Here is a 95,864-nt window from a genome sequence, read left to right on the forward strand (position 1 = left end):
AAGGCCCGCCGTTTCGGACATCTTCTGTAGGCGCTTCTGTAGGCGCCGTTCCACCAGCATTGGGAGCGCACGGCCGGCAAGGCGCGGATGCGGTCATGGCTGTCGCAGAAACGCAAGCCCGGCCGCTGCTGTCGGCGGAAAAGGAGGCAGGCCGGTGGACGGACCCGTATCGGTCCCCCGCCAGTGACATTCTCCTTTTCACGGAGCGGACGGCGATGACCGATCAGAGTCTCGTTGCAAACTCCGGCGCGGACCACCCCGCCGGAGCCAAAAGTGCAACCACGAACGAGGAAGGGCGTGGGGGCCGCAGGGGCCGCGGCGGGGCGGAAACGCGCCGGGCGGCACGCCGCGGCGGCGCGCGTGAGCAGCTCGGGCAGATCCTGCGCAAGATCCCCTGCTTCGAGGTCATGAACGTCGAGGCCTTGGAGATCATCGAGCACAATGCGGATACGGTGTTGGAGGAGGTGGGGCTGGAATTCCGCGGCGATGCGGAGGCGCTGCAGCTCTGGAAGGACGCCGGCTGCGACGTGCAGGGCGAGCGGGTGCACTTCCCGCGCGGACTCTGTCGCGAGCTTGTGACGGAAAACGCTCCCCAGAGCTTCACGCAGCACGCGCGCAACCCGGAACGCTCGGTGCAGATCGGCGGCGATGCCACGGTCTTTGCGCCGGTCTATGGCCCGCCCTTCGTCAGCGACCTCGACCAGGGCCGGCGCTATGGCACCATCGCCGACTTCCAGAACTTCGTGAAGCTTGCCTACATGGCGCCGGCGATGCACCACTCCGGCGGCACGGTCTGCGAGCCGGTGGACGTACCGGTGAACAAGCGCCACCTGGACATGCTCTATGCCCACATGCGCTACAGCGACAAGGCCTTCATGGGCTCGGTGACGGCGCCGGAGCGGGCCGAGGATGCGGTGGCCATGGCCAAGATCCTCTTCGGCGAGGACTTCGTGCGCGACAACACGGTGATGATCTCCCTGATCAACGCCAACTCCCCCATGGTCTGGGACGACACCATGGTGGGGGCGCTCAAGGTCTATGCCCGCAACAACCAGGCGGTGATCTGCACGCCCTTCATTCTGGCCGGCGCCATGGCGCCCTGCACCGTGGCCGGCACCATGACCCAGACCCTGGCGGAATCCCTGGCCGGCATGGCGCTGGCGCAGCTGGTACGGCCCGGCGCGCCGGTGGTGCTGGGCTCCTTCGCCAGCTCCATGTCCATGCAGTCCGGGGCGCCGACCTTTGGCACGCCGGAGCCGGCCATGGTGCTCTACGGTATGGGCCAGCTCGCCCGGCGGCTTGGCGTGCCCTTCCGCTCCGGCGGTGGGCTCTGCGGCTCCAAGGCGGTGGATGCCCAGTCTGCCTATGAGACGGCCAACACCCTGCTGCCCACCCTTCTGGGCGGCGTGAACTTCGTGCTGCACGGCGCAGGCTGGCTGGAGGGCGGCCTCGTCTCCTCCTACGAGAAGTTCATGCTCGACGCCGATCAGCTCACGATGCTGCAAGCGATGGCCAATGGCGTGGATATGAGCGAGAACGGCCAGGCGATGGACGCCATCCGCGAGGTCGGGCCGGGCAAGCACTTCCTGGGCTGCAGCCACACCCAGGCCAACTTCCAGACCGCTTTCTGGCGCTCCTCGCTCGCAGACAACAACTCCTATGAACAGTGGGAAAGCGAAGGCGGCCTGAACGCCGCCCAGCGGGCCAACAAGCAGTGGAAGGACTGGCTGGCGGCCTACGAGGCACCGGCGATCGATCCGGGTGTGGACGAGGCCCTGCTGGCCTTCATCGCTGAGAAGAAGGCCGCCGTGCCCGACGCCTTCACCTGAGAGATGAAGCGGCGCCGCGGGCCAGATTGAAAGCCCCCGCGGCGCCGCTTCTTTGCATATCCGCCCGTCCGTCCCCATGTTGATGCCCAGCCGTAACCACGCAGGGGGCCGGGAGCGCTGCAAAAGCTTCTGTGGATCGTTGTCGTCGTCTGGGCCGTCTGGGCCGGTCATCTCGCCTATCGGGATTACGCCGCCTGGCTCTACTATGCCGCCGGGCGCTACGACCGGATGATGAATCCCTACGGCGTCGATCCCGAGGCGCCGGAACCCACGCCCGAGGACCGGGCCTTTCACCGCACGCTCTTCATCGCCGACCTCCACGCCGATACCTTGAACTGGGCGCGCGATCCCTTGCATCGCTCGCTCTTCGGTCATGTGGACGTGCCGCGCCTCATGGACGGCAACGTGGCGCTGCAGGTCTTTACCATCGTGACCCGCAGTCCCGTCGTCCTGCCTTGGAACAACTGCGTGACGCCGCGCGCGCCCGACCGCGCCGCACTGCTGGCTCTGCTGCATGGCCGGCCGGTTTTCGACGTGCGCGACCGCGCCTATGCCCGGGTAGAACGCTTCAAGGAGGCGGCAGCCCGCTCCCTGGAGGAGGAGGGGCCGGAGCTGCGCCTGATCGAGACCGCCGCGGACCTGCAGCAGTTGGTGGAGGACCGGGTGGCCGGACAGGATGTGGTGGGCGGTATCCTGGGTGTGGAGGGCGCCCACTGGATCGCCTCCGATGCCACACCGGAGGATGTGCGCCGGGAGGTGCAGGATCTCTTCGAAGCCGGCGTGCGACTCTTCGCGCCGGTGCATCGTTTCGACAACAGTCTCGGCGGCTCGAACGAGGGCTGCGAACGTGGCGGTCTTACGGCCCAGGGGCGCATTGCCTTGAGCGAGGCCGAGAGCCTGGGCATGGGGGTGGACCTGGCGCATCTCTCGCACGCCGGCATCCGCGATGCCCTCGACCTGTTGCAGCAGCCTTTCACCATTTCCCACACCGGGATCCAGTCCGAGTGCGAGCCGCCCTGTCGCGTTGCCCGCAACCTCAGCGAGGAGGAACTGGAGGCCATCCTAAAAGCCGAGGGGCTGATCGGCGTCGGCTTCTGGCCCCAGGCAGTGGGCCCCAGCGTCTGGCGCATCATCGACATCATGGCCCATGTCGCAGAGTTGTCGGCGGCGCTCGATCTCGAGCCCAGCCGCTACGCCGCCTATGGCTCCGACTACGACGGCTCGGTAACGCCGCTGGTGGAGGTGGGGCATCTCGATGTCCTGACCGCAATCATGCGCCACCGTTCCGAGCCCTTCAGCGCCGAGTGGACGCGTGATTTCGCCGGCCGCAACGCCTGTCGTTTCTTCGGCACCGTGCTGCCAGGCGGTAACAGCGATGTGGCCGCGGAGATCTGCGACGGGGCGGTGAGCACCACGGCCCTGCGTGCCCTCGAAGGGCCGGCCGAGAACCCGGCTGAGAACGAGGAATAGACTTTACGGGCGCGCCCGCTGTTCGCGCACCGCGGTGACCAGTTGCTCGGCCAGTGCATCGGCCGCCAGCGAGGTTGTGGCGGGATTGCGGTGCAGTTCGGCAATGGCCGGCGCCAACGGCGGCAGTCCTTCCGCTTCGCCCAGCACGCGGCAGCCCTCGGGCACCGAGCGGGCAGCCTTGACCGTGATGCCGAGGCCCGCCTGGATGGCGAGATTGATGCCGGTCGGGCTCTGGCTGGTGAAGGTGACGTGCCAGCGCCGCCCGCGCCGGCCCAGTTGGCTGACGGCCTCAGCGCGGTAGGGACAGCCTTCGGCGTGCACCGCCAGGGGGACTCGTGCCCGGGCCGAAAGCGTCAGGTTCTCAGCACCGACCCAGACCAGAGGCTCGTTCGCCACGTGCTCCCCGCCGGAGGCCGGATCGTGCCGGATGGCCAGCACCAGGTCGAGCAGGCCGTCCAGTAAGCGCTCCACCAGCAAGTCGCTGCGGTCGCAGTAGATGGAAAGCTGCACGTCCGGGTGCGTGCGCGCGAAGGGGGCGAGCAGGTCGGCGAGGTAGGCCTGGGCCTGCTCGTCCGGCAGACCCAGGCGCAGCACCTCCATGTCTCCGCTGCGACCGATGGCGTCGCGCGCTTCCTCCTGCAGGCGCAGCAGGCGCCGGGCATAGGGCAGTAGGGTGCCGCCGGCGTCATTCAGCACGACCTGGCGGCTGGTGCGGTCGAACAGCGGCGCAGCCAGTTGTGCCTCTAGGCGTTTGATTTGCAGGCTGACCGCCGACTGCGTGCGGTTCAGCACCCGGGCCGCGGCACTGAAGCCGCCGGATTCGGCCACGGCTACGAAGGCGCGCAGGAGGTCCAGGTTCATCGGAGGGTCTCACTTCCATGAGGAAAGCTCATCAATTCTATTGATACTAATCGCTTCTCTCATTGATCCCAAGGGCCTAGGCTCATCCAGAGCACAGAGGCTCCTGCGGGGGCCGTCTTAGGCTGGAACAATGTTGGGAGGTTCAACCGCCATGCTCGCTGAAGACCGACAACCTGCGCCCGCCGAGGTGGACCTCGGTGGGCTGATTGACCTGGAGCGCTATCCGCTGGACCGCCTGGACAGTCCGGAAGGCCAGGCGCTCCTCGCCCGCTGCCGGGCCAGCCTCGCCGGCGACGGCTGCGCGGTTCTGCCGAGTTTCGTGCGCCCCGAGGCGCTGCGCGCCATGGGTGAGGAAACCCACCGCTTGGCACCGGGCGCGCACATCAACGACACCCAGACCAATCCCTACAGCAGCGACGGCGACCCGGAGCTGCCGGAGGACCATCCCCGTAACGTCTTCATGGACCGTTCCAACGGCTTCGTTGGCGGCGACCTGATCGGACAGGAAACGGCGATCCGCCAGCTCTACCACCATCCGGCCTTTCAGCGCTTCGTGCAGCGCGCCATGGGCGTGGAGGAACTCCACGAGTATGCCGACCCGCTGGGCGGCCTCGTGATCAACGTGCTGAAGCCGGGCTGTCAGCACCCCTGGCACTACGACACCAACGAGTTCGTGGTCTCGATGATGACCCGCGCGCCGGAAGAGGGTGGCCTCTTCCAGTACGCGCCGAACATCCGCTCCACCGAAAGCGAGAACTACGAGTCCGTCGGCCGCGTGCTCCACGGCGACGAAGCACCGGTGAAGACGCTGCAGCTCAAGCCCGGCGACCTGCAGATCTTCTTCGGGCGCTACTCATTGCACCGGGTCAGCCGCGTCGGCGGCGAGAAGGACCGCCACACCGTGATCTTCGGTTTCGCGCGGGAGCCGGGCATGATCGCGCGCGCGGCGCGGACCAAGCGCATCTTCGGCCGGCTGCATCCGATCCACGAGGCGGAGACCGCCGACGGACCGGCGCGCAGCGACAGCCTGGCCGACTGACGAGACACAAGCGATTGCTGTCGGCGCCGGCATCCGAAGGAGATGCTGGCGCCGGCGCTGTCGCGGTTTCGAGAAAGACAGATTTCGGCCTCCGCAGCCGTTCCGGCGCCTGGGGGCTTCTTGCCGTAGGAGAAAGACGAACGTGACCCATCCCCGACCCGACAGCCCCTCCGTCGTGCCCAGCGGGCCGGCTTTTGCCAGCGATGCCATTCCCAGCGCCCTGGACCCGGTGCGCCTGCGTGCCGAGCGCCTGGCGCGGCTGCGCGCGATGATGGATGAGCAGGGCTATGCGGCGGTGGTGCTCTTCGACCCTTACAACCAGCGCTACGCCACCGGCTCGCGCAACATGTTCGGCTACTTCCTGCGCAACTCCACGCGCTACATCTACGTGCCGCTCAACGGACCAGTGATCCTCTTCGAATATCCCGGCAGCGCCCACATCTCCACCTGCCTGGAGACCATCGACGAGTCGCGCACCTCCAAGGTCGTCTGGTCCTCGGTCAACCAGCGCGACGGCGCGGTGGCACAGCCCTTCGCGCAGGAGATTGCCGATCTGCTCAAGCAGCAGGGCGGCGGCAAGGTCGGGCTCGACCGCTGCTCCCACATCCTGGCGCTGGCGCTCGAAGCCGAGGGCGTGACAGTGGAGGACTGCCAGCAGCACATCCTGCACGCCCGGCGCATCAAGACCACCGACGAGGTCGCCTGTCTCGCGCTCTCCATGGCCTCCAGCGAAGCGGCGGTGGACGCCATGGCCCGGCGCATCCGGCCGGGGGTGAGCGAGACCGAGCTCTTCGCCACCATGTACGGCGAGGTGATCGCCGGCGGCGGCGAGTTCATCGAGACGCGCCTGCTTTCCTCGGGCCCGCGCACCAATCCCTGGTTCGCCGAAGCCAGCGACCGGCGCATCCGGCCGGGCGAGCTGGTGGCCATGGACACCGACACCATCGGCGTCAACGGCTACTACTCCGACTTCTCCCGCACCTTCTTCTGCGGCCCCGGCCGGCCGAGCGGCTACCAGAAGAGCCTCTATTCCATGGCCTGGGAGCAGGTGCACCACAACATGGCGCTGCTGGGTCCGGGTAAGTCCTACCGCGAGATCGCGGAAAGCGCCTGGAAGATTCCCGAGCGCTTCCTGGACCGGCGCTATCCTTCGATCATCCACGGCGTGGGCATGCACGGCGAGACGCCGCTGGTCGCCCATTCCCTCGACTTCGACAGCTTCTCCGGCGACGGCGTGCTGGAGCCGGGCATGGTGGTCTCGGTGGAAAGCTACATCGGCGAGGTGGACGGCCCCGAGGGCGTGAAGCTCGAGGAGGAGGTGCTGATCACCGAGAGCGGCATCGAACTGCTTTCGCGCTACCCCTTTGACGAGCAGCTGCTCGAAAAGGTGGTCTGAGCCGCAGTTCGGCAGCCGGCGCCCCGGATCACGGCGCCGGCTGCAAGCGGCCCTTGTCGAGCCGGTAGACCCGTTCCACACAGCCCTCCAGGTGCTGCGCGTGGGTGATCAGCACCAGCGTGCGCCCGCGCGCAGCCTGGGCCAGGGTGGCGAAAAAGGCCCGCTCGGCGCTGGCATCGAGCCCCTGGGTCGGCTCGTCCAGCAGCAGGATCGCCGAGGGCTTGAGCAGGGCTCGGGCCAGGGCCAGACGTCGCCCCTGACCGCCCGAAAGATTGACCCCCGTTTCTCCGACCCAGCTTTCCAGCCCCTCCGGAAGCTGCGCCACGAAGTCCGCCAGACCCGCCTGATCCAGTGCCTCCCAAAGACGGGCCTCCTCCGCCTCGGGGTCGCCCAGCAGCAGGTTCTCGCGCAGGCTGCCGGAGAAGATCGGCGTGTCCTGGGAGAGAAAGGCGATGCGCTGATGCAGTTCCGCCTGGCGCACGCGGCTGATGTCCGTACCGGCCAGCAGCACCCGCCCGGCCTGCGGGTCCCAAAGCCGCAGCAGCAGATGGGCCAGGGTGGACTTGCCGCTGCCGCTTTCGCCGAGGATCGCAACCCGCTCACCTTCGGTCACCGTCAAGGAGAGGTCGTGGAGCACCGGCGGTGCGTCCGGGCCGTAGGCGAAGCTGACCCGCTCGAAGGCCAGGTCACCGCCGGGCGGCAAATCCTGCGGAGACTCGCAGTCGCGCACGGCCGGTTCCGTCTCGGCCAGGCTGCGCAGGCGCCGGGCGGCGAAGCGGGTCTGGCCCAGGGACTGGCAGGCGCGGGCCAGCGGTCCGGCCGCCTCGAAGACGCCCAGCAGCAACAGGGCTGCCATGGCCAGCAGCGGCGGACTCAGCCGTCCTTCGGCCACAGCCTGGGCCGCGATCAGCAGCAGGAGCACCAGAGCCAGGCCGGTGGTGAAAAGGATGAGCGCCCCGCCCAGGCCGCCGAGGCTTGCCTGGCGCCGCTGCGCGACCGAGAGGCGCAGGCTCGCCGATTCCAGGGCGCTGGCGGCCCTGTCACTTGCGCCGTGGGCAAGCAGTTCCGGGGCACCCTGCAGGCCGTCCAATGCCGCTCCACGCAATTCAGCTGCCGCGCGGGCCTGGGCCTTGCCCGAACGGCGCGCCAGGCGCGCGATCAGCAGGGGCACGGCCACCCCGGCAAGCCCCATGGCCGCGAGCAGCACCAGCGCCAAGCGCGGCTCGAAGAGCGCGAGAAAGCCCGCGGCGATCAGGGTGAGCAGCAGTGCTGCGGCCGCCGGCGCGACGGCGCGCAGATAGAGGTTGTCCAGGGCCTCGATGTCGGAGGTGACCCGCGCCACGACCTCGCCGCTGCGCAAGCCGCCCAGGCGGGCAGGGGCCAGGGGGATGGCCTTGCGGAAGAACCAGACCCTGAGATCGGCCAGAACGCGCAGTGTGGCCTCGTGTGTGACCAGCCGCTCGCCATAGCGCGAGAGGATGCGCCCGATCGCAAAAAAGCGAACGCCAGCAGAGGGGACGAAGAAGTTGAAGACGGCGCCCGCCCCGGCCAACCCGGCGAGGGCGGCCGCGGAGATGAACCAGCCGGAGAGCGTCAGCAAGGCGGTCCCGGCCAAGAGTGTCGTGAAGGTGAGCAGGGCGCCGGCCAGCATCCAGCTCAGTCGCCGCCGGGCCGCCAGGCGCAGGAAGAAGAGAAGATCCTTCATCGCTGCTCCTCCGCGACGATGCGGCCTTCCGCCAGATGCAGCACGCGTGAAGCCATGGCGATCACGGCCGGGCTGTGCGTGGCGATCACCAGCGTGCGCCCGCGCGCATGGGAAGCCAGGCGTTCGAGCAAGGCTGCCTCTGTGGCGCGATCCAGGTGCGCGGTCGGCTCGTCGAGCAGCAGGAGCGGGGCCTGGCGCAGGAAGACGCGCGCCAGGGCGAGGCGCTGTGCCTGGCCACCGGAGAGGCCGAAACCACGCTCGCCCAGCGGGGTGTCCAGTCCCTGCGGCAGCTCGGCGGCGAAGTCCAGCACGCCGGCCGCCCGGGCGGCGGCCTCCACCTGCGCGTCACTGGCGTCGGGGTTGAAGAGGCGGAGGTTCTGGGCCAGCGTGCCGTGAAAGAGGTGCGGCCGCTGGCTCATGTAAGCGAGACGGGCGCGAAGGCTCGCCGGGTCCAGGTCTGCGAGCGGGACGCCGTTCCAGAGCACGCTGCCTTGCTGCGGCTGGCGCAGGCCCAGGATCACCTCCAGCACGGTGGTCTTGCCGGAGCCGCTCGGGCCGGCCAGCGCGAGGATTTCTCCAGGCGCGACGCTGAAGCTTACCCCGTCGAGGGCGATCCGCTCCCCGGCGCCGAGGCGCAGCGTGACGTCGTCGAGGCTCAAGCCGATGGCCTCCGCTTGCGGCAGCGGTCGTCCCGGCTGGGCTGCGGCCAGGGGAGCCGTTGGATGTCTTGCCGGCGCTTGCGGCAGGTCGCTTTCGAGCAGCGTGCGCAGTTCCTCCGCCGCGGCCAGAGCGGAGGCCCGGTCATGGTAGTGGGTGGCCAGGTTGCGCAGCGGCAGATAGACGTCCGGGGCCAGCAGCAGGCAGAAGAGGCCGACCTCCAGGCTGAGCGGGGCCGTGCGCAGAGTGAGCAGCCCGAGGTAGCTGAGGCCGAGATAGAGTGCCACGCCGGCGACTGCCAGCGCCGCGAAGAACTCGAGCACCGCTGAGGAGAGGAAGGCGATGCGGAGCACGGCCAGGGTGCGGCTGCGCACGCCATCGGTGACCCGGCGTACCTCCTCCAGTTCTGCTTCTGCCCGGCCATAGAGCTTCAGCGTGGCGAGGCCGCGCAGCCGTTCCACGAAGTGGCCGCCCATGCGGGTGAGCGCCTGGAGCTGCCGCCGGCTGCTGGCCGCGGCGCCCATGCCCACCAGCGCCATGAAGAGCGGGATCAGCGGCAGTGTGGCCAGCAGCAGCAACGCAACAACGGGCTCACGCGACAGGATGGCCACCACCATCGCCGCGGGCAGGAAGACCGCCAGGGCCATGGCCGGCAGGTAGCGGGCAAAGTAGCCGTCAAAGGCTTCGATCTGCTCGATCAATGCGCTGGCGAGCGCGCCGCTGCGATGTTCGCGGATCCAGCCGGGACCACGCAGCAGCATGGCCTCGAAGACCGCGCGGCGCAGCCTCTGCTTGACCAGGGTGGCGGCGCGCGCCCCGGCGCGTTCACCGGCCCAGTGCAGCAGGGCGCGCAGCGCGATCACCAGCAGGAGGACGGCCAGCAGGGGCCAAAGCGCCTCGGGGCCACGCTGCATCACCACGACCAGATGGATCGCGGCGGCGAGCAGGAAAGCCTGGACGATCAGCAAGAGTCCGCCCAGGGCCCCGCAGGCCACGGCGGCGGCAAGGGCGCCGCGCGCCGGCCGTGCCCAGCCACGCAGCCAGGCGCCATTGCGCCGGCCGAGGTCCGGATCGCGGAGTTCCGTGGGGGAAAGCCGGCGGCCCTCAAGGCTTTCCGGCGGCGGCAGGTCGGTCATGTCATCCCGAATCGAGAAAGTGCGCGACAGCGCGGCAGAGGATCAGCCTCGGCCAGAGCTTGCAAGTCGAGCTTGGACCGGATTGCCATCGATCTAAACCGCCGTTGCTGCTTGCACAGCGGTGGGCAGGCTTGCCTTTCCGCCATGTTAGGCTGTGCTACGGTGAGTGAATGCCTGCGGCGACTTGCCTCGTCTGGGCTTGACGCAAGTCAAGTATGCTGCAGCCTGGGTGCGTTACCCCTCTTGGGCTCGCTCCCCCGCGGGTGTGCGAAAGGATGCTCTCGCTATGATCGATATGGATGTCGTGGCCCTGTCGCGTTTGCAGTTTGCGCTGACAGCCATGTATCACTTTCTCTTTGTGCCGCTGACGCTCGGCCTGTCGCTCATCATGGCGATCATGGAGAGTGTCTATGTCATGACCGGGCGTGACATCTGGCGCCGCATGACCCTCTTCTGGGGCACGCTTTTCGGCATCAACTTCGCTATGGGTGTGGCCACGGGCATCGTGATGGAATTTCAGTTCGGCATGAACTGGTCCTATTACAGCCACTACGTCGGGGACATCTTCGGGGCGCCGCTCGCCATCGAGGGCCTGATGGCCTTCTTCCTGGAAGCCACCTTCATCGGACTCTTCTTCTTCGGCTGGGATCGTCTGTCCAAACTGGGGCATTTGACGGTGACCTGGCTGGTGGCGCTGGGCGCGAATTTCTCCGCGCTGTGGATCCTGATTGCCAACGGCTGGATGCAGTATCCCGTCGGCGCAACCTTCAATCCCGACACCATGCGCATGGAGATCGAAGACTTCATCGCCGTCATCTTCAATCCGGTGGCCCAGGCGAAGTTCGTGCATACGGTCAGCGCCGGCTACGTCACCGGCGCGATCTTCGTCATGTCGGTCAGCGCCTACTTCCTGCTGCGCGGCCGTCACCAGGCCATGGCACGGCGGTCCATGGCGGTGGCCTCGAGCTTCGGGCTGGCCGCGGCGCTTTCCGTCGTCGTGCTGGGCGATGAGAGCGGCTACGTCACCACTGAGCATCAGAAGATGAAGATCGCGGCCATGGAGGGCATGTGGCACACGGAGGACGCGCCGGCGCCCTTCACCGTTTTTGCACTGCCTGATCAGGACTCGCAGAGCAATCGCTACGAGGTGCAGGTGCCCTTCGCGCTTGGCCTGATCGCCACCCGCTCCTTCAGCAGGGAGCTTCCCGGCATCATCGACCTGGTGGATCGGGCCGAGGATCAGGTGCGCAGCGGCCTGGTCGGTTACCAGGCCCTGCTGGATCTGCGGGCGGATTCGGAGAACGACGCGGCGCGTGAGCTGTTGGCCGAACACTGGGCCGATCTCGGTTACGCCCTGCTGCTCAAGCGCTACCGCGAGGACATTCTGGAGGCCAGCGACGAGGAAATCGCCCAGGCGGCGCTGGACACGGTGCCGCACATCGCGCCGATCTTCTGGAGTTTCCGGCTCATGGTGGCGCTGGGCTTCTATTTCATTGCCTTCTTCGCGCTGGCCTTCTGGTTGTCCAGTCGCGGCGCCTTCGAGCGCAATCGCTGGTTCCTGCACGTCGCGCTTTGGAGCCTGCCTCTGCCCTGGCTTGCCGTCGAGCTTGGCTGGTTCGTCGCTGAGTATGGGCGTCAGCCCTGGATCATCGAAGGCGTCTTACCGACCTTCTACGCCGTCTCTGACCTCTCGGTCTGGGATCTGGTGCTGACCATCGCGGGCTTTGTGACCTTCTACACCCTGCTGGCCATCGTCGATGTCTGGCTGCTGCTGCGTTACGTGCGAAAGGGTCCCTCCGAGCCCGAGCCGCAGCAGGGCAGCGCCGCTACAGGCAATGGCCCGCAAGGACCGGGCCTGCGCCACGCCACCGCCGCCTACAAGGAGTGAGCGCCATGGAACTGATCCCGCTCGACTATCCCACGCTGCGGCTAATCTGGTGGCTGCTGCTGGGCGTGCTGCTCATCGGCTTTGCGGTCATGGACGGCTTCGATCTGGGCACGGGGACGCTCCTGCCTTTCGTCGCCCGCACTGATGACGAACGGCGCATCGTGGTGAATACGGTGGGGCCGGTCTGGGAAGGCAACCAAGTTTGGCTGATCTTGGGCGGTGGTGCGATTTTTGCGGCCTGGCCACCGCTCTACGCCGTCTCCTTCTCCGGCTTCTACCTGGCCATGTTCCTCCTACTGGCCGCGCTCATCCTGCGGCCGGTGGGATTCAAGTTCCGCTCCAAGGTGGGGGACTCGCGCTGGCGCACCTTCTGGGACTGGGGGCTGTTCGTGGGCGGTGCGGTGCCGGCGCTCATCACCGGCGTTGCAGTGGGCAACGTCCTGCTGGGCGTGCCCTTCTATTTCTCGGATGACCTGAGGCCCTTCTACGACGGCGGGCTGCTTGGTCTGCTCAACCCCTTCGCGCTGCTCTGCGGGCTCGTCAGCCTTTCCATGCTGATCCTGCACGGCGCCACCTGGCTCTCCTTCAAGACCGAGGCGCCGGTGGCAGAGCGTGCCCGCCGCTACGGCAGCTTCGCGGCGCTGGCCACTCTGGCGCTCTTCGCTCTGGCCGGCCTGGCGGTGGCCTACTGGGTCGAGGGCTACGTGCTGGTCTCGCAAGTGGTGCAGGACGGACCGTCCAATCCCCTGCGCAAGGAGGTGGCGACGGTGGTGGGTGGCTGGCTCTCCAACTACGACGCCTATCCCTGGATGCTGACGGGGCCGATCCTCGGCTTCGGCGGTGTTGCGCTGGCCGGCCTGTTGTTGCTGGTGCGTCGGCCGCTGCTGGCTTTCTTTGCCTCCGCGCTGGGCATCTTCGGTATTATTTCCACCGCAGGCCTGTCGCTCTTTCCCTTCCTGCTGCCCTCATCGCAGGATCCGCGCTCGAGCCTGACCGTGTGGGATGCGTCCTCCAGCCCCATGACGCTGTGGGTGATGCTGATCGCCACGCTGTTCTTCATGCCGATCATCCTGGCCTACACCGCCTGGGTTTACCGCATCATCGCGGGCAAGGTGACGACGCGCGACCTGGATTCCAACGTCAACGCCTATTGAAGGAGGCGCTTGCGGCATGTGGTACTTCTCCTGGATCCTTGGCCTGGGACTCGCCTGTTCCTTTGCCATCCTCAACGCCATGTGGCTGGAACTGCGCGAAGACAAGCAGAAAGACATTTAAGTAAATTGGTGTTGCGTGCGGGCCGCAGGCTGGTGTTGTTGCAGCCTTGGGCGGCTTGTCGGCAAAAAATGCATCTGCTCGTGCGGTTTTTCTTCCACGAATCCGCCATCATCGCCTAACGTCCTTGTGGCAATGTGCGCCCAGGACCGGATCGCGTCCAATCGGAGCCACTGGGTTTCGGTTTTCGAAAGTGAATCCGGTTCGGAACGGAAGGGTGGAGCAGGGTCACGACCTTGATTGCGGACCGACCGGGTCCGCGTCTTCGGGATGATCTGCTCTCATGACAGGGAGGTCCGCGGCGCGGGCGGCGATGATGGACTGGGACAAGCTGCGCATATTTCACGCGGTGGCCGAGGCCGGCAGCTTTACCCATGCGGGCGAGGTGCTGAATCTTAGTCAGTCCGCGGTCAGCCGGCAGATCAGCGCGCTGGAAGACAGCCTGCGTGTGCCGCTGTTCCATCGCCACGCCCGCGGCTTGATCCTCACTGAGCAGGGCGAGACGCTGTATCGAACCGCCCACGAGGTCTTCGCCAAGCTGTCAATGGCCGAGGCGCTGCTCACCGAGAGCCGGGAGCGCCCGCGCGGCCCCTTGAAGGTCACCACCACCGTGGCCTTCGGCTCGACCTGGCTGGCGCCACGGGTGCGCGGCTTTATGGACCTCTATCCCGAAATCGAGATGCATCTTCTTCTCGATGACCGGGAACTGGATCTGTCTATGCGCGAGGCGGATGTGGCGATCCGGCTTTCGCCGCCACGCCAGGCCGACCTGATCCAACGCCATCTCCTGACCGTGCACATGCAGGCCTACGCGGCGCCCTCCTATCTGAAGCAGCATGGCCTGCCGAACAAGGCGGCCGATCTCGATAAGCACCGCCTCATCGTCTATGGCCAGGAAATGCGCGCGCCGGTGCCGGACGTGAACTGGCTGCTGCGCGTCGGCACGAGCGACAACCGCCTGCGCAAGCCGGCGCTTACGGTGAACAACGTCTATGCGATCATGCAGGCTGTGGCGGCGGGCGCCGGCATTGGCGGGCTGCCCGAGTTCATGATCCAAGAAGGCAGTGATCTGGTCCAGATCCTTCCGGAACTGGAAGGTCCGCGCTTGGATGCCTATTTTGTCTATCCGGAGGAATTGCGGGGAACCCACCGCGTGGAGGTGTTCCGCGACTTCCTTTTGCGGCAGGTTGCGCAGTCGAAGTTTTGAGTATGCTGCGTTGCGCAAAGGCGTGCGAGACGGAACCTGGGCAGCCTGACCGGCGTTAGGTATTTGAGGGCGCTGTCGGATGTTGGTTTTCCGTCAGCCATGCGAGCATCGCATGACCCGAATGTTTGTTTGTGCATAGACAATGAGGGGCCGGAACACCAAATTCCTGTTCAGCGATGTTGCGTTGCAACATCCCCCGGGTTTCCGGCTCCTCCCGCCGGAAACCCCGCCCGGATCTCGATCCGGGCACAGGGCCCTCCGGCGCGTCCCTCGCGCTGCTGGGTCCTACGTCTCCCAGACGTGAAGCCTCCCTGTTCAACTTGCCGGGCCCTCGTGGCCCGGCATTTTTTTTGGTGCTATCGGAGTCACGTCCAAACTCCGAAGCCTCATGATTCAGATTCAATGCGGTCTTCGAGCCAGCCCTCAGGAATCTCATCCCCTTCCCGCGGCGGCAAGGTGCCGGCCGTAGCCAGAATCCGCTTGAGCTCCTCGGGATCGGCCTTGGCCGCTCGTTCCTCGAAGTAGCGCATGGTCTTCAGCTCGGCCAATCGCCTTGCAACGGCCACGGTGATGAACTGGTTGATCGAAGTGCCCTCCATTTCGGATGCCTTCTTCACCTCCTTCATAATCGAGGCCGGAAGGCGGAGAGCGTATCCAGTGACGGTCGCCATTCTATCCTCCTCAAGAGTTCGCCAGGCCGACATACCTCGACCCCAATGTATTTCACCCCTGGGTCCGATGGCTGATAATCGCTGACGTTGAACGTCACCAGCACGTCAGCACCCCCATTCAGCGCCACCTCCACGAACAACTCATCGTTCGGGTCTTGCAGGGACGGCCGGCACGAGAAGTCCGGGGTCACGGGTTCGACGACGGCCGCCCAGTTATCGAGAAAGGCATCGATATCGTTCGCATCGAGATTCATCTCGGTCAGATGTTCAGGGCGCTTCAATACCGCTTCGTACTCGATCATCATCCCGACGCCGGTTAGAGGGGCGATCACCCCTTCCAACCCTGTGATCAAGAGGATGCGAGATGCGCCTGTTGGGCTTCTCAGGCCGCTGAGGACCACGTCGGTATCAAGCACCACCCTCATATCATATACAATATCATTTTTCAGAAGCAATCAAAGTGTCATATCACATGCAATATGATGCTTTTGCAATCCATGACACCTGAATGCGCTCTCCTGAAAAGCATCCCCTACTTCCGCGCCCCTTCGAAGCCCTGCAGGAAGGATTCCAGGTTCTCCCCGAGTTCCGGGGTGAGATAGCCACCTTCCTGCACCAGCAGGGTGGGGAAACCCTCGCGCGCGATGGCTTCGGCGATGCGGGAGAAGCCTTCGGTGGTGACTGCCAGTCCTGCCAGCGGGTCGCCGGCGAAGGCATCCAGGCCGAGCGCGACCACCAGTACGCCCGGCGCATAGGCCCGGATGGCCGCGAAAGCCCGGTCGAGGGCCTGGAGGAAGGGTTCATCGCCGCTGCCGATGGGCAGGGGCAGGTTGAGGTTGAAACTTTCTCCCTCGCCCTCACCGCGCTCCTGGGCGTGGCCCCAGAAGAAGGGGTAGAACTGCGCCGGATCGGCATGGATGGAGACGGTCAGCACGTCCCGGCGGCGGTAGAAGATCCCCTGGGTGCCGTTGCCGTGGTGCAGGTCGACGTCGAGGACCGCGACACGCTCGTGGGCCTGACGCAGGTGTTGGGCGGCGATGGCGGCGTTGTTCAGGAAACAGAAGCCGCCGGCCATGTCGGCATAGGCGTGATGACCTGGCGGGCGGCAGAGCGCATAGGCCTCGTCGGCCCCGTCGAGCAGCAGGCTGGCGCCATGGACAGCCGTATCGGCGGCGCGGCAGGCAGCCTCCCAGGTGTGGGTGCCGATGGGACAGGCGGTGTCCGCCATGTGCCAGCCAGCGCGGCCCACGATGTGCTGGGGGTAGCTGGCGGGGCGCCGGCCGGGGTGCACGTTCGCGATGATCTCTCCACCGCTGTCGCCCAGGGCCTGCCACTCCTGCCAGGCCGTTTCGAGGAACTGCAGATACTCAGGCGTGTGGATGGCCGCGCGGGGACCGGGGCCAAAGGCTTCGGCGGTCAGGACCTGGTGGCCTTGGCGCTCCACCGCCGCCAAGAGGGCTTGCGCACGCTCGGGCTTCTCGGCGCTGGGCTTCGCCATGCCGCGCACCAGGAAGAACTGGGGATCGTGCCGGCTGTGTTCGGGGGCGTGAATGACCTTCATGCTTCTCCTTCGCCGGGCCGCGCCGGCTTTTGCTGGCGCTGCTGGAAGAGCGCACGCACCTCTTTCCAGGCAACGGTGATGTGGTTGTCGAGCTCTTGCTGCAGGCGCTCGCCGTCTCCAGCCTCCAGCGCCTCGAGCAGCGGGCAGTGAACCTGGGCCAGGCGGCATGGATCGTCGAAGATCTGACCCACCAGCGCGATCACAAGATGCAGTTCGCCGGTCAGTTCGGAAAAAACGCGCTGCAGGCGGCGGTTGCCCGAGAGCTCGCAGAGCAGGAGGTGGAAGCGCAGGTCTTCCTCGACCACGGCGGCCTGGTCGCCGCGCTCGGCGGTCTCCAGCAGGCGTTCGAGTTGGCGGCGCAAGGGGTCGAGATCGACGTCTGCGCCGCGCGCCAGCAGCGCACTGCCGGCAAAACTCTCCAGACAGAGGCGCAGGCTGTAGAGGTCGTCCACCTCCTCCAGCGTCGGCAGGCGTACGGCAAAACCGCGATGGGGGCGGGAGGTGAGCAGTCCGCGCTGCTCCAGCAGGCGGGCGGCTTCGCGTACCGGAGCGCGACTGATGCCCATCTGCCGGGCAATCTCCGCTTCGCCCAGTCGCTGGCCGGGGACGAAACGGCCGGTGACGATGGCGCGGGTGAGCTGCTCGGCAACCCGGTCCACCAGTCCGTGTCGCTCGATGGTCTGGAAGGCCATCCTGGACCGTTTCCCTGCGTGCTGGCTCCACAACCTGACGTTACTCAGGGTAGCGAGCGAAGGCGTCGACTGTCGACACATTTCTGCTTGGTGCTGCGTCTCAGTCTGTGGCAGGGTCTTATGTGCAGGGGGCGAAATAAACAGACCTCCGCGCAACAGGGCGGCTTCAAACACAAGAGGGAGACTCGAAGCATGACCAAAGGGCAAAGGGCGATCGCCCTGGCAATGGCGGCCGCAGTGACAGCAGCGGCTGGCTCGGCCTTGGCTGAGGAGCCGAAGCGGGGCGGCACGGCGAACGTCGTGATCCAGCCGGAACCGCCCGGCCTGATCATGGGCCTCTGGCAGAATGCCCCGACGCAGATGGTGGCCGGCAACATTTATGAAAGCCTGCTGAAGTATGACCAGGAGCTGAACCCTCTGCCCAGCCTGGCGACGGAGTGGGAGGTCAACGACGATGGCACGGTCTACACCTTCCATCTCAAGGACAACGTCCTCTGGCACGACGGCGAGCCCATGACCGCCGACGACGTGGTCTTCTCCGTCACCGACTTCCTGGCCGAAACCCACCCGCGTCTGCGCGTCTCCCTGGAGCATGTGGAGAATGTCGAAGCGCTGGACGATCACACGGTGCAGTTCACGCTGAAGCAGCCCTTTGGCCCCTTCATGGGCATCTTCGAGGTCGGCTCAATGCCGATCACGCCCAAGCACATCTACGAGGGCACCAACTTCCAGGACAACCCGGCCAACAACCATCCCATCGGCACCGGGCCCTTCAAGTTCGCTGAGTGGGAGCGGGGCTCGCACATTCATCTGGTGCGCAATGAGGACTATCACGTCGAGGGCCTGCCTTACCTGGACGAGGTCTATTGGCACGTGATCCCGGACGGGGCGTCGCGGGCCGTGGCCTATGAGAATGGCGACGTGGATGTGCTGCCCGGCGGTTCGGTGGAGAACTTCGACGTGGCACGTCTTTCGGAACTGCCGAACACCTGCATCACCGGCGGGGGCTGGGAATACTTCTCCCCCATGGCCTGGATGTGGCTGAACAATCGTGAAGGGCCGCTGGCCGACAAGCGTGTGCGCCAGGCGGTGCTCTATTCCATCGACCGCGAGTTCGCCCGCGATGCAATCTGGAACGGCTTGGGCGAGGTGCCCACCGGCCCGGTGAGCTCCAAGGTGCGCTTCTACGAGCCCGACGTGCCGCGCTACGACTATGATCCCGACAAGGCGCGCGAGCTTCTCGAAGAGGCGGGCTACGATGGTGAAGAGATCCGCATGCTGCCGCTGCCCTATGGCGAGACCTGGCAGCGCTGGGCGGAGGCGGTGCGCCAGAACATGCAGGAGGCCGGCTTCAACGTCTCCATGGAGGCGACCGACGTTGGCGGCTGGAACCAGCGCCTGGGTGACTGGGACTACGACATGGCCTTCACCTACCTCTACCAGTACGGCGATCCGGCCCTGGGTGTGACCCGAAACTACATCTCCTCGAACATCGCCAAGGGCTCTCAGTGGAACAACGTCCAGGGCTATGAGGATGAGCGGGTCGACGAACTGGCGGATGAGGGGGCGGTGGCTTTCCCTGACGAGAAGCGCCAGGAGATCTACAGCGAAATGCAGAAGATCATCGTCGAGGATGCGCCGATCGCCTGGCTCCTGGAGATCGAGTTTCCCACGATCTATCGCTGCGACATGAAGGACCTGATCCAGACCGCCATCGGCGTGAACGACGGCTTCGGCGACGCCTGGCTGGATCGCTGATTACGGCATCTCGGCCCTCGCCAGCCGCAAGCGGGGCCGGCGGGGGTCGTCTTCGTCCTTTCCTGTGACCGCTGGGCGCCAGGGGAACAATGGGCAGGCTTTCCTACATCACCCGGCGGCTGGTCAAAGGGCTCTTCGTCCTGCTGGCCATCGTCATCCTGAACTTTTTCCTGATCCGGGCGGCGCCCGGCGACCCGGCCCAGGTCATGGCCGGGGAGGCCGGCGCCTCCGACGAGATGTTCATCGAGCAGCTGCAGGAGCGCTTCGGTCTCAACCGACCTCTGCATGAGCAACTCTTCATCTACGTCAAGGGCATCGTGACGCTCGATATGGGCTGGTCCTATCGACAGGATCAGTCGGTGGCCTCTTTGATCGGCCAGCGCCTGCCGGCGACCTTGCTTCTGACCGGCACGGCCTTTTGTATCTCGCTCATGTTCGGCGTGCTCATGGGCGCTTTGGCGGCGGCCCGGGTCGGCAAGTGGACCGACTCGCTGATAACCACGGTCGCGCTGATCTTCTACGCCACGCCGCTGTTCTGGATCGCGCTCATGGCGATCCTGCTCTTCTCGGTCTATCTCGGTTGGCTGCCGGGCTTTGGCATGGTGAGCGTGGGCGCCGGCTACACGGGCCTCGCCTACATCGGCGACATTCTGGCGCACCTCGTGCTGCCGGCGCTAACGCTCGGCCTTTTCTACACCGCCGTCTATGCCCGCATGACCCGCGCCTCGATGCTCGAGGTGATGGAGATGGACTACGTCAAGACGGCCAAGGCCAAGGGTGTCGCCCCGGGGCGGATCACCCGCGTCCATGTGCTGCGCAACGCGCTCCTGCCCGTCATCACCCTGGCCGGCATCCAGGCGGGGCAGATGATCGGCGGGGCGGTGCTGACGGAAACGGTTTTCGCCTGGCCCGGCATCGGGCGGCTGATGTTCGATGCTCTGCTGCAGCGTGACTACAACCTGCTGCTGGGCATTTTCTTCGTCTCCTCGGCGATGGTGGTGCTCTTCAATCTGATCACCGACCTCGTCTACACCTTCGTCGACCCGCGAATCGAGGTGTCGTGATGCGGGATTTTTGGAAACGTTTTGCCCGCAACAAGGGCGCCGTCATCGGATTGGGCATCCTGATTGCGGTGGTGCTCCTGGCGGCGCTGGCGCCGCTGCTCTACCCCGACAGTCCCTGGCGGATGGTGCAGCGGCCCTTCCTGCCGCCCATGGAAATGGACGGTTTCTGGTTCGGGACCGACACGCTCGGCCGCGACATTGGCGCCGGATTGGCCCACGGGGCACGGATTTCGCTCCTGGTGGGGATCGTCTCGACCCTGGTGGCGCTGTCCATCGGGGTCACGCTGGGCGCTTTGGCCGGCTATTACGGCGGTCTGCTGGATGATGCGCTGATGCGCTTTACCGAATTTTTCCAGACCATCCCGAACTTCGCCCTGGCCATCGTGCTGGTGGCGATCTTCCAGCCTTCGATCACCTCCATCGTGATGGCGATCGCGATCGTGTCCTGGCCGCCGGTGGCGCGCCTGGTGCGCGGTGAGTTCCTCTCACTGCGCAGTCGGGAGTTTGTGCAAGCCTCGGTGGTGATCGGCCAGTCCAACGCGCGGATCATCCTGACCCAGGTCCTGCCGAACACGCTCTCTCCGGTGATCGTCATGGCCTCGCTCATGGTGGCCACGGCAATCCTGCTGGAATCGTCGCTGTCCTTCCTGGGTCTGGGCGATCCCAACCACATGTCCTGGGGCTACATGATCGGTGCGGCGCGCACGGTGCTGCGCCAGGCCTGGTGGATGAGCTTCTTCCCGGGCATCGCCATCCTGCTGACCGTGCTGGCCCTCAACCTCGTGGGCGAGGGCTTGAACGACGCGCTCAACCCGCGTCTGGCCCGCAAGGGGAGGTGACCATGAGCACGCAAGAGGCCCTGCTTCGGGTCGAAGGTCTGACGGTACGCCTGCCTGCCGGCGCAGACCGGCAACATGCAGTGGAGGACATCTCCCTCGAGCTGCAGCGCGGGGAGATTCTCTGCGTCGTCGGCGAGTCCGGCTCTGGCAAGTCGATCACCGCCAACACCATCATGGGGCTCCTGCCGCGCCCCTACGTGGAGCCGGTGGCCGGTCGGATCATGTTCGAGGGGCGCGACCTTTTGCAGCAGCCGGAATCGGCGCTGCGCGCCCTGCGTGGCAGCCGCATCGGCATGATCTTTCAGGAGCCGATGACCGCGCTGAACCCCGTGATGCGCATCGGCGCTCAGATCGCCGAGGTCTTCGACACTCATGGTGCCCTGAGCAGGAAGGCGCGCAAAGCCAAGGTGGCGGAACTGCTGGATAGCGTCGGCCTGCCGGAACCGGAAACGCTCGGCGAGTCCTATCCCTTCCGGCTTTCCGGCGGGCAGCGCCAGCGGGTGATGATCGCCATGGCGCTCGCACTGGAGCCAGCAATTCTGATCGCCGATGAACCGACAACGGCGCTGGACGTTACCACCCAGGCGCAGATCCTGGCCCTGATCAAGCAGATCCAGGCGCAGCGGGACATGGGCGTGATGTTCATCACCCACGATTTCGGGGTGGTGGCGGAGATTGCCGACCGCGTGGCGGTGATGCAGCTGGGCAAGGTGGTGGAATCCGGCCCGGCCCGCCAGGTGCTTGACGATCCGCAGCATGCCTACACGCGGCGCCTGGTGGGCTCGGTGCCGGCCTTCGAACCGCCGGCGGCGCGGCCTCGAATGGAGGGCGAGCCGATCCTGCGCGTGGAAGGCCTGCGCAAGACATTTGTGGTGGCCCGCGGCCTTTTCACCAAGGGCCGGGAGGTGGCGGCCGCGCAGGACGTCAGCTTCCAGATCCGGCGCGGCGAGACCATCGGGCTGGTGGGCGAAAGCGGTTCGGGCAAGTCTACGGTCGGGCGCTGCATCGTGCGTTTGCTGGATGCCGATGGCGGTGCGATCCGCTTCCGTGAGGAGGTCGACCTCAACGCCCTGCGCGGCCGGGCGCTCGCCCCCTATCGACGGCACGTGCAGATGGTCTTCCAGGACCCCTATGCCTCGCTGAACCCGCGGCGCAAGGTGGGGCGCATCATCGCCGAGGGGCCGATGGCCCATGGTGCCTCGCGCGACGACGCCATGGCCCGAGCCCGGGAGCTGCTGGCCTTGGTGCATCTCGATCCCTCGGCGGCCGAGCGCTATCCGCACGAGTTCTCCGGCGGGCAGCGCCAGCGCATCGGCATAGCCCGCGCCCTGGCTCTGGACCCGGAGCTGCTGGTGGCCGATGAGCCGGTCTCGGCGCTCGACGTCTCGGTGCAGGCGCAGGTGCTCGACCTGCTGGAGGAGATCAAGCAGCGCCTCAAGCTGGCAATGCTTTTCATCACCCATGACTTGAGGGTGGCAGCCCAGATATGCGACCGCGTTGCGGTGATGCAGCGCGGCCGTATTGTGGAGTATGGTGAGACGCGGCAGGTTTTCGCCGAGCCGCAGCACGACTACACCCGCTCCCTGCTGGCTGCGGTGCCGGGCAAGGAGTGGCAGATTCCCGAATCCGCCCGCCTGGCGGTGCAGCAACAACAGGAAGCCATTGCATGAGTCTCGATCCAAAGCTCCAGCAGGACATCATCGATGCCGTCGACCGGGGATTCGACGAGGAGGTCGATTTTCTCTGCGAGCTGGTTCGCCATCCCTCCCTCCGCGGTCAGGAGCATACCGCCCAGGACTACTGGTTCGATCACCTGAAGCGCCGCGGCTACACCATGGACCGCTGGCAGGTGCGGGTGGAGGACATTGAGCACCATCCGGGGTTTTCACCGGTCAAGGTGGACTATTCCAATGCCATCAACGTCGTGGGTACCCATCGGCCGCGGGAGGAAAAGGGCCGCTCCCTGATCCTCAACGGCCACATGGATGTGGTGCCGGTGGGGCCACTCGACATGTGGAGCAGCCCGCCCTTCGAACCGCGCATCGAGGGCGACTGGCTCTACGGCCGCGGCGGCGGAGACATGAAGGCGGGTCTGGCCGCGAACCTGGCGGTGATGGATGCCTTCCGTCGCCTGGGCTACCAGCCGGCGGCGACCGTGCATCTGCAGTCGGTGGTGGAGGAGGAGTGCACCGGCAACGGCGCGCTTTCTTGCCTGGTGCGCGGCTACAAGGCGGACGCAGCGGTGATCCCCGAGCCCGAGGACGAGATGCTGGTGCGGGCGAATACCGGTGTGCTTTGGTTCCGCGTGCACGTCCGGGGCCATCCGGTGCATGTGCGCGAGGCCGGCAGCGGCGCCAACGCCATCGAGGCCTCCTTCAAGGTGATGCAGGCCCTGCGGGAACTGGAAGCGCGCTGGAACGAGCGCAAGGGCGATCACCCCTGGTTCGAGGACCTGGATCACCCGATCAACCTGAACTTTGGCAAGATCGAGGGCGGGGACTGGGCCTCATCGGTGCCGGCTTGGTGCTCCTTCGATTGCCGCATCGCGCTTTATCCGGGCGTGGCGGCCAAGGATGCCGCGGCGGAGATCGAGGCCTGCGTGCGCGAGACCGCGCGCAACGACCCCTATCTGGGCAACAATCCGCCGGAGGTGGAGTGGAACGGCTTCTTCGCCGAGGGTTATGTGCTGGAGCCCGGCAGTGAGGCAGAGGCGCAGCTTGCCGCCGCGCATCAGCAGGTCTTTTCGCGCCAGCTCGAAGAACTGGTGACCCCGGGCTATCTCGACGCGCGGGTCTTCGTGCTTTACGGCGACACACCCTGCCTGGTTTACGGGCCGAAGTCCGACAACATCCATGGCTTCGATGAGCGGGTGAGCCTCTCGTCCTTGAAGCAGGTGACCCGTACGTTAGCGCTCTTCACCGCCAACTGGTGTGGTCTGGAGCCGATCGAGGGCTAGCCCGACTCTACCGGATGCGCTCCTCTCGCGGCCACTTTGCGGCCGGAGAGGAGCGCCTGAAGGTCACTTCGAAGGCGACGCGTTGGGTCAGGTTCCGCGCACCTTGCCCGCATGCCGGCCTCTATAGGCATCGATGCTGATCGGCCCCGCTCCCGCGAACACGAAGTAGAGGAACAGGAAGCAATAGAGGATCGCTGCGTCGCCGCCGTTGTTGACCGGCCAGAAACTCTGGGAGGCGTGGCCCATGAAATAGGCGAAGGCCATGGTGCCCGAGGCAAGGAACGCAGCGGGACGCGTGAACAGTCCCACCGCGATCAGCGCGCCGGCCACGAGTTCAACGAGACCTGCGTAAGCGCCCGGATGTGCAAAGGTCCACCCGAAGCCGGCGCTGTCGCCCCCAGGGAAATAGAGGAACTTCTGCGTTCCGTGAGCCAGGAACAGCAGACCGGACATGATCCGCAGGACGCTGAGCATCGGCGACGCAAGGGCCGCCAAGCGATGTTCGATCATGGGTCGCTCTCCTATCGATCTCGACTGCGAAACGCAGGATGGGTTCGCCTGCGCTTCGAGCGCCACTTCGAAACCCAGTTGGCGCCGGCTCCTGTTGCGCTCCTCTCCGGCTGGAAAGCTGCCGTGAGAGGAGCGCAGCGCCGCGCCGTCGATCAGCTCGCCTTGGCGAAGGCCTTCACCAGGCGCACAATCTGGGAGCGCAGATTCTCATCCTCGATCGAGCCCACTGCCCGCGCCAGTTCCAGTGACTGACGATCCAGCGGCTTGGCGTCCTCCGTGGCGGCGCCTTCCAGGCCCTCGAAGAAATAGCCCACCGGCACGTCGAGCACGTTGCAGATGTCCCAAAGGCGGCTGCCGCTGATGCGGTTGGCGCCACTTTCGTACTTCTGGACCTGCTGAAAGCTGACGCCCAGCTTGTCGGCCAGTTCGCTCTGGCTCATGCCCAGAGAGACACGACGCTCCCTGAGACGACGCCCAATGTGTATGTCGGTCTTGTGATACATCTGGATACCTTCCCTTCGCTGGGGGATGAAGTTTCGAAGATCGGCGTGGGACCCCCGGTGAAACCTGTTCCTGTACTGTAGCCTCTCTTGAAACGGGCAGGCGCGTACCCTGACACCTGACAGGTGGTCTGCGTTCCGAGGCGGAAGAGCTCTCGTTGCACAACCACAACGAACGGCGGGCCTTGTGGCTCCATTACGATCCGAGAAAGACGGATGATTGATGCCTGCAGGTTGGTGATCCCCTCCTCCAAAGGGTCACATAACCAAACAGGCCGCCGCTGCTGTGCAATTTCGGACCGAAGGGCGTCGGCCCCGCAAGCCTGGGCAATACGGCAATTCAACCGTCTGTCGTTCGGCCTGGGAATGCTGTCCTCCGAAAGAGGTCTAGCGTTCCGCTGTGCTCATCTGTAGGGCAACCACATCGCTTTCAATACTCTTGGGCGAGCGCCCGGACCAAACAACACGTATATTGGGGGCGCGCGACTCTCCATTGGTGGACATCGCAGTCCCAGCTACCATTGCAAGATGATTTATCCGGTTGCCGAGGACAAGACGTTGAACGCCTGTGCCGCGAATTTGTCACTTTTCACGTGGTCTTGTCAGACCCGCTTCGCCCCGTCACTCTCCAGGCTGTCATGACCGACCAGCCCCATCCTTTCCATGTCACCGGTCTCGCCAAGAGCTTCGGCGAGAAGCAGGTATTGCGTGATGTGGAGTTCACTGTGCGACGCGGTGCGTCCACCGTGCTGATAGGCCCCTCCTCTTCGGGCAAGACCGTGCTGCTCAAGTGCATGCTCGGCCTCCTGCCCATCGATGCCGGCAGCATCGAGATCGAAGGCCGCACGCAGGCAAGCCTCAACACCGCGCAGCGTCGTGAGCAGGCGGACCGCATGGGCGTGGCCTTTCAGCAGAACGCGCTGTTCGACAGCATGAGCTGCTGGGAAAATGTAGCCTTTCGCCTGCTGCAGCGTGGCGATCAGGACCGCGCGGCGGCGCGCGCGCAGGCCATCGAGCAGATTGGTCGTTTCGGGCTGCGCCCCGAGGTGGCCGATCGCTATCCAGCAGAGATATCGGGCGGCATGCAAAAACGCATCGGCCTGGCCCGAGCCTTCGTCAGCCGGCCGGCCATGCTCATGCTCGATGCCCCGACCGATGGTCTCGATCCGATCATGACACGCCACACCAACCGCCTGATCCGCGCGGCAGTGGAGGAGAGCGGTGCGACGGTCTTTGCCATCACCACCGACATGCGGGCCGCACTGGAGTTCTACGACCGCCTGATGATGCTGCATGACGGCCGCATCATCTGGGAGGGGACCACCGACGAGGCACGCCACGCCGAAGAACCGCGGCTGCGCCAGCTCCTTGAAGGGCGCAGCGAGGGACCGATCCGCATGGCGGTGCGGGCTTGATGGAGAGCTGGTGTTTCTTGCCGCATTCTGCGGCCGGCGCGGTTTCCAGTTTCACAGCTTGCGTAGGTGCACCAGGTCCCAATTTGCGCGTTTATTTGGCTCGCATGGCGATTCCAATTGCACGCGTTCCGCTCTAGACTGCGCAGCGATTTCATTCTGGGGGAGGTTTAAGGAAAAACCATGAGCCGTCGATTCTCTTTTGCCGCCGGCCTCGTCGGCGCCGCCGCTATCGCCTTTGCCGGACTTTCGGCCGCGGCGCAGGAAAGCCCGCCGGTCACCGTCGAACTCAACAAGGTTGAGCAGATTGATAACGCCTGCCGGGCTTACCTGCTCTTCGAGAACGGCCATGACAGCCGCTTCGATGAGTTCCGTCTGGATCTCGTTTTCTTCGACGGCGAGGGGGTGATCGCACGGCGCATCGCGGTGGAGGCAGCGCCTCTGCGGGCCGACCGCTCGGTGGTGAAGCTGTTCGACCTCTCCGATCTCCAGTGCGACACGATCGATCGGGTGCTGCTGAACGACATCGCGCCTTGCGCTGATGAGAGCGGTACGCGGGAGGACTGCGTCGATCTTGTCGAGTTGCGCTCACGCAGTGACATCGAGTTCTTCCAATAAAAACGGCCGGCGTGCCGGGGAGCAAAAATCCCATTGGCTGAGGCCTGTCCCTTCTCGGCGGTTCCGGAGTCTGGCGGTGCGGTGGCGCCCCCGCGGGCGCGATTCGAGCCGCCGCGCCCGGCGCCGCTGGTCGAACCGCACGAAATCAGCGGCTATCTGGCTGAGGCCCATCGCCTGGCTAGGGGGGAACTCGACCTTATCTCCATCTGGCCTGAGTGGGGCTACAGCGGAAAGTTCCGCGGTCTCTCCGTGCTGCGGCGTTGGGTCTTCGTGGCGCTTTCGCCGGATGCGGTGCGCCATGTTCTGGTCACCAACGCGCAGAACTATCCCAAGAGTGACCTGATGGAGCGGGCGCTGCGCGAGCTGGTGGGGGACGGCATGTTCATCACCAACGGCGCCAACTGGCGCTGGCGCCGGGACCTTGCGAAGCCCGCCTTCACCTCCGTGCAGGTGGGGCGAATGATGGAAGAGGTGCCACCGGTGGCCGAGGCGCTGGTGAAGCGCTGGAAGGACCTGCCGGAGGGCACGCCGGTCAGCGTTTCCGACGCCATGACCGCGGCCACTGCCGAGGTGGTCTGCCGGGCGCTTTTCTCCGTGCCGCTGGGTCTCGACCGGGCCTTCGACCTGGGCAAGGCTTTCGCCGACTACCAGGAGCACGCAGCGCCCTTCGACATCGGCTTCCTGCTGCGCCTGCCGGCCGCGATGCGCCCGCCGGCCTTTCGGTCCCGGAGCGCGGCCAAGCGCATTCATCGCTTGCTGGACGGCCTGTTGGAGGAGCGTGCGCGCCGTTCGGTCGAGCGCAGCGATTTCGTTGATCTTCTGGAAGAGGGGCGCGATCCGCAACGCGATGCGCCGCTGACCCACGAGCAGAAGCGCGAAGAGGCGGCGGTCATGTTGCTGGCGGGACACGAGACCTCGGCCTCAGCGCTGTCCTGGACTTTCTTTCTCCTGTCACAGGCACCGGAGGTCGAGGCGCGCTTGACGGCGGAGCTGGACGAGACCCTTGGACCGCCGGAAACCGCCCGAGCGCCGAGCTACGATGACCTGCCGCGGCTGCGCTACACGGCGGCGGTGGTGCAGGAAACGCTGCGACTCTATCCGCCGGTGGCGCTGCTGCCGCGCGAAGCGAAGCAGGAGGATCACATCCGCCGGCGTAAGATTCCGGCGCAGTCGCTGATGCTGGTGCCCACCTGGCTGCTGCACCGGCACGAGCGCTATTGGAGCGATCCTCACGCTTTCTGGCCGGAGCGCTTCCTGGATGATGGGGAGCGGCGCACGCCCTTCTCCTTCCTGCCCTTCGGCGCGGGACCGCGCACCTGTCTCGGCGCCTCCTTCGCCATGGCCGAGGCGACCCTGCTGCTGGCCAGCCTCTATCGCCGCTTCCGCTTCCGGCTCAAGCCTGGCGCAGAGGTGAAGCCGGTCTGCCGTCTGACGCTGCGGCCCAAGGGCGGTTTGGAGATGCTTTTGGAGCACCGCCGCAGCCCGTGAAGGACAGCTTTAGGGACGTCTTAGGGGTAAGTCGGATGATCACCCGTCGTCTCTTCAATGGCTTCCTCGTCGCCGGTCTCGCCCCGCCAATCACCATGCCGGCGCGCAGCCAAACCGGCGCTGGGGTCGAGGAGGCCATTGCACCACTGGATCAGTTGTACTCAATCCAGATTCAGCGCGGCAACGAGGTTCTTCTGGCTCAAGCCCCGCGCGGACCCGGACTGGACCGGGTCGCTAACATCAAGTCGTGCTCCAAAAGCATCGTTGCCTTGATTCTCGGCACCTGCATCGCGCGCAACGAGATTCCTTCGGTTGACGCGCGCCTTGTCGATGTCGCGCCCGATCTCGTGCCGCAGGATGCGACTGACGGCGTGTCGGAGATTACAATGGAACATCTGGTGTCGCTCACAGCAGGCCTGGAGGCGACCTCGGGCGGAAACTACGGCGGGTGGATAGCCTCTGCGAATTGGGTATCGGATGTGCTGACCCGGCCCATTGTCGCGGAGCCGGGCAGCCGTATGATCTATTCGACCGGCTCGACGCATGTCTTGGGTGCTGCGCTGACCCAGGCTTCGGGCGAGACGCTTCTCGATCTTGCGCGCGACCGCTTGGGCCGCCCGATGGGATTTGAGATTCCGCCCTGGTCGCGGGATCCGCAAGGTTTCTATCTGGGCGGCAACGAGATGGCGCTGACCCCGCGCGCCATGCTTGCGATTGCGCTCATGATGCGCGACGGGGGCCGCTACGACGGCGATCAGATCGTTCCAACCGACTGGATCGAGGCCTCTGTTGTTCCACGGGCGCGCTCACCCTATTCCGGCATGGACTATGAGTATGGTTGGTTCATCACCGAAACCGGCTATATCTTGGCACGCGGTTTCGGTGGTCAGGTCATCGCCGCCCATCCCGACGCCGATCTCGCCGTCGCGATCACGTCGGATCCCACCCGCCCTGCAAACTCTGAAGGTTACTTTGGCGACCTCGTAAGCCTGCTCGATGGGCCTGTTCTCGACCTGGCGCGACAGGGCTGACGTGGCGCGAAACCCGTTTAGGACTGCACCCGACAGCTGGTTGATTCATTTTCCGAATCGCGCATGAGGTTCTGCAGCGAGGCCTCCTCGCCCTTCACCCACCAGATGTAGGGGCCGCCGGCGTAGCGGGCGCCGGAGCCGGAAAGGACGTTGGCGGCAATCACGAAGCCCTCGTCCAGCGCCAGGGTGACCAGCGAGATGTCGCCGGCGTTGATGTACTCTGCCTCCACCGCTTCGCCCTCGCAGTCATAACGCAATTTCCGGGAATCGACGCTGGCTGCACCCGGCACCGCGATGGTGATTTTTCCGGGCTTCGGGGCATCACGGTCGCGCAGGCCATCACCGGCGCAGCCGACCAGCAGCAGGGCCAGTCCGGCCGTCATTACCGTTCTGGCTGTCACACTTCTTGCAGTTCGGGCAGGTCGCGTTGCGGCTGTGTGTAAGAAAAGCGTCATGACTGCCTCCCCCTTTTTCGTTTGCTTGTGCAATCATGGGCGGGCGGCAGCCGTGGGGCAAGGCGGCCTTTCCGGCGCCTGTCTTCCCCCTGTCATCTTTCACTGGTAGAGGCAAAGACGCCGCTGGCCGACAGAGGACCGGGGGCGTTTTTCTGCCGTCGATGGGAACTTGCCGGAATGCTGCGTCATGTTGTTCTTGCCCTGCTCGCGCTCTGTGCGCCGGTTCTGGTGGTGCTGGCCGGGCTGGTGGCGGCCGGCTTCCTGGCCTGGTCCTGGGCTATTCTGGCGGTGCTGTTGATTGCGGCAATTCAGTTGCCGCTGTTGATCGGCCACTTTCACCACCTGAGAACCATCTTGGCCTATCTCGGCAAGCTGCGGCGCGGTGGCGGCGCGGCCATTGGCATGGTGCAGCACTGGGAGGGCGGCGCCACCCTTCTGACCCCCGGGCTCGATGTCGCGCTCAAGCAGACCGCACGCGAGCGTGAGCGCCAGCAGCAGGCGGTGGAAAGCGCGATGGCTGCCAACGAAGCCATTCTTTCAAACCTTCCCGACCCGTTGCTGCTGCTGGATGGCAAGCGGCGCATCCTGCGCGCCAACCCGGCGGCCGAGGCCCTGTTGGGCGGGGAGCTGGCGGGGCGCGACCTGGTGTCGGTGCTGCGCCAGCCTGACCTTCTGAGCGCAGTGGACCAGGCGCTGGCCGGCCAGCGAGCGGAGGCTGTTGATTTTGACCTGCCGGGACCGGTCGAGCAGCACCTCATTGCTCATGTCGTGGGGCTGGAGATGCCGGCTGTGGAGGGGCCTGCGGCGGTGGTTGCCTTGCATGACCTGACCGCCATCCACCGGGCAGAGAGGATGCGCGCGGACTTCGTCGCCAACGCCAGCCACGAGCTGCGCACGCCACTGGCCAGCCTGCTCGGGTTCGTTGAGACTTTGCGCGGGCCGGCGCGCGACGATCCGGCGGCGCTGCAGAGCTTTCTGCCGATCATGCACGAACAGGCTCAGCGCATGACCCGCCTGGTGGAAGACCTGCTCAGCCTGTCGCGCATCGAACTGCGTGAGCACAGCCCGCCGAGCGGCCGGGTTGATCTTGCGCGCACGCTGGATGCCGTGGCCCGCGGGCTGGCCTTGCGCGCGAAGGACCGGGGCATGCGCCTGGACCTCGACCTTGCCGGCTGTCCCGCGGTGCTGGGCGAGGAAGACGAGCTGACCCAGGTCTTCCAGAACCTGATCGACAACGCCATCAAGTACGGCCGGGACGGTAGCGTGGTTCGTGTCCTCGGGCGCCTGGGCGATGCAGAGGAGGATGCCTTCGCACGGCGCCTTGGCGTCCCCTGCCTGGCCGTGGCGGTGCACGACGAGGGTGAGGGCATTCCGCGCGAGCACCTCTCGCGCCTGACCGAGCGCTTTTATCGTGTCGATACGGCGCGCTCGCGCAAGCTGGGGGGCACAGGTCTGGGACTGGCCATCGTCAAGCACATCGTCAATCGGCACCGCGGATTGTTACGGATCGAAAGCATTTCGGGTGAGGGTTCGGTCTTCACCGTCTATCTGCCGCTGGCGCCGGCGGCGGAAATGCACGGGGAAGACAAAAGTGACGCGCGTCAAAAAACCTTAACACAAACGCAATAAGCTGGACTTCGTCAGCGGGTAGGTCTCGGCCATCCGCGCAACGTCACCAGGCTCACGTGGGTCTGGAGATCGAGTTGCTGCGGCAGTGCCAAGAGGAGGCAAAGTCCGATGAAGAATGTCATGCTTGCAACGGCGGCGGTCGCTGCCATGGGACTGATGGCTGGCGATGCGCTTGCGCAGGCACGCGATCAGATCCGGGTGGTGGGCTCCTCCACCGTGTTCCCCTTCTCCAGCCTGGCGGCCGAGCAGTTCGGCCGGATCGGCGAATTTCCCGCCCCCGTGGTCGAATCCACTGGCACCGGCGGCGGCATGCGGCTGTTCTGTGGCGGCGTCGGCGTCGATTATCCCGACATCACCGGTGCCTCGCGCGCCATGAAGGCCTCCGAGTGGGAGAACTGCCAGGCCAATGGCGTCGATGACGTGACCGAGATCCAGCTCGGCTTCGACGGCATCACTCTTGCGGTCTCTCTCGATGGCCAGCCGATGGATGTCACCCGCGCGCAGCTCTTCCAGGCGCTTGCCGCCGAAGTCGAGGTGGACGGCGAGATCGTCGCGAACCCGCACGAGCGCTGGTCCGACATCGACGCCGACCTGCCGGATGTGGAGATCACCGTTCTGGGCCCACCGCCGACCTCGGGCACCCGTGATGCCTGGATCGAGCTGGTGATGGAAGAGGGATGTGACACCTTCCCGGCCATCGCAGACCTGGCCGAGAGTGACGAAGACCGCCACGCCGAGGTGTGCCAGCGCATGCGCGAGGACGGGCACTTCGTGGAAGCCGGCGAGAACGACAACCTGATCGTGCAGCGTCTGGTCTCCGAGCCCGACAACTACGGCATCTTCGGATACAGCTTCCTGGCCGAGAATGCGGACTCGATCCAGCCGGCGGCCATCGACGGCGTGGAGCCCAGCGAAGAGACCATTGCGGACTTCTCCTACCCCGTGTCCCGCCCGATCTTCGTCTATGCCAAGAATGCCCATCGCAGTGCCATTCCTGGCCTCGAAGAGTTCATTGCGGAGCTCACCGACGACCGCGCCTTCGGGCCGGACGGCTACATGACCGATATCGGCCTGATCGCCATGCCGGAAGAGCGTCGTGCCGAAGTGCGCGAGGCAGCCGAAAGCGGCGCGACCTTCAGCCCCTCCGAGTAATCAAGTTCCCCTCCTGGCGGCGCGCTTCGGTGCGCCGCCGCTTCTCCATTTCTGGTGTTACACTTCGATGACCCAATCGCTGCCATGTCCTTCTCCCTGACCCTGGGCGTCTTGCTGCTGCTCTCGGCCGCCGGCTACTGGGTCGGGCGCAGCCGTGCCGCCAACCTGGTGGCGCGAGGCAGTGGACGGCTGCACAGCCTGCCGAGCTATCACGGTTTCTACGTGGCGCTCTGGGCGGGCATTCCTGCCTTCGTGTTGCTCCTGGCTTGGGGGGTGGCGGGCGATCGCATCGTGGAGGCGTTGGTGCTGGCCGGACTGCCCGATGCCCAGACCGCCACGCTCACCAACAGCGAACGCGCGCTTCTGCTGGCGCAGATCCGCAACGAGGCTGCCGGGATCGGCTTCGGCACACCCGAACCCTTCGTGGCGGCCGCAGCCGAGCGCCTAGTGGAGCTGCGCAGCTTCAGCGCTTGGATCGTTTCAGCGGCGCTGATCGCCGGTGCACTGGCAGCGTTGGCCTGGGCACTGCGCCGCCTGGCGCCGGACCTGCGCACCCGCAATGGCGTGGAGCGCACGCTGCGCCTGGCCATGGCGCTCTGCTCGGCGCTGGCGATCCTGACGACGCTCGGCATCGTGCTGTCGCTGATCTTCGAGGCGCTGCGCTTCTTCGCGCGCTACAGTCCGCTCGACTTCCTTTTCGGCCTGCAATGGAGCCCGCAAACGGCGATCCGCGAGGACCAGGTGGGCTCCTCCGGGGCCTTTGGCGCCCTGCCGGTGGTCTGGGGCACGCTCTTCATCTCCCTGATCGCCATGCTCGTGGCCGTGCCTGTCGGCCTGATGAGCGCGGTCTACCTGGCGGAGTATGCCACGCCGCGGGTGCGGAGCTGGGTCAAGCCGGTGCTGGAGATCCTGGCCGGCATACCCACGGTGGTCTACGGCTTCTTCGCCATCCTGACCATCGCCCCCCTGGTGCGCGAGGCGGGCGTGACCCTGGGACTGAGCGTTGCCGCGAACAGCGCGCTGGCCGCGGGCCTGGTGATGGGTTTGATGCTCATTCCCTTCGTCTCTTCGCTGTCCGACGATGTGATCAACGCCGTGCCGCAGTCCCTGCGCGATGGCGCGGCGGGACTAGGGGCGACCCGGTCGGAAACCGTGCGTCAGGTGGTGCTGCCGGCGGCCCTGCCAGGGATCGTTGGCGCGGTGCTGCTCGCGCTGTCGCGCGCCATCGGCGAGACCATGATCGTGGTCATGGCGGCGGGCCTGGCGGCCAACCTGACGGTGAACCCCTTCGAGGCCGTGACCACCGTGACGGTCCAGATCGTCTCCAACCTTACCGGCGATACGGAGTTCGACAGCGCCAAGACGCTTTCGGCCTTTGCGCTCGGATTGCTGCTCTTCTGCGTGACCCTCTGCCTCAACGTCATCGCTCTTGGCATCGTCAAGCGCTATCGGGAAATCTATGACTGACAGCTTGCAGATCACAGGCGCTGGCACCTCGCTGCACACGACGCCGGCGGCGCAGCGGCGCCTGCGGCGGCGCTATGCAGCCGAACGGCGCTTCAAAGCCCTGGGCCTTTTCGCCGTGCTCTTTGGCCTGGCGATGCTCGCCTTCCTGCTGACCACCATCGTCAGCCAAGGCTATCGTGCCTTCATCCAGACGCACGTGAGCCTGGAGGTCTATCTAGACCCCGAGGTGATCGACCCGCGCGGCACCGCAGACCCGCGTGACCTGGCCCGGGCCGACTACCAGAGCCTGGCCGAGAACGCGCTCTATGGCCTCTTTCCGGCGGTGGAGGCCTCGGCCGAGCGCCGGGCCTTGCGCGGCATGTTGTCTCAAGGGGCTGGGTTGGAACTGCGCCGGCGCATCCAAAACGACCCTGAGTTGGTCGGCACCACCCTGGAACTGCAGCTGCTGGTCAGCGGCAGCGTCGACCAGTTGAACAAGGGTGTGTTCGATCTGGAATCTGGCCGCCGCTTGCCGGTGAGCGACGAACAGATCGGTTGGTTCCGCGAGCTCGAGGCACAGGACCGCATTTCCGCACCCTTCAACTGGGGGCTCTTCACCCGGGCCGACAGCCGCGAGCCGGAACTGGCCGGCCTGGCTGGGGCACTCCAAGGGTCGCTCTATCTGATGATCGTGACCTTCGTGCTGTCCTTCCCGCTGGGCATCGGCGCGGCGATCTACCTGGAGGAGTTCGCGCCGAAGAACCGGCTCACCGACCTGATCGAGGTCAACATCAACAATCTGGCCGCCGTGCCTTCCATCGTCTTCGGCCTGCTCGGGCTCGCAGTCTTCATCCAGGTCTTCGGGCTTCCCCGTTCCGCGCCGCTGGTTGGCGGCATGGTGCTGGCGTTGATGACCCTGCCGACCATCATCATTGCTACCCGAGCCAGCTTGAAGGCCGTTCCCCCTTCGATCCGCGAAGCGGCGTTGGGCATCGGGGCTTCACGCATTCAGACCATTTTCCACCACGTCCTGCCGCTGGCCATGCCCGGCATCCTCACCGGCGCCATCATCGGTCTGGCCCAAGCGCTGGGAGAGACGGCGCCGCTGCTCATGGTGGGGATGAATGCCTTCGTCACCAGCGTCGGCGACTCCATGACCAGCCCGGCCACCGCCCTGCCCACCCAGGTTTACATGTGGGCCGACAGCCCGCAGCGCGGTTTCGTCGAGCGCACCTCGGCGGCCATCATGGTGCTGCTCGGCTTTCTGATCGTGATGAACGCGCTGGCCGTGTTCCTGCGCCGGCGCTTCGAGAGGCGGTGGTAAACCCATGTTCAAGGAAGAGTACGCCCTGATGCAGACTGCCAGTCCTGCCCCAAACACTCCGGCCACCGCCACGGCTCCCATGGCCGACGTCAAGATGTCTGCGCGCCAGGTGCGGGTGCACTACGGCGACAACGAAGCCCTGCACGGGATCGATGTGGACATCCGGCGCAACGAGGTGCTGGCCCTGATCGGCCCCTCGGGCTGCGGCAAGTCCACCTTCCTGCGCTGTCTCAACCGCATGAACGACAGCATCGAGGGCTGTCGGGTCAGCGGCAGCGTGACCTTGGACGGGGTCGACGTCTACGATCCGGCTTTGGACGTGGTGCAGATCCGGGCGCGCGTCGGCATGGTGTTCCAGAAACCCAATCCCTTCCCCAAGTCGATCTACGACAATGTGTGCTATGGGCCACGCATCCACGGCCTGACCCGCAACCGCACGGAACTGGACGAGGTGGTGGAGACCAGCCTGCGCCGGGCCGGTCTGTGGGAAGAGGTGAAGGATCGCCTGGCAGCACCCGGCACAGGGCTGTCCGGAGGCCAGCAGCAGCGACTGTGCATCGCCCGGGCCATCGCCGTCAGCCCCGAGGTGATCCTGATGGACGAACCCTGCTCGGCCCTGGACCCCATCGCCACGGCGCACATCGAGGAGCTGATCGACGAACTGCGGCGCAACTACACCATCGTCATCGTCACCCACAACATGCAGCAGGCGGCACGCGTGAGCCGGCGCACGGCATTCTTCCACCTGGGCAATCTGGTGGAAACCGGGGACACGGAGACGATCTTCACCAATCCTGGCGATCAGCGCACTCAGGACTACATCACCGGCCGCTTCGGCTGAGCTGGAGGAGGAGAAGGCATGACGGGCTCATCGGAGCACATCATTCGCGCCTATGATGACGAGCTGCAGGCGCTCAACGGCCTGATCGCGCGCATGGGCGGGCTGGCGGAAATCCAGCTCGCCGCGGCGGTCGATGCCTTGGTCAAGGGCGATGCGGAGCGGGCGCAGCGGATCGTGGCCGGGGACCGGGCGCTGGATGAACTCGAGCAGGAAATCGATGCCGCGGTCGTGCGCATGCTGGCTCTGCGTCAGCCGGTGGCCGGCGACCTGCGCAGCGTCGTGGCGGCGCTGAAAATCGCCGCTGACCTGGAGCGCATCGGCGACTACGCCAAGAACGTGGCCAAGCGCTCCACGGCCCTGGCTCAAAGCCGCCAGATGGAGACCCTGGGGGCGATTGCGCGCATGGCGCGCCTGGTTCAGGCTGGGATCAAGCAGGTGCTGGACGCCTACCTGCAGCGTGATGCGCGGCTCGCCCTGGACGTTTGGGAGCGCGACCGCGAGATCGACGAGATGTACACCGGGCTGTTCCGCGCCACCCTGACCTATATGATGGAGGATCCGCGCAATATCACTCCGGCCACCCATTTGCTCTTCATCGCCAAGAATATCGAGCGTATGGGCGATCACGCCACCAACATCGCCGAGGTGGTGCATTTCATGGTGACCGGCAATCGTCTGGAAGGGGGCCGACCCAAGGGCGACACCTCGAGCTATGCGGTGGTGGAGCCGGAAAGCCCGCGGTCCGGTGGGGAGGGGAGATAGAGATGAGCGCGACGATTCTTCTGGTCGAGGACGAAGCGGCGCTGATCACGCTGCTGCGCTACAATCTGGAGAAGGAAGGCTACCGCCTGGTCGAAGCCCACGACGGCGAGGAGGCGCTGGTGGTGGCGAAGGAGGAACAGCCGGACCTGATCCTGCTCGACTGGATGCTGCCGCTGCTCAGTGGTCTGCAGGTCTGTCGCCAACTGCGCCGCGGTCCGGAAACCCGCGACACGCCGATTATCCTGCTCACCGCGCGCGGCGAGGAAACCGACAAGGTGCGCGGTCTCGAGAGCGGGGCCGACGACTACATCACCAAGCCCTTCTCTCCGGCGGAGCTTTTGGCCCGCATCCGTGCGGTGCTGCGCCGCAGCGCCCCGGCGACCACCGCGGAGACCCTGTCCTTCGAGGATATCACCATGGATCTGACGGCCCACCGGGTGAGCCGCGGCAACAAGTCGCTGCACCTGGGGCCCACGGAGTATCGTCTGCTGCGCCACCTGTTGCAGCAGCCCGGACGGGTCTATTCCCGCGAGCAGCTCCTGGACGCCGTCTGGGGACGCGATGTCTATGTGGAACTGCGCACCGTGGATGTGCACATCCGGCGACTGCGCAAGGCGCTGAATGACGGGGGTCTGCCGGACCTGATCCGCACGGTGCGATCAGCCGGGTATGCTCTGGATCGACCGACTGCCTGACCCGGCACGGCCTTTCGAAAATTCGCGGTCTCGTCCTTGTAAGCCGCTCCCGGCACCTTATATTGCAAATCAGTCGCAATACAAAGTACGGAGACGGTCAATGCAGCGCGATGTGATCAAGACCCTGAGCTATGCCGGCGTTCACTTCACGGTGGCGTTCGGCGTGGTCTATCTGCTGACCGGCTCGCTGCCCATCGCCACGGGTGTGGCCATGCTGGAGCCCTTGGCCAACACTTTCGCCTATTTCCTGCATGAGCGGGCCTGGAACCTGGCGGGCAAGCGCCGCGCGGCGCCGGATCAGCCGGCAACGCAGCCGCCGGAGGGCCTGGCGGCGGTGTGAAGCGCCGGCCGCTGCGGGCCGCTTTCCGCGCCTATTCCGGCGGGTCCGTCTCCGACGCGTTGTTGCGATGCCAGTTCCAGGAGGGGCGGGGCCACAAGCCGTGGTTCCACTCTCGGGGATAGACCAGAGCGGCCAGGAAACCGGTAACCAAGTCGCCCGTGTCGCTGAGCGGCAGAACCAGGGAATCGAAGGCCCAGCGTTCGCAGGCGATGAGACGCCGGCCCGCCGCACTGCGCGGTTTTCCGTCGGCCATCACGCCTTCGAAGAGACGCTGGCAGAAGCGGCGAAAGGCAGGGTCGGGCAGGTCGTCGAAGGTCGCGCCGGTCAGATCATAGCCCGCCGCTTGGGTCACACCTGTGCCGATCAGGCGATAGCGGAAGAGGGGACGACCGGCTTGCGCTTCGTCGGGGTCGCGCGACAGCGCCTCTACCACCATGACATCCTTGAGGATGTCGGACACCGCGGCCGGATCGATATCCTTTCGCGTCGGCATGGGCCGCTTTCCGCAGATCGACAGCCAGTAGCGATGCAGCCGGAGTAGCCTTTGCTGCTCGGTCCTGATCCCCCCGGCTTGCCCCATTCTGCGCCCAAGGTCGCTCATCTTCCCCGCTGCCACTTACCGCTTTTCTTGTATTGCCGATCGCGTCTCATCCCGCTTTCGTTGCGGGCAGCTGTGCCATATCCCCGCGCCGCTGCCAAGGCCACGGAAGAGAGCCGCCTTTCGGAGAGCTATCCGGCGCAAAAGGTTACGAGAGCCACTCGGCTCCACTTCTTTGATGGAGAGCGGAGTCGCGCTTTCAGTCAGAACCTAAAGTGGTTCAGGTGTCTAGGCGGAGAGCAAGATGTTCACCCCGTTGACCAAAAGGAAGAGAGCGAAGGCCCGGCGCAGCCAGCGGCTGCTGATGGCATGGGCGATTCTGGCGCCCACCGGGGCGAAGAGGCTGGTCATGGGGATCAGCGCCAGGAAGGCAGCGATGTTGACATAGCCGATGGTGAAGGGAGGCATGCCCTCGGTCTTGTCGAGTCCGCTGAGGATAAAGCCCAGGCTGCCGGGCACGGCGATCAGGATGCCGATGGCCGAGGCGGTGCCCACGGCGATCAGCGGTTTGATGGAACAGAGCACCAGGGTCGGGACGGTGAAGGTGCCGCCGCCGATACCGATGAGGGTCGATAGACCCCCGATGACCGAGGCGGTGGCGGCCTTGGCCGCGCCGCGCGGCGGCTCTTGAGCCAGCACATAACCCTCCCTTACGAAGGCCATGTAGGCTGCAACCAGTAGAGCCATGCCGCCGAAGACGATCTTCAGTCCGCTGGCATCCAGCCAGGCGGCAATCACCGAGCCGACGACTACGCCCAGCACGATCCAGGGTGCCCAGGCCTTGAAGATGTTCCAGTCGATGCTGCCGCGTTTGCGGTGGGCGCGCACCGACATGACCGAGGTGACCACAATGGTGGCAAGTGAAGTGCCGACCGCCAGATGCATGCGATGGGCCTCTGCCACCTCGAGCAGGGTGAACATGTAGAGCAGCACCGGCACGATGATCATGCCACCGCCCACCCCCAGCAGGCCGGCCATGGTCCCGGCAATAGCCCCGGCGATGACGAGCATGATGACGAAGTGGGCCAGGGTGCCCAGGTCCAAGGCTTCCATTCAGCGCGGCTTTCAGGTGAAGGTGGGGGGAGGGGCAGCATAGTCCGCAGGCAAGACAGAAGCCGTGCCCGGCGAGCGATGCCGGAGTGTTAGCAACCTGCTGAGTTCACAGAAAATTCGCTGCGACTATGCCGTTCTGTCCCCTGTCTGACAACCCGAAAGCCCAGTTTTGGATGTGGCTGGCGGTCAGCTACGCGGTCCAAAGATCAGCCAGGCGATGAAGCCCACGAACGGGAAGACCACCAGCACGACGACCCAGATGACCTTGGTGCCGGTGGAGGCTGAGGATCCCACGGTCTTGATGATGGCATAGATGACGAGAACGAGGAGGATGAGGCCCAGCAGGCCGAATTCGAGTCCCATGATGGTGGTCTCCCCTTTGTTGACCCTGCCCGGGTGGAGTGTCGGCAGGGCGATCGAGGGGGAAAGCGTCGCGGGCTGCGGTGCGTTCCACCGCAACCCGCATTTTCACCTCATTTGGGCAGCCGCAGCATGACGCCGAGGTCCTGGCCGCCGCAGACATGGAAGTGCAGGTGCTGCACCTCCTGGCGCGCGTCTTCGCCGTGGTTGGACAGCAGGCGGTAGCCGCTCTCCTGGACGCCCAGCATGCGCGCCACTTCGCCGATGGTGCGCATCAGGTCGACGATTTCGTCCGGCGTGGCCTGGGCACTGAAGTCGTCGAAAGAGACATAGGCACCCTTGGGGATCACCAGGACGTGGTGGCGCGATAAGGGTCTGATGTCGTGAAAGGCCAGGGAATGCTCGCTCTCCAGCACCTTCTTGCAGGGCAACTCGCCGCGCAGGATCTTGGCAAAGATATTGTCGGGATCGTAGGCCATCGCTTCCTCTCAAGCCGTGATGTTACGCGCCGCCTTCTCTGCCAGGCCGGAGGTGCCCTTGCGCTGCAACAGCTTCTCCCAGACCTGCTCGGGGCGGACCCCGCGCGCAGCCCAGAGCACCAGCAGGTGGTAGAGCAGGTCGGCGCTCTCCGACGCCAGGGCCTCGGGATCGTTGCGGATGCCCTCGATGACGGTCTCGACTGCCTCCTCGCCCAGCTTTTGCGCGATCTTGGCCTCGCCCTTGGCGAAGAGCTTGGCGGTGTAGCTCGACCCCGGATCGGCGTCGCGGCGGCTTTCGATCAGGGCATAGAGTTCGTCCAGGATGCGGGCGTCCCAGTCGGACGCGCCGGCAGCGGGAGTCTCGGGCTTGCTGTCGCTCATTCCTGTGCCTCCTCGGCCGGGCGCACCGGCACGCCGGCGGCGGCCAGCGCTGCCTTGGCCTCGGCGACGGAATGGTCGCCGAAGTGGAAGATCGAGGCGGCGAGCACCGCCGAGGCATGGCCGTCGCGCACGCCTTCCACCAGATGCTGCAGGGTTCCCACGCCGCCCGAGGCGATGACCGGAATCGGCACGGCATCGGCCACGGCCCGGGTCAGCTCCAAATCGAAGCCGGCGCGGGTGCCGTCGCGGTCCATGGATGTCAGCAGGATCTCCCCGGCGCCGAGCTCGGCCAGGCGCTGCGCCCAGGCCACGGCGTCCAGGCCGGTGGCCTTGCGCCCGCCGTGGGTGAAGACCTCGAAGCTTCCGGCAGCGCCGCGCTTGGCATCCAGCGCCACCACGATGCACTGGGCACCGAACTTCTCCGAGGCGCGCCGCACCAGATCGGGGTCGCTCACGGCGGCGGTGTTCATGGAGACCTTGTCGGCCCCGGCCAGAAGCAGGCGGCGAATGTCCTCGACACTGCGCACGCCTCCGCCGACGGTCAGCGGCATGAAGCACTGCTCTGCCGTGGCGCGCACCACGTCCAGGATGATGCCGCGGTTCTCGTGGCTGGCCGTGATGTCCAGGAAGCAGAGCTCGTCGGCGCCGGCGGCGTCATAGACCCGGGCCTGCTCCACCGGGTCGCCGGCATCGCGCAGGTCGACGAAGTTCACGCCCTTGACGACCCGGCCATCCTTGACGTCGAGGCAGGGAATGATCCGGGCCTTGAGCATCAGGCCGCCTCCCGGCAGCGGACCAGGGCCTCGGCCGGGTCGATGCGCCCGTCGTAGAGCGCGCGGCCGATGATGGCGCCCACCACGCCCTTGTCTCCCGCGCCCTTGACCGCCAGCAGGTCGGCCAGCGAGCTGACGCCGCCGGAGACGATGAGCGGGATCGAGACGGCCCGGGCGATCTCCAGCGTGGCGTCCAGGTTCGGTCCGCCCATGGCGCCGTCGCGCTCCACGTCGGTGTGAATGATGGCCGCCACGCCGGCATCCTCGAAGCGCCGGGCCAGATCGACCGCCTGGATTTCGCTGGTCTCGGCCCAACCCTCCACGGCCACCTTGCCGCCGCGCGCGTCGATGCCCACCGCAATGCGCTCCGGAAAGGCGCGGCAGGCGGCCTGCACCAGATCGGGATCCTTCAGCGCCACGGTGCCGAGAATGACGCGGCGCACTCCCAGCTCCAGCCAGCGTTCGATGGTGGCGAGGTCGCGGATGCCGCCGCCGAGCTGCACCGGCATGGCCACCGCCTCAAGGATGGCCTCCACCGCTGCGGCATTGACTGGCTTGCCGGCAAAGGCGCCGTTCAGGTCCACCAGATGCAGCCATTCGAAGCCAGCCGCGGCAAAGCGTCGGGCCTGGTCGGCCGGGTCGGGGTTGAAAACCGTGGCCTGCGCCATGTCGCCGCGCAGCAGGCGCACGGCCTGCCCGTCCTTGAGATCGATGGCCGGAAAGAGGATCACGGCGTCGTCTCCTGCGTTGCTTGCTCGGCGCTGTTTTCCTGGGCTTCGGCTTCCAGGGAATCGGCCACGAGGTCCTTGTGGTAGTAGAAGCCCTTCATCCAGCGCCCCTCCACCAGCGCATAGCGCGGATGGGTGCCCCAGCGATGGTAACCGAGCTGTTCGTAGATCTGAATGGCCCTGCGCTGGGTTTCGCGCACGTCGAGGTTCAGGACCTTGAGACCAGCCTCGCGCGCGGCAGTCTCCACCGTCTGTACCAGACTGAGCGCCAGGCCGTAGCCGCGCGCCCAGGGGGCGACGAAGAAGGTGGTGAGCGAGCCCGACATGCGGCCGGCCTCGTTGTTGTTGGTGGGCAGCACGAGCTGGGCCGAGCCGGCGATCACCCCATCCAGGCGACCGACGAAGAGCTTGCGCTCGGGGATCAGCAGCACGCCGCGCCAATAGTTCTCCATCACGTCACGCGGTGGCGGCGCCAGCCAGCCGAAGCCGCCGCCGTCGACGATGGCAGCATCGGCCGCATCGCAGAGATCGTGGAGATCGGGCCCGCGGAAGCGCTCCAGGGGCTCGACCCGAGTTTCGATGGCGTGCTGCCGGCCGTCCATTACGGCCTCCATTCGAGAAAGTTGCCGAGCAGGCGCAGTCCCGTCGCCTGGCTCTTTTCCGGGTGGAACTGGGTGCCCACGAGATTGTCGCGCCCCACGGCGGCAGCCAGCGCCTGGCCGTAGTCAACCGTCGCCAGGAGATGCTCCGGATAGCGCGGGCGGAAGTGATAGGAGTGGACGAAATAGGCGTGGCTGCCGGCGGTGAGCCCGGCCAGAACCGGATGGCGCAGGCCGGCGTCGGTCGGCTCCAGCTCGTTCCAGCCCATGTGCGGCACTTTGAGCGCCGGGTTACCCGGTTGCAGCGCCTCCACCTGGCCTTCGATCCAGCCCAGGCCCGGATGTTTGCCGTGCTCCAGCCCGCGCTCGGCCATGAGCTGCATGCCCACGCAGATGCCCAGGAAAGGCCGGCCACGCCGGATCACCGCTTCGTTGAGTGCCTCAATCATGCCCGGCAGCGCTGCCAGCCCCGCCTTGCAGTCGGCAAAGGCGCCCACGCCCGGCAGCACGATGCGCTCGGCCTGCAGCACGGCCTCGGCCTCGCCGCTTACGAGGATGGGGCTGGTCAGCCCGCGCTCACGCGCCGCCCGCTCCAGCGCCTTAGCGGCCGAGCGGAGATTGCCGGAGCCGTAGTCGACCACGACCACGCTCATGGCGTCAGAGCGTCCCCTTGGTGGAGGGCACGGCATCGGCCTTGCGCGGGTCGATCTCGATGGCCTGGCGCAGGGCGCGCGCCAGGGCCTTGAAGCTGGACTCGATGATGTGGTGGTTGTTGGTGCCGTAGAGGTTTTCCACGTGCAGCGTCAGGCCGCCGTTGAAGGCGAAGGCCTGGAACCACTCCTTGAAGAGCTCGGTGTCGAAGTCGCCCAGCTTGTCGCGGGTGAAGTCCACCTTCCAGATCAGGTAGGGCCGGTTGGAGACGTCCAGCGCCACCCGGGTCAGGGTCTCGTCCATGGGAATGAGCGCAGAGCCATAGCGCTGAATGCCACGCCGCTCCCCCAGCGCCTGGGCCAGGGCCTGGCCCAGCACGATGCCCGTATCCTCGGTGGTGTGATGCTGGTCGATGTGCAGATCGCCCTCGGCGCGCAGGGTGATGTCGATCAGCGAATGGCGCGACAGCTGCTCCAGCATGTGGTCGAGAAAACCGATGCCCGTCTGCACATCATACTGGCCGCTGCCATCCAGATCGATGGTCGCGCTGATGCGGGTTTCCTTGGTATCGCGTGCAATGCTGGCGGTGCGCATGGACGCCCTTTCCCCTTCCCGGGACGCTGCTGTCGAGGAACGCGCGCGGTCTAGCACGCCACGCCGGGGAAAGCCACTGTCAGGGAGGGGTGGTGGCTGATCGATGTCAGGCTGCCAGGGATTGATGACGCGCGTGCAGGTAGCCTCGAAGGGCCGTGTGACTCGCGTGGCCACGGTCATGCCGTGCGTAGCCGCGACGGCCGAGATCGCGTTGGTGTGTCCAGGAATATCATTCGAGGTCGATCTGCCGCACGGGAGAGGTGTCGCGCACCTGTTCGATAACAGCCGACTCCTGCTCGGTCATTGCAGCTTGGCGGCCGATATCAGCCAGCAGGCTGCCCAGCTTAACCCGACCTTCGGGTAAGACGGCAGTGCGGAGGATGTCGTTGACCTCGGTCTCTAGGCTGTGACCACGCAGCGCTGCACGCACGCGCAAGGCGCGATGTACCTCGTCAGGCAGATTCTGGACTGTCAGCATGGCCACTGCATTTTCTGCTCTTGCAGTCGATGCATGCAGTAAGGGGATGTCTTTGCAAGACTTCAAGTGGGCTGGATTGCCGTTGCGCCCCTCACCGGGTCTTGACCCAGCCGCCCGCCCGCAGTCCTTTCTCACCCTGGTTTTTCGACAGGGGGCTGTTTTGAGTCAGGGGCCGATTCAAGCCTATCGGGAGAAGCTGCACGCCGGCGAGATCCAGCCGGACGGGGGGCAGGAGCTGGCGGCGGAGAAGCTGCAGGCGTTGCATCACGCCCTGCAGGATTACCAGCCGGCCGGTGGGCGCACGAGCTGGAAGGAGCGGCTCGGGCTGGCGCGGCGTAGGGAGGAGCCGCCGCAGGGGCTCTATCTCTACGGGCCGGTGGGGCGCGGCAAGTCCATGCTGATGGACCTCTTCTTCGACAGCGCGCCCGTAGAGCGCAAGCGCCGGGTGCATTTCCATGCCTTCATGGCCGAGGTGCACGAGCGCCTGCATGCCTGGCGGGCGCGCACCCGCGGCGCCAAGGCGGACCCGCTGCCGGACCTGGCGGGTGAGCTGGCCGAGGAGGCCTGGCTGCTCTGCTTCGACGAGTTCGTGGTGATCAACATTGCCGACGCCATGATCCTGGCCCGGCTGTTCGAGAGCCTGTTCGAGCGCGGTGTGGTGGTGGTGGCCACCTCCAATTTCGAGCCTGACCGGCTCTATGAAGACGGGCTGCAGCGCGAGCACTTCCTGCCCTTCATCGCCCTGCTGAAAGAGCGCCTCGATGTGCTCGACCTGGGGGCGGGGACCGATTATCGGCTGGACCGGCTGAAGCAGCGCCCGGTCTTCCACCATCCGCTGGGCCCCGAGGCCGAGCGCTTCGCCGAAAAGGCCTTCGCCGAGCTCACCGAAGGGGCGGAGCCCAAGCCCGGCAGTCTGACCATCAAGGGCCGCAAGCTGGCGATCCCGGCCACGGCCCACGGCGTGGCGCGCTTTGCCTTCGCCGAACTGTGCGAGCAGCCGCTGGGAGCCAACGACTACCTGACCCTGGCCACCCATTTCCGGGCCCTGGTGCTGGAGGGGGTGCCGGTGATGGGCCCGGATCAGCGCAATGCGGCCCGGCGCTTCATGCACCTGATTGATGCGCTCTACGAGCATCGCTGCAAGCTGGTGATGACGGCCGCCGGCCCGCCGGAGGCGCTCTATCCCGAAGGCGACGGCAGCTTCGAGTTCACCCGCACCGTCAGCCGCCTGGCCGAGATGCAGGCGGTGGACTACCTGGAGCGCGCGCATCTGACGTGAGGGGCCGCGTCGGCGCCCCGTTTTCGCTTCGCGATCAAGGGTGGCCAGCGCAGGCGGCGCGCCGGCGTGAAGCGCTATCTGGCCGACTTCACGGCCTGGACCTCGGCGTCCGTGAAGCGGAAGTCGTAGGCGCAGAACTCGCAGGTCATGGTGAGTGCGCCGTCGACCGTGAGGTGCTCCAGCTCCTCCTGGGAGAGGGAGGCGAGGATGCCGGCAAGGCGCTCGCGTGTGCAGCGGCAGCCCACGGAAAGCGGGCGCTTGTCGAAGACCCGAACGCCGTCCTCATGGAAGAGGCGGTAGAGCAGCTGCTCGGGTGCCAGCGCAGGGTCGAGCAGCTCCCGGTCGCTCAGGCTCGACATCAGAATGAGCGCGCGCTGCCAGTCCTCCTGGGAGGTTTCTGCATCTTCCATTGTGCTGGGCTGCGACTCAGGAATGCGTTCGATCAATAGTGCGCCGGCGCGCCAGGTGCCCTCAACCCGGCCGCAGGCCACCATGATGCCGGCGTTGATCTGCTGCGACTGGCGGAAATAGGCCAGCAGGCAGTCGGCCAGGCGCGGCCCGGCCAGTTCCACCAGGCCCTGGTAGCGCTCGCTGTGCTCGCCTTGGTCCACGGTGAAGGCCATGTGGCCCTTGCCGAACCAGGGTTCGACCTCCAGCGGAGCTTCGGCCTGCGTCGCCTGGGCACGGCTCTGCTCGGCCCCACTCTGGGCCGCTATGGCATCGTCGTCGAAGCCGGCATAGCCGCGCAACTCGCCCTCGGAGGTCATGTCGGCGACCATGGTGCGGATCGGCCCCTCCCCCTTAACCTGCAGGGTGAAGACGCCCTCGTACTTCAGGGTCGAGGCCAGCCCGCCGCCCAGCGCCACCAGCTCGCCCAGCAGCTTCGCCACCGGTTCGGGATAGTCCGGGCGGGTCAGAATGGTGTTCAGCGTTGGCCCCAGGCGCAGCAGGCGCCCGCGGATGCCCGAGCTGTCGATCATGAAGGGCAGGACGAGATCGTCGCCCGGCCCTTCGCCGATCAGGGTCATGCCAGACACCAGAGCAGAATGGCCTTCTGTGCGTGCAGGCGGTTCTCCGCCTCGTCCCAGACCCGCGACTGCGGCCCGTCGATGACCGCGGCCGTCACCTCTTCGCCGCGGTGGGCCGGCAGGCAGTGCAGGAAGATGGCATGGGACTTGGCCCGGGCCATGAGTTCCTCGGTGACGGCAAAGGGCTGCAGCAGGGCGTGGCGGCGCTGCTTGTCGTTCTCGTCATCGCCCATGGAAACCCAGGTGTCGGTCACCACGCAGTCCGCACCCTCCACCGCCTGCGCCGCGTCGTGCAGCACGGAGATGCTGCCGCCTTCGGCCTTGGCCCAAGCCAGGACCTCTGCCGGCGGCGCCAGGCCTTCGGGGCAGGCAAGGCGCAGCTCGAAATCGAAGCGCACCGCGGCGTGGATCCAGGAAGCGGCCATGTTGTTGCCGTCGCCGGACCAGGCCACCACCCGGCCGCCGATCGGGCCCAGATGCTCCTCGAAGGTCATGACGTCGGCCATGAGCTGGCAGGGATGGGTGCGGTCGGTCAGGCCGTTGATGACCGGGACCGAGGCATACTCCGCCAGTTCCAGCAGCTTCTCTTCCTTGGTGGTGCGGATCATGATCGCATCGACATAGCGCGACAGCACCCGGGCCGTGTCCGCCACGGTCTCGCCGCGGCCGAGCTGCGTGCCGGCCGGCTCCATCACCACCGGTTCGCCGCCAAGCTGGCGGATGCCCACGTCGAAGGAGACCCGGGTGCGGGTCGAGGGCTTCTCGAAGATCAGCGCGACGGCCTGGCCGTCGAGTGGCCGATCGCGGCCGGCGGTGCCGGCCTTGCAGAGCTTACCCAGCTCGAGAATGTGCCGCAGGTCCTCCGGCGCCAGCCGGTCGAGATCGAGAAAATGCCGTGGTGCATCTGTCATGCTGTTTCTTCCGCCGCGGCGAAGCTGCCCGCGGTCTCCTCGAGAATGCCAAGGGCGGTGTCCACCTCCGCGCGGCCGATGATCAGCGGTGGCAGCAGGCGCACCACGTTCTCAGCCGCGCCGACGGTGAGCAGGCCGCGCTCCTGGGCAGCGGCGATCACTTCGCCCGCCGGAACCCGGCACTTGAGGCCGAGCATCAAGCCCGCGCCGCGCACCGCCTCGAAAACCTGCGGATGGCGCTGCACCAGCCCCTCCAGCTTCTGCCAGAGATCGTCGCCGGTTTCGCGCACCTGGTCCAGGAAGCCGGGGCGCAGCAGCTCGTCGAGCACCGCATTGCCGCAGGCCATGGCCAGGGGATTGCCGCCGAAAGTGGTGCCGTGCGTGCCCGGCGCGAAGGCGGCCGCCACCTTTTCGGTGGTGAGCAGCGCGCCGATGGGAAAGCCGCCACCAAGCCCCTTGGCCAGCATCATCACGTCCGGCGTGACATCCGCCCACTCGCAGGCGAAGAGCTTGCCGGTACGCCCCATGCCGCACTGAATCTCGTCGAAGATCAGCAGCAGGCCGAACTCATCGCAAACACGGCGCAGTTCGCGCAGGAACTCCAGGCGCGCTGTGCGGATGCCGCCTTCGCCCTGGATCGGCTCCACCAGGATGGCCGCGGTCTCGTCGGTGATCGCGTTGCGCAGCTCGTTGCTGGCGCCAAAGGGCACCTGGTCGTAGCCCGGCGCGGCGGGGCCGAAGCCCTCCAGGTACTTGGCGTTGCCCGAGGCAGCAATCGCGGCGAGCGAGCGGCCGTGGAAGGAGCCGCTGCAGGCGATGATGCGATGGCGCTTGGGTTCGCCCCTGTCGGCGAAGTGCTTGCGCACGATCTTGGCCGCGGCCTCGAAGGCCTCCACACCGGAGTTGCAGAAGAAGACCCGCTCGGCAAAGGACCGTTCAGCCAGGCGCGCGGCGAGCTTTTCGCCCTGGGGAATGCGGAAGAGGTTGGAGGTGTGCCAGAGCTTGGCCGCCTGCTCCTGCAGCGCCTGGACCAGATGCGGGTGCGCATGGCCCAGAGAGCAGACAGCGATCCCAGCGGTGAAGTCCAGGAATCGTCGCCCGTCCTCGGTGTAAAGCCAAGCACCTTCGCCGCGCTCGAACGCAAGATCGGCGCGGGCATAATTCCGCATCAGGGCATCGCGCATGGACCGGATCCTCCGGAGAAACCGCGCCTGCCGCCAGGGCGGCGGCGGCGCTGGAAAGCGCGCAGGGTGCCGCCGCACCTGCAGCGTGTCAACGTTGCTTGCGGGGGGTTCTGCAAGAGCGCAAGCAGGCGGCTTTTCGGGCCGGTGAGCGCCGTGTTACGCGCACAGAAAAAAGGCCCGGTGGTTTCCCACCGGGCCAGGTTGGCGGAGGATCGCCGTCGCTGAAGTCTTGGCTCAGAGCGAGCGGGCGCCCTGGGCGAACTCGGGATAGGCCTCCAGGCCCAATTCGCTGCGGTCGAGGCCCAGCGCCTCCTCCTCTTCGGAGACCCGCAGACCCATGACCGCCTTGATGGCAAGCCAGGCAATGGAGGAGGTGACAGCCATGAAGCCGCCGATGGCGAGGATGCCGATGATCTGCACGAAGAAGTCTGCATCACCGAAGATGGCGACCGCGAGCGTGCCCCAGATGCCGGCGAAGAGATGCACCGGCACCGCGCCGACCACGTCGTCGATCTTGAAGCGGTCGAGCAGCGGCACGGTGACCACCACGATCAGGCCACCGACAGCGCCGATGATGATGGCCAACAGCGGGTTGCCGACATCCGGCCCGGCGGTGATGGAGACCAGGCCTGCCAGTGCGCCGTTCAGCGCCATGGTCAGGTCGACCTTCTTGTAGATCAGGGTGGTGAGCACCACCGCGGTGACCACGCCGCCGGCAGCAGCCAGGTTGGTGTTGGCGAAGACCAGCGACATCTCGACCATGACCGCGGCGCTGTCCATGGCCAGCGCCGAGGCGCCGTTAAAGCCGAACCAGCCCATCCAGAGGATCAGCGTGCCCAGCGTTGCCAGCGGCAGATTGGCGCCGGGGATCGGGTTCACCTTGCCGTCCGGGCCATACTTGCCCTTGCGCGCACCGATGATGATGGCGCCGGTGAGCGCGGCCCAGCCGCCGGCCGAGTGCACGATGGTGGAACCGGCATAGTCGGAGAAGCCCATGGCGTCGAGCCAGCCGGCGCCCCAGGTCCAGGAGCCCTGAATGGGATAGAGGAAGCCGGTGAGCAGGATGACGAAGACCAGGAAGGGGCCGAGCTTCACCCGCTCGGCGACGGCACCGGAGACGATGGAGGCCGCGGTGGCGACAAAGACCATCTGGAAGAACCAGTCGGACATGATCGTGTAGCCGCCTTCCAGCACGGCGGCCAGCATGCTCTCATCGCCGTCCAGCAAGGCCAATTCGGCGCTGCTCGGGTTGTAGAAGAGCGAAAGCGATCCGATCCAGCCGGTGACGTCGACGTACATCAGGTTGTAGCCGACCAGGTAGTACATGATGCCGCCGAGCGCATAGAGCGTGACGTTCTTCAGGCAGATGGTCGCGGTGTTCTTGGTGCGGACGAGGCCGGATTCCAGCATGGAGAAGCCGGCGGCCATCCACATCACCAACACGCCGGCGAAGAGAAACAGGAAGGTGTTGAGGATAAAGCCGGTCTCGTCGGCCACGCGCGTGACCGTCTCTGCGGCCTCCGCGGTGTCCTGGGCCAGCGCCGGGCCTGCAGCCAGCAGGGCCGTGAGCGCCAGCGCGCCCGGAATAAGGCTGCGCAGCATGATAAGTCCCCCTCTCTTTTCGATATCAGAGCGCGTCGGCATCGGTCTCTCCGGTGCGGATGCGCACGGCCTTGGCAACGTCCAGCACGAAGATCTTGCCGTCGCCGATGCGCCCGGTGTTGGCGGCCTTCTGAATGGTCTCGACCACCGCCTCGACCTGGTCGTCGGCCAGCACCACCTCGATCTTGACCTTGGGCAGAAAGTTCACGGCGTACTCGGCGCCGCGGTAAATTTCAGTCTGGCCCTTCTGGCGGCCGTAGCCCTTCACTTCGCTGACCGTGAGCCCCTCGATGCCGGCCGCCGTCAGGGCATCGCGCACGCTGTCCAGCTTGAAGGGCTTGATGATCGCCACGATCATTTTCATTGCCTCTTCCCCTTCTCTCGCAGAGATCGCCTAAACGCAGTGCGCCGGCGGTCCCGGTTTTTGGCCTGCGCTCATTCGCAGGTGTCATCCAGCAGAGAAGCAGATTCCGTGCCAAAACTTTTGTGAGGCCGGATTCAGCGGCTTTAGGGCTTGATGATCGGAGTGGGCAGCCCTTGGGCGCGCTAAAGGGGAGGGATAAATGCACAAAAAATAATCTACCAACATTCACAGCCTATTAATTAGGCAATTGAGTGTGTCTGAGGCTCTGGACAAGCGCGCGGCGGACGGCGATGCTCGGCGCATGGTCATGTCCGGACACTCCCGCGAGCTGCGCGCAGAGGCGCGCTTCGATGTCATCCTCTCAGGCGGGGGCCTGGTGGGAATGAGCTTGGGCGTCGCATTGGCCGATGCCGGGCTGCAAGTGGCGGTGATCGACCGCGAGGATCCGGCCAAGGTCGTCGACGCGCCCTTCGATGGGCGTGCTTCTGCCATCGCGCGTGGCTCGCAGCAGGTGCTTTCCACCATCGGCGTCTGGCAGCACGTCGGCGTTGATGCGGCGGCGATTCTCGATATTCGCGTCAGCGACGGCAAAGTCGGCCGCCGCCCGTCGCGGCTCTTCCTGCACTATGACAGCGCCGACCTAGGCGAAGGGCCCATGGGCTACATTGTGGAGAACCGCGTGCTGCGCCGGGCGTTGCAGGCGCGCGCCGCCGAACTGCCCGGCCTGAGCCTGCTGGCGCCGCTGACCCTCGAATCAGACCGGCGCAGCGCACAAGGGGCCGAAGCGCTGCTCTCCGACGGACGCCGGCTCACGGCGCCGTTGCTCGTGGCGGCCGAGGGACGCAACTCGCCGCTGCGCCGCCGCGCCAACATCCCCGTGACCACCTGGGACTACCCGCAGGCTGGGATCGTCTGCACGCTCTACCATGAGCTGGACCACGCCGGTACGGCGCATGAGCACTTTCTGCCGTCGGGTCCCTTCGCGGTGCTGCCACTGACCGATGACGAGCAGGGACGCCATCGCTCCTCCCTGGTCTGGACCGAAAAGCGCGAGTTGGTGGCCGGTTTCATGGCCATGGACGATGTCGCTTTCGCCGGCGAACTGCAGCGTCGCTTTGGCTATGGCCTGGGCAAGATTACGGTGGAGGGCCATCGTTGGTCCTATCCGCTGTCGCTGATGCATGCGGCGCGCTACCACGACCGGCGCCTGGTCCTGATCGGCGATGCGGCGCACCAGATCCACCCGATAGCCGGCCAGGGTTTCAATCTCGGTCTGCGCGATGTGGCCGCCCTGGCGGAATGCCTGGTGGATGCCCGGCGCCTTGGCCTCGATCTCGGCAGCCCCTCAGTGCTGGAGCGCTATCAGAGTTGGCGGCGCTTCGACACCCTGGCGATGCTGGCGGCGACCGACGGCATCAACCGGCTCTTTTCCAACGACCTGCCCCCTGTCCGCCTGGCGCGAGACCTTGGCCTCGCTGCGGTCAATCGCCTGGGGCCGGCACGGCGGCTCTTCATGCGCCATGCCATGGGTGTGGTGGGCGATCTGCCCCGGCTGGTGCGCGGCGAGCCACTCTGACGCGCCTATCCTTCTCGCGCATTCTACCTCTGCAGCAGAGTTTATCTTTTGCATTTGCAAGAGACGGCAACTTCGTGATTCTATTGGCCATCTGCTGATAGGGGACCTGAACCATGCCTGCCTTGCGATCTTTGCTGCTGGTGAGCCTTGCCGCAATGCTGCTGGCCGGCTGCGGACTTTTTCGCTCCGCGCCAGAACCGTCGCAGTCCGCACCGGCCGCCGGACCAACCGGAAGCATCGAACTCAGCCTGATCGACCGCAGCACGCTGCGGCGTGCCTCGGCTCCGCTGCAATGGCACGTGCGCACCCACCCCAGTCACCCGGCCGGGGATCAGGTCGTCTATGCCGGCAACTCCTCAGCTCCCCGGCTGCAGCTGGCCGGGGGCTGGTACCTGGTCGAAGTGGAGCACGATCGCGGTAGGAACACTCATGTGTTCGAAATCTATCCCGGCGTACACCAGGACATGCACCTTGTGCGGATGAAGGAGTGACAGGCGCAGTGGCGATCCGATCTATCGCCCGCCGCCGACGCGAATCACCGTCCCGTTGATGTAGGACGCAGCCTCCGAGAGCAGCCAGACCACCGGTTCGGCAGCTTCCTCGGCGCTGCCGGAGCGGCCCAGCGGTACCGTGGGCGCCATGCGCTCAACCCGATCCGGGATTCCCGCAGAAGCGTGGATATCGGTTTCGATCAGTCCAGGGGCCACGGCGTTGACGCGAATGCCCTCGGGACCGAGCTCCTTCGACAAGCCGATGGTCATGCTGTCGATCGCGCCCTTGGAGGCGGCGTACCAGATGAACTCGCCGGGGCTGCCCAGAGTGGCGGCGCCGGAGGATAGGTTGACGATGGCGCCGCCGGCCCCGCCACGCCCCTTGCCCATGCGACGGGCTGCTTCACGGCAGCAGAGCAGGCTGCCCATGACGTTGATGTCGAGCGTGCGCTGCATTTCCTCGACCGAAGCCTCAATGAAGGGCGAGGCCCGGCCGGTTATGCCGGCAGAGTTCACCAGTCCCGTTACGGGTCCAAGCGCCTCTTCCACGCGGTCGAACAGCGCGATCACCGCCTTTTCATCGCTGACTTCGGCCTGCAGCGCCACGGCGCGCCGACCGGCGGCCTCGACCGATGCCACCACCTGCTTTGCGGCGCTTGCGTCGCTGCCATAACCCACGGCCACGTCCCAGCCGTCGCGCGCTGCCAGGCGGCAGGCGGCGGCCCCGATGCCACGGCTTCCGCCGGTGACGAGTAGTATTTTACTCACGACTTTCGATCCTCCCCGGGTGCTGGCAAGCCGTCGGTGCGGCCTTCCCCTACGCCGCCTCACCATCGCTGACTTGCTACCCCAGGCACGCGCTTTTGGAAAGCGCGGCCGCACTTCTACACATAAGAGGGAGTCGACAGGTGAGAAATGGTCAGACTATAGTTTGCCCCGTCGACTTCGAATGTCGTCGACCGGCGCGGTTACGGAACCTGGTTTGGTAGCGGCGCCGAACATAAACAGGGGGCAGGGTCGGAGCCGGTGAAAGTCAAATAGCGTAAGCTTCAAACAATGGCTCTGTGCTGGCGGTGCAAGGGCAGAACAATAGCTCGCCACCGTTGCTCCACTTCAGAGTTCACGCCCAATCGCAGGGAGGCGACCTATCATGAAGAAAGTTCTGGCTGGGACGGCCGCGGTGGCGCTCGCCGGTTTCGTGGTGACCGGCATGGGGGCGCCGGCGTCCGCGCAAGAAGAATTCAACCTCACATTCCAATCAACCTGGTCCTCCAGTGACCCGCACCAGACAAACTTTGTGCGCTGGGCGGAGCAGATCGAAAAGAACACCGGTGGCCGGGTCACCATCGAAACGCTGCCCGCGGGCGCAGTGGTGCCAGCTTTCGAAGTGCTGGATGCCGTGCATGAGCAGATCATCGACGGCGGCCATGCCTGGTCCGGCTACTGGGTCGGCAAGAACCGCGCCGCGGTCATGGTCTCTTCCGGGCCTGCCGGTCCCTTCGGCATGGATTCCTTCGACTACTGGGGTTGGATCTGGGAAGGCGGTGGCCTTGACGTCAACAACGCCTTCTTCAACGACGTCCTGAACGTCGACGTCTTCTGGATGCCGGTGGGCAGCACCGGGCCGCAATCCTTGGGCTGGTACAATGTCGAGCTGGAATCGGCCGATGACCTGCGTGGATTGCGCCTGCGCATTCCGGGCATCCCGGGCGAAATGTATTCAGACATGGGCGTTTCGGTGGTCACTCTGCCAGGCGGCGAAATCGTGCCGGCCGGCGAGCGCGGCGTGATCGATGCTGGCGAGTTCGTCAATCCCTATCACGACGAGGCGCTCGGCTTCGAGGACGTCTGGCAGTATCACTATGCGCCAGCCTACCACGAGTCCGTGACGGTGGCGGAGGTGCTGTTCAACACCGAGATCTGGGAGTCCTTCCCCGAGGATATCAAGAACATCATCATCGTTACCACCCAGGCCCACTATCTCTGGTGGGAGAACCACAAGCCTTACCAGAACCGCCTGGCCATGCAGCGCTTGTCAGAGAAGGGCGTGCAGTTCCGGCGGACGCCAGACGATATCCTGGAAGAATCGATGGACGCTTGGCACGGCATTATGGCGGAAGAGTATGCCAACAATCCGGCCTTCAAGGATATCGCCGATTCCCAGCTCGAGTGGGCGTCGCACAACGTTGTTGCCCGCCGCATGTTGGAGCCGAACTGGAAAGCCATTGCGGACCGCTACTGGGCTCCAGGCGGCCTGGTTGAAAGCGGCGAGATCGTGGACTTCGAGTACACGGCGCCGTCGGATTACGACACCTTCATAGCCGATTGATCCGAGTGCAATGAAGCAGCCGCGGGGGTGCCGGTGCGCAGAGTGCCAGCACCCCTTTGCGGCTGCGTTCTTGTGTTCGCTCTGACCGCTCTTTCGGGGGGCTTCGCGTATGCCATTGGACTCCGGAGTACGCGCGATTGTCAGGGGTATCGACCGCTTCACCATTCTGTGTGCGCGGGTCTTTGCCTGGATGTCGATCGTGCTCATGCTGGCCATCGTCTGGCATGTGGTGGCGCGCTACGTTTTCCACTCGCCCACAATCTGGGCCTATGACGTCACCTACATGCTCTACGGCTCCATGTTCATGCTGGGGTCGGCCTACTGTCTCTATCGGGGCGGCCATATCCGCACCGACTTTCTCTATCGCGCTTGGAGCCCGCGGTGGCAGGGGATCATGGATGCGGTGCTCTATGTCCTGCTGTTCTTTCCGGCGATGTGGCTCTTTTTCGAAGCCGGTTACGGCTACGCCGAGCGTTCCTGGATACAGGGGGAGCGCGGCTTCTATTCGCCCTGGGCGCCGCCGATCTATCCCTTCAAGACGGTCATTCCGGTGGCCATCGTGCTGCTGATGATCCAGGGGGTGTCTGAACTCTTGAAATCGCTTTACGCGGCAATCGTCGGGAGGTGGCCGGAATGAGCACCGAGTATCTCGGCCTGGTGATGCTCGGATTGCTCCTCGTCACCATCTTTATGGGTTTCCCCATCGCCTTCACGCTGATGCTGTTGGCGGTGGTTTTTGGTTACATGGGCCTGGAGCACCGGGTCTTCCGTCTGATGGTCTCACAGACCTTTGGGTTGATGCAGGAAGAGGTTCTGGCCGCCGTTCCTCTGTTCGTTCTCATGGGATTCTTCCTGGAACGATCAGGCTTGATGGAACGATTATTCAGGGCCCTGCAGCTCGCCATGGGCGGGATGCCGGGCTCGCTGTACCTCGTCACCCTGCTCACAGCCACGGTCTTCGCTACGGCCACCGGCATCATCGGTGCATCCGTGACGGTCATCGGGCTGCTTGCAGTGCCGGTGATGCTGAAGAACGGCTACTATCCGCGGCTGGCTGCCGGTGTGGTCTGTGCCGGCGGTACGCTGGGCATTCTGATCCCTCCTTCGATCATGCTGGTGCTCATGGGGCCGGTGCTGGGTGTGTCGGTGCTGCATCTCTTTGCAGGCGCAATCATTCCGGGCTTGCTGCTGGCGGGCATGCACATGGCCTATGCCATGTTCCGTTCCTATATGAACCCGGCCTTGGGACCGCCCCTGCCGGTGGAGGAGCGGGCAGCGAACTGGGGCGTGGTCGTCAAAGAGTTGATTGCCGGCTTCCTGCCCGCGGCGGCGCTCATGTTCTTCGCTTTGGGCACGATCCTCATCGGCATCGCCACACCAACGGAAGCGGCCGGTCTGGGGGCCTTCGGTGCCTTCCTGCTGGCGATCGTCTATCGGCGCATGAACTGGCCGATGTTCAAAGACTGCATGATGAACACATTGCAGACCACCGCCATGATTCTCTTCCTGGCGGTGGCGGCGAACATCTATGCGTCGATCTTCTCACGGCTGGGCAGCGGGGCGCTTGTCACCGACTGGTTCCTCAACATGCCCTTCGAGCCCTTCTGGATCATGGTCATGATGATGATCCTGATCTTCCTGCTCGCCTGGCCGCTCGAGTGGCCGGCCATCGTGCTGATCTTCGTGCCCATCCTGGCGCCGATCGTGCGCGAGCTGGAAATGAGCCTGCTGTGGTTCGGGATTCTGGTGGCGGTCAATCTCCAGTCCGCCTTCCTCTCCCCACCGGTGGCCATGGCGGCCTATTACCTGAAGGGCGCTGCGCCCGAATTGAGTTTGGGGGACATCTATATCGGCATGCTGCAGTTCAATGTGATTCAGAACATTGCAGTGGTGTTTGTGCTGCTGTTCCCAGGCTTGGCACTCTGGCTGCCCGGCCTAATCTACGGCTGAGGCAAAACCGCCCGGGCCTTCAGGCCCGGGCGGTACTCTCTAATCAAGAGCGCAGGCGCGGCCATTGGCTGGGTCTGCGCTTTTTTTCAGGGCCTTCACGCAAGCGACCGGAGCGTTTCAGCAGTACGCGGCAAGCGGTTGAGGCTTGCCTCGAGGCGCTCGCGCCAGCGGGGGCCGCGCGACAGCGCATCCTGGAAGGCTTCCGCAAGATCATCGGGCCGGTCTTCGGCCAGCACGGCAATAAGGAACTCTGCCTGAGCGCGCTCCTTGCGCGCTTTCGCCTGGTCGGGGCCGCGCAGTCGGCGATCGGCGACGATCAGCTTGTGGATGGCGAAGCGTTCGGGGCGCGGGATCTGCACGAGCACGCCCGACCGGTAGAGCGCAATGGCGGGGATGGGCTCCGCGATGAGGAAGTTCAGGTAGTTCAGAGCCTGCGCGCTCACGCCGAGCGCCGGCAAGCGCTTGACCCGCTCGTCACCGAAAGCCGGTGTCAGAAACTCGACCATGGCCTGTCCCCGGCTCTGTCGCCACCTCCAGACCTGCCGATCATGAATGCCAAGCACGGGCTCGAACTTCAGTGCCTGGAGAATCTCGCCCGGAGTCTCTTCCACACGATCCTCGAGCGCGACCGAAAGACGCTCGAAGCTAGCGATATCCAGGTCTCCCGTCTGTGCCAGTTCCTCGGCATCGAAGCGCACACCCAGTTCCCCTTGGTAGAGGGCATAGGCGCCGGTTCCCACCAAGGTTCCGCCGAGCCGGAACACACCCGCCCGGGCGAAGGCAAGAAGCATGGACCCGCTGTCCCGGTCGGTTGCGATAAAGCCTTCGGCACGCAGGGTCCGTGCCAGGCGCGCCATCGTCTTCCTGCGTTCCTTTGCGTCGGCCTTGAGCTCAGTCGCCCGCGCCAGGCGCGCGCGCATCTCGGGCGTGTCCTCACCCAGGTAGCAGCTCTTCATTTCTGTTCCGAGCCGGAATTTGTCGTAGAGATAGGTGCGCCCGTTGCGCTGGCGCGCCTCGATGCTGCCGAGAATGCCGGAAGCGGTCTCGTCGAGGTGAAGCCTCAGGAGATCCTGATAGGCCACCTGTGCGGAGCGGGAGTGGGATAGGATGTCCATAGCGGTCGCTCACTGTGTGCATCAAACATATTATTGCTGCACACAGCGGGCAAGTGTGCAGCATAGTATTTTTTGCTGCACATAGTCCGCGCTCCATAGCTGGTAAGGCTGTAGCGCAGACCGTGTTCTTGTCGAACCGCTTTTCCCGCAAAAGGAAAGGGGCCGCGCCCGGCATCGAGGCGCGACCCCTTCTCACATTCGGTGGCTTTACTGTGCCGCCTGGGCCTTGGGCGCGAAGGCCGCTTCCATGGTGCGGCGGGTGCGGTAGGTTTCGTCGGCTTCGTTTATGTCGACGTCTGCCCAGGTGACCGGCTGTCCCGCCTGCACGGGCCGGATCAACTTGATGCCGTGGGCAAGGCCGATGGGCAGGCCGCCGATCGCCAGCGATTCTTCTGCTGGCATGAGCTTGCCCCAGACACAGAAGCCCCCCTCGCCATCGAGCTCCTCGCCGGCGGCCAGATCGCGCTTGGCTGTGGCAACCACGTCGCCGCGGAATCCCGTGGGCGCGCCGGTTGCCTCACCGCGCAGGGCGGCGGAGAGAACGGAGACCCCCAGTTCCAGCCCGATCAGGTGATAGGGCTTGTACATGGCGGCACGGGTGCCACTCGGGTCGGTGACCAGACCATACTCGCGGAAGCAGCGGGCGGTGTAGGGGCCTGGGGCCTCGAAGACCACGTAGACGCCCCAGCGCAGGTCGCGGAAGACCGGACGCCCGTCGCGTTCCACCGAGGAGATCACCTCCACCTGGCCCGGCGTCTCAAGCGCTCCGCCTTCCTGCCTCGGCCGCAGGATCAGCGGCAGGTCGTCGACGCCGCAGGCCGGGAAGGCCAGCCCCGCAGACGGCACGCCGAGGCCGGTGGCGTTGGCGACCGCCGCCATCTCGATACCGGACTTGGTGCCGTCCATGAAGGAATTGAACATCTGCGGGTTCATACCGCCCGCGGCTGCGTCTTCCGCCGTAATGCCGTAATGCCCCCAGACCGTATCGGGGGTCGAGGCATGGTAGGCGGGCAGATACTTGGTGCCCTTGCCGGCGGCAACGACCTCCATGCCCACGGCGCGCGCCCAGTCTACCATCTCGCAGATCAGCGCCGGCTGGTCGCCATAGGCCAGGGAGTAGACCACGCCAGCCTGCGCTGCTTCCTGGGCGAGCAGGGGCCCCGCCAGCACGTCCGCCTCGACATTGACCATGACGATGTGCTTGCCCGCCGCAATCGCGGCTCGGGCGTGGCGGATGCCGGCGGCCGGATTGCCGGTGGCCTCCACGACCACCTCGACGTCATCGCGCCCGACCGCGGCACTTGCGTCGTCGGTGAAGGTGGTCGCCGCAATCTGCTCACTGCTCCAGCCCACAGCTTCGCAGGCCTTGCGGGCGCGATCCGGTGACAGGTCGGCAATCGCCGCCACTTCCAGCCCGCGGGTGTGCGGCACCTGGGCCAGAAACATCGAGCCGAACTTGCCGGCGCCGATCACCGTGACCCGGATCGGCTTACCGGCGTCCATGCGGCGTTGCAAAAGGGCGTACAGATTCATGCAGCCTTCTCCCGGGCCAATTCCATTAGACAGTCGTCGTTCAGGGCCTCGATCGGAGTGAAGTCGCGGTGGGCGATCCATTCCTTGCGCTTGAACTGACGGATGTGATTGTTCACCTCGCAGAGCGAGAGATAGACGATGGTGCGATCATAGGGGCTGATGTTGCCCGGACTGGCATGCACCAGATTGCAGTGGAACATCAAGACCGAACCGGCCGGCCCGCGCGGTGCCACCAGCCCACCGTCCTTCGCCAGCCGCGACACCGTGGCCTTGTCGAGGGTCCAGAGTGGATAGGAGGTGCTCTCGAGATCGTGCCCCGCCTCCATCACGCCTGCCTTGTGACTGCGCGGGATGAACATCAGCGGGCCGTTGAACTCGGTGACGTCGTCGAGGAAGAGCGCGATGTTCATCGCCCGCGGCTCGGGCATGAGGTCATCGCGGGCCCAGGTGCCGTAATCCTGATGCCACTGCCAGACGTCGCCGTCGAAGGCACGCTTGGCGTTGATCTTGAACTGGTGCATGTAGACTTGACCGTCCAGAAGCTGCTGCACCGGCTCCACCAGCCGTGGATGAGCGCCAAGCCGCCGGAAGGCCTCGTTGTAAGTATGGGCAGCGAAGGCGGTGCGTACGGCTTCGCCGTCCTTCTCACGCCAAACCTCGTCACGCCGCTGGGCAAAGATGCCGGGCAATTCGTCGGTCAGAACCTTGGTTTCCTCGCGCGAAAAGCACTCGGGCAGGAAGACATAGCCATCACGCTCGAAGGCCTCGAGCTGTTCCTGGTTCAGTTTCATGGGATCGTTCCTCCGTGAATGGGCCGCTTCTTGCGAGCGGCTTGGATGGTAGAAATCAGGCAGCCTTGGCCGCGTCGCACAGGCGACGCCAGGTTTCGGCACCAGCGCGCGCCGTATGGGCTTCGGCCCGGTCCTTTGCGGTGCTGCCATCGCCGGCGAGCACGGCCGTCAGGATGGCTTCGTGCTCCTGCCAGTAGCGAGCCGCGAGGCCTGGGTCGCCCAGAGCGGCGCCCATGGCGCGGCGGAAGTGTGGCCATTGCAGCGCCGCAATCTCGACGATGACGGGGTTGCCGGACAGTCGGTTGAGGGCGTCGTGGAAGGCCACATCGGCAGCAATCAAGGCCGCACGGTCGGCGGTGTGCAGCGCGCGCAGCCCGACCTCAACGCTTTGCTGCGCCTCGGCGCGGGCATCGGGGTCGGCCCGGGTGATCCTGTCCGCAGCCAATTCGGCCGCGGCGCCATCCAGGGCGGTGCGCACCTGATAGAGATCGCGGATGTGGTCAGGATCCAACGGCGCCACCTGCAGGCCACGCCGGCCTCGCTCCACCAGCAGGCCGCAGCGGCGCAGCAAGGCCAGTGCGTGGCTGACCGGCTGGCGCGAGACGCCGAATTGGTCGGCCAAGGCCTCCTGAGTGACTGCTTCCTCCGGCGCCAGCGTGCCATCCGCGATGGCTTCTACCAGCCGGTCATACACCTGCTCGATCAGCGCTGGCTTCGGCGAAAGCGGTTCCATGGTGGCGCACCCGTTTGAATACTGAATTCAGTATGCGCAGTCGTAGCACAGCACGCAAGAAGAATGGCAGCGGACCGGCAGCCTCGCCATGCTTCCCCTTGTGACACTGCCTGGCAGTATGCACCTTCATCATGAGGACAAACCGGGAAGGACGGGCGAATGGCGCAACTCGAGCACAAGGCAGCAGCAGACAGGGTCGACCGCGAGACTTTGCCGATGGCAAAGTTTACCGACCCGCGGCACACCGCCACGGGCGAGCCGCGGGCACAGGTCGCCCTGTCGGGCCTGCGAACCCTTTGGCTCAACACGGGTACGCTGTGCAATCTGGCCTGCGCCAATTGCTACATCGAGTCCAGCCCGCGCAACGATCGCCTCGCCTATCTCAGCACTGAAGAAGTGGTCGGCTATCTGGATGAGATCGAGCACGAAGGGCTGGGCACCGAGGAGATCGGCATCACCGGCGGCGAACCCTTCATGAACCCGGACCTGCCGGCGATCCTGCGCGCCTGCCTGGAGCGTGGCCACTGGGTGCTGCTGCTGACCAATGCGATGCGGCCCATGATGAAGCAGGCCGAGGCCCTGCTGGCCTTGCGCGCGTTGGCGGCGGAACGGCTGACGCTGAGGGTGTCGCTGGATCACTACGGCCCAGCCGTGCACGAGGCGGAGCGTGGCCCGCGCAGTTGGGCGCCGGCCATTGCCGGACTGCGTTGGCTGACCGAGGCCGGCTTTCATGTCACCATCGCCAGCCGGCAGCTCTCCGGGGAAAGCGACGCGGCGCTGCGGGCCGGCTTTGCACATTTTTTTGCCGAGCACGCGCTGCCCATGGACGCCAATGACCCACGTGACCTGGTCATCTTTCCCGAGATGGACGAAGGCGCCGATGTGCCGGAGATCACCGAAGCCTGCTGGGGGCTGCTCGGGCGCCGGCCGGAGCAGGTGATGTGCGCCGAGAGCCGCATGGTCGTAAAACGAAAGGGCGCAACGCATCCCGTGGTCGTGCCCTGCACGCTCCTGCCTTACGACACCCGCTTCGAGCTTGGCGAAACGCTGCGCGACAGTGCCGGACCGGTGGCGCTCAACCACCCCCATTGCGCGCGCTTCTGTGTGCTGGGTGGCGCCAGCTGCGGGGCAGGCTGAAAGCGAAGGCCCTCGCCTCAGGCCGGTTCGTGCTTCAGGGCGGCGATGATCTGACCGGGGTAGTCGGTGATGATGCTGTCGGCACCCCAGCGACGGCAGCGCCGAGCCACCTCCGGGTCGTTCACTGTCCAGATCGCCAGGCGGTAGCCCCCTGACGTCACGGCCTCAGCAGCGGCCTGTTCCAGCTCTTCCCAGCCGAGATGGACGCTGACGCAGCCCAGCCGGGCTGCCTCGGCCGCCCAGTTCTCCGGTAGGCGCTCGGCCAGGTAGCCGCGCGGCAGATCGGGCGCGACGCGGGCCGCAGCTTCCAGGGCTGGCGTGGAAAAACTGGAAATCAGCGGCTGGGGCAGGTGCTCCGGCCAGTGCCGGCCGATCCACTCAAGGGCAATGCGCGCCGTTTCCTCTGCCTGTCCCGGGTGGGGCTTGAGTTCCACATTGGCACCCAGGCCCAACGCTCCCAGGCGCTCGACCACCTGCGCCAGGCATGGCAGGCGTTCGCCGGTCCAGGCGGGATTGAGTGTGCGGCCGATGTCGACCTGCGCAAGTTCGCTCCAGGCAAGCGCCGCCACTTCGTCCGGTCGGCCGCCGGTGCGCGCCAAGGTCTTATCGTGATGGACCACCGGAACCGCGTCCGCACTGAGCCGCACATCGAACTCGACCCAGGTGGCGCCCAGCGCCGCCGCCTTGTCCAAAGCGGCCAGGCTGTTCTCCGGGGCGTGGCCCGAGGCGCCGCGATGGGCGATCACCGGCGGCAGGGACGGCAGGGCGGTCATCACAAACACTCCATGAATAGAAAAAGGGCGGCGCCACGCTCCAAGCCTGGCACCGCCCTATGACGATCTCATCACCAAAACATGATGATGAGGTTACTCGCTGTCACCCTTCTGGGCTTCCAGGTCGGCGCCGGTTTCCTGGTCGACGACCTTCATGGACAGCTTCACCTTGCCGCGATCGTCGAAGCCGATGACCTTGACCCGCACCTCGTCGCCTTCCTTCACCACATCGGCGGTGGAGGCGACGCGCTGCGGCGCCAGTTGGCTGATGTGCACCAGACCGTCACGGGGGCCCAGGAAGTTCACGAAGGCGCCGAAGTCCATCACCTTCACGACCTTGCCCTTGTAGATTTTGCCCACTTCCGGCTCGGCCACGATGGACTCGATCCAGTCGATGGCGGCCTGCATGGCCGACTGATCCACGGCCGCCACCTTGATGGTGCCGTCGTCCTCGATGTCGACCTTGGCGCCGGTGGTCTCGCAGATCTCGCGGATCACCTTGCCGCCGGTTCCGATCACATCACGGATCTTGTCCTTGGAGATCGAGATGGTCGTGATGCGCGGGGCATTGGCAGCAACGCCCTCGCGGGCCCCGCCCATGGTCTTGGCCATTTCACCCAGGATGTGGGTGCGGCCGCCCTTAGCCTGATCCAGGGCAATCTCCATGATCTCCCGCGTGATGGAGGTGATCTTGATGTCCATCTGCAGCGCGGTGACGCCGGTGTCGGTGCCGGCCACCTTGAAGTCCATATCGCCCAGATGATCCTCGTCGCCCAGGATGTCGGAGATGACGGCGAAGTCATCACCCTCCTTGATCAGGCCCATGGCGATGCCCGCCACCGGACGCGGCAGCGGCACGCCGGCGTCCATCATCGACAGCGAAGTGCCGCAGACCGTTGCCATGGAGGAGGAACCGTTGGATTCGGTGATCTCCGAGACCACGCGAATGGTGTAGGGGAAATCCTCCTTCTTCGGCAGCAGCGGCCGGATGGCGCGCCAGGCCAGCTTGCCATGACCGATCTCGCGCCGACCCGGCGAGCCCACACGGCCAGCCTCGCCGACGGAGTAGGGCGGGAAATTGTAGTGCAGCATGAAGTGCTGGCGGAACTCGCCCTCCAGTGCATCCACGAACTGCTCGTCCTGGCCGGTGCCCAGCGTCGTGGTCACCAGTGCCTGGGTCTCGCCGCGGGTGAAGAGCGCCGAGCCGTGGGCGCGCGGCAGCACGCCGGTCTCGCTGACGATGGGCCGCACGGTCTTGGTGTCGCGCCCGTCAATTCGCGGCTTGCCGGCCAGGATCTGGCCACGCACCACGTCGCTTTCCAGGGCCTTGAAGACCCCGGAAAAGACCGCGAGCTTGTCCTCGTCCTCGCCCAGGGAGGCCAGTGCATCGGCCTTGACCGCAGCGATGGCTGCCTGACGCTCCACCTTGTCGGCATTGCCGTAGGCGGCGGTCAGCGCTTCGCCGAACTGGCTTTTCACGCTTTCGTAGACCTCGGCCTTGGCGGGGGGATCCTCGGCCACAACCCAGGGATCTTTCGCGGCCAGTTCGGCGAGATCGATGATCGCATCGATCACCGGCTGCATCTGCTCGTGGCCGAAGTTCACCGCACCCAGCATGATCTCTTCGGAGAGCTCTTGGGCTTCCGATTCGACCATTAGCACACCGTCGTTGGTGCCGGCGACAACAAGGTCGAGCTGCGACAGCGGCATCTCATCGAGTACCGGGTTGAGCACGTACTTGCCGTCGATCCAGCCGACACGCGCGGCCGCGATCGGCCCCATGAAGGGCATGCCGGACAGGGTGAGGGCGGCCGAGGCACCGATCATGGCGACCACGTCCGGGTCGTTCTCCAGGTCGTGACTCAGCACGGTGCAGATGACCTGGGTCTCGTTGCGATAGTTCTTGTGGAACAGCGGACGGATCGGCCGGTCGATCAGGCGCGACGTCAGCGTTTCCTTTTCGCTCGGGCGACCCTCGCGCTTGAAGAAGCCGCCGGGGATCTTGCCCACGGCAAAGGTCTTCTCCTGGTAGTTGACGGTCAACGGGAAGAAATCGAGGCCCGGCTTGGGCTGCTTGGCGCCCACGGCGGTGCAGAGCACCACGGTTTCGCCATAGGTGGCGAGCACGGCACCGTCGGCCTGGCGGGCGATACGCCCGGTCTCCAGAACGAGCTTACGCCCGCCCCAGTCGACTTCCTTGCGGTGGATGTTGAACATGGAAAGTCGTTCCTTGACTCACGGCCGGCTGAACAAGCGTACCGGACCCGCGCAAAAGGCGCCGCAACGGCATAGGGCCGCGGCGACGCCGCTTACGACGGCCCGGTCACGCAGACAGCGGGCGTGCCGGCCGGCCGCCCGCGCTGCTGCGAAAAAAAGGGTATGAAATAGACGCGCCGGCCCCGAGCGCAGGGCGTTCGCGGGCCGGCTTTGCGTCATCCTGATGGCTCGGCGCCTTAACGGCGCAGACCCAGGCGCTGGATCAAGCTGTCGTAGCGGCTCCGATCCTTGGCCTTGAGGTAGTCGAGCAGGCGTCGCCGCTGTCCGACCATCACCAGCAGGCCGCGGCGGGAATGGAAATCCTTGCCGTGGTCCTTGAGGTGGCCGGTCAGATTGGAGATGCGCTCGGAAAGAATGGCGACCTGAACTTCCGGGGAGCCGGTGTCGTTCGGCTTGGTCGCGTACTCGGTGATGAGCTCCTGCTTGCGCTCGGCAGTGATCGACATCGATGATGCCCTTTCGTGTCAAAGGTTGAGCACTCGGACCGGGCGGAGTTCTCCGGCCTCGAAACGGGCAATGGCCACCAGCTTGCCGCCGGACATGGCGCAAACGGTGTCACCCGGTTCAAGGTCTCGGACTCTTTCGGCTTGCGATCGCGACAGCAGGGAAATCGCCTGCCCGCTGCGCATCCGCCCCGCCTCGGGTTCCGTCAAGGCCAACGCCGGGATGTCGTCCAGCGCGGTCTCGACCGGGAGCACCTGCTCCACGGCGGCGGCACAATGCTCGCCCTGCTCCAGGCTGTCCAGTGAAATTGCGTCCTCTTCGGTGAAAGGGCCGACGGCCAGGCGCCGAAGTTGCGCGATGTGGCCCAGGCAGCCCAGAGCATCGCCCAGATCGCGTGCCAGGCTGCGCATGTAAGCGCCTTTGCCGCTCCCGACCTCGAAGACGGCGTGATCGGCGTCGGGCATGTCCACCAGTTCGAAATGGTCTATGCGCACCGGGCGGGCTTTCAGTGTGACCGCTTCTCCGTCGCGCGCCAGATCATAGGCGCGCTGTCCGTCCACCTTGATGGCCGAGTAGGCTGGCGGAACCTGTTCGATCAAACCGACGAAGCGCGGCAGCACCGCCTCGATGGCCTCGCGGCTCGGGCGCAGGTCGCTGCGCTCCACCACCTCTCCCTCGGCATCGTCGCTGTCGGTGCGCTCGCCCCAGCGCACGGTGAAGCGATAGGTCTTGTCGCCTTCCATGACCCAGGCCACCGTCTTGGTGGCCTCGCCGAAGGCAAGCGGCAAAAGGCCGGTGGCCAGAGGATCAAGCGTGCCGCCATGACCGACCTTGCGGGCATCGAGCAGGCGGCGCACGCGATTGACCACGTCGGTCGAGGTCATGCCCGACGGCTTGTCGATGACCAGCCAGCCGTTGATGTCGCGGCCCTTACGTCGACGCGCCATCGTCGTCCTCCTGCTCTCCCGACGGCTGGCTTTCGCTCGCCTCGATATCCTGGCGCACCCGCTCGCTGTGCAGCAGGCGGTCGATCCGCTCTGCCTCGTCGAAGGAGGTGTCGAGCCGGAAATCCAGGCGCGGGGTGTAGCGAAGCTCCACCACATCAGCCAAGCGCCGTCGGAAGAAGGGGGCGGCCCGTTTCAACGCCGGGAGAATGGCATCGCGGTGCTCGCCCGCGAGCGGCAGCACGAAGGCGGTGGCGTTTTTGATGTCCGGGCTCACCCGGACTTCGGAAACGGTGATGCTTGCGGCACGCAGCGCCGGATCATGCGCAGTGCCGTCATTGATCAACCGCGCCAGCTCATGTCGGAGCAACTCTCCCACCCGGAGCTGGCGCTGGCTGGGTGCCTTGCCTTTGGAACGAGTCATGCGCGGGCGAACCCCCGCCGCGCCCTGGCGTCCGTGCGGGACGGATCAGAGCGTGCGGGCGACCTCCTGGATCTCATAGCACTCGATGCGGTCGCCGACCTGAATGTCCTGATAGTTCTCGAAGGCCATACCGCATTCGTAGCCTTGTTGAACTTCCCGGACCTCATCCTTGAAGCGGCGCAGCGTCTTCAGGGTGCCGTCGTGGATCACCACGTCGTCGCGCAGCAGGCGGACCTTGGCTCCGCGCTTGACCATGCCTTCCGTCACCATGCAGCCGGCGACCCGGCCAACCTTGGTGACATTGAAGGTCTGGCGAATTTCCGCGTAACCCAGGAACTTCTCGTTCTGCTCCGGCTCCAGCATGCCCGACAGGGCTGCCTTCACGTCGTCGATCACGTTGTAGATGATCGAGTAGTAGCGGATCTCCACGCCATCGCGCTTGGCCAGTTCGCGGGCCTGAGCGTTGGCGCGCACATTGAAGGCGATCACCAGCGCCCCGGTGGCTCGCGCCAGGGTGATGTCCGACTCGTTGATGCCACCCACTCCGGAGTGCAGCACGTGGGCCCGCACCTCCTCGGTGGAGAGCTTATCGAGCGAGCTCAGGATGGCTTCGAGTGAGCCGTGCACGTCGGACTTGATGACCAGCGGCAGGTTGGCGGCCTCGCCTTCCTTGATCCGGCTGAGCATCTGCTCCAGCGAGCCGCGGCCCTTGGCCGTGGCAGCCTGTTGTGCCCGCTTCTTGCGCTCGGCGCGGAAGGACGCAACCTCACGGGCCCGGGCGTCGTCTTCGACCACCACAAAGTCCTCGCCGGCGTCCGGCGTGCCTGTGAGGCCGAGCACCTCCACCGGCACCGACGGGCCGGCTTCTTCGACCCGCTCGCCGCGGTCGTTGATCAGGGCGCGCACGCGCCCCGACTCGCTGCCGGCCACGAAGATGTCGCCGACACGCAGGGTGCCGCGCTGCACCAGAACCGTGGCCACCGAGCCACGGCCCTGTTCCAGGCGCGCCTCGATGACGGTACCCTCGGCCGGCCGGCCGGGGTTGGCCTTGAGGTCGAGCAGCTCGGCCTGGAGCAGGATGGATTCGATCAGGTCGGGCAGACCCTCGCGGGACAGTGCGGAGACCGGAACGCAGATGATGTCGCCGCCCATGCTTTCGGGCACGAGATTATGCTGCAGCAGTTCGGTCATGACCCGGTTGGGGTCGGCGCCCGGCTTGTCGATCTTGTTGATCGCCACAACGATGGGCACTCCGGCCGCCTTGGCGTGACTGATGGCTTCGACCGTCTGGGCCATGATCCCGTCGTCGGCCGCGACCACCAGGATGACCACGTCGGTCACCGTGGCGCCACGCGCCCGCATGTCGGTAAACGCGGCGTGGCCCGGGGTGTCGATGAAGGTCAGGCGCTGCCCGCCTTCGACCTCTACCTGATAGGCGCCGATGTGCTGGGTGATACCGCCAGCCTCGCCACCGGCGACGTCACTCTTGCGCAGCGCGTCCAGCAGCGACGTCTTACCGTGGTCGACGTGGCCCATGACCGTGATGACCGGCGGGCGTGCCTGCAGGTCGGTCTCGTCCTCGTCTTCGCGCTTGAGACCGACCTCGATGTCCTCGTCCGAAACCCGATGGGCACGGTGGCCAAATTCCTCCACCACCAGTTCGGCGGTGTCGGCGTCGATGGTCTGGGTGATGGTGGCCATCACGCCCATCTTCATCAGGGTCTTGACCACCTCGCCGCCGCGCTCGGCCATGCGATTGGCCAGCTCCTGGACGGTGATGGCCTCGGGAATGGTCACGTCACGCACGATTTTCTGGCCTTGCTGCAGGCGCTCACGGGCGCGCTGCTTTTCACGTTCACGTTGCCTGCGCACTGCGGCCAGGGAGCGCTGGCGCGTCTCCTCCTCGCCGTCGTCCAGGGCGCGGGTGATGGTCAGCTTGCCCTGGCGTCGCTTCGGTTCGCCCTTGGTGCGCGCAGGCGCAGGCGCCTTGACGGCCGCCTTCTTGCGACCACCGCGAGGGCCAGAGTCTTCCTCTTCCGCCGGACGTGCCGGGGCGCGCTCGACCTTCGCCTTTGCAACCGGCTCCGCCGGCTGTTCAACAGGCTGAGGCGCGGGTGCGGCCTCCGGCTGAGGCGCCTCAGGCTCGGGCGCCTGGGCTGGTGCGGCGCTATCCGGCTCGGCCTTGCGGCGGGCTTCCTCGTCAGCGGCGCGCTTCGCCTCTTCCTCGGCGCGCTGCTTGGCTTCTTCCTCGGCCTTGCGGCGGGCTTCCTCTTCAGCCTGACGCCGGGCTTCCGCTTCCGCCTTGCGGCGTGCTTCGTCCTCGCGGGCCTGTTCAATGGCACGCATGCGCGCCTCGCGCTCGGCGCGAGTCAGGCCGTCATCGCCATGAAACTCAGGGCGCTCGGCCGCAGGTGCCTGCTCGGCGGTCTCGCCAGGGCGGTACACCCGTTTGCGTCGCACTTCGACCTGTACGGTCTTGCTGCGGCCATGGCTAAAGCTCTGCCGTACCTGCCCGGTCTCGACTGTCTTCTTCAGTTCGAGCTTCTTGGGCCGATTCAGGGTCAGCTTTTTTGCGTCGGTCTTCTCGTCGGTGCTCGTCATCTTTTCCCAAGCGCTCAATCGTTGGCGTCGCGGCTCGTGCCTGGCCGGTGGCCGGTGGCAGGGCTCCCGGCGTCGTGCCGGACGGCGTTGTAGGTTGCCAAGCGGGCGCAATCCAGGCGCACACGCTCGGCAAGTCCACCGGGCAGCAGGGTCACGTGCACCGTGGGCCCGCGGCCCAGGGCATCGCCCAGCTCTTCGGCGGTCAGAATCTCAATCACCTCAAGGCCCGGGCAACGCCCGCGCCCCAGGTTGGCCAGTCTGGCCCGCTGTGGCAGCGAGCCGTCCGAGGCCTGAAGCAACAGCGCGGCCTCGCCCCGTTCCAGCGGCCCCCGGGCCTTGTCGTGCCCGGCAGCAACCAGACCGGCGCGGCGCGCCAGTCCCAGACTGTCCCGGCAGCGGCGACGCAGCGCGCCACCAAGCCGGTCGATCAAATCGTCCGGAACGCTGACCGGCATGCGCGCCGATCGGGCAAAGAGCTTGCGCGCCACGGCGCGTTCCAGCAGCGCTCTGTCGGGCCGGATCCACAGGCCGCGTCCCGGCAGGCGGCCGGCCAAGTCCGGCACCAGGGTGCCGTCCGGTGCCACGACGAACCGCAGGAGACAATCTTGCGGCAGACGCTCGCCGCTCGCAAGGCACCGACGAATTGGCGACTGCCCCGTTACCACAGGCTCTTCAGCCTCCGGCGCCGGCGGTCGTCCATCGGGTGGCGCGTGCTGCGCCCCGATCACTGCCGATTCCTGCTCCGCCATCATGCCTGGGATGTCTGCTCCTCGCCTTGGGCCGTCTCGCCTTGCTGTGCTTCGGCCGGCGCGTCCTCGAACCAGTGGGCCCGCGCGGCCATGATGATGCCGTTGGCCTCATCTTCGTTGGGAGCCAGGTCGCCCAGGAGCTCGATCAACTCGTCGGCTGCCAGGTCACCCACGTCGTCCAGTGTCTTGATGTCGTTCTCGCCGAGGCGCGCCACCATGGCCGAGGTAAGGCCTTCCAGAGCCGCGACTTCTTCGCTGACCCCGGCACCGCGCCAGCTCTCCTCGTGGCGGCGGTCCTCTTCCTCCAGGAAGTTGCGGGCCCGCTGTTGCAGCTCGCCCGCGACCTCCTCGTCGAAGCCCTCGATTTCGGTGAGTTCCTCCAGCGGGAGGTAGGCCACCTGGTCGATGGAGGTGAAGCCCTCGGCCACCAACAGATGGGCGATCACATCGTCCACATCCAGGGCGTCGATGAACATCTGGGAGCGCGAGCGGAATTCCTCCTGCCGGCGCTGGCTTTCTTCCTCTTCGGTGAGAATGTCGATGTCCCAGCCGGTGAGCTGCGAGGCGAGGCGGACGTTCTGGCCGCGCCGCCCGATGGCCAAGGAAAGCTGCTCGTCGGGCACCACCACTTCGATGCGCCCCTGCTCCTCGTCAAGCACGACCTTGCTCACCTCGGCCGGCGCCAGGGCGTTGACCACGAAGGTGGCCGGGTCCGATGACCAGGGAATGATGTCGATCTTCTCGCCCTGCAGCTCGCCAACCACGGCCTGAACGCGGCTGCCGCGCATGCCGACGCAGGCGCCGACCGGATCGATGGAGCCGTCGTGGCTCAAAACGGCGATTTTCGCCCGGCTGCCGGGATCACGCGCCACGGACTTGATCTCGATGATCCCGTCATAAATCTCCGGCACTTCCTGGACAAAGAGCTTGGCCATGAACTGCGGATGGGAGCGCGAGAGGAAGATCTGCGGCCCCCGGGTTTCCTGGCGCACGTCGGAAATGTAGGCGCGCACACGGTCGCCGGTGCGGAAGGATTCACGCGGCAGCGTCTCGTCGCGGCGCAGCAGGCCCTCGGCGCGCCCAAGGTCGACGGTGACGTTGCCAAACTCGTTGCGCTTGACCAGTCCGTTGACCACCTCGCCCACGCGATCCTTGAACTCGTCGTACTGCCGGGAGCGCTCGGCTTCGCGCACCTTCTGTACGATGACCTGCTTGGCAGTCTGGGCGGCGATGCGCCCCAGATCGATCGGTGGCAGCTCATCACTGAGCACGTCGCCGAGCTGGGCATCGGGTTGGCGCAGGCGGGCGTTTTCCAGGTCCACCTCGGTGAACTCGTTCTCCACCGACTCGACCACCGTGTGGCAGCGCTTCAGACGAATCTCGCCGGTGCGGCGGTCGATCTCGGCGCGAATGTCGTGCTCCTGGCCATACTTGGCCCGGCCCGCGCGCTGAATGGCCTGTTCCATGGCCATGAGCACTTCGTCCGCCTCGATGCCCTTTTCCCGGGCCACGGCGTCAGCCACCTGGAGCAGCTCTGTCCGCTGAAGTGTGGTCGCTTCCATCTCGCGTTCCAACCTATTGAGTCAGGTCTAAATTTCGGTTTCCGGCGCGTCGTCGCTTTTCGCAGTCGCGGCAATCAACGCGTCGGTCAGCACCAGTTTCCCCCGCGCAATCGCCGAGAAGGGGAAGCGGTGTAGCGCTTCGCTCTCGTTCTCTTGCAGCAGGACTTCTTCGCCCTCGACCCCGCCGAGCAGGCCCCGAAAGCGCTTGCGCCCCTCCTGGGGGGCCGTCAATTCGATCTTGGCCTCGAAGCCAGTCCAGTTTCGATAGTCCTTCAAGCGCGTGAGCGGACGATCGAGCCCCGGCGAGGAGACCTCAAGGCTGTAGGCCCCCGAAATGGGGTCCTCCACGTCGAGCACGGCCGAGACGCTGCTGCTCAGATCTGCACAGTCCTCGATCCCCATGCTGCCGTCAGGCCGTTCGGCCATGATCTGCAGCGTCTGGCGACCGCCATCACCGGTGAGCTGAACCCGCACAATCTCGAAACCCAGATCAGCAACGGTCGGGGCAATGAGGCGCTCGACCTCTGCCGCCTTCCCTTCACTGGTGCGCGCCGGCTCTGCCGACCGCCCTTCGACGCTCTCACGCGGATCCTGCACTTCGACCGTAAACTCCCGCCCAAGACTGAGTGACCGTGCCGGCAACCGGGCGTAATAAAAAAGGCGGGCCAGTGGCCCACCACAGCAAAACGGCTCGGCAAGATAACGAGATCAAGCCAAGACCCTATGGCACGAAGACACACTAGGCCTCTTTCGCGCAGATTTCAAGCACAAAGGCCGGCGTTTGACCGGCGCGCACGCCTGCGAAACCGCAGGAAGGCCGGCGGTCGTCCCTCTTCCAGCCCTTTGGCCTCATAGCGCGTTTGAGGCCAGTCTTCCGGCCGATGGCGCCAATCTTCAGCGCGTTCGGCCAGCCATTCGAAGTCCGGATGGGCCAGCAGGTGGCGCAGCATCCAGGTAAGATAGCCCGGATCGTCGCTGGCCAGGCGAAATTCGCCGCCGTCCACCATGGCCGCGGCCAGGAGGTCGAGGGTCTCCGGCTGCACGAAGCGCCGCTTGTGATGGCGGGTCTTGGGCCAGGGGTCGGGGAAGAGAAGGAAGACGCGCGTCAGGCTGGCCTCCGGCAGCAGCGGCAGCAGGGCGCGGGCGTCCTCTTCGAGTATGCGGACATTGTCGCTGCGCTGCTCCACAAGGCTGCGCAGCAAAGTGGCAATGCCGTTGCGGAAGATCTCAGCACCGATGATGCCGACATGGGGATGCGCAGCCGCCTGGGCGGCCAAGTGCTCACCCCCGCCGAAGCCCACTTCGAGCCAGTACTCGCGACACGAGGGGAAGAGGGCCTGGAGGTCGAGCAGGGCCGGCGGGTCGGGCAGGGCTGGCGGGTCGGGCAGTGTCAGTGCCCGGCGCGGCAGCTCTTCATCGATCAAATGCTGCAGCGACCGGCGCAGGGGTCGCCCCGTGCGCCGGCCATGCAGCTTCGCGGCGGGAGGCCGCACCTCGCCGCTCGCAGACATCAGGCTCCGAAAGCGCGACGCAGTTCGTCCACCAGGTCCGTCCGCTCCCAGGAGAAGCCGCCGTCGGACTCCGGCGCGCGGCCGAAGTGACCATAGGCCGCGGTGCGGGCATAGATCGGACGGTTCAGCTTCAGGTGCTCGCGGATGCCCCGGGGGCTGAGGTCCATGACCTCGCGCAGCACCTTCTCCAGCTTATAGGGATCGACCTCGGCGGTGCCGGCAGTCTCCACATAGAGGCTGATCGGCTTGGAGACGCCGATGGCGTAGGACACCTGGATCAGGCACTGCTTGGCGAGGCCGGCAGCAACCACGTTCTTGGCCAGGTAGCGCGCGGCGTAGGCGGCCGAGCGGTCCACCTTGGTCGGATCCTTGCCCGAGAAGGCACCGCCACCGTGCGGCGCAGCGCCGCCATAGGTGTCTACGATGATCTTGCGGCCGGTCAGCCCGCAGTCACCGTCTGGCCCACCGATCACGAAGCGGCCGGTCGGGTTGACGTAGAACTCATCTTCCGGGGGCATCCAGCCGTTGGGCAGGCAGTGCGAAACGTGGCCGCGCACGATTTCGCGGAGCTCCTCCTGGCTCGCCTTTTCCGTATGCTGGGTGGAGACCACCACCGAGGTCACGCCGACCGGAATGCCGTCCTCGTACTGCAGCGTCACCTGACTCTTGGCATCGGGCTCCAGGATAGGCTCGGCGCCGGAGTGGCGGGCTTCGGCCATGGATTTGAGAATGGCGTGGGAATAGTGAATCGGCGCGGGCATGAGCGCATCGGTCTCATCGCAGGCGAAACCGAACATAATGCCCTGGTCGCCGGCGCCCTCGTCCTTGTTGCCGGCGGCGTCTACGCCCACGGCGATGTCAGCGGACTGCTGATGCACATGCACGGCGACGTCCATGGTTTCCCAGTTGAAACCCTCCTGACGATAGCCGATGTCGCGCACCGCCGCCCGGGCGATGTCTTCCATCATTGCCGCGTTCACGGCCTCCGGCCCACGGACCTCGCCGGCAAGCACGACGCGGTTGGTGGTCGCCAAGGTCTCCACCGCTACTCGTGACAGTGGGTCATGGGAGAGGAAGGCGTCGACGATCGCATCTGAGATGCGATCACACACCTTATCCGGATGGCCCTCGGAAACTGATTCGCTGGTGAAGAGATAGCGGCCTTTACGCACGATAATAAATCCTCGTCGCTGTCTTAGAAGTAAGCGAGATTGCCCGAACGGGCGCGCTTAACCTGCCGCTTGATAGCAGCAAGAACAAGGCCCCCTCCGGGAGGCTCCCATTTTGCGCCGGCTCGGGCAGGGCCGCTCCGGCCACGACGCCGTGGTGGTGAAGCCGCAGATTTATTTCGATTCGTCGTTGTCGTCCTCTCCCTTTCGACTGTCCAGCGCCGCCAGGGCTTTTGTCATCTCGAAGAGCCGCTTGCGCATTTCCGGCCTGCTGATGCGGTAATAGGCCCGCACCAGTTCCAGCGTTTCCCGCTTAATCACCGGGTCCGGGGCGGGCATGTAGTCTGCGAGATTCAGCTTCTCCGCAAGCACCCGGCTCGGCGAGCGGGCGGCGACCTCTTCAGGCATGTCTGCGAAGAAGAAGTTCATATCAGTGTCGAGCACCTGCGACAGGTCATAGAGGCGGCTCGCACTGATTCGGTTGCTGCCTCGCTCGTACTTCTGCACCTGCTGGAAGGTGAGGCCGATGGCTTCTCCCAACCTCTCCTGGCTGAAGCCCATCAGCGTGCGCCGCTGTCGCACGCGCCTGCCGACGTGAACGTCCACTGCGTTGGGGCGCCCTGCGCCCCGACCCCGTATACCCTGCCCCTTGGCCATCATGCCTCCTTGTTGCACCGCTATTTTCCCGCGGAATGCTTGGCATATTGCATACTATAGTATGTAGTCAACATGCTGCCCGCGATTGGGCTCAAGGCAGGCTCCCTGCACGGCGGGCACCCTACTCGACCTCAGACTCGATCCACCCACTTTACGGCCTGGACCGTGCAGCGGACGGATCGGGACAGTGGGGCGAACCACTATTCCCGAGCCCGACCAGCAAAGCACACCACTATTACATGTTTCCCGCGCAAATCAAGGCTGTGTTGTTGCGTTACTGCCGTAAAGTAGCACTGCGGTGCAGCCGGGAGCGAATGGCCGCGGGTCCTTTACGCCCAGGCGCAGGCCGGGTTTGCCGGCTCCGGCTTGTTCCCCGGCGCGCTTTGCGGCAAGTTGCCGCGCTGCATGCAGAGGAGGCAACGCGATGAGTGAGCAGAAGGCCTATGACCTGGTTGTGATCGGTGGCGGACCCGGCGGTTATGTCTGTGCCATCCGCGCAGCACAACTCGGGATGAAGGTGGCCTGCGTGGAGAAGCGGGGCACCCTGGGTGGCACCTGCCTCAATATCGGCTGCATTCCCTCGAAGGCACTGCTGCAGGCCAGTGAGAAGTTCGAGGAAGCCAATCACTCCCTGGCCAAGTTCGGCGTCAAGCTTGGCAAGGTCAGCCTCGACCTGCCAACCATGCTTGAGCACAAGGATTCGGTGGTCGACAGCAACGTCAAGGGCATCGAGTTCCTCTTCAAGAAGAACAAGATCGACTGGCTGAAGGGCGCCGGTCGGATCACCGCGCCGGGAACGGTCGAGGTCGATGGCGAAAGCGTTTCGGCCAAGAACATCGTCATCGCCACCGGCTCGACCCACGTGGACCTGCCCGGGCTGGACGTGGATGAGGAGCGCATCGTCTCCTCCACCGGGGCGCTGACCCTGGAGAAGGTGCCGAAGCACCTGGTGGTGATCGGCGGCGGCTACATCGGCCTGGAAATGGGCTCGGTCTGGCAGCGCCTCGGCGCCAAGGTCACCGTGGTCGAGTTCCTCGACCGCATCGTGCCGGGCATGGATGGCGAGATCGCCAAGACCTTCCAGCGCGTGCTGAAGAAGCAGGGCATGACCTTCAAGCTCGCCACCAAGGTCACGGGTGCCAAGACCAAGCGCTCCGGGGTGACGCTCACCATGGAGCCGGCCAAGGGCGGCGAGGCGGAGAACCTGGACTGCGACGTCGTGCTCGTGGCCGTGGGACGCAAGCCTTACGTCGAGGGCCTGGGTCTGGAAGAGGTCGGCGTCGAACTGGACGAGCGCGGTCGGGTGAAGGTGGATGGTTCCTACCGCACCAACGTAGAGGGCATCCACGCCATCGGCGATGTCATCCCTGGCCCGATGCTGGCCCACAAGGCCGAGGAGGAGGGTGCCGCCCTGGCCGAGATTCTCGCCGGGCAGCCGGGCCATGTGAACTACGACACCGTGCCGGGCATCGTCTACACCTGGCCGGAGGTGGCCAGTGTGGGCAAGACCGAGGAGGAGCTGAAGGAAGCGGGGGTCGAGTATCGCGTCGGCAAATTCCCTTTCACCGCCAATGGCCGCGCCCGGGCGATGAACAGCACCGACGGCATGGTGAAGATCCTGGCCGACAAAGCCACCGATCGCATCCTGGGCGCCCACATCCTGGGGCCCGAGGCTGGCACCCTGATCCACGAGGTGGTGGTGGCGATGGAGTTCGGCGGCTCGGCCGAGGACCTGGCCCGTTCCTTCCACGGACACCCGACGCTCAATGAGGCGGTCAAGGAGGCCGCCCTGGCCGTGCACGGCCGCCCGCTGCATATCTGAGGCCTTCTGTATGACTCTGCTGTTCAAGTCCGATATCGAGCGTCACGACACCTGGCTGCCGGCGCTGCAGAAACACCTGGCGGGTCGGGAGGTCCGGCTCTGGCCCGAGGTGGGGGAGAAGGCGGATATCGAGTACGCCCTGGTCTGGGAGCCGCCCGAGGGTTTTCTCGCCACGCTGCCGAACCTGAAGGCGATCTTCTCGATCGGCGCCGGGATCGATCACATCATTGCCGACCGCAAGCGCCCGGCGCATCTGCCGGTGGTCCGCATGGTGGAGGACGGGCTGACGGCGGGGATGACCGAGTTCGTGCTGATGCAGGTGCTCTATCACCATCGCTTCATGCTGGACTTTCGCGCCCAGGCAGCTCAGCGCCTCTGGCGAGAAATTCCCGCGATTCCCGCCGGTGACCGCCGGGTGGGCATCCTGGGGCTCGGTGTGCTCGGCCGGGATGCGGCGGCCAAGCTGGCGACGCTGGGCTTCGATGTGGCGGGCTGGAGCCGCACTCCCAAGGAGGTGGCGGGCGTGGCCTGCTATCACGGGGCTGAGGGGCTCGATGCCATGCTGGCGCGCAGCGACATCCTCGTCTGCCTGCTGCCGCTCACTTCCGAAACCCGCGGCATTCTCAATGCGCAGCTCTTCGCGAAGCTGCCGCGTGGCGCCTGTCTGATCAATGTCGGGCGCGGCGCGCACCAGGTGGAGACCGACATCCTGGCGGCCCTGGATTCGGGACAGCTCAAGGAGGCTTCGCTGGACGTGTTCGAGACCGAGCCGCTGCCGGCGGACAGCCCGCTGTGGGAGCATCCCCGGGTGGTGATGACGCCGCACATTGCCTCGATGACCGTGCCGGACACGGCAGCGCGCTCGGTGGCCGAGAACATCGCCCGCATCGAGGCCGGCCAGCCGCCGCTCAATGTGGTGGATTTCGAACGCGGTTACTGAACTGAGGCCGTCCCGCGTGCCCTTGTTTCGAGCGGGGTAAGCAGCCATTTTGAGGGCAGTCCGGTGCCGCCAGGGCCGGTTGTGATGCCTTAAATTCCGAACGGAGTCTGCGCAATGGAGCCGATTATTGGTTCGCTGTCCGGCAATCCCAGCGCCGCGGGGCAAGCCGCCCCGGCTGGCGACATCATAAAGGATTCGGATACTGCGAACTTCCGCCAGGACGTCATGGAAGCTTCCATGCAGCGGCCGGTCATCGTGGACTTCTGGGCCACCTGGTGTGGGCCCTGCAAGCAGCTGACGCCGGTGCTGGAGAAGGCGGTGACCGAGGCAGGCGGCAAGGTCTCCCTGGTCAAGATCGACATCGACCAGAACCAGCAACTGGCCGCACAGCTGCGCATCCAGTCCGTTCCCACGGTCTATGCCTTCTATCAGGGCCAGCCGGTGGACGGCTTCCAGGGCGCGCTGCCGGAAAGCCAGGTCAAGCAGTTCATCGCCGGTGTGCTGCAAACGGCGGGGCAGGATGCGGGCCCGTCGGCGGAGGAAATCCTCGCCGAGGCTGAGAAGCTGCGCACCTCCGGCCAGCCGCAGGAAGCCGCCCAGCTTTTCGGACGGATCCTGCAGCAGGATCAGGAGAATGCGGCGGCTGTTGCCGGCATGCTGCGCTGCCAGATCGATATGGGCGACATGGATGGTGCCGAAGAGACGCTGAAGAGCCTGCCGGAAGCCATGCAGCTCAAGCCCGAGCTGCAGGCGGTCGCCAGCGCCATCGAACTGGCGCGCCAGGCAGCAGAAAGCGGCGACGTGGCCGACCTGATGGAGAAGGTGGCGCAGAACCCAGACGACCACCAGTCGCGCTTCGATCTGGCCCAGGCGCTCTATGCCCAGAACAAGCGTGAAGCCGCGGTCGAGGAACTGCTGGAAATCGTCAAGCGCCAGCGCGGCTGGAATGAGGATGCAGCCCGCAAGCAGTTGGTGAAGTACTTCGAGGCCTGGGGCTTCAAAGATCCGCTGGCTCAGGAGGCGCGTCGGCGCCTCTCGTCGCTGCTCTTCGCATGACCACACCCGCTTTCGCCCCGCGTTACGAGGAACTGCCGGAGACCCTGCCGATCTTCCCGCTGCCGGGGGCTCTGCTCCTGCCAGGCGGTCAGCTTCCGCTCAACATTTTCGAGCCGCGCTATCTGGCCATGACCCAGGCCGCCCTGGCCGGGTCGCGGCTGATCGGCATGGTGCAGCCTCTCCCTCAGGAGCAGGAGGGTGACGCCGCGGACGTTGGCGCCGCGCCGCTCTTCGGCATCGGTTGTGCTGGGCGCATCACCTCCTTCGGCGAAACCGACGACGGGCGCTATCTCATCACACTGACCGGCATGCTGCGGTTCAGCGTGCGCGAGGAGCTGCCGCGGGCCGAGGAAGGCTATCGCCGTGTCCGACCGGCCTGGGAGCCGTTCCGCGGCGACCTGGAAGGCGGTGACGAACTGGCGCAGATCGAGCAGGCCTTCGACCGCACCCGACTGCTGCAGGCGCTGCGCGGCTACTTCGAGGTCTCGGGCCTGCAGGGCGACTGGGACTCGATCCAGGCCGCCGAAGACGATGAACTGGTCACGGCGCTGGCCATGCTCTGCCCATTCGATGTGCGCGAGAAGCAAGCGCTGCTGGAAGCGCCGACGTTGGGCGAGCGGGCGGAGACGATGATCGCGCTGTTCGAAATGGCAACCCTGGCCCAGGGCGGTGGCGAAGGCCTGCGCCACTGACCCGATCCGGGCGCGAATTGCGGGGAGGTAGAAATGACGGACGCTGCGAGAGTGGATCCGAAGCTGCTCGATATCCTGGTCTGTCCCTTGACCAAGGGGCCGTTGGAATACGATCGGGAGCGACAGGAACTGATCAGCCGGCAGGCCAAACTGGCCTATCCGGTGCGCGACGGCATCCCCATCATGCTGCCCGAAGAGGCGCGCAATCTCGATGAGTGAGTTCAACGTCAAGCATCACCCGGTGGAGCTGCGCTACAAGCGCTCGGAGAAGTGCCTGGAGGTGACCTTCGACGACGGGCAAAGCTTCTCGCTGCCCGCGGAGCTGCTGCGGGTGGAAAGCCCCTCCGCCGAAGTCCAGGGCCACGGTCCGGGACAAAAACAGATCGTCTCCGGGCGCCGGCACGTGGGCATCATGGAAATCGAGCCGGTGGGCAGCTATGCCGTCCGCCTGAAGTTCGACGACCTGCACGACACCGGCCTCTATTCCTGGGACTACCTCCACAAGCTGGGCGAGGAGCAGGAACAGCTCTGGGCCGACTACCTGAGCAACCTCGAGGCCCGCGGTTTGTCGCGCGACCCGCCGGGTCGTGCTTGAGAAACCCCCCGGCAAGACAGTAAGCAGACCACCTTAACAGCAAGCGAGTCGCGCTGCGCTGGAGTGCGGCGGCGATCCGGCAGCAGCAGCGGAGAGACGATATGGCGGGTGAGGCAGGCGTGCACGACGGCGAGGGGCGCTGGCAGTTCTGGATCGATCGCGGCGGAACCTTCACCGATGTGGTGGGCCGCCGCCCCGACGGAGAGATCGTCACGCACAAGCTGCTGTCCGAGAATCCCGAGGCCTACAGCGACGCCGCGATCCAGGGCATTCGCGATCTGCTCGGCCTGCAGGGCGAGGAAACCATTCCCGCCAACCAGGTCGAGGCGGTAAAAATGGGCACCACGGTCGCCACCAACGCGCTGCTGGAGCGCAAGGGCGACCGAACGGTGCTCGCCATCACGCGCGGCTTCCGCGATCAGCTGCGCATCGCCTATCAGAACCGCCCGCACCTTTTCACCCGGCGCATCGAGCTGCCGGAACTGCTCTATGAGCAGGTGGTGGAGGTGCCCGAGCGCCTGCTCGCGGACGGCACGGTGCTGGAGCCCCTGGACGAGGCGGCCACGCGCGCCGGGTTGCAGGCGGCCTATGATGCCGGCATCCGCTCGCTGGCCATCGTGCTGATGCACGGCTACCGCTTCACCGACCATGAGAAGCGGGTGGCGGAGATCGGGCGCGAGATCGGCTTTCCGCAGATCTCGGTCAGCCACGAGGTCAGCCCGCTGATGAAGCTGGTCGGGCGTGGCGACACCACCGTGGTGGATGCCTACCTCTCACCGATCCTGCGGCGCTACGTCGACCAGGTCGCGGGGCAACTTGGTGGGGCCGAAGGAGACGGAGCGGCGGCGGCGGTGCGGCTGCTCTTCATGCAGTCCAATGGCGGCCTGACCGACGCCCATGCCTTCCAGGGCAAGGACTCCATCCTCTCAGGCCCGGCCGGCGGCATTGTCGGCGCCGTTCGCACGGCGGCCATGGGCGGCTTCGAGAAGATCATCACCTTCGACATGGGCGGCACCTCCACCGACGTTGCCCACTACGACGGCGAGTACGAGCGTACGTTCGAGACCCAGGTCGCCGGTGTGCGTATGCGTGCGCCGATGATGCAGATACACACAGTGGCGGCCGGCGGCGGCTCGATCCTGCATTTCGACGGCACCCGCTACCGTGTCGGGCCGGACAGTGCCGGTGCCAATCCAGGGCCGGCCAGCTATCGCCGCGGCGGACCATTGGCGGTGACCGATGCCAATGTCATGCTGGGCCGCATTCAGCCAGATTTCTTCCCGCCGGTCTTCGGTCCCGGGGCCGACGAGCCGCTGGATGCCGAGGTGGTGAAGACGCATTTTGCCGAGATGGCCGCCAGGATCCATGAGGCCACGGGCGACGAACGCAGCCCCGAAGAGGTGGCCGAGGGCTTCCGGCGCATCGCCGTGGAGAACATGGCCAATGCCATCAAGAAGATATCCATCCAGCGCGGCTATGACGTCTCTAAGTACACCCTGAACTGCTTCGGAGGCGCCGGCGGCCAGCACGCCTGCGACATCGCCGACACCCTGGGGATGACGCGCATCTTCTTGCACCCCTACGCCGGTGTGCTCTCGGCCTATGGCATGGGCCTGGCCGACCTGCGCGTGATCAAGGAGCAGGCGGTGGAAAAGCGCCTGCAGTCGGCGCTGGAGGACGTCACCTCTGCACTGGATACGCTGGAAGCGGAAGCGCGCGGCGAGCTGGAAGCCCAGGGCGTACCAACGGCGCGCATCGAGATCCTGCGCAAGGTTCACCTGCGCTACGAGGGGACCGACTCGGCGCTGATCGTCGATTTCGGCACGCCCGAAGCCGTGGTCGCTGCCTTCGAGGCGGCCTACACGCAGCGTTTCGGCTTCACTATGCCGGAGAAGGCGCATGTGGTGGAGGCGGTCTCCGTCGAAGCCATCGGGCGCACCGATGCCGCCGACGATCCGGATCTGGCAGTGCAGGAGAATGCTCCTGCGCCGCAGCCGGCGGCGCGGCGAGCGATCTATACCAACGGCGCCTGGCACGACGCCCCGGTCTTTCGCCGCGAGGACATCGTGCCCGGTCACAAGATCGATGGTCCGGCCATCGTCATCGAATCCACCTCCACCACGGTGGTCGACCCAGGCTGGCGCGCCGCGCTCACCGGCCGCAACCACCTGGTGCTCGAGCGCGTGGTGCCGCTGGAGCGAGCGGTTGCCGTGGGCACGCAGGTCGATCCGGTGATGCTGGAGATCTTCAACAATCTCTTCATGTCCATCGCCGAGCAGATGGGCTCGACCCTGGAGAAGACCGCCTACTCGGTGAACATCAAGGAGCGACTGGACTTCTCCTGTGCGCTCTTCACGCCCACGGGCGATCTTGTCGCTAACGCGCCGCACATGCCGGTGCATTTGGGCTCCATGAGCGAGTCGATCCGTGCGGTCATCCGCCAGAACCGCGACCGGCTGGCCCCGGGCGACGTCTACATGCTGAACGCGCCCTACAACGGCGGCACGCACCTGCCGGACATCACGGTGGTTACGCCGGTCTTCAACGAGGCTGAGTCTGAGATCCTCTTCTACGTGGCCAGCCGTGGGCATCATGCTGACGTGGGTGGCACCACGCCGGGCTCCATGCCGCCGGATTCCCGGACGGTGGAAGAGGAAGGCGTGCTGATCGACAACTTCAAGCTGGTGGAGCAGGGCCGCTTCCGCGAAGCGGCTGTGCGCGAACTGCTGAGCGCTGCGCGCTATCCTGCACGCAACCCGGACCAGAACGTGGCCGACCTCAAGGCCCAGATCGCCGCCAACCAGAAGGGCGTCTCCGAGCTGCGACGCATCGTCGGGCTCTTCGGGCTGGAGGTGGTGCAGGCCTATATGCGCCACGTGCAGGACAACGCCGAGGAGCAGGTGCGCCGGGTGCTCGATCGCCTGGCCCCGGGATCCTTCGTCTATCCCATGGATGACGGCAGCCAGATCGCGGTGAGCGTGTCCATCGACCGGGCCGCGCGCAGCGCCCGCATCGACTTCACCGGCACCAGCGCCCAGTTGCCCAACAACTTCAACGCCCCCTCTGCAGTCTGCCGGGCGGCGGTGCTCTATGTCTTCCGCACCCTGGTGGAAGACGAGATCCCGATGAACGAGGGCTGTCTCAAGCCGCTGGACATCGTGATCCCGGAAGGCTCGATGCTCAATCCCGTGGCACCGGCCGCTGTTGTGGCCGGCAACGTGGAGACCAGCCAGGCGATCACCGACTGCCTCTATGGTGCGACCAAGGCGCTGTCCGGGGCGCAGGGGACGATGAACAACCTCACCTTCGGCAGCGACCGCTATCAGTACTATGAGACGATTGCTGGCGGCTCGGGCGCGGGCGAGGGCTTCGACGGTTGCGATGCCGTGCACACCCACATGACCAACGCCCGGCTGACCGATCCCGAGGTGCTGGAGTGGCGCTTCCCGGTGCTGCTGGAGTCCTTCGAGATCCGGCGCGGCTCCGGCGGCAAGGGCCACTGGCGCGGGGGCGACGGCACGATCCGCCGCCTGCGCTTCCTGGAGCCCATGACGGCCTCCATCCTCTCCAGCCATCGCAAGGTGCCGAACTTCGGCCTGGAAGGCGGCGAGCCCGGTGCGCTGGGCCGCAATGCGGTGGCCCGCAAGGATGGGCGCGTCGAGGAACTTTCAGGCACCGACAAGGCGGAGATGCAGCCAGGCGACACCTTCCTCGTGGAAACGCCAGGCGGCGGCGGCTACGGCAAGGCGTGACGCAAAGCGCGCTCAATCTGATCCGCAGGGCTTCGGATTGAGCGCGTTTCTTTGCTTGGATATAACAGGAAAAACCCCTCGCGCCGGCCGGCCCGAGGGGTTTTCTTGATCAAGACATTGGAAGCAGTGCGCGGCCGAGATGCCCGGCCGGCGACCCGCTTCACTTCATCTTGGATTCCTTGAACTCGACGTGCTTGCGCGCGACGGGGTCGTACTTGCGCAGGCTCATCTTTTCGGTCTGGTTACGCGGGTTCTTCTTCTTGACGTAGAAGTAGCCGGTGTCGGCGGTGCTCACCAGCTTGATCCATTGCGTCACGGGCTTCGCCATAACGATCTGTCCTTCCGGGCTGCTCGGCGCTGCAAATTTCGATGCCCGGGCCGGTGTTCCGGCAGATCAGGCACCGATGACTCTCGAAGTGCTTGGGGTGCGGCCATGCCGCCCGATCACACTCTGCAAGGCGGCGACGATAGCCACGCGAAGACACAAGTCAAGGCTCGCAGCGGGCGTCCCTCACGAATCTCTTCGTCAGCGGCGGCGAATGCGCCCTTGCCGATAGAGGAAGAGGCAGGCCGGGCGCTCTGGCTGCTCGAGGCGATGCAGCGCCTCCTGCAGCACCGCACGGGTCACGTCGGCCATGGGCAGCGCGTCCAGGGAGCGGGCAGGGCGCCAGTCCAGATCCTCCAGCTCGCCATCCCCAGCGAGACGACCGCCCAGGGCCACCTCGTCAGTGCAGCAGAGAAAGAAGCGGCTGTGAAAGCGGATCGGCGACTGCGGCGGTGTGATGGCGCGCGCCACAAAGCTTAGCTGCCCGAAGGCCGGGGCAAGTCCCGCGCGGCGGTAATCCTGCCAGACGCCCGGTGTCGACTCCGCATCGCTTGTCAGGGAGGCCTCGCTGTCTGCCAGCAGCAGGCCGGTCTCCTCCCAGGTCTCGCGAATGGCGGCCCGACGCAGCGCCGGGAAGAGGCGCGTGGTGAGGCCGTCGGCGCCCGGGCCGGGCAATGGGCTTGGCGGTTCGGCAAAGCCGCTTGCCTGGCGGTCGCCGGGGTCCAGGCGGCCGCCGGGGAAGACATAATAGCCCGGCATGAAGCGCAGCCGGGCGTTGCGCCGGCCGAGCAGCACTTCCGCGCCCTTGGCGCTGCGGCGCAGCAGAACGATGCCTGCAGCGGCCTGGGGTCGCACGACGCTCCGCCGCGCGCTGCGCTTTTCCGCCAGCCCCGTCACTTGGTTTGCCCAATCACTGTGCTGGTGCGCTCACCCCGGCGGGCGCTTCAATCGAGGGGGCCTGATCAAGCAGGACCTCACTGCGGGGCACTTCTGCCGTCACCGTGGGCAGGCCCTGGGCGGCAGCATAGAGGTTCGGGTCGCGCAGCAGCTTCATGGCGATGCGCATGTCGGCCTCGCGCTCGGCGTCATCCTTGGGGCAGTGGGCGCGGAAGGCTGCCAGTTCACCCGGATCTTCGACGGCCACGCGTTGCCGGCGCAGCGCCCGGTGTTCGCGGGTGAAGCCCTGATAGATGCCGCTCATCAGCGCCTCCTCGTCCTGGGTTTCGCCGCTGGTGCAGACGTCGGGCATCACGCCGCGCCGGTCCAGGGAGTAGCCGGAGGGAGCGTGGAATCGCGCCCAGGTCAGAGTCAGTTCACCCTCGTTGGGCAGGCGCAGGACGGTCTGTACCGTTCCCTTGCCGTAGGAGCCGCTGCCAACCACCAGGGCGCGGCCGGCATCCTGTAGGGCGGCGGCGACGATCTCCGAGGCCGAGGCCGAGTTGCCGTTGATCAGCACCACCATGGGCCGGGGTGGCACCCGGGCCTCGTGGCGCGACTCGAAGTACTGGTGGCTGTCGGGGTGGCGGCCGTGGGTCGAGACGATGCGCCCGCCCTCCAGGAAGATGTCGGCCACGCTTACCGACTGCTCCAGCAGTCCGCCGGGGTTGGAGCGCAGGTCGAGCAGGTAGCCGGAAAGCCGGTCGCCCGCTTCGCGCTCGGCCTGGACCAGCTTGCGGCGCAGGGTGGCGGTGGTGGCGTGATTGAAGCCTGTGACCCGGAAGACGGCCACGGAATCCTCCAGGCTGTAATGGACGGTCTGGGGCACGATGTGGGCGCGCTGCACGTTGACCTGGAAGGGGGTTTCCACCTCCTCGCGCTCGATCAGCAGGCGCACCCGGGAGTTTACTGGGCCGCGCAGCTGCTGCACCACTTCGTACTGGTCGAATTCCTTGGCCGGTGCGCCGTCGATGGCCAGGATCAGGTCGCGGCCCTGCAGACCGGCGCGTTCGGCCGGTGTGTCCTCCATGACCGAGAGGATGCGCACGCCGTCATCCTCGTTGCGGATACGCACGCCGATGCCGCCGAAGCCGCTGCGCCCGGCGCGGTTCTCGCGCGCCTGATCGCGGCCGGAATAGCGTGAAAAGCCGTCGAGTTCACCGACGATGCCGCCAAAGACTGTGCCGTAGAGTTCCTCGCCCTCGGCTTCGGCGACGGCCGGGGAGAGGGCCCGGGCATCATCCAGGACACGGGCGGTGAGCGCGCCCCAGGCATCGTAATCCTGTTGGCGTGGCAGGGCGTAGTGCAGCGCCGGCTGGTCCTCGACCCGCAGGACGAAGCCCTTGTCCTCCTCCGGCTCCAGGGCGAGGCGCGGGTCCATGTCGTGCAGTTCGCTCAGCCCGGCCTGGGCCAACTGGCGCGGCGGTACGGCTTCGATGTAGACGCCGGCGATGTCATGGTAGCCGGCGGTGAACAGCCGGGCGGCCCGCTCGCTGTCATATTCCGCGCTGGAGAAGCCGGCATTTCCGGCGGTGCAGGCCATGAGCAGCAGCAACCCGAACAGGGTGCCGAGCGCTCTGGTTCCGCTTCGTAAAGGCCGGTCGCTTCGCATCATCCGGTCCACAAAAATCACATCCGCCGCCTCATTCAGCACAGTTTGGTGGGCAAGTGCCAGAGGGTGTCATGAGCATTCCTCCTATGAACCACCTTAGCCTTTCGCGCCATTGTGGCCACAACCGGGCAGGGCATTGCCCCGAAAGCGGAAAGCTTGCTGCGACCGCTCACCGGCGGTTCTTGCGTCGGGGGCCGCCCGCACCCTTGCGCCGGCGTTTCGTCGGCAGGCTGCTCGGCGTTTCTTCTTCCTCGCTTTCCACCAGGCTCAGGATCAGGCCGCCGGTCAAGGGCTCGGCCTCCACCAGCGCCGCGGTCACGCTCTGACCCAGGTGGTAGACCCGCCCCCAGCGCCGGCCGACCAGGCTGTGCTGGGTCTCGTCGTGGACGTAGTAATCGTCGGGCAGGGACGAGATGGGCACGAGTCCGTCTGCGCCGCTCTGCTCCAGGGTGACGAAAAGGCCGAAGCGGGTGACGCCGCCGATGCGCCCGGCAAAGACCTCGCCGATGCGGTTCTGCAGGAAGGCGGCGGTCATGCGGTCGATGGCGTCGCGTTCGGCGGCGGCCGCCCGGCGTTCGGTCATGGAGATGGCCTCGCCCAGCGCCGGGAAGGCGCTTGCAGCTTGGGGCGGCAGCCCGTCGTCGCCGAGCTTAAGGCCGGAGATCAGCCCGCGGTGCACCAGCAGGTCGGCATAGCGGCGGATGGGGGAGGTGAAGTGCGCATACTTCGCCAGGGCCAGGCCGAAGTGGCCGATGTTCTCCGGGCTGTAGACCGCCTGTGCCTGGGCGCGCAGGATCAGCTCGCTGACCATGGTGGCGGCTTCGGTGCCCTTCACCTGCTCCAGGATGCGCGTGAAGGTCTTGGGTTGTGGCACCTGCCCCTTGGCCAGGCGCAGACCCAGGCCGTCGAGCACCTCGCGCAGGGCATCGACCCGGGCCTTGTCCGGCTGATCGTGGACCCGATACATGCAGGGTTGGCGGCGCTTTTCCAGTTCCTGCGCCGCGGCCACGTTAGCGGTGATCATGAACTCCTCGATGAGCCGATGGCTATCCAGCCGGCGCCGAGGCTCGATGGCAACCACCTGACCGGCTTCGTCGAGCACGGGCCGGCGTTCGGGGACGTCCAGGTCGAGAGTGCCGCGCTTCTCCCGGGCCTTGCAGAGCGCGTGGAAGGCACCGTAGAGCGGGGCGATCACCGGCTCACGCAAGGGCCCGGTGGTGTCGTCAGGATGGCCGTCGTGGGCCAACTGCACCTGCTCGTAAGTCAGCCGCGCTGCCGAGCGCATGATGGCTCGGGTGAATTTCTGGCGCTTGAGCTGGCCTTCGGCATTGATCCAAAGGTGAGCGGCCAGGCAACCGCGCTCCTCGTTTGGGCGCAGGGAACACCAGCCGTTGGACAGGGCCTCGGGCAGCATCGGCACAACCCGGTCGGGGAAATAGACTGAATTGCCGCGTTCGCGCGCCGTTTGGTCGAGGGCGCTGTCCGGCCGGACATAGTGCGCCACGTCGGCGATGGCCACCACGATGCGCCAGCCGCCGGGATTGCCGGGATCGTCGTCGGCTTCGGCGAAGACGGCATCGTCGAAATCCCGAGCATCGGCGCCGTCGATGGTGACCAGCGGCAGGTCGCGCAGGTCGGCGCGCTTTGCTTCGGGCACCGGGCCGGCGGCCTCTGCCTCCGCTATGGCGCGCTCCGGAAAGCGGGTCGGGATGCCGTGCTCGTGCACCGCGATCAGGCTAAGGGCCCGATGGTTGTCGACCCCGCCCAGGCGCTCGATGACGACCGCCTCGCGCTCGCCGGCGCGGCGATGGTGCGGTTTGGTCTCGGCCAGCACCAGCTCACCGGCCTCCGCCCCCTTGGAGTCGGCTTGGCTGACCCGGTAGTCGTACTTTGCCTTGCGGTCCGTGGGCTTCAGACGGCCGCCCTTGGGACCGATCTCGTAAATCCCCAGCACCTCGCGCTCCAGCGCGCGGCCCAGGCGTCGGATGACCCGGGCGGCATAGCTGCCATCCTCCTGGCGCTCGAGCTTGGCAAGCACCCGCTCGCCCACCGCCAGGGCGGCGCGGCTGCGCTTTTCCGGGACCATATAGATGGGGGGCGGTGGTGGCTCGTCCTCGCGGCGGCGCGCGGGCTTGGCCAGCAGCTCGCCGTCCTCGTCCAGACCGCTGATCTCCAGCACCGTCACGGCGGGCAGGGCGCCCTTTGGCGCCAGCTTGCGCCGTTCCGGCTTGTCGATCTGGCCCTCTTCCTCCAGTTCGCTCACCAACTTGCGCAGCAGACGCCGGTCGGCGCCCTTGACGGCGAAATGGCGGGCGAGATCCTTCAGGCCGACCGGTGCCCCGGCGTTCTGGAGGAACTCCAGGATCGCCTGTTTGTCCGGGAAAGGGGGTGGGGCGGATTTCGGCACAAGGCTGTCCTGTTCAAACGGTGTGGGGGCGGTAATCCTGGGCCAGCATGCAGCGCGCCGCCCTTTCGGTCGAGGGCTTGTGTGCGCATCCTCAAGGACGCGTGCACGGGGCCGCGGGTTCCGGAAGCTGTGGAAAACACTTTTGGTGGGGCGCTGCGCAGCGCCTGCAAATACGGGAGCGGAGAACGCGTGGCCTGGATCATACTGTTAATTGCCGGTTTGCTCGAAGTGGGCTGGGCCCTCGGCCTCAAGTACACCCAGGGCTTCACCCGCCTGGGGCCCAGCGTCGTGACCGTTTTCCTGATGGGCCTGAGCTTCCTGTTGCTGAGCTGGGCAATGCGCAGCTTGCCCCTGGGTACCGCCTATGCTGTCTGGACCGGGATCGGCACGATTGGCACCGTAGTGGTGGGCATCCTCATTTTCGGGGAGCCGGCAACCCTCTGGCGGCTCGGCTGTATCGCGCTTATCCTCACGGGCATAATCGGGCTGAAGGCGGCCTGATCGCGCGCCGGCGGCAACGGGTCCGTCAAACGGTCCCTCACCGGCCATCACGCGTGCAGCGCCGGTTTTGGCCCGGGAGTCTCAATTCGGGGGGCAGCCTCCGCGCCAGGGAGAATCACGGACCATGAGCCTCGCTTTCGACCTTTCCGGCTGTCTGAGCGCGCGCCTGGGCGATGGCGCCTTGGAAGAGTCCCAGGTGCTCGTCAAGGCGCAGAGCCTTCGTCCGGCGCTCGATCGCCTCTCGGACCTGCGCTCGGCCGGTGAGGGGGATCCCGAGTTCCTTCTGCTGCCGGACCGGCGCGCCGACCTGGAGCCGGCACGCGATCTGGCCTTTGCCTTGAACGAAGCCTGCGACGACGTGCTGATCCTGGGCACCGGCGGCTCCTCGCTGGGGGGGCAGACGCTCTACGCTCTGGCCGATGCGCCCTTGGGCCCGGCGCACCCGCGGCTGCACTTCCTGGACAATGTGGACCCCTTTGGCTTCGAGCGGCTGCTGGACCGGCTTGATCTGGAGCACACCGGCGTCGTGGCGGTGTCCAAGTCCGGCGGCACGGCGGAAACCCTGTGCCAGTTCGCCGTGATCGTCGAAGCAATGATCGAAGCCCTGGACGAGAGCCGGCTGGCCAGCCGCGTGGCGGTGATCACCGAGCCCAAGGACAGCCCCTTGGCCGCCCTGGCCGAGCGCTGGCGCCTGCCGCGCCTGGACCATGACCTCGGCGTGGGCGGGCGCTTTTCCGTCCTTTCGGTTGTGGGGCTGCTGCCGGCACTGCTGGCCGGCCTGGACGCCGCCGCATTCCGGGAGGGGGCGGCGGCGGTGCTCGACCGGGCGCTGGGGCCGGAGGGCTGCGAACTCGCTTCGCCGGCCGCGGGCGCGGCGCTGGCGGTGCTGGCGGCGGAGCGGGGCTACAGCCAGTCGGTGCTGATGCCCTATGTTGACCGCCTCGCCGATTTCGGGCTCTGGTATCGCCAGCTCTGGGCCGAAAGCCTGGGCAAGCACGGCAAGGGCACCACGCCGATCCGCGCGCTGGGCCCGGTGGACCAGCACAGCCAACTGCAGCTCTATCTTCAGGGGCCGGCGGACAAGCTCTTCACGCTGATTCGGCTTGAAACGGAGGGCGAGGGCCCCCGGGTGGCGCCGCAGATTGTCGACGATCCTCGGCTGGAATATCTGGCGGGGCGGCGCATGGGCGACCTGCTGGATGCCATGGCCCGGGCGACGGCGGAGACCCTGATCCGCAACGGCAAGCCGACCCGCACCCTGGTGCTGGAGCGCCTGGACGAGGAGGTGCTGGGCGGGCTCTTCATGCACTTCATGCTCGAGACGATCCTGGCGGCGGAGTTGCTGGGCGTCGATGCCTACGACCAGCCGGCGGTGGAGGAGGGCAAGGTCCTGGCCCGCGATTATCTTGCGGTCATGCAGCGGGACTGAGTTCCCGCTGCCTCACCTCAAACGTTCCTGACGGAGTTCCAAGCCCCTTATGCCCCTGCGCCGCCTGCCCGAGACCCTGGTGAACCGCATCGCCGCCGGCGAGGTGATCGAGCGACCGGCGGCGGCGGTAAAGGAACTGGTGGAGAATGCGCTGGATGCCGGGGCAAGCCGCATCGAGGTGCAGCTGCGCGACGGCGGACGCGCCTATCTCAGCGTCACCGACGACGGCGAGGGCATGGGCCCGGAGGAGATCGATTTGGCACTGGAGCGTCACGCGACCTCAAAGCTGCCGGACGATGATCTGGTGCATATCCGCAGTCTCGGTTTCCGCGGCGAGGCGCTGCCCTCGATCGGCGCTGTGGCCCGGCTTACGCTCAGCAGCCGTGCCCGGGGCAGCGATGAGGCCTGGCAGCTCACCGTCGAGGGTGGGCGCAAGCGCCAGATCAAACCGGCTGCCCTGGCAGAGGGCACCCGGGTGGAGGTGCGCGATCTTTTCTTTGCGACCCCGGCACGGCTCAAGTTCCTCAAGCAGGCCCGCACCGAGCAGGGCTACGTCCGCGACGCCCTCTCCCGGCTTGCCATGGCCCACCCCCAGGTGGCCTTCCTGCTGTCCGACGAGAAACGCCGGCTGCTGCAGCTGGAGCCGGGCGGCGGCGAACTGTTTGACGCCCGGGCCCAGCGCCTGGGGCAGCTCTTGGGGCGGGACTTCCAGGAGAACTGCCTGCCGCTGGATGCCGAGCGCGAGGATTTGCGGCTCAGCGGCCTGATCGGCCTGCCCACCCTCAACCGTGGCACCGCGCAGCATCAGTATCTCTTCGTCAACGGCCGGCCGGTGAAGGACCGGCTGCTGCTGGGGGCGATCCGCGGCGCCTATCAGGATTTCCTCGCCCGCGACCGCCATCCGCTGGTGGCGCTCTTTCTCGAGTGCCCGGCCGAGGTGGTGGACGTGAACGTGCATCCAGCCAAGGCCGAGGTGCGTTTTCGCGATGCCGGGCTGGTGCGCGGCCTGATCGTCTCGGCCTGTCGTCATGCCTTGGCCCAGGCCGGGCACCGTGCCTCCACCACCGTGGCAGGCCAGGCGCTGGGTGCCTTTCGTCCGGGGCAGCCGCCGCCGGGCGCGACGGGGGGTGGGATGGGGGACAGTGGGATGGGGGGCGGCGGCACTTGGTACCCGAGGCGCGAAGGGAGTCCGGCCGGTTTTGCCCAGGCTGCGGCCGCCTACGCGCCGCTGCCGGGATTGGACGATCGCCCCGCCGCGCGCAGCGAGCCCTGGCCCGATGCGGCAACGCAAGACCGGACGGATGTCGCGGCGGATGGTGGCGACTCAGCCCCGAGCGAGGCCCATCCCCTGGGGGCGGCGCGCGCGCAGCTGCACGGCACCTACATCGTGGCGCAGACCGCCCAGGGCATCGTCATCGTCGACCAGCACGCCGCCCATGAGCGGCTGGTCTATGAACGCATGAAGCAGCAGATGAGTCGCGACGGTGTGGCCCGGCAGCTCCTGCTGATCCCCGAGGTTGTGGGGCTGGAGGAGCCAGCGGCTCAGCGCCTACTGGCGCGCGCCGCGGAGTTGGAGGAACTGGGGCTGGTGATCGAAGGCTTCGGCGCCGATGCGGTGCTGGTGCGCGAAATCCCCGCCCTGCTGGGCAAGACCGATGTGGTGGCGCTGGTGCGCGACCTGGCCGACGAGCTGCTGGAGATGGACCAGACCCTGGCCCTGAAGGAGCGGCTGGAGGAGGTCTGCGGCACACTCGCTTGTCACGGTTCGGTGCGCGCCGGGCGCAGGCTCAACGGCGAGGAAATGAACGCGCTGCTGCGCCAGATGGAGGTCACGCCCCACAGCGGCCAGTGCAACCACGGCCGGCCGACCTATGTGGAGCTAAAGCTGGCGGATATCGAGCGGCTGTTCGGCCGCCGTTGATCGCCGGGCCGTTCAAAACTGGGCCGTTGAAAGGCGGTTACTGGTTGCCTTCGAGTCGCTTGTGACTCAAGGCGAAGAGGGCCACGGCGGCAGCGTTGGAGACGTTGAGGTCCCGGAAGCTGCCCGCCGCCGGCAGGGACAGCAGCAGATCGCAGCGTTCGCGGGTGAGGCGGCGCAGGCCCGCGCCCTCGGCGCCGAGGCAGAGCGCAATGCGCTCCGGCGGGTCGTAGCTGCCAAGTGATTGCGGCGCCTCACCCGCGAAGCCCAACACCCAGAAGCCGGCTGCTTTCACTTGGTCGAGGCTGCGGGCCAGATTCACTTCGCGCAGGTAGGGCACCTCCTCCAGCGCCCCGCTGGCTGCCTTGGCCAGTGTGCCGCTTTCCGTTGCGGCATGGCGCTCAGGGGCCAGCACGGCGCTGGCGCCGAAGACCGCGGCCGAGCGCAGGATGGCGCCGACGTTGTGCGGGTCGGTGACCTGGTCCAGCAGCAGCAGCAGCGCCGGTCCCGGTGGCAGCTCGGCCAGGAAGTCCTGCAGCAGCGGCGGGTCGAGGGGTGCTGCGTCCAGCGCCATGCCCTGGTGCACTGCGCCGGGCAGGAGGCCATCGAGGGCCTCGCGCGTCATTCTCTCCACCGGCAAACCGCCGGGGCGTGCGCGCAGCAGGGGCTCGAGGCTGCGGCCTTCGCGCCGCTCGGCTTCCTCGGTCAGCAGCAGGCGATGGCAGCGCCGCTGCGGATTGCCCAGCGCAGCGCGCACCGCATGGGCGCCGTAGAGCAGCAGACCACGCGCGGCGGCAGCCGAGGGGCGGTTGGGCCGGTTGCGGGGTGCTGCGCCGCTGGCTTGCGTCTGGGCGTCGCGCTGTGCCCTTCTCTCTTCGCGTGGTGAAGGCGACTCGCGGCGGGTCGTTCCGCGCTGTGCGCTATTTGATCGGCTGGGCTTGCGTCTGGGCATGCGGCCGCCTACACTCTCCGCGGAAATAAGTCCAGAGGCGTCCACGTTCGCTGCGTCAGCCCGACGCTAAGAGCGATGGCGGTTTTTTGTGACGTTTGCGGTTGACAGGCTGGGGTAAATACCCCTAGATCGCCCACCTGTCGCGCGGGCAGCGGACCAGGAGGAGGGGTGCCCGAGTGGTTAAAGGGGACGGACTGTAAATCCGTTGGCTATGCCTACGTTGGTTCAAATCCAACCCCCTCCACCACTGCCTGCTGGCGACGGAAGAGCATGAGGTTCCAAGTTTATATTAGGGTCTGCGTGCGGGTGTAGCTCAATGGTAGAGCCCCAGCCTTCCAAGCTGGTTGTGCGGGTTCGATTCCCGTCACCCGCTCCAGCAGACAGAGGCAGAACGGGCCGCATCGGAGAGATGACCGCAGGCGGCGCCCCAGAAAGACGAGAGTCGTAAGGAAGGTCGGACACCATGGCGAAGGCAAAGTTCGAGCGGACGAAGCCACACTGCAACATTGGGACGATTGGTCACGTTGACCATGGTAAGACGTCGCTGACTGCGGCGATTACGAAGGTTCTTGCAGAGACGGGTGGTGCGACCTTTACGGCGTACGACTCGATCGACAAGGCGCCTGAAGAGAAGGCGCGCGGGATCACGATTTCGACGTCTCACGTTGAGTATGAGACGGAGAACCGTCACTACGCCCACGTGGACTGCCCGGGTCACGCCGACTACGTGAAGAACATGATCACGGGTGCGGCGCAGATGGACGGCGCGATCCTTGTTGTGTCGGCCGCCGATGGCCCGATGCCGCAGACGCGCGAGCACATTCTTCTGGCGCGCCAGGTTGGCGTTCCGGGTCTGGTGGTGTTCCTCAACAAGTGCGACATGGTCGACGACGAG

Annotated in this window: 92 protein-coding genes and 2 tRNA genes (1 of these 94 only partly in view); 46 read left to right on the forward strand and 48 right to left on the reverse strand. The window is 66.1% G+C overall.

Going from position 1 to position 95,864, the window contains the following annotated elements:
• From ribA to P2G67_RS06725, 3 genes are all read left to right on the forward strand, one after another.
• On the forward strand, nucleotides 1-30 hold the 3' end of the coding sequence (ribA, locus tag P2G67_RS06715; RefSeq protein ID WP_275821308.1) for a GTP cyclohydrolase II. 1,080 nt of this gene lie to the left of the window's left edge; 30 of the gene's 1,110 nt are visible here — the last part of the coding sequence; the start codon falls outside the window, past its left edge; its stop codon occupies nucleotides 28-30.
• A 185-nt stretch (nucleotides 31-215) separates the two neighbouring features.
• The gene (locus P2G67_RS06720; protein ID WP_275821310.1) at nucleotides 216-1,829 is read left to right on the forward strand and encodes a trimethylamine methyltransferase family protein; all 1,614 of its coding nucleotides are present in this window, start codon (nucleotides 216-218) and stop codon (nucleotides 1,827-1,829) included.
• Between the two features lie 228 nt (nucleotides 1,830-2,057).
• On the forward strand, nucleotides 2,058-3,299 hold the full coding sequence (locus P2G67_RS06725) for a dipeptidase (RefSeq protein ID WP_275821312.1): 1,242 nt from the start codon (nucleotides 2,058-2,060) through the stop codon (nucleotides 3,297-3,299).
• 3 nt (nucleotides 3,300-3,302) lie between these two features.
• Here P2G67_RS06725 and P2G67_RS06730 read toward each other — a convergent pair whose 3' ends face one another.
• Nucleotides 3,303-4,160, reverse strand: coding sequence for a LysR substrate-binding domain-containing protein (locus tag P2G67_RS06730; RefSeq protein WP_275821313.1), 858 nt, complete (start codon nucleotides 4,158-4,160; stop codon nucleotides 3,303-3,305).
• Between the two features lie 151 nt (nucleotides 4,161-4,311).
• Between P2G67_RS06730 and P2G67_RS06735 the strand changes: the two genes are divergently transcribed.
• Both P2G67_RS06735 and P2G67_RS06740 read left to right on the forward strand, forming a co-directional pair.
• The gene (locus tag P2G67_RS06735) at nucleotides 4,312-5,199 is read left to right on the forward strand and encodes a HalD/BesD family halogenase (RefSeq protein ID WP_275821315.1); all 888 of its coding nucleotides are present in this window, start codon (nucleotides 4,312-4,314) and stop codon (nucleotides 5,197-5,199) included.
• Nucleotides 5,200-5,341: 142 nt separating this feature from the next.
• On the forward strand, nucleotides 5,342-6,595 hold the full coding sequence (locus P2G67_RS06740) for a M24 family metallopeptidase (RefSeq protein WP_275821317.1): 1,254 nt from the start codon (nucleotides 5,342-5,344) through the stop codon (nucleotides 6,593-6,595).
• Nucleotides 6,596-6,623: 28 nt separating this feature from the next.
• Here the strand turns inward: P2G67_RS06740 and cydC are convergent, their stop codons facing one another.
• Together cydC and cydD are read right to left on the reverse strand one after the other, a co-directional pair.
• Nucleotides 6,624-8,300, reverse strand: a complete 1,677-nt coding sequence (gene cydC, locus P2G67_RS06745) for a thiol reductant ABC exporter subunit CydC (RefSeq protein ID WP_275821319.1) — start codon at nucleotides 8,298-8,300, stop codon at nucleotides 6,624-6,626.
• The gene (gene cydD, locus P2G67_RS06750) at nucleotides 8,297-10,093 is read right to left on the reverse strand and encodes a thiol reductant ABC exporter subunit CydD (RefSeq protein ID WP_275821321.1); all 1,797 of its coding nucleotides are present in this window, start codon (nucleotides 10,091-10,093) and stop codon (nucleotides 8,297-8,299) included. The genes cydC and cydD overlap by 4 nt, the downstream gene beginning before the upstream one ends.
• 286 nt (nucleotides 10,094-10,379) lie before the next feature.
• Between cydD and P2G67_RS06755 the strand changes: the two genes are divergently transcribed.
• From P2G67_RS06755 to P2G67_RS06770, 4 genes are all read left to right on the forward strand, one after another.
• Nucleotides 10,380-11,981, forward strand: a complete 1,602-nt coding sequence (locus P2G67_RS06755) for a cytochrome ubiquinol oxidase subunit I (RefSeq protein WP_275821323.1) — start codon at nucleotides 10,380-10,382, stop codon at nucleotides 11,979-11,981.
• Between the two features lie 5 nt (nucleotides 11,982-11,986).
• Nucleotides 11,987-13,135 carry a cytochrome d ubiquinol oxidase subunit II gene (gene cydB / locus P2G67_RS06760; RefSeq protein WP_322099652.1) on the forward strand — a complete coding sequence of 383 codons (1,149 nt, stop codon included), beginning with the start codon at nucleotides 11,987-11,989 and terminating at the stop codon, nucleotides 13,133-13,135.
• A 16-nt stretch (nucleotides 13,136-13,151) separates the two neighbouring features.
• Nucleotides 13,152-13,256, forward strand: a complete 105-nt coding sequence (gene cydX, locus P2G67_RS06765; RefSeq protein ID WP_275821327.1) for a cytochrome bd-I oxidase subunit CydX — start codon at nucleotides 13,152-13,154, stop codon at nucleotides 13,254-13,256.
• A 313-nt stretch (nucleotides 13,257-13,569) separates the two neighbouring features.
• Complete coding sequence (locus P2G67_RS06770; protein WP_322099661.1) at nucleotides 13,570-14,460, forward strand: LysR family transcriptional regulator; 891 nt, start codon at nucleotides 13,570-13,572, stop codon at nucleotides 14,458-14,460.
• A 386-nt stretch (nucleotides 14,461-14,846) separates the two neighbouring features.
• Here the strand turns inward: P2G67_RS06770 and P2G67_RS06775 are convergent, their stop codons facing one another.
• The 4 genes from P2G67_RS06775 to P2G67_RS06790 form a co-directional block, all read right to left on the reverse strand.
• A complete protein-coding gene (locus tag P2G67_RS06775; protein ID WP_275821331.1) occupies nucleotides 14,847-15,077 on the reverse strand; it encodes a hypothetical protein in 231 nt (76 codons plus the stop codon).
• 5 nt (nucleotides 15,078-15,082) lie between these two features.
• The gene (locus P2G67_RS06780) at nucleotides 15,083-15,547 is read right to left on the reverse strand and encodes a PIN domain-containing protein (protein ID WP_275821333.1); all 465 of its coding nucleotides are present in this window, start codon (nucleotides 15,545-15,547) and stop codon (nucleotides 15,083-15,085) included.
• Between the two features lie 116 nt (nucleotides 15,548-15,663).
• On the reverse strand, nucleotides 15,664-16,692 hold the full coding sequence (locus tag P2G67_RS06785) for a histone deacetylase family protein (RefSeq protein WP_275821335.1): 1,029 nt from the start codon (nucleotides 16,690-16,692) through the stop codon (nucleotides 15,664-15,666).
• The gene (locus P2G67_RS06790; RefSeq protein ID WP_275821337.1) at nucleotides 16,689-17,384 is read right to left on the reverse strand and encodes a GntR family transcriptional regulator; all 696 of its coding nucleotides are present in this window, start codon (nucleotides 17,382-17,384) and stop codon (nucleotides 16,689-16,691) included. The genes P2G67_RS06785 and P2G67_RS06790 overlap by 4 nt, the downstream gene beginning before the upstream one ends.
• A gap of 192 nt (nucleotides 17,385-17,576) precedes the next feature.
• Here P2G67_RS06790 and P2G67_RS06795 point away from each other — a divergent pair, with 192 nt between their 5' ends.
• The 5 genes from P2G67_RS06795 to P2G67_RS06815 all read left to right on the forward strand — a co-directional run bounded on the left by P2G67_RS06795 (nucleotide 17,577) and on the right by P2G67_RS06815 (nucleotide 24,001).
• Nucleotides 17,577-19,142 carry an ABC transporter substrate-binding protein gene (locus tag P2G67_RS06795; protein ID WP_275821338.1) on the forward strand — a complete coding sequence of 522 codons (1,566 nt, stop codon included), beginning with the start codon at nucleotides 17,577-17,579 and terminating at the stop codon, nucleotides 19,140-19,142.
• Between the two features lie 89 nt (nucleotides 19,143-19,231).
• Nucleotides 19,232-20,206, forward strand: a complete 975-nt coding sequence (locus tag P2G67_RS06800) for an ABC transporter permease (RefSeq protein ID WP_275821340.1) — start codon at nucleotides 19,232-19,234, stop codon at nucleotides 20,204-20,206.
• Complete coding sequence (locus P2G67_RS06805; protein ID WP_275821342.1) at nucleotides 20,206-21,045, forward strand: ABC transporter permease; 840 nt, start codon at nucleotides 20,206-20,208, stop codon at nucleotides 21,043-21,045. Before P2G67_RS06800 ends, P2G67_RS06805 begins: the two co-directional genes overlap by 1 nt.
• A gap of 2 nt (nucleotides 21,046-21,047) precedes the next feature.
• Nucleotides 21,048-22,715 (forward strand): ABC transporter ATP-binding protein, encoded by a 1,668-nt coding sequence (locus tag P2G67_RS06810; protein WP_275821344.1) that lies wholly within the window; start codon nucleotides 21,048-21,050, stop codon nucleotides 22,713-22,715.
• Nucleotides 22,712-24,001, forward strand: coding sequence for an ArgE/DapE family deacylase (locus tag P2G67_RS06815; protein ID WP_275821346.1), 1,290 nt, complete (start codon nucleotides 22,712-22,714; stop codon nucleotides 23,999-24,001). Before P2G67_RS06810 ends, P2G67_RS06815 begins: the two co-directional genes overlap by 4 nt.
• A gap of 87 nt (nucleotides 24,002-24,088) precedes the next feature.
• Here P2G67_RS06815 and P2G67_RS06820 read toward each other — a convergent pair whose 3' ends face one another.
• Nucleotides 24,089-24,511, reverse strand: coding sequence for a DoxX family protein (locus P2G67_RS06820; protein WP_275821348.1), 423 nt, complete (start codon nucleotides 24,509-24,511; stop codon nucleotides 24,089-24,091).
• Nucleotides 24,512-24,663: 152 nt separating this feature from the next.
• Nucleotides 24,664-25,014 (reverse strand): helix-turn-helix domain-containing protein, encoded by a 351-nt coding sequence (locus P2G67_RS06825; RefSeq protein ID WP_275821350.1) that lies wholly within the window; start codon nucleotides 25,012-25,014, stop codon nucleotides 24,664-24,666.
• Between the two features lie 635 nt (nucleotides 25,015-25,649).
• Between P2G67_RS06825 and P2G67_RS06830 the strand changes: the two genes are divergently transcribed.
• The 4 genes from P2G67_RS06830 (at nucleotide 25,650) to P2G67_RS06845 (ending at nucleotide 29,560) form a co-directional block, all read left to right on the forward strand.
• On the forward strand, nucleotides 25,650-26,426 hold the full coding sequence (locus tag P2G67_RS06830) for an ABC transporter ATP-binding protein (RefSeq protein WP_275821351.1): 777 nt from the start codon (nucleotides 25,650-25,652) through the stop codon (nucleotides 26,424-26,426).
• A gap of 180 nt (nucleotides 26,427-26,606) precedes the next feature.
• On the forward strand, nucleotides 26,607-27,041 hold the full coding sequence (locus P2G67_RS06835) for a hypothetical protein (protein WP_275821353.1): 435 nt from the start codon (nucleotides 26,607-26,609) through the stop codon (nucleotides 27,039-27,041).
• A gap of 33 nt (nucleotides 27,042-27,074) precedes the next feature.
• Nucleotides 27,075-28,529 carry a cytochrome P450 gene (locus P2G67_RS06840; protein ID WP_275821355.1) on the forward strand — a complete coding sequence of 485 codons (1,455 nt, stop codon included), beginning with the start codon at nucleotides 27,075-27,077 and terminating at the stop codon, nucleotides 28,527-28,529.
• Nucleotides 28,526-29,560 carry a serine hydrolase domain-containing protein gene (locus P2G67_RS06845; protein WP_275821357.1) on the forward strand — a complete coding sequence of 345 codons (1,035 nt, stop codon included), beginning with the start codon at nucleotides 28,526-28,528 and terminating at the stop codon, nucleotides 29,558-29,560. The genes P2G67_RS06840 and P2G67_RS06845 overlap by 4 nt, the downstream gene beginning before the upstream one ends.
• Nucleotides 29,561-29,577: 17 nt before the next feature.
• Here P2G67_RS06845 and P2G67_RS06850 read toward each other — a convergent pair whose 3' ends face one another.
• Nucleotides 29,578-29,943 carry an MliC family protein gene (locus tag P2G67_RS06850; protein WP_275821359.1) on the reverse strand — a complete coding sequence of 122 codons (366 nt, stop codon included), beginning with the start codon at nucleotides 29,941-29,943 and terminating at the stop codon, nucleotides 29,578-29,580.
• A gap of 249 nt (nucleotides 29,944-30,192) precedes the next feature.
• Between P2G67_RS06850 and P2G67_RS06855 the strand changes: the two genes are divergently transcribed.
• From P2G67_RS06855 to P2G67_RS06890, 8 genes are all read left to right on the forward strand, one after another.
• Nucleotides 30,193-31,644, forward strand: coding sequence for an ATP-binding protein (locus tag P2G67_RS06855; protein ID WP_275821361.1), 1,452 nt, complete (start codon nucleotides 30,193-30,195; stop codon nucleotides 31,642-31,644).
• Between the two features lie 108 nt (nucleotides 31,645-31,752).
• Complete coding sequence (locus P2G67_RS06860) at nucleotides 31,753-32,796, forward strand: substrate-binding domain-containing protein (RefSeq protein WP_275821363.1); 1,044 nt, start codon at nucleotides 31,753-31,755, stop codon at nucleotides 32,794-32,796.
• 84 nt (nucleotides 32,797-32,880) lie between these two features.
• Nucleotides 32,881-34,263: a phosphate ABC transporter permease subunit PstC gene (pstC, locus tag P2G67_RS06865; protein WP_275821365.1), complete on the forward strand. Its 1,383-nt coding sequence runs from the start codon at nucleotides 32,881-32,883 to the stop codon at nucleotides 34,261-34,263.
• Nucleotides 34,256-35,566 carry a phosphate ABC transporter permease PstA gene (gene pstA, locus P2G67_RS06870; protein ID WP_275821367.1) on the forward strand — a complete coding sequence of 437 codons (1,311 nt, stop codon included), beginning with the start codon at nucleotides 34,256-34,258 and terminating at the stop codon, nucleotides 35,564-35,566. The genes pstC and pstA overlap by 8 nt, the downstream gene beginning before the upstream one ends.
• 79 nt (nucleotides 35,567-35,645) lie before the next feature.
• On the forward strand, nucleotides 35,646-36,407 hold the full coding sequence (pstB, locus tag P2G67_RS06875; RefSeq protein ID WP_275821479.1) for a phosphate ABC transporter ATP-binding protein PstB: 762 nt from the start codon (nucleotides 35,646-35,648) through the stop codon (nucleotides 36,405-36,407).
• 18 nt (nucleotides 36,408-36,425) lie between these two features.
• Nucleotides 36,426-37,169 carry a phosphate signaling complex protein PhoU gene (phoU, locus tag P2G67_RS06880; RefSeq protein WP_275821369.1) on the forward strand — a complete coding sequence of 248 codons (744 nt, stop codon included), beginning with the start codon at nucleotides 36,426-36,428 and terminating at the stop codon, nucleotides 37,167-37,169.
• 2 nt (nucleotides 37,170-37,171) lie between these two features.
• A complete protein-coding gene (gene phoB / locus P2G67_RS06885; protein ID WP_275821371.1) occupies nucleotides 37,172-37,864 on the forward strand; it encodes a phosphate regulon transcriptional regulator PhoB in 693 nt (230 codons plus the stop codon).
• A gap of 100 nt (nucleotides 37,865-37,964) precedes the next feature.
• A complete protein-coding gene (locus tag P2G67_RS06890; RefSeq protein WP_275821373.1) occupies nucleotides 37,965-38,204 on the forward strand; it encodes a DUF2061 domain-containing protein in 240 nt (79 codons plus the stop codon).
• Nucleotides 38,205-38,235: 31 nt separating this feature from the next.
• On the opposite strand, the gene P2G67_RS06895 is transcribed toward P2G67_RS06890, so the two are convergent.
• From P2G67_RS06895 to P2G67_RS06945, 11 genes are all read right to left on the reverse strand, one after another.
• Entirely contained in the window at nucleotides 38,236-38,805 is a 570-nt protein-coding gene (locus tag P2G67_RS06895) for a PAS domain-containing protein (RefSeq protein WP_322099654.1), read from the reverse strand.
• Between the two features lie 225 nt (nucleotides 38,806-39,030).
• Entirely contained in the window at nucleotides 39,031-39,855 is an 825-nt protein-coding gene (locus P2G67_RS06900; protein WP_275821375.1) for a sulfite exporter TauE/SafE family protein, read from the reverse strand.
• A 186-nt stretch (nucleotides 39,856-40,041) separates the two neighbouring features.
• Nucleotides 40,042-40,218 carry a PLDc N-terminal domain-containing protein gene (locus P2G67_RS06905; protein ID WP_275821377.1) on the reverse strand — a complete coding sequence of 59 codons (177 nt, stop codon included), beginning with the start codon at nucleotides 40,216-40,218 and terminating at the stop codon, nucleotides 40,042-40,044.
• A 110-nt stretch (nucleotides 40,219-40,328) separates the two neighbouring features.
• Entirely contained in the window at nucleotides 40,329-40,694 is a 366-nt protein-coding gene (locus P2G67_RS06910) for a histidine triad nucleotide-binding protein (RefSeq protein WP_275821379.1), read from the reverse strand.
• Between the two features lie 9 nt (nucleotides 40,695-40,703).
• On the reverse strand, nucleotides 40,704-41,075 hold the full coding sequence (locus tag P2G67_RS06915) for a phosphoribosyl-ATP diphosphatase (protein WP_275821381.1): 372 nt from the start codon (nucleotides 41,073-41,075) through the stop codon (nucleotides 40,704-40,706).
• Entirely contained in the window at nucleotides 41,072-41,848 is a 777-nt protein-coding gene (gene hisF, locus P2G67_RS06920; RefSeq protein ID WP_275821383.1) for an imidazole glycerol phosphate synthase subunit HisF, read from the reverse strand. Before hisF ends, P2G67_RS06915 begins: the two co-directional genes overlap by 4 nt.
• Nucleotides 41,848-42,579, reverse strand: a complete 732-nt coding sequence (gene hisA, locus P2G67_RS06925) for a 1-(5-phosphoribosyl)-5-[(5-phosphoribosylamino)methylideneamino]imidazole-4-carboxamide isomerase (RefSeq protein WP_275821385.1) — start codon at nucleotides 42,577-42,579, stop codon at nucleotides 41,848-41,850. Before hisA ends, hisF begins: the two co-directional genes overlap by 1 nt.
• Nucleotides 42,576-43,178, reverse strand: coding sequence for a GNAT family N-acetyltransferase (locus tag P2G67_RS06930; RefSeq protein ID WP_275821386.1), 603 nt, complete (start codon nucleotides 43,176-43,178; stop codon nucleotides 42,576-42,578). Before P2G67_RS06930 ends, hisA begins: the two co-directional genes overlap by 4 nt.
• Entirely contained in the window at nucleotides 43,178-43,828 is a 651-nt protein-coding gene (hisH, locus tag P2G67_RS06935; protein ID WP_275821387.1) for an imidazole glycerol phosphate synthase subunit HisH, read from the reverse strand. The genes P2G67_RS06930 and hisH overlap by 1 nt, the downstream gene beginning before the upstream one ends.
• A 4-nt stretch (nucleotides 43,829-43,832) precedes the next feature.
• A complete protein-coding gene (gene hisB, locus P2G67_RS06940; RefSeq protein WP_275821388.1) occupies nucleotides 43,833-44,420 on the reverse strand; it encodes an imidazoleglycerol-phosphate dehydratase HisB in 588 nt (195 codons plus the stop codon).
• 229 nt (nucleotides 44,421-44,649) lie between these two features.
• Nucleotides 44,650-44,898, reverse strand: a complete 249-nt coding sequence (locus tag P2G67_RS06945; RefSeq protein ID WP_322099655.1) for a FitA-like ribbon-helix-helix domain-containing protein — start codon at nucleotides 44,896-44,898, stop codon at nucleotides 44,650-44,652.
• 160 nt (nucleotides 44,899-45,058) lie between these two features.
• On the opposite strand from P2G67_RS06945, the gene zapE reads away from it, so the two are divergent.
• Entirely contained in the window at nucleotides 45,059-46,177 is a 1,119-nt protein-coding gene (gene zapE, locus P2G67_RS06950; RefSeq protein WP_275821390.1) for a cell division protein ZapE, read from the forward strand.
• A 74-nt stretch (nucleotides 46,178-46,251) separates the two neighbouring features.
• Here zapE and hslO read toward each other — a convergent pair whose 3' ends face one another.
• From hslO to P2G67_RS06975, 5 genes are all read right to left on the reverse strand, one after another.
• Nucleotides 46,252-47,205 carry an Hsp33 family molecular chaperone HslO gene (gene hslO, locus P2G67_RS06955; protein ID WP_275821391.1) on the reverse strand — a complete coding sequence of 318 codons (954 nt, stop codon included), beginning with the start codon at nucleotides 47,203-47,205 and terminating at the stop codon, nucleotides 46,252-46,254.
• Nucleotides 47,202-48,116 (reverse strand): ornithine carbamoyltransferase, encoded by a 915-nt coding sequence (argF, locus tag P2G67_RS06960; RefSeq protein WP_275821392.1) that lies wholly within the window; start codon nucleotides 48,114-48,116, stop codon nucleotides 47,202-47,204. Before argF ends, hslO begins: the two co-directional genes overlap by 4 nt.
• Nucleotides 48,113-49,300 (reverse strand): aspartate aminotransferase family protein, encoded by a 1,188-nt coding sequence (locus P2G67_RS06965; protein ID WP_275821393.1) that lies wholly within the window; start codon nucleotides 49,298-49,300, stop codon nucleotides 48,113-48,115. Before P2G67_RS06965 ends, argF begins: the two co-directional genes overlap by 4 nt.
• Before the next feature lie 234 nt (nucleotides 49,301-49,534).
• Nucleotides 49,535-50,902, reverse strand: a complete 1,368-nt coding sequence (gene amt, locus P2G67_RS06970) for an ammonium transporter (protein WP_275821394.1) — start codon at nucleotides 50,900-50,902, stop codon at nucleotides 49,535-49,537.
• Between the two features lie 25 nt (nucleotides 50,903-50,927).
• Nucleotides 50,928-51,266: a P-II family nitrogen regulator gene (locus P2G67_RS06975; protein ID WP_275821395.1), complete on the reverse strand. Its 339-nt coding sequence runs from the start codon at nucleotides 51,264-51,266 to the stop codon at nucleotides 50,928-50,930.
• A 253-nt stretch (nucleotides 51,267-51,519) separates the two neighbouring features.
• Between P2G67_RS06975 and P2G67_RS06980 the strand changes: the two genes are divergently transcribed.
• Both P2G67_RS06980 and P2G67_RS06985 read left to right on the forward strand, forming a co-directional pair.
• A complete protein-coding gene (locus tag P2G67_RS06980; protein ID WP_275821396.1) occupies nucleotides 51,520-52,842 on the forward strand; it encodes a UbiH/UbiF/VisC/COQ6 family ubiquinone biosynthesis hydroxylase in 1,323 nt (440 codons plus the stop codon).
• 113 nt (nucleotides 52,843-52,955) lie between these two features.
• Nucleotides 52,956-53,333, forward strand: coding sequence for a hypothetical protein (locus P2G67_RS06985; protein ID WP_275821397.1), 378 nt, complete (start codon nucleotides 52,956-52,958; stop codon nucleotides 53,331-53,333).
• Nucleotides 53,334-53,354: 21 nt separating this feature from the next.
• On the opposite strand, the gene P2G67_RS06990 is transcribed toward P2G67_RS06985, so the two are convergent.
• A complete protein-coding gene (locus tag P2G67_RS06990; protein ID WP_275821398.1) occupies nucleotides 53,355-54,101 on the reverse strand; it encodes an SDR family oxidoreductase in 747 nt (248 codons plus the stop codon).
• A 382-nt stretch (nucleotides 54,102-54,483) separates the two neighbouring features.
• On the opposite strand from P2G67_RS06990, the gene P2G67_RS06995 reads away from it, so the two are divergent.
• The 3 genes from P2G67_RS06995 (at nucleotide 54,484) to P2G67_RS07005 (ending at nucleotide 57,612) form a co-directional block, all read left to right on the forward strand.
• Nucleotides 54,484-55,662, forward strand: coding sequence for a TRAP transporter substrate-binding protein (locus tag P2G67_RS06995; RefSeq protein WP_275821399.1), 1,179 nt, complete (start codon nucleotides 54,484-54,486; stop codon nucleotides 55,660-55,662).
• Between the two features lie 109 nt (nucleotides 55,663-55,771).
• On the forward strand, nucleotides 55,772-56,299 hold the full coding sequence (locus tag P2G67_RS07000; RefSeq protein ID WP_275821400.1) for a TRAP transporter small permease subunit: 528 nt from the start codon (nucleotides 55,772-55,774) through the stop codon (nucleotides 56,297-56,299).
• Complete coding sequence (locus tag P2G67_RS07005; RefSeq protein WP_275821401.1) at nucleotides 56,296-57,612, forward strand: TRAP transporter large permease; 1,317 nt, start codon at nucleotides 56,296-56,298, stop codon at nucleotides 57,610-57,612. Before P2G67_RS07000 ends, P2G67_RS07005 begins: the two co-directional genes overlap by 4 nt.
• A gap of 95 nt (nucleotides 57,613-57,707) precedes the next feature.
• Here P2G67_RS07005 and P2G67_RS07010 read toward each other — a convergent pair whose 3' ends face one another.
• The 4 genes from P2G67_RS07010 to P2G67_RS07025 all read right to left on the reverse strand — a co-directional run bounded on the left by P2G67_RS07010 (nucleotide 57,708) and on the right by P2G67_RS07025 (nucleotide 61,784).
• Nucleotides 57,708-58,727 carry a nucleotidyltransferase family protein gene (locus P2G67_RS07010; protein WP_275821402.1) on the reverse strand — a complete coding sequence of 340 codons (1,020 nt, stop codon included), beginning with the start codon at nucleotides 58,725-58,727 and terminating at the stop codon, nucleotides 57,708-57,710.
• 207 nt (nucleotides 58,728-58,934) lie between these two features.
• On the reverse strand, nucleotides 58,935-60,260 hold the full coding sequence (locus P2G67_RS07015) for an NAD(P)H-dependent oxidoreductase (protein ID WP_275821403.1): 1,326 nt from the start codon (nucleotides 60,258-60,260) through the stop codon (nucleotides 58,935-58,937).
• Nucleotides 60,257-61,051 carry a phytanoyl-CoA dioxygenase family protein gene (locus P2G67_RS07020; protein ID WP_275821404.1) on the reverse strand — a complete coding sequence of 265 codons (795 nt, stop codon included), beginning with the start codon at nucleotides 61,049-61,051 and terminating at the stop codon, nucleotides 60,257-60,259. The genes P2G67_RS07015 and P2G67_RS07020 overlap by 4 nt, the downstream gene beginning before the upstream one ends.
• 55 nt (nucleotides 61,052-61,106) lie before the next feature.
• Nucleotides 61,107-61,784, reverse strand: coding sequence for a GntR family transcriptional regulator (locus P2G67_RS07025; protein WP_275821405.1), 678 nt, complete (start codon nucleotides 61,782-61,784; stop codon nucleotides 61,107-61,109).
• A 159-nt stretch (nucleotides 61,785-61,943) separates the two neighbouring features.
• Here P2G67_RS07025 and P2G67_RS07030 point away from each other — a divergent pair, with 159 nt between their 5' ends.
• Complete coding sequence (locus tag P2G67_RS07030; protein ID WP_275821406.1) at nucleotides 61,944-62,921, forward strand: radical SAM protein; 978 nt, start codon at nucleotides 61,944-61,946, stop codon at nucleotides 62,919-62,921.
• 17 nt (nucleotides 62,922-62,938) lie between these two features.
• On the opposite strand, the gene P2G67_RS07035 is transcribed toward P2G67_RS07030, so the two are convergent.
• The 12 genes from P2G67_RS07035 to P2G67_RS07090 form a co-directional block, all read right to left on the reverse strand.
• The gene (locus tag P2G67_RS07035) at nucleotides 62,939-63,694 is read right to left on the reverse strand and encodes a glycerophosphodiester phosphodiesterase family protein (RefSeq protein ID WP_275821407.1); all 756 of its coding nucleotides are present in this window, start codon (nucleotides 63,692-63,694) and stop codon (nucleotides 62,939-62,941) included.
• Between the two features lie 93 nt (nucleotides 63,695-63,787).
• A complete protein-coding gene (gene pnp, locus P2G67_RS07040) occupies nucleotides 63,788-65,911 on the reverse strand; it encodes a polyribonucleotide nucleotidyltransferase (protein ID WP_275821408.1) in 2,124 nt (707 codons plus the stop codon).
• A 236-nt stretch (nucleotides 65,912-66,147) separates the two neighbouring features.
• Nucleotides 66,148-66,417 carry a 30S ribosomal protein S15 gene (gene rpsO / locus P2G67_RS07045; protein WP_275821409.1) on the reverse strand — a complete coding sequence of 90 codons (270 nt, stop codon included), beginning with the start codon at nucleotides 66,415-66,417 and terminating at the stop codon, nucleotides 66,148-66,150.
• Nucleotides 66,418-66,435: 18 nt separating this feature from the next.
• Nucleotides 66,436-67,362, reverse strand: a complete 927-nt coding sequence (gene truB, locus P2G67_RS07050) for a tRNA pseudouridine(55) synthase TruB (protein ID WP_275821410.1) — start codon at nucleotides 67,360-67,362, stop codon at nucleotides 66,436-66,438.
• The gene (gene rbfA, locus P2G67_RS07055) at nucleotides 67,346-67,783 is read right to left on the reverse strand and encodes a 30S ribosome-binding factor RbfA (protein WP_275821412.1); all 438 of its coding nucleotides are present in this window, start codon (nucleotides 67,781-67,783) and stop codon (nucleotides 67,346-67,348) included. Before rbfA ends, truB begins: the two co-directional genes overlap by 17 nt.
• Before the next feature lie 45 nt (nucleotides 67,784-67,828).
• A complete protein-coding gene (gene infB, locus P2G67_RS07060; RefSeq protein WP_275821414.1) occupies nucleotides 67,829-70,384 on the reverse strand; it encodes a translation initiation factor IF-2 in 2,556 nt (851 codons plus the stop codon).
• 14 nt (nucleotides 70,385-70,398) lie between these two features.
• On the reverse strand, nucleotides 70,399-71,136 hold the full coding sequence (locus P2G67_RS07065; RefSeq protein ID WP_275821416.1) for an RNA-binding protein: 738 nt from the start codon (nucleotides 71,134-71,136) through the stop codon (nucleotides 70,399-70,401).
• Nucleotides 71,133-72,695 carry a transcription termination factor NusA gene (nusA, locus tag P2G67_RS07070; protein ID WP_275821418.1) on the reverse strand — a complete coding sequence of 521 codons (1,563 nt, stop codon included), beginning with the start codon at nucleotides 72,693-72,695 and terminating at the stop codon, nucleotides 71,133-71,135. The genes P2G67_RS07065 and nusA overlap by 4 nt, the downstream gene beginning before the upstream one ends.
• A 27-nt stretch (nucleotides 72,696-72,722) precedes the next feature.
• Nucleotides 72,723-73,292: a ribosome maturation factor RimP gene (gene rimP, locus P2G67_RS07075; protein ID WP_275821420.1), complete on the reverse strand. Its 570-nt coding sequence runs from the start codon at nucleotides 73,290-73,292 to the stop codon at nucleotides 72,723-72,725.
• A 164-nt stretch (nucleotides 73,293-73,456) separates the two neighbouring features.
• Entirely contained in the window at nucleotides 73,457-74,206 is a 750-nt protein-coding gene (gene trmB / locus P2G67_RS07080) for a tRNA (guanosine(46)-N7)-methyltransferase TrmB (protein ID WP_275821422.1), read from the reverse strand.
• Nucleotides 74,206-75,378, reverse strand: a complete 1,173-nt coding sequence (gene metK / locus P2G67_RS07085; protein WP_275821424.1) for a methionine adenosyltransferase — start codon at nucleotides 75,376-75,378, stop codon at nucleotides 74,206-74,208. Before metK ends, trmB begins: the two co-directional genes overlap by 1 nt.
• 171 nt (nucleotides 75,379-75,549) lie before the next feature.
• Complete coding sequence (locus P2G67_RS07090) at nucleotides 75,550-76,035, reverse strand: helix-turn-helix domain-containing protein (RefSeq protein WP_437124247.1); 486 nt, start codon at nucleotides 76,033-76,035, stop codon at nucleotides 75,550-75,552.
• 421 nt (nucleotides 76,036-76,456) lie between these two features.
• Between P2G67_RS07090 and lpdA the strand changes: the two genes are divergently transcribed.
• The 7 genes from lpdA (at nucleotide 76,457) to P2G67_RS07125 (ending at nucleotide 84,889) form a co-directional block, all read left to right on the forward strand.
• Entirely contained in the window at nucleotides 76,457-77,854 is a 1,398-nt protein-coding gene (gene lpdA, locus P2G67_RS07095; RefSeq protein WP_275821428.1) for a dihydrolipoyl dehydrogenase, read from the forward strand.
• Between the two features lie 10 nt (nucleotides 77,855-77,864).
• A complete protein-coding gene (locus P2G67_RS07100; RefSeq protein ID WP_275821430.1) occupies nucleotides 77,865-78,794 on the forward strand; it encodes a 2-hydroxyacid dehydrogenase in 930 nt (309 codons plus the stop codon).
• 114 nt (nucleotides 78,795-78,908) lie between these two features.
• Nucleotides 78,909-79,850: a thioredoxin gene (gene trxA, locus P2G67_RS07105; RefSeq protein WP_275821432.1), complete on the forward strand. Its 942-nt coding sequence runs from the start codon at nucleotides 78,909-78,911 to the stop codon at nucleotides 79,848-79,850.
• Complete coding sequence (locus P2G67_RS07110; protein ID WP_275821434.1) at nucleotides 79,847-80,542, forward strand: LON peptidase substrate-binding domain-containing protein; 696 nt, start codon at nucleotides 79,847-79,849, stop codon at nucleotides 80,540-80,542. The genes trxA and P2G67_RS07110 overlap by 4 nt, the downstream gene beginning before the upstream one ends.
• Nucleotides 80,543-80,575: 33 nt before the next feature.
• Nucleotides 80,576-80,761, forward strand: a complete 186-nt coding sequence (locus tag P2G67_RS07115; RefSeq protein ID WP_275821436.1) for a Trm112 family protein — start codon at nucleotides 80,576-80,578, stop codon at nucleotides 80,759-80,761.
• Entirely contained in the window at nucleotides 80,754-81,137 is a 384-nt protein-coding gene (locus tag P2G67_RS07120; protein ID WP_275821438.1) for a gamma-butyrobetaine hydroxylase family protein, read from the forward strand. Before P2G67_RS07115 ends, P2G67_RS07120 begins: the two co-directional genes overlap by 8 nt.
• A gap of 101 nt (nucleotides 81,138-81,238) precedes the next feature.
• Complete coding sequence (locus P2G67_RS07125; RefSeq protein WP_275821440.1) at nucleotides 81,239-84,889, forward strand: hydantoinase B/oxoprolinase family protein; 3,651 nt, start codon at nucleotides 81,239-81,241, stop codon at nucleotides 84,887-84,889.
• 160 nt (nucleotides 84,890-85,049) lie between these two features.
• On the opposite strand, the gene rpmG is transcribed toward P2G67_RS07125, so the two are convergent.
• The 4 genes from rpmG to rnr all read right to left on the reverse strand — a co-directional run bounded on the left by rpmG (nucleotide 85,050) and on the right by rnr (nucleotide 90,169).
• On the reverse strand, nucleotides 85,050-85,217 hold the full coding sequence (gene rpmG, locus P2G67_RS07130; protein WP_275821442.1) for a 50S ribosomal protein L33: 168 nt from the start codon (nucleotides 85,215-85,217) through the stop codon (nucleotides 85,050-85,052).
• A 198-nt stretch (nucleotides 85,218-85,415) separates the two neighbouring features.
• The gene (locus P2G67_RS07135; protein WP_275821444.1) at nucleotides 85,416-86,069 is read right to left on the reverse strand and encodes an NUDIX hydrolase; all 654 of its coding nucleotides are present in this window, start codon (nucleotides 86,067-86,069) and stop codon (nucleotides 85,416-85,418) included.
• Nucleotides 86,070-86,124: 55 nt separating this feature from the next.
• Nucleotides 86,125-87,762, reverse strand: a complete 1,638-nt coding sequence (locus tag P2G67_RS07140; RefSeq protein WP_275821447.1) for a S41 family peptidase — start codon at nucleotides 87,760-87,762, stop codon at nucleotides 86,125-86,127.
• A 169-nt stretch (nucleotides 87,763-87,931) separates the two neighbouring features.
• Complete coding sequence (rnr, locus tag P2G67_RS07145) at nucleotides 87,932-90,169, reverse strand: ribonuclease R (protein WP_275821450.1); 2,238 nt, start codon at nucleotides 90,167-90,169, stop codon at nucleotides 87,932-87,934.
• 189 nt (nucleotides 90,170-90,358) lie between these two features.
• On the opposite strand from rnr, the gene sugE reads away from it, so the two are divergent.
• The 3 genes from sugE to mutL all read left to right on the forward strand — a co-directional run bounded on the left by sugE (nucleotide 90,359) and on the right by mutL (nucleotide 94,020).
• Entirely contained in the window at nucleotides 90,359-90,670 is a 312-nt protein-coding gene (sugE, locus tag P2G67_RS07150; RefSeq protein ID WP_275821452.1) for a quaternary ammonium compound efflux SMR transporter SugE, read from the forward strand.
• A 124-nt stretch (nucleotides 90,671-90,794) separates the two neighbouring features.
• Nucleotides 90,795-92,099: a phosphoglucose isomerase-related protein gene (locus tag P2G67_RS07155; protein WP_275821454.1), complete on the forward strand. Its 1,305-nt coding sequence runs from the start codon at nucleotides 90,795-90,797 to the stop codon at nucleotides 92,097-92,099.
• Between the two features lie 49 nt (nucleotides 92,100-92,148).
• Nucleotides 92,149-94,020, forward strand: coding sequence for a DNA mismatch repair endonuclease MutL (gene mutL, locus P2G67_RS07160; protein ID WP_275821456.1), 1,872 nt, complete (start codon nucleotides 92,149-92,151; stop codon nucleotides 94,018-94,020).
• A gap of 37 nt (nucleotides 94,021-94,057) precedes the next feature.
• Here mutL and rlmB read toward each other — a convergent pair whose 3' ends face one another.
• Nucleotides 94,058-94,969, reverse strand: a complete 912-nt coding sequence (gene rlmB, locus P2G67_RS07165; protein WP_275821458.1) for a 23S rRNA (guanosine(2251)-2'-O)-methyltransferase RlmB — start codon at nucleotides 94,967-94,969, stop codon at nucleotides 94,058-94,060.
• A gap of 162 nt (nucleotides 94,970-95,131) precedes the next feature.
• Here rlmB and P2G67_RS07170 point away from each other — a divergent pair.
• The 3 genes from P2G67_RS07170 to P2G67_RS07180 all read left to right on the forward strand — a co-directional run.
• Nucleotides 95,132-95,216, forward strand: a tRNA-Tyr gene (locus P2G67_RS07170).
• Between the two features lie 55 nt (nucleotides 95,217-95,271).
• Nucleotides 95,272-95,345: transfer RNA gene (locus P2G67_RS07175), tRNA-Gly, on the forward strand.
• A gap of 87 nt (nucleotides 95,346-95,432) precedes the next feature.
• On the forward strand, nucleotides 95,433-95,864 hold a 432-nt coding region (locus tag P2G67_RS07180; protein ID WP_275821460.1), incomplete at its 3' end, for a GTP-binding protein.

The organism is Aquibaculum arenosum (genome assembly GCF_029222965.1).
Classification (GTDB): Bacteria; Pseudomonadota; Alphaproteobacteria; order Kiloniellales; family DSM-21159; genus Aquibaculum; species Aquibaculum arenosum.

What these genes read in the sequence shown, in the direction of transcription:
- P2G67_RS06810 (WP_275821344.1), top strand. Translation starts at nt 21,048, where the DNA reads ATGAGCACGCAAGAGGCCCTGCTTCGGGTCGAAGGTCTGACGGTACGC.
- P2G67_RS07120 (WP_275821438.1), top strand. Translation starts at nt 80,754, where the DNA reads ATGAGTGAGTTCAACGTCAAGCATCACCCGGTGGAGCTGCGCTACAAG.
- P2G67_RS07005 (WP_275821401.1), top strand. Translation starts at nt 56,296, where the DNA reads ATGAGCACCGAGTATCTCGGCCTGGTGATGCTCGGATTGCTCCTCGTC.
- cydD (WP_275821321.1), bottom strand. Translation starts at nt 10,093, where the DNA reads ATGACCGACCTGCCGCCGCCGGAAAGCCTTGAGGGCCGCCGGCTTTCC.
- P2G67_RS07030 (WP_275821406.1), top strand. Translation starts at nt 61,944, where the DNA reads ATGGCGCAACTCGAGCACAAGGCAGCAGCAGACAGGGTCGACCGCGAG.
- P2G67_RS07090 (WP_437124247.1), bottom strand. Translation starts at nt 76,035, where the DNA reads ATGATGGCCAAGGGGCAGGGTATACGGGGTCGGGGCGCAGGGCGCCCC.
- P2G67_RS06900 (WP_275821375.1), bottom strand. Translation starts at nt 39,855, where the DNA reads ATGGAAGCCTTGGACCTGGGCACCCTGGCCCACTTCGTCATCATGCTC.
- P2G67_RS06800 (WP_275821340.1), top strand. Translation starts at nt 19,232, where the DNA reads ATGGGCAGGCTTTCCTACATCACCCGGCGGCTGGTCAAAGGGCTCTTC.
- P2G67_RS07010 (WP_275821402.1), bottom strand. Translation starts at nt 58,727, where the DNA reads ATGGACATCCTATCCCACTCCCGCTCCGCACAGGTGGCCTATCAGGAT.
- P2G67_RS07110 (WP_275821434.1), top strand. Translation starts at nt 79,847, where the DNA reads ATGACCACACCCGCTTTCGCCCCGCGTTACGAGGAACTGCCGGAGACC.
- hisB (WP_275821388.1), bottom strand. Translation starts at nt 44,420, where the DNA reads ATGCGCACCGCCAGCATTGCACGCGATACCAAGGAAACCCGCATCAGC.
- mutL (WP_275821456.1), top strand. Translation starts at nt 92,149, where the DNA reads ATGCCCCTGCGCCGCCTGCCCGAGACCCTGGTGAACCGCATCGCCGCC.
- P2G67_RS06815 (WP_275821346.1), top strand. Translation starts at nt 22,712, where the DNA reads ATGAGTCTCGATCCAAAGCTCCAGCAGGACATCATCGATGCCGTCGAC.
- P2G67_RS06790 (WP_275821337.1), bottom strand. Translation starts at nt 17,384, where the DNA reads ATGGCCTTCCAGACCATCGAGCGACACGGACTGGTGGACCGGGTTGCC.
- phoU (WP_275821369.1), top strand. Translation starts at nt 36,426, where the DNA reads ATGACGGGCTCATCGGAGCACATCATTCGCGCCTATGATGACGAGCTG.
- rpmG (WP_275821442.1), bottom strand. Translation starts at nt 85,217, where the DNA reads ATGGCGAAGCCCGTGACGCAATGGATCAAGCTGGTGAGCACCGCCGAC.
- P2G67_RS07140 (WP_275821447.1), bottom strand. Translation starts at nt 87,762, where the DNA reads ATGCGAAGCGACCGGCCTTTACGAAGCGGAACCAGAGCGCTCGGCACC.
- P2G67_RS06895 (WP_322099654.1), bottom strand. Translation starts at nt 38,805, where the DNA reads ATGAGCGACCTTGGGCGCAGAATGGGGCAAGCCGGGGGGATCAGGACC.
- P2G67_RS06830 (WP_275821351.1), top strand. Translation starts at nt 25,650, where the DNA reads ATGACCGACCAGCCCCATCCTTTCCATGTCACCGGTCTCGCCAAGAGC.
- pstA (WP_275821367.1), top strand. Translation starts at nt 34,256, where the DNA reads ATGACTGACAGCTTGCAGATCACAGGCGCTGGCACCTCGCTGCACACG.
- pstC (WP_275821365.1), top strand. Translation starts at nt 32,881, where the DNA reads ATGTCCTTCTCCCTGACCCTGGGCGTCTTGCTGCTGCTCTCGGCCGCC.
- hslO (WP_275821391.1), bottom strand. Translation starts at nt 47,205, where the DNA reads ATGACCCTGATCGGCGAAGGGCCGGGCGACGATCTCGTCCTGCCCTTC.
- P2G67_RS07115 (WP_275821436.1), top strand. Translation starts at nt 80,576, where the DNA reads ATGACGGACGCTGCGAGAGTGGATCCGAAGCTGCTCGATATCCTGGTC.
- P2G67_RS06915 (WP_275821381.1), bottom strand. Translation starts at nt 41,075, where the DNA reads ATGAGCGACAGCAAGCCCGAGACTCCCGCTGCCGGCGCGTCCGACTGG.
- infB (WP_275821414.1), bottom strand. Translation starts at nt 70,384, where the DNA reads ATGACGAGCACCGACGAGAAGACCGACGCAAAAAAGCTGACCCTGAAT.
- P2G67_RS06995 (WP_275821399.1), top strand. Translation starts at nt 54,484, where the DNA reads ATGAAGAAAGTTCTGGCTGGGACGGCCGCGGTGGCGCTCGCCGGTTTC.
- P2G67_RS06975 (WP_275821395.1), bottom strand. Translation starts at nt 51,266, where the DNA reads ATGAAAATGATCGTGGCGATCATCAAGCCCTTCAAGCTGGACAGCGTG.
- P2G67_RS06720 (WP_275821310.1), top strand. Translation starts at nt 216, where the DNA reads ATGACCGATCAGAGTCTCGTTGCAAACTCCGGCGCGGACCACCCCGCC.
- trmB (WP_275821422.1), bottom strand. Translation starts at nt 74,206, where the DNA reads ATGTCTGCGAGCGGCGAGGTGCGGCCTCCCGCCGCGAAGCTGCATGGC.
- P2G67_RS06735 (WP_275821315.1), top strand. Translation starts at nt 4,312, where the DNA reads ATGCTCGCTGAAGACCGACAACCTGCGCCCGCCGAGGTGGACCTCGGT.
- rbfA (WP_275821412.1), bottom strand. Translation starts at nt 67,783, where the DNA reads ATGACTCGTTCCAAAGGCAAGGCACCCAGCCAGCGCCAGCTCCGGGTG.
- lpdA (WP_275821428.1), top strand. Translation starts at nt 76,457, where the DNA reads ATGAGTGAGCAGAAGGCCTATGACCTGGTTGTGATCGGTGGCGGACCC.
- P2G67_RS06755 (WP_275821323.1), top strand. Translation starts at nt 10,380, where the DNA reads ATGATCGATATGGATGTCGTGGCCCTGTCGCGTTTGCAGTTTGCGCTG.
- P2G67_RS06820 (WP_275821348.1), bottom strand. Translation starts at nt 24,511, where the DNA reads ATGATCGAACATCGCTTGGCGGCCCTTGCGTCGCCGATGCTCAGCGTC.
- argF (WP_275821392.1), bottom strand. Translation starts at nt 48,116, where the DNA reads ATGACAGATGCACCACGGCATTTTCTCGATCTCGACCGGCTGGCGCCG.
- P2G67_RS06725 (WP_275821312.1), top strand. Translation starts at nt 2,058, where the DNA reads ATGATGAATCCCTACGGCGTCGATCCCGAGGCGCCGGAACCCACGCCC.
- P2G67_RS06930 (WP_275821386.1), bottom strand. Translation starts at nt 43,178, where the DNA reads ATGGACGGCCGGCAGCACGCCATCGAAACTCGGGTCGAGCCCCTGGAG.
- P2G67_RS06910 (WP_275821379.1), bottom strand. Translation starts at nt 40,694, where the DNA reads ATGGCCTACGATCCCGACAATATCTTTGCCAAGATCCTGCGCGGCGAG.
- P2G67_RS07125 (WP_275821440.1), top strand. Translation starts at nt 81,239, where the DNA reads ATGGCGGGTGAGGCAGGCGTGCACGACGGCGAGGGGCGCTGGCAGTTC.
- P2G67_RS07100 (WP_275821430.1), top strand. Translation starts at nt 77,865, where the DNA reads ATGACTCTGCTGTTCAAGTCCGATATCGAGCGTCACGACACCTGGCTG.
- P2G67_RS06985 (WP_275821397.1), top strand. Translation starts at nt 52,956, where the DNA reads ATGCCTGCCTTGCGATCTTTGCTGCTGGTGAGCCTTGCCGCAATGCTG.
- hisF (WP_275821383.1), bottom strand. Translation starts at nt 41,848, where the DNA reads ATGCTCAAGGCCCGGATCATTCCCTGCCTCGACGTCAAGGATGGCCGG.
- cydC (WP_275821319.1), bottom strand. Translation starts at nt 8,300, where the DNA reads ATGAAGGATCTTCTCTTCTTCCTGCGCCTGGCGGCCCGGCGGCGACTG.
- P2G67_RS06890 (WP_275821373.1), top strand. Translation starts at nt 37,965, where the DNA reads ATGCAGCGCGATGTGATCAAGACCCTGAGCTATGCCGGCGTTCACTTC.
- P2G67_RS06770 (WP_322099661.1), top strand. Translation starts at nt 13,570, where the DNA reads ATGGACTGGGACAAGCTGCGCATATTTCACGCGGTGGCCGAGGCCGGC.
- P2G67_RS07020 (WP_275821404.1), bottom strand. Translation starts at nt 61,051, where the DNA reads ATGAAACTGAACCAGGAACAGCTCGAGGCCTTCGAGCGTGATGGCTAT.
- P2G67_RS07155 (WP_275821454.1), top strand. Translation starts at nt 90,795, where the DNA reads ATGAGCCTCGCTTTCGACCTTTCCGGCTGTCTGAGCGCGCGCCTGGGC.
- P2G67_RS06965 (WP_275821393.1), bottom strand. Translation starts at nt 49,300, where the DNA reads ATGCGCGATGCCCTGATGCGGAATTATGCCCGCGCCGATCTTGCGTTC.
- P2G67_RS06860 (WP_275821363.1), top strand. Translation starts at nt 31,753, where the DNA reads ATGAAGAATGTCATGCTTGCAACGGCGGCGGTCGCTGCCATGGGACTG.
- P2G67_RS06855 (WP_275821361.1), top strand. Translation starts at nt 30,193, where the DNA reads ATGCTGCGTCATGTTGTTCTTGCCCTGCTCGCGCTCTGTGCGCCGGTT.
- trxA (WP_275821432.1), top strand. Translation starts at nt 78,909, where the DNA reads ATGGAGCCGATTATTGGTTCGCTGTCCGGCAATCCCAGCGCCGCGGGG.
- pnp (WP_275821408.1), bottom strand. Translation starts at nt 65,911, where the DNA reads ATGTTCAACATCCACCGCAAGGAAGTCGACTGGGGCGGGCGTAAGCTC.
- phoB (WP_275821371.1), top strand. Translation starts at nt 37,172, where the DNA reads ATGAGCGCGACGATTCTTCTGGTCGAGGACGAAGCGGCGCTGATCACG.
- hisH (WP_275821387.1), bottom strand. Translation starts at nt 43,828, where the DNA reads ATGAGCGTGGTCGTGGTCGACTACGGCTCCGGCAATCTCCGCTCGGCC.
- P2G67_RS06905 (WP_275821377.1), bottom strand. Translation starts at nt 40,218, where the DNA reads ATGGGACTCGAATTCGGCCTGCTGGGCCTCATCCTCCTCGTTCTCGTC.
- P2G67_RS06825 (WP_275821350.1), bottom strand. Translation starts at nt 25,014, where the DNA reads ATGTATCACAAGACCGACATACACATTGGGCGTCGTCTCAGGGAGCGT.
- cydX (WP_275821327.1), top strand. Translation starts at nt 13,152, where the DNA reads ATGTGGTACTTCTCCTGGATCCTTGGCCTGGGACTCGCCTGTTCCTTT.
- P2G67_RS06795 (WP_275821338.1), top strand. Translation starts at nt 17,577, where the DNA reads ATGACCAAAGGGCAAAGGGCGATCGCCCTGGCAATGGCGGCCGCAGTG.
- nusA (WP_275821418.1), bottom strand. Translation starts at nt 72,695, where the DNA reads ATGGAAGCGACCACACTTCAGCGGACAGAGCTGCTCCAGGTGGCTGAC.
- P2G67_RS06945 (WP_322099655.1), bottom strand. Translation starts at nt 44,898, where the DNA reads ATGCTGACAGTCCAGAATCTGCCTGACGAGGTACATCGCGCCTTGCGC.
- truB (WP_275821410.1), bottom strand. Translation starts at nt 67,362, where the DNA reads ATGGCGCGTCGACGTAAGGGCCGCGACATCAACGGCTGGCTGGTCATC.
- P2G67_RS06850 (WP_275821359.1), bottom strand. Translation starts at nt 29,943, where the DNA reads ATGACGGCCGGACTGGCCCTGCTGCTGGTCGGCTGCGCCGGTGATGGC.
- P2G67_RS06730 (WP_275821313.1), bottom strand. Translation starts at nt 4,160, where the DNA reads ATGAACCTGGACCTCCTGCGCGCCTTCGTAGCCGTGGCCGAATCCGGC.
- rpsO (WP_275821409.1), bottom strand. Translation starts at nt 66,417, where the DNA reads ATGTCGATCACTGCCGAGCGCAAGCAGGAGCTCATCACCGAGTACGCG.
- P2G67_RS07025 (WP_275821405.1), bottom strand. Translation starts at nt 61,784, where the DNA reads ATGGAACCGCTTTCGCCGAAGCCAGCGCTGATCGAGCAGGTGTATGAC.
- P2G67_RS06835 (WP_275821353.1), top strand. Translation starts at nt 26,607, where the DNA reads ATGAGCCGTCGATTCTCTTTTGCCGCCGGCCTCGTCGGCGCCGCCGCT.
- rlmB (WP_275821458.1), bottom strand. Translation starts at nt 94,969, where the DNA reads ATGCCCAGACGCAAGCCCAGCCGATCAAATAGCGCACAGCGCGGAACG.
- P2G67_RS07015 (WP_275821403.1), bottom strand. Translation starts at nt 60,260, where the DNA reads ATGAATCTGTACGCCCTTTTGCAACGCCGCATGGACGCCGGTAAGCCG.
- cydB (WP_322099652.1), top strand. Translation starts at nt 11,987, where the DNA reads ATGGAACTGATCCCGCTCGACTATCCCACGCTGCGGCTAATCTGGTGG.
- P2G67_RS06785 (WP_275821335.1), bottom strand. Translation starts at nt 16,692, where the DNA reads ATGAAGGTCATTCACGCCCCCGAACACAGCCGGCACGATCCCCAGTTC.
- amt (WP_275821394.1), bottom strand. Translation starts at nt 50,902, where the DNA reads ATGCTGCGCAGCCTTATTCCGGGCGCGCTGGCGCTCACGGCCCTGCTG.
- P2G67_RS06805 (WP_275821342.1), top strand. Translation starts at nt 20,206, where the DNA reads ATGCGGGATTTTTGGAAACGTTTTGCCCGCAACAAGGGCGCCGTCATC.
- P2G67_RS07065 (WP_275821416.1), bottom strand. Translation starts at nt 71,136, where the DNA reads ATGATGGCGGAGCAGGAATCGGCAGTGATCGGGGCGCAGCACGCGCCA.
- P2G67_RS07000 (WP_275821400.1), top strand. Translation starts at nt 55,772, where the DNA reads ATGCCATTGGACTCCGGAGTACGCGCGATTGTCAGGGGTATCGACCGC.
- pstB (WP_275821479.1), top strand. Translation starts at nt 35,646, where the DNA reads ATGGCCGACGTCAAGATGTCTGCGCGCCAGGTGCGGGTGCACTACGGC.
- P2G67_RS07035 (WP_275821407.1), bottom strand. Translation starts at nt 63,694, where the DNA reads ATGACCGCCCTGCCGTCCCTGCCGCCGGTGATCGCCCATCGCGGCGCC.